The 115,343-nt window shown below is 43.5% G+C and carries 104 protein-coding genes, 1 tRNA gene and 1 pseudogene (2 of these 106 only partly in view); 68 read left to right on the top strand and 38 right to left on the bottom strand.

What is annotated here, in order from left to right:
* Positions 1-965, top strand: the 3' portion of a protein-coding gene (locus tag AC3E9V_RS09220) for an NFACT RNA binding domain-containing protein (RefSeq protein WP_488752896.1). 577 nt of this gene lie to the left of the window's left edge; 965 of the gene's 1,542 nt are visible here — the last part of the coding sequence; the start codon falls outside the window, past its left edge; its stop codon occupies positions 963-965.
* Between the two features lie 47 nt (positions 966-1,012).
* On the opposite strand, the gene pyk is transcribed toward AC3E9V_RS09220, so the two are convergent.
* Both pyk and AC3E9V_RS09210 read right to left on the bottom strand, forming a co-directional pair.
* Positions 1,013-2,446: a pyruvate kinase gene (gene pyk, locus AC3E9V_RS09215; RefSeq protein ID WP_488752895.1), complete on the bottom strand. Its 1,434-nt coding sequence runs from the start codon at positions 2,444-2,446 to the stop codon at positions 1,013-1,015.
* Positions 2,447-2,480: 34 nt separating this feature from the next.
* Positions 2,481-2,912, bottom strand: coding sequence for an IPExxxVDY family protein (locus tag AC3E9V_RS09210; RefSeq protein ID WP_488752894.1), 432 nt, complete (start codon positions 2,910-2,912; stop codon positions 2,481-2,483).
* A gap of 129 nt (positions 2,913-3,041) precedes the next feature.
* Between AC3E9V_RS09210 and AC3E9V_RS09205 the strand changes: the two genes are divergently transcribed.
* From AC3E9V_RS09205 to AC3E9V_RS09185, 5 genes are all read left to right on the top strand, one after another.
* The gene (locus tag AC3E9V_RS09205; RefSeq protein WP_143396709.1) at positions 3,042-3,278 is read left to right on the top strand and encodes an acyl carrier protein; all 237 of its coding nucleotides are present in this window, start codon (positions 3,042-3,044) and stop codon (positions 3,276-3,278) included.
* A 19-nt stretch (positions 3,279-3,297) separates the two neighbouring features.
* Positions 3,298-4,551 carry a beta-ketoacyl-ACP synthase II gene (gene fabF, locus AC3E9V_RS09200; RefSeq protein ID WP_488752893.1) on the top strand — a complete coding sequence of 418 codons (1,254 nt, stop codon included), beginning with the start codon at positions 3,298-3,300 and terminating at the stop codon, positions 4,549-4,551.
* Positions 4,551-5,297 (top strand): ribonuclease III, encoded by a 747-nt coding sequence (rnc, locus tag AC3E9V_RS09195; RefSeq protein ID WP_488752892.1) that lies wholly within the window; start codon positions 4,551-4,553, stop codon positions 5,295-5,297. Before fabF ends, rnc begins: the two co-directional genes overlap by 1 nt.
* 3 nt (positions 5,298-5,300) lie before the next feature.
* Positions 5,301-7,148, top strand: coding sequence for an NAD(+) synthase (nadE, locus tag AC3E9V_RS09190; RefSeq protein WP_488752891.1), 1,848 nt, complete (start codon positions 5,301-5,303; stop codon positions 7,146-7,148).
* A 130-nt stretch (positions 7,149-7,278) separates the two neighbouring features.
* Positions 7,279-7,578, top strand: coding sequence for an LYR motif-containing protein (locus tag AC3E9V_RS09185; protein ID WP_488752890.1), 300 nt, complete (start codon positions 7,279-7,281; stop codon positions 7,576-7,578).
* An 18-nt stretch (positions 7,579-7,596) separates the two neighbouring features.
* Here the strand turns inward: AC3E9V_RS09185 and nadB are convergent, their stop codons facing one another.
* Positions 7,597-9,159 carry an L-aspartate oxidase gene (gene nadB, locus AC3E9V_RS09180; protein ID WP_488752889.1) on the bottom strand — a complete coding sequence of 521 codons (1,563 nt, stop codon included), beginning with the start codon at positions 9,157-9,159 and terminating at the stop codon, positions 7,597-7,599.
* Positions 9,160-9,164: 5 nt separating this feature from the next.
* Positions 9,165-10,133, bottom strand: coding sequence for a quinolinate synthase NadA (gene nadA / locus AC3E9V_RS09175; protein WP_488752888.1), 969 nt, complete (start codon positions 10,131-10,133; stop codon positions 9,165-9,167).
* Positions 10,134-10,422: 289 nt separating this feature from the next.
* Here nadA and AC3E9V_RS09170 point away from each other — a divergent pair, with 289 nt between their 5' ends.
* The 4 genes from AC3E9V_RS09170 to AC3E9V_RS09155 all read left to right on the top strand — a co-directional run bounded on the left by AC3E9V_RS09170 (position 10,423) and on the right by AC3E9V_RS09155 (position 17,237).
* Positions 10,423-13,548, top strand: a complete 3,126-nt coding sequence (locus AC3E9V_RS09170) for a WD40/YVTN/BNR-like repeat-containing protein (protein WP_488752887.1) — start codon at positions 10,423-10,425, stop codon at positions 13,546-13,548.
* A 40-nt stretch (positions 13,549-13,588) separates the two neighbouring features.
* The gene (lhgO, locus tag AC3E9V_RS09165; RefSeq protein WP_488752886.1) at positions 13,589-14,788 is read left to right on the top strand and encodes an L-2-hydroxyglutarate oxidase; all 1,200 of its coding nucleotides are present in this window, start codon (positions 13,589-13,591) and stop codon (positions 14,786-14,788) included.
* 250 nt (positions 14,789-15,038) lie between these two features.
* A complete protein-coding gene (gene msrB / locus AC3E9V_RS09160) occupies positions 15,039-15,548 on the top strand; it encodes a peptide-methionine (R)-S-oxide reductase MsrB (RefSeq protein ID WP_488752885.1) in 510 nt (169 codons plus the stop codon).
* Positions 15,549-15,869: 321 nt separating this feature from the next.
* Positions 15,870-17,237, top strand: a complete 1,368-nt coding sequence (locus tag AC3E9V_RS09155) for a transposase (RefSeq protein ID WP_488751241.1) — start codon at positions 15,870-15,872, stop codon at positions 17,235-17,237.
* Between the two features lie 366 nt (positions 17,238-17,603).
* On the opposite strand, the gene AC3E9V_RS09150 is transcribed toward AC3E9V_RS09155, so the two are convergent.
* The 3 genes from AC3E9V_RS09150 to AC3E9V_RS09140 all read right to left on the bottom strand — a co-directional run bounded on the left by AC3E9V_RS09150 (position 17,604) and on the right by AC3E9V_RS09140 (position 19,973).
* Positions 17,604-18,569, bottom strand: a complete 966-nt coding sequence (locus AC3E9V_RS09150; protein WP_488752884.1) for a YheT family hydrolase — start codon at positions 18,567-18,569, stop codon at positions 17,604-17,606.
* 44 nt (positions 18,570-18,613) lie between these two features.
* A complete protein-coding gene (locus AC3E9V_RS09145) occupies positions 18,614-19,411 on the bottom strand; it encodes a hypothetical protein (protein WP_488752883.1) in 798 nt (265 codons plus the stop codon).
* Positions 19,412-19,496: 85 nt separating this feature from the next.
* A complete protein-coding gene (locus AC3E9V_RS09140) occupies positions 19,497-19,973 on the bottom strand; it encodes a DUF2452 domain-containing protein (RefSeq protein WP_488752882.1) in 477 nt (158 codons plus the stop codon).
* A gap of 181 nt (positions 19,974-20,154) precedes the next feature.
* Here AC3E9V_RS09140 and AC3E9V_RS09135 point away from each other — a divergent pair, with 181 nt between their 5' ends.
* A complete protein-coding gene (locus tag AC3E9V_RS09135) occupies positions 20,155-20,532 on the top strand; it encodes a DUF3127 domain-containing protein (protein ID WP_488752881.1) in 378 nt (125 codons plus the stop codon).
* Here the strand turns inward: AC3E9V_RS09135 and AC3E9V_RS09130 are convergent.
* On the bottom strand, positions 20,521-20,793 hold the full coding sequence (locus AC3E9V_RS09130; RefSeq protein ID WP_488752880.1) for a hypothetical protein: 273 nt from the start codon (positions 20,791-20,793) through the stop codon (positions 20,521-20,523). The genes AC3E9V_RS09135 and AC3E9V_RS09130 overlap by 12 nt on opposite strands.
* A 119-nt stretch (positions 20,794-20,912) precedes the next feature.
* On the opposite strand from AC3E9V_RS09130, the gene AC3E9V_RS09125 reads away from it, so the two are divergent.
* The gene (locus AC3E9V_RS09125; RefSeq protein WP_488752879.1) at positions 20,913-21,437 is read left to right on the top strand and encodes a DUF2911 domain-containing protein; all 525 of its coding nucleotides are present in this window, start codon (positions 20,913-20,915) and stop codon (positions 21,435-21,437) included.
* Here the strand turns inward: AC3E9V_RS09125 and AC3E9V_RS09120 are convergent.
* Positions 21,434-21,886, bottom strand: a complete 453-nt coding sequence (locus tag AC3E9V_RS09120) for a DUF302 domain-containing protein (protein WP_488752878.1) — start codon at positions 21,884-21,886, stop codon at positions 21,434-21,436. The two genes, AC3E9V_RS09125 and AC3E9V_RS09120, sit on opposite strands and share 4 nt — an antisense overlap.
* A gap of 185 nt (positions 21,887-22,071) precedes the next feature.
* Here AC3E9V_RS09120 and AC3E9V_RS09115 point away from each other — a divergent pair, with 185 nt between their 5' ends.
* Complete coding sequence (locus AC3E9V_RS09115; RefSeq protein ID WP_488752877.1) at positions 22,072-24,000, top strand: SpoIIE family protein phosphatase; 1,929 nt, start codon at positions 22,072-22,074, stop codon at positions 23,998-24,000.
* Between the two features lie 36 nt (positions 24,001-24,036).
* On the opposite strand, the gene AC3E9V_RS09110 is transcribed toward AC3E9V_RS09115, so the two are convergent.
* The 3 genes from AC3E9V_RS09110 to AC3E9V_RS09100 are packed head-to-tail and all read right to left on the bottom strand — an operon-like array spanning position 24,037 to position 27,470.
* Positions 24,037-24,276 (bottom strand): hypothetical protein, encoded by a 240-nt coding sequence (locus tag AC3E9V_RS09110; RefSeq protein ID WP_488752876.1) that lies wholly within the window; start codon positions 24,274-24,276, stop codon positions 24,037-24,039.
* Positions 24,277-24,285: 9 nt separating this feature from the next.
* Positions 24,286-25,533, bottom strand: a complete 1,248-nt coding sequence (locus tag AC3E9V_RS09105; protein ID WP_488752875.1) for a response regulator — start codon at positions 25,531-25,533, stop codon at positions 24,286-24,288.
* A gap of 38 nt (positions 25,534-25,571) precedes the next feature.
* Positions 25,572-27,470, bottom strand: a complete 1,899-nt coding sequence (locus AC3E9V_RS09100; protein ID WP_488752874.1) for a sensor histidine kinase — start codon at positions 27,468-27,470, stop codon at positions 25,572-25,574.
* Positions 27,471-27,898: 428 nt separating this feature from the next.
* Here AC3E9V_RS09100 and AC3E9V_RS09095 point away from each other — a divergent pair, with 428 nt between their 5' ends.
* The 5 genes from AC3E9V_RS09095 (at position 27,899) to AC3E9V_RS09075 (ending at position 31,732) form a co-directional block, all read left to right on the top strand.
* Positions 27,899-28,459: a SiaB family protein kinase gene (locus tag AC3E9V_RS09095; protein WP_488752873.1), complete on the top strand. Its 561-nt coding sequence runs from the start codon at positions 27,899-27,901 to the stop codon at positions 28,457-28,459.
* A gap of 33 nt (positions 28,460-28,492) precedes the next feature.
* Positions 28,493-28,876 carry a DUF1987 domain-containing protein gene (locus tag AC3E9V_RS09090; RefSeq protein WP_488752872.1) on the top strand — a complete coding sequence of 128 codons (384 nt, stop codon included), beginning with the start codon at positions 28,493-28,495 and terminating at the stop codon, positions 28,874-28,876.
* A 13-nt stretch (positions 28,877-28,889) separates the two neighbouring features.
* Complete coding sequence (locus AC3E9V_RS09085; protein WP_488752871.1) at positions 28,890-29,423, top strand: hypothetical protein; 534 nt, start codon at positions 28,890-28,892, stop codon at positions 29,421-29,423.
* A 122-nt stretch (positions 29,424-29,545) separates the two neighbouring features.
* Positions 29,546-31,234: a sodium/sugar symporter gene (locus AC3E9V_RS09080; protein WP_488752870.1), complete on the top strand. Its 1,689-nt coding sequence runs from the start codon at positions 29,546-29,548 to the stop codon at positions 31,232-31,234.
* Between the two features lie 3 nt (positions 31,235-31,237).
* Positions 31,238-31,732 (top strand): DUF4442 domain-containing protein, encoded by a 495-nt coding sequence (locus tag AC3E9V_RS09075; RefSeq protein ID WP_488752869.1) that lies wholly within the window; start codon positions 31,238-31,240, stop codon positions 31,730-31,732.
* On the opposite strand, the gene AC3E9V_RS09070 is transcribed toward AC3E9V_RS09075, so the two are convergent.
* The 7 genes from AC3E9V_RS09070 to AC3E9V_RS09040 all read right to left on the bottom strand — a co-directional run bounded on the left by AC3E9V_RS09070 (position 31,727) and on the right by AC3E9V_RS09040 (position 38,809).
* Complete coding sequence (locus AC3E9V_RS09070; RefSeq protein ID WP_488752868.1) at positions 31,727-33,058, bottom strand: YihY/virulence factor BrkB family protein; 1,332 nt, start codon at positions 33,056-33,058, stop codon at positions 31,727-31,729. The genes AC3E9V_RS09075 and AC3E9V_RS09070 overlap by 6 nt on opposite strands.
* A 106-nt stretch (positions 33,059-33,164) precedes the next feature.
* The gene (locus AC3E9V_RS09065; protein ID WP_488752867.1) at positions 33,165-34,316 is read right to left on the bottom strand and encodes a hypothetical protein; all 1,152 of its coding nucleotides are present in this window, start codon (positions 34,314-34,316) and stop codon (positions 33,165-33,167) included.
* Positions 34,313-34,996, bottom strand: a complete 684-nt coding sequence (locus AC3E9V_RS09060; protein WP_488752866.1) for an ABC transporter ATP-binding protein — start codon at positions 34,994-34,996, stop codon at positions 34,313-34,315. The genes AC3E9V_RS09065 and AC3E9V_RS09060 overlap by 4 nt, the downstream gene beginning before the upstream one ends.
* A 19-nt stretch (positions 34,997-35,015) precedes the next feature.
* Entirely contained in the window at positions 35,016-36,230 is a 1,215-nt protein-coding gene (locus AC3E9V_RS09055) for an ABC transporter permease (RefSeq protein WP_488752865.1), read from the bottom strand.
* A 31-nt stretch (positions 36,231-36,261) separates the two neighbouring features.
* Positions 36,262-37,485, bottom strand: a complete 1,224-nt coding sequence (locus tag AC3E9V_RS09050) for an ABC transporter permease (RefSeq protein WP_488752864.1) — start codon at positions 37,483-37,485, stop codon at positions 36,262-36,264.
* On the bottom strand, positions 37,482-38,222 hold the full coding sequence (locus AC3E9V_RS09045; protein ID WP_488752863.1) for an outer membrane lipoprotein-sorting protein: 741 nt from the start codon (positions 38,220-38,222) through the stop codon (positions 37,482-37,484). Before AC3E9V_RS09045 ends, AC3E9V_RS09050 begins: the two co-directional genes overlap by 4 nt.
* Before the next feature lie 11 nt (positions 38,223-38,233).
* Entirely contained in the window at positions 38,234-38,809 is a 576-nt protein-coding gene (locus tag AC3E9V_RS09040) for a TetR/AcrR family transcriptional regulator (RefSeq protein WP_488752862.1), read from the bottom strand.
* A 145-nt stretch (positions 38,810-38,954) separates the two neighbouring features.
* Here AC3E9V_RS09040 and AC3E9V_RS09035 point away from each other — a divergent pair, with 145 nt between their 5' ends.
* Positions 38,955-39,137 carry a hypothetical protein gene (locus AC3E9V_RS09035; RefSeq protein ID WP_488752861.1) on the top strand — a complete coding sequence of 61 codons (183 nt, stop codon included), beginning with the start codon at positions 38,955-38,957 and terminating at the stop codon, positions 39,135-39,137.
* Positions 39,138-39,167: 30 nt separating this feature from the next.
* Here the strand turns inward: AC3E9V_RS09035 and AC3E9V_RS09030 are convergent, their stop codons facing one another.
* From AC3E9V_RS09030 to AC3E9V_RS09010, 5 genes are all read right to left on the bottom strand, one after another.
* Positions 39,168-40,403: a metallophosphoesterase gene (locus AC3E9V_RS09030; RefSeq protein ID WP_488752860.1), complete on the bottom strand. Its 1,236-nt coding sequence runs from the start codon at positions 40,401-40,403 to the stop codon at positions 39,168-39,170.
* Between the two features lie 62 nt (positions 40,404-40,465).
* Positions 40,466-43,897 (bottom strand): efflux RND transporter permease subunit, encoded by a 3,432-nt coding sequence (locus AC3E9V_RS09025; RefSeq protein WP_488752859.1) that lies wholly within the window; start codon positions 43,895-43,897, stop codon positions 40,466-40,468.
* Between the two features lie 28 nt (positions 43,898-43,925).
* Complete coding sequence (locus AC3E9V_RS09020) at positions 43,926-45,077, bottom strand: efflux RND transporter periplasmic adaptor subunit (protein ID WP_488752858.1); 1,152 nt, start codon at positions 45,075-45,077, stop codon at positions 43,926-43,928.
* A gap of 7 nt (positions 45,078-45,084) precedes the next feature.
* Positions 45,085-46,515, bottom strand: coding sequence for a TolC family protein (locus AC3E9V_RS09015; RefSeq protein ID WP_488752857.1), 1,431 nt, complete (start codon positions 46,513-46,515; stop codon positions 45,085-45,087).
* On the bottom strand, positions 46,512-47,129 hold the full coding sequence (locus tag AC3E9V_RS09010) for a TetR/AcrR family transcriptional regulator (RefSeq protein ID WP_488752856.1): 618 nt from the start codon (positions 47,127-47,129) through the stop codon (positions 46,512-46,514). The genes AC3E9V_RS09015 and AC3E9V_RS09010 overlap by 4 nt, the downstream gene beginning before the upstream one ends.
* A gap of 166 nt (positions 47,130-47,295) precedes the next feature.
* On the opposite strand from AC3E9V_RS09010, the gene AC3E9V_RS09005 reads away from it, so the two are divergent.
* Complete coding sequence (locus AC3E9V_RS09005) at positions 47,296-48,081, top strand: alpha/beta fold hydrolase (protein WP_488752855.1); 786 nt, start codon at positions 47,296-47,298, stop codon at positions 48,079-48,081.
* Positions 48,082-48,123: 42 nt separating this feature from the next.
* A complete protein-coding gene (gene purL, locus AC3E9V_RS09000) occupies positions 48,124-51,816 on the top strand; it encodes a phosphoribosylformylglycinamidine synthase (protein WP_488752854.1) in 3,693 nt (1,230 codons plus the stop codon).
* Positions 51,817-52,018: 202 nt separating this feature from the next.
* On the opposite strand, the gene AC3E9V_RS08995 is transcribed toward purL, so the two are convergent.
* On the bottom strand, positions 52,019-53,812 hold the full coding sequence (locus tag AC3E9V_RS08995) for a UvrD-helicase domain-containing protein (RefSeq protein ID WP_488752853.1): 1,794 nt from the start codon (positions 53,810-53,812) through the stop codon (positions 52,019-52,021).
* A 261-nt stretch (positions 53,813-54,073) separates the two neighbouring features.
* Here AC3E9V_RS08995 and AC3E9V_RS08990 point away from each other — a divergent pair.
* The 18 genes from AC3E9V_RS08990 (at position 54,074) to AC3E9V_RS08905 (ending at position 68,781) form a co-directional block, all read left to right on the top strand.
* A tRNA-Gln gene (locus tag AC3E9V_RS08990) sits at positions 54,074-54,146 on the top strand.
* A gap of 160 nt (positions 54,147-54,306) precedes the next feature.
* A complete protein-coding gene (locus AC3E9V_RS08985; protein WP_488752852.1) occupies positions 54,307-55,236 on the top strand; it encodes a ribose-phosphate pyrophosphokinase in 930 nt (309 codons plus the stop codon).
* A gap of 43 nt (positions 55,237-55,279) precedes the next feature.
* Entirely contained in the window at positions 55,280-55,921 is a 642-nt protein-coding gene (locus AC3E9V_RS08980) for a 50S ribosomal protein L25/general stress protein Ctc (protein ID WP_488752851.1), read from the top strand.
* A gap of 220 nt (positions 55,922-56,141) precedes the next feature.
* Positions 56,142-56,699, top strand: a complete 558-nt coding sequence (gene pth, locus AC3E9V_RS08975; protein ID WP_488752850.1) for an aminoacyl-tRNA hydrolase — start codon at positions 56,142-56,144, stop codon at positions 56,697-56,699.
* 64 nt (positions 56,700-56,763) lie between these two features.
* Positions 56,764-57,057, top strand: coding sequence for a thiamine-binding protein (locus AC3E9V_RS08970; RefSeq protein ID WP_488752849.1), 294 nt, complete (start codon positions 56,764-56,766; stop codon positions 57,055-57,057).
* A 10-nt stretch (positions 57,058-57,067) separates the two neighbouring features.
* Positions 57,068-58,282 carry a BaiN/RdsA family NAD(P)/FAD-dependent oxidoreductase gene (locus AC3E9V_RS08965; protein WP_488752848.1) on the top strand — a complete coding sequence of 405 codons (1,215 nt, stop codon included), beginning with the start codon at positions 57,068-57,070 and terminating at the stop codon, positions 58,280-58,282.
* 75 nt (positions 58,283-58,357) lie between these two features.
* Positions 58,358-58,576, top strand: a complete 219-nt coding sequence (locus AC3E9V_RS08960) for a hypothetical protein (protein WP_488752847.1) — start codon at positions 58,358-58,360, stop codon at positions 58,574-58,576.
* Positions 58,509-58,742 (top strand): PIN domain-containing protein, encoded by a 234-nt coding sequence (locus tag AC3E9V_RS08955; protein WP_488752846.1) that lies wholly within the window; start codon positions 58,509-58,511, stop codon positions 58,740-58,742. Before AC3E9V_RS08960 ends, AC3E9V_RS08955 begins: the two co-directional genes overlap by 68 nt.
* On the top strand, positions 58,699-58,962 hold the full coding sequence (locus AC3E9V_RS08950; RefSeq protein WP_488752845.1) for a PIN domain-containing protein: 264 nt from the start codon (positions 58,699-58,701) through the stop codon (positions 58,960-58,962). The genes AC3E9V_RS08955 and AC3E9V_RS08950 overlap by 44 nt, the downstream gene beginning before the upstream one ends.
* A gap of 220 nt (positions 58,963-59,182) precedes the next feature.
* Entirely contained in the window at positions 59,183-59,602 is a 420-nt protein-coding gene (locus tag AC3E9V_RS08945) for an SRPBCC family protein (protein ID WP_488752844.1), read from the top strand.
* Entirely contained in the window at positions 59,592-59,912 is a 321-nt protein-coding gene (locus tag AC3E9V_RS08940) for an ArsR/SmtB family transcription factor (RefSeq protein ID WP_488752843.1), read from the top strand. The genes AC3E9V_RS08945 and AC3E9V_RS08940 overlap by 11 nt, the downstream gene beginning before the upstream one ends.
* 78 nt (positions 59,913-59,990) lie before the next feature.
* On the top strand, positions 59,991-60,584 hold the full coding sequence (locus AC3E9V_RS08935; protein WP_488752842.1) for a DinB family protein: 594 nt from the start codon (positions 59,991-59,993) through the stop codon (positions 60,582-60,584).
* A 159-nt stretch (positions 60,585-60,743) separates the two neighbouring features.
* A complete protein-coding gene (locus tag AC3E9V_RS08930; RefSeq protein WP_488752841.1) occupies positions 60,744-63,089 on the top strand; it encodes a S9 family peptidase in 2,346 nt (781 codons plus the stop codon).
* A gap of 7 nt (positions 63,090-63,096) precedes the next feature.
* Positions 63,097-63,789, top strand: a complete 693-nt coding sequence (locus AC3E9V_RS08925) for a Dph6-related ATP pyrophosphatase (RefSeq protein WP_488752840.1) — start codon at positions 63,097-63,099, stop codon at positions 63,787-63,789.
* Positions 63,790-63,848: 59 nt separating this feature from the next.
* Complete coding sequence (locus tag AC3E9V_RS08920; protein WP_488752839.1) at positions 63,849-67,094, top strand: amidohydrolase family protein; 3,246 nt, start codon at positions 63,849-63,851, stop codon at positions 67,092-67,094.
* Positions 67,095-67,344: 250 nt separating this feature from the next.
* Positions 67,345-67,845: an NADPH-dependent FMN reductase gene (locus tag AC3E9V_RS08915; RefSeq protein WP_488752838.1), complete on the top strand. Its 501-nt coding sequence runs from the start codon at positions 67,345-67,347 to the stop codon at positions 67,843-67,845.
* 5 nt (positions 67,846-67,850) lie between these two features.
* Positions 67,851-68,429 (top strand): RNA polymerase sigma factor, encoded by a 579-nt coding sequence (locus tag AC3E9V_RS08910; protein WP_488752837.1) that lies wholly within the window; start codon positions 67,851-67,853, stop codon positions 68,427-68,429.
* Between the two features lies 1 nt (position 68,430).
* Positions 68,431-68,781 carry a hypothetical protein gene (locus tag AC3E9V_RS08905; RefSeq protein ID WP_488752836.1) on the top strand — a complete coding sequence of 117 codons (351 nt, stop codon included), beginning with the start codon at positions 68,431-68,433 and terminating at the stop codon, positions 68,779-68,781.
* A 23-nt stretch (positions 68,782-68,804) separates the two neighbouring features.
* Here the strand turns inward: AC3E9V_RS08905 and AC3E9V_RS08900 are convergent, their stop codons facing one another.
* On the bottom strand, positions 68,805-69,368 hold the full coding sequence (locus AC3E9V_RS08900; RefSeq protein ID WP_488752835.1) for a hypothetical protein: 564 nt from the start codon (positions 69,366-69,368) through the stop codon (positions 68,805-68,807).
* Positions 69,369-69,501: 133 nt separating this feature from the next.
* Between AC3E9V_RS08900 and AC3E9V_RS08895 the strand changes: the two genes are divergently transcribed.
* From AC3E9V_RS08895 to AC3E9V_RS08880, 4 genes are all read left to right on the top strand, one after another.
* The gene (locus tag AC3E9V_RS08895) at positions 69,502-69,990 is read left to right on the top strand and encodes a hypothetical protein (RefSeq protein ID WP_488752834.1); all 489 of its coding nucleotides are present in this window, start codon (positions 69,502-69,504) and stop codon (positions 69,988-69,990) included.
* Positions 69,991-70,039: 49 nt separating this feature from the next.
* A complete protein-coding gene (locus AC3E9V_RS08890; protein WP_488752833.1) occupies positions 70,040-71,137 on the top strand; it encodes an acyltransferase family protein in 1,098 nt (365 codons plus the stop codon).
* A gap of 2 nt (positions 71,138-71,139) precedes the next feature.
* The gene (locus AC3E9V_RS08885; protein ID WP_488752832.1) at positions 71,140-72,360 is read left to right on the top strand and encodes an Nramp family divalent metal transporter; all 1,221 of its coding nucleotides are present in this window, start codon (positions 71,140-71,142) and stop codon (positions 72,358-72,360) included.
* A 118-nt stretch (positions 72,361-72,478) separates the two neighbouring features.
* Complete coding sequence (locus AC3E9V_RS08880; protein ID WP_488752831.1) at positions 72,479-72,850, top strand: four helix bundle protein; 372 nt, start codon at positions 72,479-72,481, stop codon at positions 72,848-72,850.
* 160 nt (positions 72,851-73,010) lie between these two features.
* Here AC3E9V_RS08880 and metG read toward each other — a convergent pair whose 3' ends face one another.
* On the bottom strand, positions 73,011-75,068 hold the full coding sequence (gene metG / locus AC3E9V_RS08875; RefSeq protein WP_488752830.1) for a methionine--tRNA ligase: 2,058 nt from the start codon (positions 75,066-75,068) through the stop codon (positions 73,011-73,013).
* 92 nt (positions 75,069-75,160) lie between these two features.
* Positions 75,161-75,949 (bottom strand): hypothetical protein, encoded by a 789-nt coding sequence (locus tag AC3E9V_RS08870; protein ID WP_488752829.1) that lies wholly within the window; start codon positions 75,947-75,949, stop codon positions 75,161-75,163.
* Between the two features lie 161 nt (positions 75,950-76,110).
* Between AC3E9V_RS08870 and AC3E9V_RS08865 the strand changes: the two genes are divergently transcribed.
* The 3 genes from AC3E9V_RS08865 (at position 76,111) to AC3E9V_RS08855 (ending at position 79,392) form a co-directional block, all read left to right on the top strand.
* Positions 76,111-77,964: a M61 family metallopeptidase gene (locus tag AC3E9V_RS08865; protein ID WP_488752828.1), complete on the top strand. Its 1,854-nt coding sequence runs from the start codon at positions 76,111-76,113 to the stop codon at positions 77,962-77,964.
* Between the two features lie 504 nt (positions 77,965-78,468).
* Positions 78,469-78,906 (top strand): hypothetical protein, encoded by a 438-nt coding sequence (locus tag AC3E9V_RS08860; RefSeq protein ID WP_488752827.1) that lies wholly within the window; start codon positions 78,469-78,471, stop codon positions 78,904-78,906.
* A gap of 6 nt (positions 78,907-78,912) precedes the next feature.
* Positions 78,913-79,392 (top strand): hypothetical protein, encoded by a 480-nt coding sequence (locus AC3E9V_RS08855; RefSeq protein ID WP_488752826.1) that lies wholly within the window; start codon positions 78,913-78,915, stop codon positions 79,390-79,392.
* An 88-nt stretch (positions 79,393-79,480) separates the two neighbouring features.
* On the opposite strand, the gene ltrA (AC3E9V_RS08850) is transcribed toward AC3E9V_RS08855, so the two are convergent.
* On the bottom strand, positions 79,481-80,761 hold the full coding sequence (gene ltrA, locus AC3E9V_RS08850) for a group II intron reverse transcriptase/maturase (RefSeq protein ID WP_488749240.1): 1,281 nt from the start codon (positions 80,759-80,761) through the stop codon (positions 79,481-79,483).
* 93 nt (positions 80,762-80,854) lie between these two features.
* Positions 80,855-81,007, bottom strand: coding sequence for a hypothetical protein (locus AC3E9V_RS08845; RefSeq protein ID WP_488748835.1), 153 nt, complete (start codon positions 81,005-81,007; stop codon positions 80,855-80,857).
* Positions 81,008-81,391: 384 nt separating this feature from the next.
* Here AC3E9V_RS08845 and AC3E9V_RS08840 point away from each other — a divergent pair, with 384 nt between their 5' ends.
* The 4 genes and pseudogenes from AC3E9V_RS08840 (at position 81,392) to AC3E9V_RS08825 (ending at position 85,818) form a co-directional block, all read left to right on the top strand.
* The gene (locus AC3E9V_RS08840) at positions 81,392-81,922 is read left to right on the top strand and encodes a L,D-transpeptidase family protein (protein WP_488748844.1); all 531 of its coding nucleotides are present in this window, start codon (positions 81,392-81,394) and stop codon (positions 81,920-81,922) included.
* A 335-nt stretch (positions 81,923-82,257) separates the two neighbouring features.
* Positions 82,258-83,082 (top strand): annotated as a pseudogene (gene xerA, locus AC3E9V_RS08835) (site-specific tyrosine recombinase/integron integrase); the annotation flags it as partial.
* The gene (locus AC3E9V_RS08830; protein ID WP_488752825.1) at positions 83,079-84,230 is read left to right on the top strand and encodes an IS91 family transposase; all 1,152 of its coding nucleotides are present in this window, start codon (positions 83,079-83,081) and stop codon (positions 84,228-84,230) included. The pseudogene xerA and the gene AC3E9V_RS08830, both read left to right, overlap by 4 nt.
* Positions 84,231-84,603: 373 nt before the next feature.
* Positions 84,604-85,818, top strand: coding sequence for an alpha/beta hydrolase-fold protein (locus AC3E9V_RS08825; protein WP_488748841.1), 1,215 nt, complete (start codon positions 84,604-84,606; stop codon positions 85,816-85,818).
* Between the two features lie 78 nt (positions 85,819-85,896).
* On the opposite strand, the gene ltrA (AC3E9V_RS08820) is transcribed toward AC3E9V_RS08825, so the two are convergent.
* Both ltrA (AC3E9V_RS08820) and AC3E9V_RS08815 read right to left on the bottom strand, forming a co-directional pair.
* A complete protein-coding gene (gene ltrA, locus AC3E9V_RS08820) occupies positions 85,897-87,177 on the bottom strand; it encodes a group II intron reverse transcriptase/maturase (RefSeq protein ID WP_488749240.1) in 1,281 nt (426 codons plus the stop codon).
* A 93-nt stretch (positions 87,178-87,270) separates the two neighbouring features.
* Entirely contained in the window at positions 87,271-87,423 is a 153-nt protein-coding gene (locus AC3E9V_RS08815; protein ID WP_488748835.1) for a hypothetical protein, read from the bottom strand.
* Positions 87,424-87,964: 541 nt separating this feature from the next.
* Here AC3E9V_RS08815 and AC3E9V_RS08810 point away from each other — a divergent pair.
* The 12 genes from AC3E9V_RS08810 to AC3E9V_RS08755 all read left to right on the top strand — a co-directional run bounded on the left by AC3E9V_RS08810 (position 87,965) and on the right by AC3E9V_RS08755 (position 96,130).
* On the top strand, positions 87,965-88,444 hold the full coding sequence (locus AC3E9V_RS08810) for a hypothetical protein (RefSeq protein WP_488752824.1): 480 nt from the start codon (positions 87,965-87,967) through the stop codon (positions 88,442-88,444).
* 7 nt (positions 88,445-88,451) lie between these two features.
* A complete protein-coding gene (locus AC3E9V_RS08805) occupies positions 88,452-88,835 on the top strand; it encodes a hypothetical protein (protein ID WP_488752823.1) in 384 nt (127 codons plus the stop codon).
* A 454-nt stretch (positions 88,836-89,289) separates the two neighbouring features.
* Positions 89,290-89,769, top strand: coding sequence for a hypothetical protein (locus tag AC3E9V_RS08800; RefSeq protein WP_488752822.1), 480 nt, complete (start codon positions 89,290-89,292; stop codon positions 89,767-89,769).
* A gap of 256 nt (positions 89,770-90,025) precedes the next feature.
* Positions 90,026-90,484, top strand: a complete 459-nt coding sequence (locus AC3E9V_RS08795) for a hypothetical protein (RefSeq protein WP_488752821.1) — start codon at positions 90,026-90,028, stop codon at positions 90,482-90,484.
* Between the two features lie 10 nt (positions 90,485-90,494).
* A complete protein-coding gene (locus AC3E9V_RS08790; RefSeq protein WP_488752820.1) occupies positions 90,495-91,358 on the top strand; it encodes a hypothetical protein in 864 nt (287 codons plus the stop codon).
* A gap of 259 nt (positions 91,359-91,617) precedes the next feature.
* Positions 91,618-92,124 carry an ankyrin repeat domain-containing protein gene (locus AC3E9V_RS08785; protein ID WP_488752819.1) on the top strand — a complete coding sequence of 169 codons (507 nt, stop codon included), beginning with the start codon at positions 91,618-91,620 and terminating at the stop codon, positions 92,122-92,124.
* 212 nt (positions 92,125-92,336) lie between these two features.
* On the top strand, positions 92,337-93,014 hold the full coding sequence (locus tag AC3E9V_RS08780; RefSeq protein WP_488752818.1) for a hypothetical protein: 678 nt from the start codon (positions 92,337-92,339) through the stop codon (positions 93,012-93,014).
* Between the two features lie 322 nt (positions 93,015-93,336).
* The gene (locus AC3E9V_RS08775; RefSeq protein WP_488752817.1) at positions 93,337-93,804 is read left to right on the top strand and encodes an N-acetyltransferase; all 468 of its coding nucleotides are present in this window, start codon (positions 93,337-93,339) and stop codon (positions 93,802-93,804) included.
* Positions 93,797-94,342, top strand: coding sequence for a hypothetical protein (locus AC3E9V_RS08770; RefSeq protein WP_488752816.1), 546 nt, complete (start codon positions 93,797-93,799; stop codon positions 94,340-94,342). Before AC3E9V_RS08775 ends, AC3E9V_RS08770 begins: the two co-directional genes overlap by 8 nt.
* A gap of 307 nt (positions 94,343-94,649) precedes the next feature.
* A complete protein-coding gene (locus tag AC3E9V_RS08765) occupies positions 94,650-94,973 on the top strand; it encodes a hypothetical protein (RefSeq protein WP_488752815.1) in 324 nt (107 codons plus the stop codon).
* 251 nt (positions 94,974-95,224) lie between these two features.
* Complete coding sequence (locus AC3E9V_RS08760; protein ID WP_488752814.1) at positions 95,225-95,428, top strand: hypothetical protein; 204 nt, start codon at positions 95,225-95,227, stop codon at positions 95,426-95,428.
* A 33-nt stretch (positions 95,429-95,461) separates the two neighbouring features.
* A complete protein-coding gene (locus AC3E9V_RS08755; RefSeq protein ID WP_488752813.1) occupies positions 95,462-96,130 on the top strand; it encodes a hypothetical protein in 669 nt (222 codons plus the stop codon).
* Positions 96,131-96,275: 145 nt separating this feature from the next.
* Here the strand turns inward: AC3E9V_RS08755 and bglX are convergent, their stop codons facing one another.
* Genes bglX through AC3E9V_RS08725 form a run of 6 tightly spaced genes read right to left on the bottom strand, consistent with a single transcriptional unit; the run spans position 96,276 to position 107,168 of the window.
* Positions 96,276-98,540 carry a beta-glucosidase BglX gene (gene bglX / locus AC3E9V_RS08750; protein ID WP_488752812.1) on the bottom strand — a complete coding sequence of 755 codons (2,265 nt, stop codon included), beginning with the start codon at positions 98,538-98,540 and terminating at the stop codon, positions 96,276-96,278.
* A 58-nt stretch (positions 98,541-98,598) separates the two neighbouring features.
* Positions 98,599-99,411 (bottom strand): glycoside hydrolase family 16 protein, encoded by an 813-nt coding sequence (locus AC3E9V_RS08745; protein WP_488752811.1) that lies wholly within the window; start codon positions 99,409-99,411, stop codon positions 98,599-98,601.
* Positions 99,412-99,442: 31 nt separating this feature from the next.
* Positions 99,443-100,519, bottom strand: coding sequence for a glycoside hydrolase family 16 protein (locus AC3E9V_RS08740; RefSeq protein WP_488752810.1), 1,077 nt, complete (start codon positions 100,517-100,519; stop codon positions 99,443-99,445).
* A gap of 32 nt (positions 100,520-100,551) precedes the next feature.
* Positions 100,552-102,546 (bottom strand): PKD domain-containing protein, encoded by a 1,995-nt coding sequence (locus AC3E9V_RS08735; protein WP_488752809.1) that lies wholly within the window; start codon positions 102,544-102,546, stop codon positions 100,552-100,554.
* A 12-nt stretch (positions 102,547-102,558) separates the two neighbouring features.
* A complete protein-coding gene (locus AC3E9V_RS08730) occupies positions 102,559-104,055 on the bottom strand; it encodes a RagB/SusD family nutrient uptake outer membrane protein (protein WP_488752808.1) in 1,497 nt (498 codons plus the stop codon).
* Positions 104,056-104,060: 5 nt separating this feature from the next.
* Positions 104,061-107,168 (bottom strand): SusC/RagA family TonB-linked outer membrane protein, encoded by a 3,108-nt coding sequence (locus AC3E9V_RS08725; protein WP_488752807.1) that lies wholly within the window; start codon positions 107,166-107,168, stop codon positions 104,061-104,063.
* A gap of 69 nt (positions 107,169-107,237) precedes the next feature.
* Between AC3E9V_RS08725 and AC3E9V_RS08720 the strand changes: the two genes are divergently transcribed.
* From AC3E9V_RS08720 to AC3E9V_RS08695, 6 genes are all read left to right on the top strand, one after another.
* Complete coding sequence (locus AC3E9V_RS08720; RefSeq protein ID WP_488752806.1) at positions 107,238-107,393, top strand: hypothetical protein; 156 nt, start codon at positions 107,238-107,240, stop codon at positions 107,391-107,393.
* Between the two features lie 187 nt (positions 107,394-107,580).
* Positions 107,581-110,382 (top strand): ligand-binding sensor domain-containing protein, encoded by a 2,802-nt coding sequence (locus AC3E9V_RS08715; RefSeq protein WP_488752805.1) that lies wholly within the window; start codon positions 107,581-107,583, stop codon positions 110,380-110,382.
* Between the two features lie 24 nt (positions 110,383-110,406).
* Entirely contained in the window at positions 110,407-110,649 is a 243-nt protein-coding gene (locus AC3E9V_RS08710; protein ID WP_488752804.1) for a hypothetical protein, read from the top strand.
* A 111-nt stretch (positions 110,650-110,760) separates the two neighbouring features.
* Positions 110,761-112,140: a cytochrome ubiquinol oxidase subunit I gene (locus tag AC3E9V_RS08705; RefSeq protein ID WP_488752803.1), complete on the top strand. Its 1,380-nt coding sequence runs from the start codon at positions 110,761-110,763 to the stop codon at positions 112,138-112,140.
* A gap of 1,688 nt (positions 112,141-113,828) precedes the next feature.
* Positions 113,829-114,863: a cytochrome d ubiquinol oxidase subunit II gene (gene cydB / locus AC3E9V_RS08700; protein WP_488752802.1), complete on the top strand. Its 1,035-nt coding sequence runs from the start codon at positions 113,829-113,831 to the stop codon at positions 114,861-114,863.
* A 125-nt stretch (positions 114,864-114,988) separates the two neighbouring features.
* Positions 114,989-115,343, top strand: the 5' portion of a protein-coding gene (locus AC3E9V_RS08695; protein ID WP_488752801.1) for a DUF4168 domain-containing protein. Its footprint extends 140 nt past the window's final position; only the first 355 of its 495 coding nucleotides appear in the window; its start codon is at positions 114,989-114,991; its stop codon lies off the right edge, out of view.

The raw sequence follows: 115,343 nt of genomic DNA, 5'->3' as shown, positions 1-115,343 counted from the left end.
TGATGGAAGATACGTTACACAAGCTTGAAACCAATCCTGTATTTATCTTTGAGGACCATGGGATACCAAAACTTTCGCTACTTACCCCGGAAGAACCAACTTTGGAAACCCTTGATCCGATGGAAGCCTCCAATGCACTTTATGAAAAATATAGCTACTATTTCTACCTGGGAGCAGAAAAGCAACGAATTGTCAAATCCCTTGAAAGCAACATCAAAAAAACCAAAAACTACATTGCTAACAGTAAGCAAAAGTTAAGCGAAGTAAAAAACAGAAGATCCTATGAAGAACTTGCCAACATTATCATGGCCAACCTTCATCAAATCAGTAAAGGAGAAAAAAATGTCACCTTAACGGACTTCTATAATGATACCGAAATATCCATCAAACTAAACCCGGACCTCACTCCGCAAAAAAACGCAGAAAACCTCTACCGTAAATCAAAAAACCAAAAGATAGAGCTTGAGAAGCTCCAGGAAAATATCGCTCAGCGCGAAATGCAGCTGATGGAGCTGGAAGATAAACTCCGGGATGTTAAGGAGACAGAAGATTTTAAATCCCTTCGGAAAAAACACCCAACCCATGAACACAAAAAGGAAGATGTTTCAAAACCCTATCATCAATATACCTGCCGGGGGTATGATATTTTGATTGGTAAAAACGCAAAGGCCAATGATCTTCTCACACTTAAAGTAGCCAGTAAAGAAGATTACTGGTTGCATGCCAGAGATGTGGCAGGATCGCATGTAGTGATCAGACATCAGGCCGGAAAAAAATTACCAAAAGATGTTTTGGAAAGGGCGGCTGAACTGGCCGCCTGGTTCTCCAAACGAAAAACAGACTCTCTCTGCCCCGTCATACATACTCAAAAAAAATATGTCAGGAAGGCAAAAGGTTCACCTCCCGGACTCGTGATCGTTGAAAAAGAAGAGGTAATAATGGTAGAACCTAAAGGCTTTGAATAAAAAGTCAGGAACAGTAGCCAGAACCCGCTAACCCTTTCAACTCATTACTATTTAACCTGGCTCACACGCATCATATTTGTATGTCCCTCCCAGTGAAGGGGCATACCTGAAGTATTGATATAAACATCACCTTTATTGAGGTATCCTTCTTTCACCAGAAATTCTTCTATTTGATTGAGTGTTTCGTCGATTCCTTCAGTTTTATCATAATAAAACCCGGTCACTCCCCACACAAGATTCATTTGTCGCAGCAGGTGCTTTTGATTAGTGAAAAGGAAGATATCCGCTTTAGGTCGATGCATCGCCAGTCGATAGCCGGTATATCCGGATTTAGTCATGCTTATAATCGCTTTGCAATTGACATGATCTGACAGTCGGCAAGCCGATCGTACCAGGAGATCATTAAGCCGGGTAGTCGAATTGATATCCTCATCAGTGTATTTGGAGTAAATAGACCTGGACTCATATTCAATAGCGGCGATAGTCTTTGCCATTTGCTGAACAGCCTGAACCGGGAACTTCCCTGAAGCTGATTCTGCAGACAACATCAATGCGTCAGCCCCATCAAATACAGCATTGGCCACATCATTGGTTTCAGCTCTGGTTGGACGAGGATTTTCGATCATGCTTTCCATCATCTGCGTGGCGATGATCACCGGCTTACCCACGGCGTTACACTTTTTCACCATCCGTTTTTGCAGAAGCGGTACATTCTCAGAAGGAACCTCTACTCCCAGGTCTCCACGTGCGACCATCACACCATCCGTTTCAGCAATAATCTCGTCCAGATTTTTGATGGCTTCAGGCTTCTCAATCTTAGCTACTACTTTGGTGTTTACACCGGCACTTTTGATCCGCTCCTTTATTTCTTTAATGTCCTGAGCTTTTCTTACAAAAGATAACGCCACCCACTCCAGGTTAAATTGAAAGGCAAATTCCAAATCCTCCACATCTTTTTCAGTCATAGATGGTGCAGATACATTAGAGTTAGGCAGGTTGATCCCTTTTCGGGATTTTAACAGCTCACCATGGATCACCTCGGTGTAAACATCTTTGCCTTCTACCTTTATAGCCCTGAGTTCAATATTTCCATCGTCTATCAGAATGGTATCTCCGGGTTTCACATCATTGATGATTCCTTCATACACCGTGCTGACCTTTTCGCTGGTTCCCAGCATTTCTTCCGTAGTAATGATCAGTTGCTGGCCGGGCTTTATTGGCACCCCGTCATTTTCTACCTGTCCTACCCTTATTTTAGGGCCCTGAAGGTCCTGAAGCAGGGCCACATTTGATCCCAGCTCATCATTGAGCTCACGCACCATCTCAATGGTCTTTTGGTGATCAGCATGAGTACCGTGCGAAAAATTAAGTCGAAATACATTAGCTCCAGCCAATATAAGTTCTTTTAATGTTTCTTTATTTCTACTGGCCGGACCTATAGTGGCCACTATTTTAGTCTTCTTAAAAAGTGAACTTTTCATTTATGTATGGTTTTCTAAATAGGTTGTGTGAATCCTAAAAAAGTAAATTATCTTTCATTTTGACCTTGTTGATATCAATCTTCAATGCGTAATCAACTATCGGTATTTCTTTGAGCCTCAAAAGTAAATCATCTGCCCAGTTTTCCTCGGTTTGACTGAATAACTTCAGTAAATAATCAAATTGTTGTAGCTCCGGAATAAGATATTGATTCAAAGTAGCGTTGGTAGATACCAGCTTATTTTTAAGCAGATATACTTTCGTAAAGTCGGTCTCCTCCATAAGATTTGATATCCTGATTTGTCGGCTATCTGCAAATTCTATTTTTATATCTTCGTCTTTTACCAGATGGAAAATATTCAATTGGTTTAAATGCCATGCAAGTTTATACTCTTTAGAGGAAGAGACGATTCCAATAAGTTCAAAATTAAACGGATAAACAGTCGCTAACCGGTTCTTCTTCATCATCCTTGTCTATCTGGGCCTAAAAATACGGAAATCACTCTTTTCATACCATTTCTTTAGGAGTTAATTTGTTTTGATTTTAATGGTGAGAATGTATTTCTTTGCACTGGATTTTAACTAAATACTAGAAAAATGTCAGAAATAGCACAAAAGGTAAAGTCAATCATCATTGACAAGTTAGGTGTGGAAGAATCAGAAGTTACTCCTGAAGCAAGCTTCACCAACGATTTAGGAGCAGACTCACTTGACACAGTTGAATTGATTATGGAGTTTGAAAAGGAATTTAACATCTCCATTCCGGATGATCAGGCTGAAAATATTGCTACTGTAGGTCAGGCTATCTCATACTTAGAAGAAAACGTAAAATAAATCTTATTTCATCCATTTTATGGAATTAAAAAGAGTCGTAGTTACAGGAATCGGTGCGCTTACACCGTTAGGAAATAATAAAAATGATTATTGGGACGCACTTGCTAAGGGTGTTAGCGGTGCCGCTCCTATAACACGATTCGATACGGAAAAATTCCGCACAAAATTTGCCTGTGAAGTCAAGGGTTTTGACCCAAATGACTACATAGACAGAAAAGAAGCCAGAAAAATGGACCCAAACAGCCAGTACGGAATGGTAGCTACAGACGAGGCTATTACTGACTCCGGATTGGACTTAGAGAAAGTAAACAAAGACAAGGTAGGTGTTATCTGGGGAAGTGGTATTGGAGGTTTCAACACCTTTCAGTCAGAAGTAGTCGCCTATGCTCAAGGTGACGGTACTCCCCGGTTCAACCCCTTTTTCGTCCCAAAAATGATCCTGGATATCACACCAGGGCTTATATCAATCAAATACGGCTTCAGAGGTCCGAACTTCGCTACGGTATCTGCTTGTGCATCGTCTAACAATGCCCTGACCGATGCATTTACCTATATAAGGTTGGGAAAAGCATCCGTGATCGTCACAGGGGGATCAGAAGCAGCTGTCATTGACTCAGGCATCGGTGGGTTTAATGCCATGAAAGCCTTATCAGAGAGGAATGATGATCCTGCTACTGCATCCAGACCATATGACAAAGATCGGGATGGTTTTGTACTTGGAGAAGGTGCCGGAGCTTTGATTCTGGAAGATTTGGAGCATGCCAAGGCCAGGGGAGCAAAGATCTATGCTGAAGTTTTAGGTACTGGTATGTCTGCAGATGCGCATCACATCACCGCACCGCATCCGGAAGGCCATGGAATTACTCTCGTAATGAAAAATGCGCTGGAGGATGCTGGTATCAAACCTGAAGAAGTTGATTACATCAACACTCACGGAACATCTACCCCACTCGGAGATTCCGGTGAACTAAAAGCTATCCAGACTGTATTTGGTGATCATGCTTATAAAATGAATATAAGCAGTACTAAATCCATGACAGGTCACCTGCTGGGAGCTGCTGGTGCTGTGGAAAGTGTGGCATGCCTGATGGCATTCAAGCGAGGTATTATCCCTCCTACAATCAACCATTTTACTGATGATCCGGAAATCGACCCAAAGCTCAATCTCACCTTTAATAAAGCGCAAAAACGCGAAGTAAATGTGATTATGAGTAATACGTTTGGTTTTGGTGGTCACAACACATCTATTGTTTTCGGTAAATACAACGGTTAGTGTCTTCGATATTCCGGAAGTCACACGGCTATCTTAAATATCTCTTTTTCGCAAAAGACAGAGATCTCTACCGTACGTTTAAAATCATTACCGGCAGACGCCCTAACAACATCACGCTTTATGAGCAGGCAATGTCTCATGTCAGTGCAGCTGAGGTCAATGATCAGGGACTGAAAGAATCTTACGAGCGCCTGGAGTATCTGGGAGACGCTATTTTGGGGATGATCGTTGCTGAAATGCTCTATAAGAGATTTCCATACAAGGAAGAAGGTTTTCTCACGGAGCTAAGATCCAAAATCGTCAATAGAGAATCCCTTAACAAACTATCAATGAAAATCGGGCTGAAGGGCCTGGTAAAATATCACCGACATAAAGGTTCCAACCTCTCTCACAAGTCTGTCTATGGTGATTCTTTAGAAGCACTCATTGGAGCTTTATATCTTGATCAGGGCTTTAGATATACTAAAAAATACATAATCACCCGGTTAATTGGTCCGCATTTCGATTTTGGTGAGTTAGCAAAAACCACTACCAACTATAAGAGCAAGATCATTGAATGGGCTCAAAAAGAAAACAAAGAGATTAAATTTGAAATCATCCAGTCCAATGAAGACTCACGGGATAAACAATTTGTCGCCCAGGTATTTATAGATGAGAAAGCCCTTGAAAAAGGCTATGGGTTTAGCAAGAAAAAAGCTGAGCAAGATGCCGCTCAAAAATCAGTGATAAAGCTCAAAATAGAATAATACGTGGGTAGAAAACTAAGAATCGGAGGAGCCTGCCTCAATCAAATACCAATGGACTGGAATAATAATCTAAAAAATATTTCAGGTGCGATTGAGCAGGCTCGTGAAGAAGGCATTCAGCTTCTTTGTCTGCCTGAATTATGCGTTACCGGTTACGGATGTGAGGACATGTTTCTTAGTAATTGGCTCAGCTTGAAATCTCTGGATAAACTGAAAGAAATTGTCCCGATGACTGCCGGAATAGCTGTGGCTGTGGGCTTGCCAATACATCTAAAGGAGAAAATATACAACACTACCTGTCTTATTTATGATCAGGAAGTGCTGGGGATATATGCCAAGCAAAAGCTAGCCAATGATGGAGTACATTATGAACCCCGATGGTTTACTCCCTGGGAGTCCGGTAAAGTAGTTGATTTTGAAATCCAGGGCAAAAAGGTGCCTTTCGGACACATTTCACTATCACTGCTGGGTATCCGGATTGGATTTGAGATATGCGAGGATGCGTGGCATGAAGACCGACCGGCCTGTCACGTGATCAATGAAAATGTGGATCTGATACTCAACCCATCAGCCAGTCACTTTGCATTTGGCAAAGCAAACTTCAGAGAAACACTGGTAATCAAAAGCTCTGAACAGCTTAATTGTACCTATCTGTATGCTAACCTGTTAGGAAATGAATCCGGAAGAATGATCTATGACGGGGACATCATCATAGCTCAAAATGGGCAGCTGAAAGGAAAAAATGCACGCCTCTCCTTTAAAAATTTCAAAACGCTGAGTTGCGATGTAGACTTTGACAATCCCGGTGAGACAGAAGAAAATATCAGGCAGGATGTAAGCGGTCAATACGAAGAATTTTCCAGGGCTACATCGTTAGCGTTGTTTGATTACCTGCGAAAGAGTAAAAACCAGGGCTTCGTACTTTCTCTTAGTGGAGGAGCTGATTCGGGAACCATCGCCGTGATGGTGGCCGAAATGGTTAAAAATGGCATTGAAGAGCTTGGATTCGATGTTTTCGCTAAGAAATCCGGCCTCAACCTTAAGCATGGAAGTAACCGTGAGATTGTAAACCAACTTTTCTTTACTGCTTACCAGGGTACTGTAAACTCATCAGAAGAGACATTGCTATCAGCAAAAGAACTTGCAGAAAGCATTGGGGCTAATTTCTTTGAGTGGAAAATTGATGATGAAGTGGCAGCCTATCAAAAGTCGATAGAAAGTGCCCTGGGTAGAACGCTTAGCTGGGAAGAAGATGACATAGCTCTCCAAAACATCCAGGCAAGAGCCCGGTCCCCTATCATATGGATGCTGGCCAACATCAAAAAGTGTCTCTTACTTTCCACTTCCAATCGCAGTGAGGGCGATGTGGGATATGCCACTATGGATGGAGACACAAGTGGAAGTATTTCACCCATTGCAGCGGTCGATAAAAACTTTATCATCAAATGGTTGCGATATGCTGAGCGAGAGCTTGGCTATACCGGATTAAAGCGGGTCAACAACCTTTCTCCTACAGCTGAGCTACGTCCGCAGGAGATGCATCAAACCGATGAAACAGACCTGATGCCCTACGAGGTATTGGTGGACATAGAGCAGAAAGCCATCAGAGATAAGAAATCACCCATCGAGACATACGAACGACTGGTTGCAAAATGGCCGGACCATGTGCTCCTTAAAAAATGGATAACCAAGTTCTTCAGACTTTGGTCATATAATCAATGGAAGCGTGAACGAATTGCCCCAAGCTTTCACCTGGATGATTTCAATGTCGATCCAAGGACCTGGTGCCGATTCCCCATCCTTTCCAGTGGGTTTCAGGAAGAGCTTGAAGAGCTGGAGAATCACCAATAAACAGAAAACATCTGTATTATTTTGAATGAACGTCTTCTCGTATTATTTTTAGAGGTGTTTTTGTAAGTCCCGGAGGTAGCGGTGGATTGTGATACGGACTTCTTAAATATTTTCTGAAACATAAACCACCATGACCACCAACCAACCGCTTATTCAGGAAACGCCTGTTGAGATCGACGGAGCTGAGGTTATTTCAATCAACCATCTTTCCGATGAACAACGTCCCACAGGTTTTGCAGTCAACTTTGTTGTAGGCTTTGACCGGCTGGATCGTCTGGCCATTTGCAAGTACCAGCAAGAACCGGGTTATTATCTTTTCTATTGTGATTCAGAATGGAAAGTACTGAATGATGCCTATCATGGCACTAAAGAGCTGGCTATTGAAGAGGCGGAGCAGGAGTTTAATGGCACCCAGCATAATTGGGTTTAGTATACCTCAGCCCCCGGGTCACTTTGCAGGTATCTTAAAAAATGCGCCCCTATTCTCCTCTCGATCCATAGATTGCTTCACAATCAGATAAGCCGTAATGATGAGATTGCGAAGCTCCAGCAGCTGCGGAGATACCTGAGTCCTTTTGTAAAGCTCTTCGGTCTCATCATATAATACACCGATGCGGTTACTGGCACGCTTAAGCCGCTCATCAGACCTGACAATGGCTACATAATCATTCATCAACACCTGTAATTCCCGGCGGTTATGAGTGATCAGGATCAACTCTTCGGGCTTGGTTGTTCCCTCCTCATCCCATGGAGGAATGGAAGGCAGATAAGAAACACCTTCAATCATCTCCACGGATTTCAGATAGCTTTTGTGCGAAAAGATCAGCGCCTCCAGGAGTGAGTTTGAAGCAAGCCTGTTGGCCCCGTGTAGTCCCGTACATGCACATTCTCCACATGCATACAGGTTTTGAATGGTCGTTTGACCATACTCATTCACCACTACTCCCCCACATAGATAATGAGAAGCCGGAACTACCGGAATCATATCCTTGCTCAGGTCTATTCCCAGCTCAGTGCACCTGGTTTTTATATTGGGAAAATTTTTCCCAAAAGCTTCCTGATCCAGGTGTGTACAGTCCAGAAAAACACATTCATCCCCACTTTTCTTTAGCTCTGTATCTATGGCGCGGGAGACAATATCACGTGAAGCCAGTTCTTTTCGCTCATCGTATTTATACATAAATGCTTCCCCTCGTTTATTCCGGAGAATGGCCCCAAAACCTCTCACTGCTTCAGAAATCAAAAAGGAAGTACCAGTCTGCTCCGGAACATACAACGCTGTAGGATGAAATTGAATAAACTCCATGTGGCTGATCCGGGCCTTGGCACGGTAGGCCATACCGATACCATCGCCTGTAGCAATGTACGGGTTGGTAGTATTCTGATACACCTGTCCGATACCTCCGGTTGCTAAAACGGTTATTTTGGCGGCAAACAGCTCTACCTTTTCAGTAACAGCATCCAGCACATAGGCTCCATAGCAACGTAAATCATCCGGATTTTGGTGATCTCCCAGATGGTGCTCTGTCACCAGATCTACAGCAAAGTGCTGTTCATACACATCTATATTTGGCGTATGATGCACCTGGTGCAGCAGCTTTCTTTCAATTTCATATCCGGTTATGTCTTTGTGATGCAAAATTCTGTTTTGCGAATGTCCTCCCTCACGACCCAGCTTATATTGATCAGACTGTTGCTTATCAAACTCCACATTCCACTCAATTAACTCATTAAGTCTTTCCGGAGCTTCTCTTACCACCATTTCCACAATCTCCGGATCGCACAATCCATCACCTGCTTTTATGGTATCTTCTATGTGTTGTTGGTAGGAATCAATCACTTTGTTTGTAACCACAGCGATGCCTCCCTGAGCATATTTAGTGTTAGACTCACTTTCATCTGATTTGGTAATGATGGCTACTTTTTTATCCGGAAAATGACGGGCAGTCTTCAAAGCATAAGTCAGTCCGGCTATGCCTGACCCTATCACCAAAAAATCATACTGAGGCATAGCTGTTAGTTAGAAAGGTCAAGCATTCGCTGAATGGGCTTCAGGGCTTTTTTTATCATTTCTTCAGGAAGGGTGATTTCCGGAACTTCATTTTTGATACACAAGTACAGCTTTTCAAGCGTATTCACCCGCATAAAAGCACACTCACTGCAGGCGCAGGTATTGTCTTCTTTGGCAGGCGCAGGTATTAATGACTTATGAGGCACTTCCTTTTGCATTTGGTGCAGTAGCCCAGCCTCGGTAGCAATGATAAATTCCTGTCCGGGATCATTTTTAGCGAAGTTGATCATACCGGTAGTTGACCCGATATACGAAGCAACTTTTAGAATATGGGCAGGTGATTCGGGATGTGCTATAAATTTTGCCTCGGGGTGTTCTTTGTGGAGTTTAAGGATCTTGTCAATCGCAAAGGCTTCATGAACAGTACATGCTCCATCCCAGAGCACCATTTCTCTCCCTGTTTCCTTAATCAGATATTCCCCCAGGTTTTTATCAGGTGCAAAGATCAATGGCTGATCTTCCGGGAATGATTCTATGATCTTTTTAGCATTGGAAGAAGTGCAAATGACATCACTCATCGTTTTTATCTCAGCCGAACAATTGATGTAAGTCACTACCTTATGATCAGGGTAAGCGTCCAAAAACTTACGAAAATCTTCCGGAGGACAGGAGTCCGCTAATGAGCATCCGGCTTTCAGGTCAGGGAGTACCACCTTTTTATTCGGATTCAGGATCTTGGCTGTTTCAGCCATGAAGTGCACCCCGGCAAAAATAATAATGTCCGCATCCGTTCCGGCAGCCTGCCTTGAAAGCCCCAGACTATCGCCTACATAGTCCGCAAGATCCTGAATGTCAGGCTCCTGATAATAGTGAGCCAGCAATACAGCATTTTTTTCTTTCTTCAGCCTTATTATTTCTGCGATCAGCTCATTTCTTGTTTGAGGAATAATGTCTTCTAGCTGTTCCAACTCCATTGTTTCAGACCAATATTTGGTTAAAGGAACCAAAATTAAGTACATATATTGATATAGTGACCAAATTGTTAAGCTGATTTTAGCCAGACGACTATTGGCTTTAAAATTAAGAAATCAGGTATCAGAAATTAAGGCCCATAACCCACACCCACCAGAGCTGAAAGCACTACCAACCTATAACCAGATTCACCTGCCGCTGATCACATATTTTTTTGATAGCGCTAAATTCATAAATAGATTAGGGATGAATTGAAACGGAGCCCAATGCTCCTGAAAGCACTGAACAACTATGAAAAACCCATTAAAAATTCTCATCCTCGTATCTCTTTTCCTGGCTTTTCAAGCTTCAACATACGGCCAGCGAAGAGGTAAAACTTCTACCACCACGTTTGATAAGGCTTTTATTGAAGGGATCCAATGGCGAAATATCGGCCCCTTCCGTGGCGGTCGTTCCGCTGCAGTCACTGGTGTGAAAGGAAAGCCTAACCTCTACTACTTCGGGGCAACCGGAGGTGGTGTATGGCGCACTACAGACGCAGGAAATACCTGGGAAAATATTTCTGACGGATTTTTTGGCGGGTCCATAGGAGCCATCGCCGTAAGTGAGTGGGATCCTAATGTGATCTATGTAGGCGGAGGAGAAGTCACCGTGCGAGGAAATGTTTCCTATGGATATGGCATGTACAAATCTGTAGATGCAGGGAAAACATGGGAAAAAATCGGGCTGGATAATAGTCGGCATATTCCACGCATTGCCATCCACCCAAAAAATCCGGATATCGTATACGCGGCTGTTCTGGGAGACTTGTACAAATCTTCTTCTGAAAGAGGAGTGTACAAAAGTACTGATGGCGGAAAATCATGGCGCAAAGTACTTTACGCCAATGCAGATGCCGGAGCAGTCGACCTGATCATGGACCCAAACAATCCCCGAATACTCTACGCCTCCACCTGGCGAATAAAAAGGACTCCCTACAGCCTTGAAAGTGGCGGTGAGGGTTCGGCCCTTTGGAAAAGTACAGATGCTGGTGAGACCTGGACTGACCTATCCGGAAATGAAGGACTCCCGGGAGGCATATGGGGAATCTCAGGTGTAACCGTTTCCCCCGTTAACTCAGAACGTGTCTGGGCAATTATCGAAAACAAAGATGGCGGGGTATTCCGCTCAGATGATGCGGGGAAAACATGGAAAAAAACCAACAGCAACCGATCACTAAGGCAAAGAGCCTGGTATTACACACGGATCTATGCCGACACACAAAACGAAGAAAAAGTATATGTACTTAACGTAGCATATCATGTTTCAGAAGACGGCGGAAAAACCTTTGAATCCGGGTATGCCCCCCATGGCGATCATCATGATCTGTGGATAGCACCGGAAGACAATCAGCGTATGATTATGGGAGATGATGGCGGAGCTCAGGTAACATTTGATGCCGGAGAAAACTGGACTACTTACCACAACCAGCCTACGGCCCAGTTTTACCGTGTAATAACGGATGATGCTTTTCCTTACCGCATTTACGGAGCCCAGCAGGATAACTCTACGGTTCGGATCAGGCACCGGACCGACGGCCGATATATCACGGAGAGTGACTGGGAGTCTACCGCAGGCGGAGAAAGCGCCCACATTGCAATAGACCCGGAAAATAATGACATTGTCTATGGCGGAAGCTATGATGGGTTTCTTACCCGGTACAATCATAAAACCGGCGAAATCCGCGCTATAAATGTATGGCCGGACAACCCCATGGGTTGGGGAGCTGAGGGTATGAAATACCGGTTCCAGTGGAACTTCCCCATCTTCTTCTCTCCTCATGATCCAAACAAACTTTATACAGCCTCTAATCACTTACATGCTACAACTAACGAAGGTCAGTCATGGGAGCTGATCAGCCCTGACCTCACCCGGAACGATAGCACCAGGCTCAAAGCATCCGGAGGACCAATTACCAAAGACAATACCTCCGTAGAGTACTACTGCACCATCTTTGCAGCTGCCGAATCGCACCATGAAAAAGGTGTGATCTGGACCGGATCTGATGATGGTCTGATCCACATCACACGCGATGGAGGTGAAAGCTGGAAAAATGTAACTCCTCCAAACATGCCGGAATGGATGATGATTAATAGTATCGAGATAGATCCTTTCAATAAAGGAGGAATGTATTTTGCGGGTACACGCTACAAATCAGGTGACTACCAGCCCTACCTTTACAAAGGTGAAGATTACGGCGCTTCCTGGAAAAAGATCACTTCAGGAATTCCATCGGATCATTTCACAAGAGTGCTTCGAGCTGATCCTGCAAGAGAAGGTTTACTTTATGCAGGAACTGAAAGTGGCATGTACGTTTCCTTTGATGACGGAGCTGGCTGGCAGTCGTTCCGGATGAACCTGCCTATTGTACCCATCACTGATCTTGCTGTGAAAAATAACAACCTGATCGCTGCAACTCAGGGTCGCAGCTTTTGGATGATCGATGACCTCACTCCTCTACATCAGCTCACCACTGAAGTAAATACTGCATCTTCATACCTGTTTAAACCAATGGATTCCTATCGTCTGGACGGGGGAAATAGCGCTACCTCCAAAACAGCCGGAACAAACCATCCCGGTGGCGTTCTGACACATTTTTACCTGAAAGACACATCGGCTATAGACACTGTTTCTCTGGCATTTTACGAAAATGATGGCAATCTGATCAAGAAATTCTCCACAGCTCCTGACAAAGAAGCCAATGAAGAAAAACTTAAGATCAAGCCGGGCCTGAACACCTTCAATTGGGATATGCGATATAAAGATGCCCGGACCTTTGAGGGAATGATCCTCTGGTGGGCCAGTACGAGTGGCCCCACGGCTGTACCCGGCACATATAAAGTAAAACTGGTGGTAGATGGGAAGGAGATGACTCAATCTTTTGAGCTGCTAAAAGATCCCAGGTCCGGCAGCACACCTGACGACTATCAGGCACAGTTTGATTTCCTTATGGAGGTTAGAGACAAGCTTTCAGAAACCCATCAGGCCATTGCCAACTTACGTAACGCACGGTCAAAGATCAATGAGCTTATCGGAGGATTGGATAAGGAAGCAAATAAGGAAATCATTGAGCAGGGAAAGGATATAGTAGATCGTATGACCACCATAGAAAAAGCATTGTACCAGACTAAAAATGAAAGTGGACAAGACCCACTTAATTTCCCTATCCGTCTGAACAATAAACTGGGCCATCTGGCATCACTAACTTCCTATGGAGACTATCCACCTACTGATCAGGCAGTTGCATTCAAACAAGAGGTGACCTCCAAAATTGAAGAGCAGCTTAATTCACTTTATAAGATCTTTGACGGGGATATTGCGGATTTTAATGAAGCCGTATTAAATGCAAAAATAGAACTCGTAAAAATTGAGGAGTAAGCCAAATTAGCCCATATTTGCTGCCGTAATTGTATTGCTTATGTATAATGTAGTAGTCATTGGCGGTGGAATCGTGGGGCTTGCTTCAGCTTTAAAGATCAAGGAAGCTAACCCCAAGCTGCGGGTAGCTGTAGTAGAAAAAGAGACCAGACTGGCCATGCACCAGACTGGTCATAATAGTGGAGTTATCCATTCAGGGCTCTATTATAAGCCAGGCAGCCTCAAAGCCAAAAACTGTGTAGATGGCTACAATCAGCTCGTTAAGTTTTGTGATGAAGAAGGCATCAATTATGAACTGTGTGGTAAGATCGTGGTAGCTACCAATGAACATCAGCTACAGACACTGAACATGCTCTACGAACGTGGGCAGCAAAATGGTCTCAAAGGCCTGAAGCGACTGGTCCGCGACGAGTTAAAGGAACACGAACCCTACGTCAATGGTGTTCAGGGGATCTACGTCCCACAAACAGGCATCATTGACTATACAGAGGTTGCTTACAAGTATATCGAAAAGATCAAGCACTTTGGAGGGGATATCTTTCCGGATAATAAGGTACTGGATATCAAGGAAAATGGCAGTTTCATCCATGTAGAAACCAATCGTCAGACGCTAACCACTCGCCTGGTGATCAACTGTTCCGGCCTCTTCTCAGATAAGATTGCAAAACTGACCGGAGTAAAGGTAAATTACCGGATCATCCCTTTCCGGGGCGAATACTACAAGCTAAAGAAGGAAAAAGAATATCTGGTGCGTAATCTGATTTACCCGGTACCGGATCCAAACTTCCCTTTCCTGGGTGTTCACTTTACCCGTATGATCAACGGGGGCATCGAGGCAGGCCCTAATGCCGTCCTGGCTTACAAACGTGAAGGGTACACCAAATCACAGATCAACCTTGGGGACCTGATGGGCAGCCTGGGATGGAAAGGATTTCGTAAAGTAGTTGGGAAATACTGGAAAACTGGCTTTGGAGAGTTTTACAGGTCCTATTCCAAGTCGGCATTTACCAAAGCTCTGCAACAGCTTTTACCGGATATTAAGAAAAGTGATCTCGTCAAGGGCGGATCAGGTGTTCGAGCCCAGGCATGTGACCGAAACGGAGGCCTCATTGATGACTTCCTCATCCTGGAAGGCGAAAAGGTAATCAACGTAGGCAATGCTCCCTCTCCTGCTGCCACCTCCTCGCTTTCCATAGGAGAACATGTAGCTAACCTGGCTTTGGAACGGTTTGAAAAATAGAGTCAGGGCGACATTTCATCCCTTTACCTTTCGTTTGTGGCAAAAGAATCCAAACCTTTTGTTTGATTTGTAGTGTTAATAGGTAAACGGTACCAAATCATGAAATGAGCATGATGCCGGGACGCGTAGTCTCAACCCAATCCCGATAGCTATCGGGAGAGAATACGGGGACGCCAAGTCCAACCTGGTATGATCAAAGAGTTGGGGCAAACCGCCTACGCGGCCCTGCTTATTTCGAAACTTTAAACACATGAAAAGCTTAATAGGAATTTCGTTAGTTATTCTATTCGCCATAGTCGCCTGCGCTCAACAAAATGATCATCAGGGAACCGAGAACGTTAAAGTCCCCCTTGAAGTGAATAAAAATGGAAAAATAGAACTCTCCGAGTCTGAATGGAAGTCCCGACTTACCGATATGGAGTTTTATGTTTTGAGAAAACAAGGTACGGAACGAGCCTTTACCGGGGACCTTTGGGATAATAAAAAAGAAGGAACCTATACCTGTGCTGCATGTCAGTTGCCTCTGTTTAGTTCAGAAACAAAATTCAGATCCGGCACCGGGTGGCCAAGCTTCTATGAGCCGATCAATAAACAAAATGTAGGTGAAGAGAAGGATGCATCGCTTGGTATGGTTCGTACGGAAGTACACTGCGCACGCTGCGGCGGACACCTGGGGCATATTTTTCCCGACGGCCCGAAACCTACAGGTTTACGCTACTGCATTAATTCCGCTTCCCTGGATTTCAAACCAGCTTACTAAGCTGACCCTGTCAAGTTATTTTAGACGCCTCATCCAGCCGGCCGGCGAGTTCATTCTGACAATCGGCAACCTTACCCGGCCGACCCGGAAGTTCACCCGGCTGACCTGTGAGCTTATCCGATCAACCCCGGAGTTCATCCGGCCGACCGGCGAGTTCATTCTGACAACCGGTAACCTAGGCCACCCTTGTAATCACATAACTTACAGATACATAGATATTTACATCCTTGGTATTGGATAGGTAAACCCCGAAATCGGCCAAATATGGCTTTTTTCGGGGTTTGGTGTTAAATTACAGTTACGTACAAAATAATTCAACACTTGAAAGATAGCATGCAGCAAGCTCTTTTCCAACCTAAGGAGTACCGACACCCAAAATTGTATTTATTCAAGCAGACCAAACTTGGCCGCATCCATGATACCATCCCGTGGGAAGAGCTGGAGGATTGTTTGCCCGTCCAGGATACCAGCAAGCCTGGCCCGAAGCCCTGGTTCTCCAATAAGGGGATGTTTGGGTTGATGTTCCTAAAGCATTTGATCGATACCAGTGATGAAAAACTGATAGACCGTTTCAATACCGATTGGTCTTTGCAACTGTTCTGTGGCAAATTGCTCGGTGAAGGGGAGATGATCAGGGATCAGGCCATGGCCTCCAGGGTTCGAGGGTATATGGCGGAACATGCGGACTGGGAAGCTGTCCAGCAGGTGCTTTTAGAACACTGGAAGAAGGACATGGAGTCGTTACATATACTGTTTATGGATGCCACCTGCTATGAGAGTTACATCCGCTTCCCCACAGACGTAAACCTGCTATGGGAATGCTGTCAATGGATCTACGACCTTATTTTTAAGCTTTGCAAGCTTTTGGGCATCAAGCGTCCTCGCAACAAATTCATTGACCAGAAAAGGAAACAGCAGGCGTATTCAAAGTTGCGCCGGAAAACCTATAAAAAAGGGAGAAGACGCCACCGGTCATTGGTATACCTGCTTGAGAAGGGCCTGGACCAGCTGCAAGGGTTGTTTGATGACCACCCAATAGTACTTACTGGGAAGCAGACCATTTATTTAAAGACCATTAAACAGGTTTTATCACAGCAAAAAGTAATCCAGGAAGACTCCTCGGCCAAGATACCCGAGCGTATCGTCTCTTTGCACAAGCCTTATATACGCCCCATCGTTAGAGGGAAAGAGAACAAGCCAGTTGAGTTTGGAATGAAGGCACATATGCTCCAGTCAGGAGGGGTCGTCTGGTTTGACAAGATGGAGTTCAAAGCCTTTAATGAATGTAAATCACTCAAAACCAGCTTCTTCAAACATACCAAGCATTTTGGGTCGTGTTTCCAACTGGCTGCTGACAGGATATATGCCACCAATGAGAACCGTAATTTCCTAAAAGGAAAAGGGGTTTTTCAAAGCTTTGCCCCAAAGGGACGGCCCGTTAAAGATCCCAAACAAGCAAAACCGGAAGCTGTGCTCAGGGGAGAACTTAACAAAGTCCGGTCCACACACTTGGAAGGGGCTTTTGGCAACCATAAAAATCATTATGGGCTAAGAAAAGTCAAGGCTCTCAGCGAAAAGACCGAACGCATCTGGGTGTTTTTTGGAGTAATGTCAGCCAATGCCTCAAAAATCGCTGACAGGAGGTTTAAAACAAACAACAAAGAACCAGCCCTTCAATTAGCAGCATAAAACTACACCTTCACCAAAGGTGTACATGGGATAATTGTGCCCATACATGTCTTATATGCTTTCTGCACCTATTCTTAACGTTGAAATTGTATTTTTTAAAGAAATCAAATCCCCATGTACAACCACAGGTTATGCTTGGTCAAGGACAAAGCCCTTCAAATATACTTTACAAAAAACGTCTTGTTTGGAACAAAACCTAATTACAAGGGAGGCCTAACCTAATCCGGACGACTGGCAACCTCGTTAGGACGACCGGCTAGTTCATCCGGTCGATCGGTGAGGGCATTCTGACAAACCGGTAGTTTAATCGGGCAAGCGTGAAGTTTATCCGGCCAACCGGTAAGTATATCCTGCATTTGCCCTGAGCTAATAAGGAGCCATAACATATTCATCAAGGAAGGACTCGGTACGTAATTCCATATAGCTGTAGGGATTTCGGATGATCGAAAAACCGCAGTGCCCTCCCACCTGAGGTATTTCTAAAAAAATATTTCTAGTCTTTTTAGAGATTTCTTCAGGATAACAGTCACGACCAAGCATAGGATCATTTGCCGCATTCACAATTAATACCGGAACCTGAATGTTTTGAAGGTACTGATCACAGGTTGCTTTGACGAAGAAATCCTCTTTATCCTTAAAACCATGTAAGGGAGCTGTATACCGATCATGAAACTCATCAAAATCCCTAAGATCATCTATTTTATCCGCTGATACTTCCGGGTGATGTTCAGCTTTCACTTTGATTTTCTCGATCAGCTTTTTCAAAAACTTCTGCTCATACATCCTATTTTCCTTTTTCAGGAGCTGTTCAGCGCTATCCCGCAAGTTGCATGGTACAGAAAAGGTCACTGCTCCTTTGATCCTTGTATCAACTTTGCGCTCACCCAGATACTTCAGACTCATACTTCCACCCATAGAATAGCCAAACAACACTACCTCTTCGTATCCTTCCTTTAAAACCGTCTGAACCACAGCGTCAAGATCTTCTGTTGCTCCATGATGATAAAACCTGGGGAGACGGTTCATTTCTCCACTACAGCTCCTGCAGTTCCAGGCTGCAATATCCCAGTTACGCTCCTCAAAGTACCTGGCTGTACGCTTTACATAGTACCTGTTCGAGCTACCTTCCAGCCCATGTGATATTACCAGGCACCTCCTGCTGCCAGCCTTCACCCAATCAATATCTATAAAATCACCATCTGAAAGTTCCAACCGCTCCCGATCATAGAAAGACTCTTTTATTTTGAAAAACATGGACGGGATCACAGTCTCCCAGTGAGCATTGAGCATGTAAAATGGCCGTCTGACGTACGCTGAGGGTAATATAGGCATGATGTCAAAATTAAACCATTACCCACTAAACCAAAGAAAATCGATCAGTTGTTGGCCGCTACATCATCAGCCCAGCATGCTATCAGGTCTATTTCTTCGTCAGAAAGATCTGGCTCTCCCGGAGGTGGCATACTGCCTCTAGAGGTGTTTTCCTTAACAGCAGCAGCATTCTCCCGAACGACGCTTTGGCTGGTGAACCTGGGGAACTCGGTATCCAGGTGACAACTCGATACCGCACAATTATTTTCTATTATTGGCATGATCTGGTCACCCAGACTCACTCCGCTGAGGATAGTTACAGTAAGCGAAGTTGTACAGCCCTCCTCATCCTTTGCCTGAACAATATGCTGGCCCTGATCCAATCCGCTAAATGAGCCGGACTGACCAAAAGACCCTTCATCGATCTTAAAAGTATAGGTACCGATACCTCCGCTGGCAGAAACAGCCAAAGATCCGTTTGAATCACCGCATCCTGACGTAGTTTTGGAATCCAGGGCAAGAGTAACGCTACCACTTTCTGCACCGACGGTTGCAGTCGTGTTGACGGTGCATTCATTGTCATCTTTCACCACTACATTGTAGTTGCCTGCAGATAGCCCTTCAAAAACTGAAGGCGCCTGAAATACATTTCCACCCAGGCTGTACATCAGCTGTCCTTCGCCCCCGGAGGCTGTCACCATCAGGCTCCCGGGCTCACTGCAGCCGGCATTGGTAATAGAAATATCCGAAATCGAAAGTGTAGACCCGGAGCAATCCGGCTTCAGGTCGCTTTCCTTTTGAGAGGTACAGGAGTAAAGATATAATAAACCAAAAAAGGTCAGGAAAAGAATGGCTATACGCATGAGAATAACTTCAATATCAGTTTTAAATTAACTAACGAACACAACCAAAAATACTTATGGATTTGACAAAGGGTTGCTTCAGAAGTTATAATTGTTCCTCAGAATGTATTATCTCCCAAGTATGATCTGCAAGCAGCTGCACCTGGGCGAGAAATTTCTTAAAGGGAAAGGCCTTTCCCCATTCGTCAGGGCTTACCATTGATAGTGTATCTGTGCCGTCCTCTCGCTGATACAGGTAATAATATTTATTGTAAACGGGCTCGAAGTTGATCTTGGCCTGGTAGATGCGTTCGGAAACTTCCACCCTTTTCTTCAGAGATTCAGCTTGTGTTACCAGGGTTTCCATTTGCTGGTAAAGCTGCCTGAACTGCCTGCCGGTTTGCTCTCGCATAGCAGTCATAGCTTTACCTTTTATCTTACCCTTATCTTCCGGCTTAATAATAGCGCTGCCCACATTATGAGCATGATCCATCAGACCAGGAAGATCCGTAATCTTCTCCCTCTCCTTGTCCAGGTCTATTTTATCAACGTCTATTTTATTCCTGTCTCTATCCACCTTCATTTTCTATCCGTTCCTTCAGATTCTTTTTAGCTCCGGGCCAGGTAGTCCTCGTACTTATATCATACCCGATAATAATCATGATAATGAGAAAAATTGTCGCTATAATCAAAAAAATCTTCTTGGATCTTTTCATATACGTTCTGTGAACCACAAATTTGGGGAATAGTTTTAAATTGAGCCTATGACCATTGAAGGAAAACTGCTAGAGAAGTACGACACACAAGAAGTAACCAATTCATTCAAAAAAAGAGAGTTTGTGGTAGAATATGCCGAAAACCCTCAGTATCCTGAGTTCCTGAAATTTGAATTAATCCAAAACAACTGCCAGCAGCTGGATGACTTCAATGCAGGAGATCAGATACGAATTTCATTCAACCTGAAAGGACGAAAGTGGACCGACCCAAAAGGGGAAATAAAATACTTCAATAGTCTGCAGGCATGGAGACTGGAAAAAACCGGAGAATCCGCAGACACGGGTATGCCTGAAACCCCACCCCCTCCTGCTGATGAAGCCTGGATGAAAGAAGATTTTTCAAGCGATGACGATTTACCTTTCTAAGCGGTTTCGCTTCTTTTTGAAGGTAATTGGTATGTAGTCATCAGTGGGCAGACCAATATGAGCAAGATCCCAGTCTTTATCGTAATTATTAACCAACTGACGAATGCACTCTACCCGATCTTCAGTCGGATAGGGACATTCTTCCCAGTAAAAGATCTCAACACGATAATTGTATTGTTTTTTAATTCCATTGACTTTTACCTCAACCTCAATATCTTGTTCTTCGTTAAGTTGAGGAATTTCGATACCTATTATTCCCATGATCTTTCGATTGTTTCTTTTTCTAATAACAAAAAATATACCCTTTTGATTAAAAGCTTTATTTTCAGATAGTTACATATTTTAACAAACTATGCATGTGCCCGTATAAGTACATAGAAATGTTCAAGATCAGATCAGAAGTCCGCTATTTGGTTTTATTGGCAACTGCCATTAGTGTACTTTCCTGCACATCGGGAAACGAGAAGAGCCGACCTTCACCCCCTGCAAGTGACAGTATAGTGATTAACAATACAAAGCTGTCTATAGATTACTCCAGCCCGGGTGTGAAGAAAAGAAAGATATGGGGAGAGCTGGTACCTTATGGAGAAGTATGGCGTACCGGAGCTAACAAAGCCACTGTATTTGAAACGTCTGGTGATATCTCCATAAATGGTGAAAGACTAAACACAGGGAAATACGGGATGTTTACCATTACTACAGATAGTACGTGGACGATCATTTTCAATAAAGAATGGGACCAATGGGGGGCTTACAATTATGATAAGGAAGAAGATGCACTTCGCTTAACTGTAAAACCACGCAAATCAGATTACACGGAGCGAATGACATTCACTTTTACCAAGGAAGGCCTCAAATTTGAATGGGAAAACCTTTATTATCTGTTACTTATTGAAGCCCTTTAGAGCTGCCTCATGGCATCCATAGTGACCCGAACCATGAGGCGGGTAAGCTTATCGATCGTTTCATCACAGTCCTGGATCATAAAGCGCTTTACCATAAACTTGGGATCGATATACCCAATGTACACATCCGCATTTTCTTCCCAAACCAGAATCTCCAAAGGCAGGTCCAGTGCCGCTGTCTGTTGACATTCAATCAGTGCAGTAGTAAGCTCCGGGTCTTCAAAAAGAATGCTTCTGGTAGGGCTCAAATCCAATCCCCTGCTACTGGCAATCTCATCATGAGAAACGGTTTCAAAAAAAATAAGGTCACTATTATCCTTGATAATCTGAACGATCATTTGAGTGGTTTCATTTACACCCTTTTCGCTTCTGAAGATCGTCAGATTCTGAGCAGAAATAGTAACAGAAAATATTACCAGGAAAAAGAGTAAGGCGGATCTGAAGCTCATAGTAGAAAATTTGGCGACTTAGACTACGTAACAATATTAGCCAGTATCCCGAAATTTTCCATAACAATTGGAAAAAAAGCCGGCACACTGCGTAATTACATTATGATTAAGATATCTTAGAACTTTTGAAAGAAGTGATTGAAAAAGTCCTTATATTTTTGTGTAAAACCTGAAGCAGTCCAACGATGAACATCTACGCAAAGCTAACCTTACTATGTGTATTATTAGTGGTTTTCACTTCCTCGGTGCTCTACTATTTTGCTAATGCACGTGTGCAAAAAACGTTTAGAGAAGAACTTTTACTTAATGTTACCAAACAATCCGAAGGAACCATTTCTAATATTGAGCGATTTATTTTTTCCCGCTTAAATGACCTGAGGATGGCCGCAAAAAACCCTTATTTCCGGCCTGATGTTCCGCGCGAAGAGCTGATCAACAGGCTACAGGAGTTAGAAAATATGAACGACCTGTATTATAGTTTTTCGTTTTTTAACAATGACCGGGTCAGAATAGCCGATAGTAAACGGCTATCCATAGGAAAACAACATAGCTACAGCAACTACTGGACAAGTATCTCTCCGGAAATTAAAGCTGTGGTGGACATTTCACAGTCTGAATCGGTAGGTCGTGTGGTTATGCACTTCGCTGCTGTTGTGGAAGGCGATGAGGAACCACAGGGTGTACTCGTAGGCAGAATTCTGGTAAAAGAACTTTATCAGATTCTTGGAAACATTTCCATAGGATCGGATAGTCTTCGAAAGTTAAACGTTGCCCTTGTCAATAAAGACGGACTGATTCTTTATTCCAACAACGAGTCAAGTGTGGCTATGAAAGACAATTTCGAGGATTTTGATCTGATAAAAGACTTAACCTTTGAAGATCAGCGGGTAAAGTTCCTGGAAACGGAAGATGACCTGTACTTTGTAGCAAAAGAAAGAGGGTACCTGAATTATGCAGGGAATGACTGGTCATTGATCATTAATATATCCAAGGAAGAAGCCTTCCTGCCCCTGCAGGATATACAGGGACAGCTGTTATGGCTGATCCTTTCTGTACTTGCCGCATCAATCGTACTGGCCTTAATAGCGGCAAACCTGTTTGTAAGACCGATCGTCAGGCTCAGCCGTGCTGCCGAAGAAATTGGCGAAGGGAAGCTAAACACTGAGATCAAGATTAAATCCAATGATGAAGTAGGCAAATTGGCTAAACTGCTAACAAATGCCTCTCAGGTTCTCATCAAACGACTGGATGAACAAAAAGCTCTCAACCAGCAATTGGAAGATCAAAAAGACGAGATTGCTGATCAAAAGCAATTGCTCGAGCAGGTAAATAGCCAGATATCTGATAGCATAATCTACGCACAACGCATCCAGCGATCTATTCTACCTGACCTTTCGGTAATGTCTAAGCTTGTAAAAGATGCCTTTGTCATGTATGAACCTAAGGACGTGGTAAGTGGAGATTTTTATTGGTTTGAAAGGGTAAGACAGGGAAGATACGAATACCTGATCATTGCATGTGCAGACTGTACAGGTCATGGAGTACCAGGGGCTATTATGTCTATTATGGGAAGTAACCAACTCACCAATATCGTTTATTATCAAAACTACATTGATCCAAATAAGATCCTGGCCAGGCTGGATAAGGTCATTAAGTTTGAACTACAGCGGGACGATGATAATTTAAACAGAGACGGACTGGAAATTGGGATCTGCGTAATCAACCTGGATGACCTTACGATGGAGTTTTCAGGTGCGGGAATTCCTCTGTATCTGAAAAAGAAAGGAGAAAAAGAATTAACCATTTATAAGAGTCCTAAATTCATGGTAGGCGGAATAGAGGGTGATGAGAAGGAAGTGAGCTCAAAGCTCAATAAAGATGAAATCCAGCTCCAGGAAGGAGACATGATCTATCTGGCCTCTGATGGGTTCCAGGATCAGTTTGGCGGTCCTGCTGATAAAAAGTTTATGACCAAGAACTTCAAGAAATTGTTGGAAGATAATTCTGATAAACCTATGAAAGAACAGGGTCAGAATCTTGAAGAAGCCTTCAGGAAGTGGAAAAAAGAAACACCTCAAACAGATGATGTGGTTGTCATCGGTGTTGAGGTGTAAAAGGTCAATTAATTTTTACCTGAGAGGTAAGATTTTTTAATATCTGATAAGTAAACTTTCATCAACTGACATTTCATAGAGTTCCATCAGCGCATCATTTAATGCCTCCAGTAGCTTTTGAGGAATGTCAAAGTCAGGATTAGGGTCTTCCATCTGTTTTAAATTAAGTCCCTGATCTCTGACCTGGTTTACACACTTCAAACAAATCCTGGTCCATGATTGAGGACTAATGTTTTCAGTACACCAATTCTTATAATTACTTGCTTTTACTGCCATGAAACCAGTTTATAACTTAAAACCAATTATTGAAATATCATCGGTCAGCCCGCTCTCTCCTTTCCAGTCTTCAATCGTCTGACTAAGGAACTGATACTGATCCGCCAGACTCTTATCCTGAACAGACTTGAGCATTTCTTCAAACTTTTCCTGAGAAAATTTGACACCATCCTGATTATGCTGATTAAAATATCCATTGGAAAACAGATAATAAATAGCATCAGGCTGAATCTCAATCTTATCAGCCATCAGGTCATTCACATTTTCTTCTCCTTCTCCTTCCAGTACAACCATCTCATTACCATTAAAAATGATCATATCCTGGTTAATCCCACTAAACTGTAAGGTCTGAGCGTTGTTATCAAACAATGCAACGGATGCTTTCAGCTCACACTGGAGCTCCTTGGACCCCGCAGCATCCAATTCCTGCTTGAGTTCTTTAATAATATCCCCGGAATGGAAAATCTTCCGGTCTTGTATAAGATCATTCAGAATAGAATCAGCTATTAGTGTCTTTAATGACCCAACAATACCTTTACCATCAAACTCTATAAGAGCAACAACCGTGTAATCCTCAGAACGGAAATTGAGACTTGTTGTCCAGATGAACTCTTCGCTAAATAAATACTTTGATTTATACATCACAAAGTGCTCACTGAATATCCTGCTGAGGTATCGCTCATTAGGCAGCATAGACTGCTGAAGTAGTCCGGCATACCGAATACTGTCTATGAGGCGTTTGTTTATATTATTGAGTTCTTCAGTTCGTTCCTTTACGCGTTGTTCCAGCTCAACGTTCGTATCCTCCAGCTCCTTCACATGCTCCTCACTATCCTGAGACTGCTGATACGTCTCCATAGCCCGGTCCAGAACCCCTTTCATTTCATCAAAATTCCAGGGTTTTGTAATGTATTTATAGATGCCGCATCGGTTAATCCCGTCTTTGATAGCCTCTATGTCTGTAAATCCGGTCAGGATAATTTTGATGACCTCAGGGTGATCGGGGAGAATTTTCTCCAAAAACTCAGTCCCGGTCATTTCTGGCATCCGCTGATCTGTGACAATTACCTGAATTTCATTTTCTTTCAGGATATCTATCGCCTCAATTGGATTTGAGCTGGTATGTACATTAAAAAACTTTCTGAAATTCGATTTAAAGACACGTAGGTTAGTAGTCTCATCATCTACATAAAGAAGCGAATACTTTTTTGACTTCTTTGACTTGGTTACATCCGGTTGATCTTGAATTTCTTCCATCTCTTATTTGGTCGTTACTCCTCTTTCCTTAAAGAAAATTATTTGCTTTCTGCTACTTTCTTATCTTCTTGTTTTTTCTTTCTGTTCAAATTTTTCGGCAAAGTTATAGCAAACTCAGTTCCTTTCCCTTCTTCACTGGTTAGTTCAATCTTACCGTCATGTTTTTCAATGATACCATAGGTGATGGACATCCCAAGACCTGTACCTACACCTACTGCTTTGGTGGTAAAGAATGGCTCCCAAATTCTGTTTTTGATCTTTTCAGGAATCCCCACTCCATTATCTTTCAGGCGGACGACCACCTCATTTTCGAGTTCTTCAGTATAAATGGTGATCTCTCCATCCTTGCGGTCTTCAGGGATTGCCTGTATACCATTATTGAGGATATTCATGAATACCTGGTTAAGCTGACCCGGGTAACACTCAATATCCTTCATATTCTCATCATAGTATTTGGATACCTTGATCTTGTTCTTGGTTTTATTTCTAAGCAGCGTAAGGGTAGCATCAATGTTTTCATTAACATTCGCCATTTTAGCTTCTTCCTCATCCAGCCTGGAGAATACCCGAAGACCTTTTACGATCTCTATGGTTCTTGTTACCCCATAGTTTACATCCTTGATCAGTTCATCCAGCTCCTCAAGGATCTCCTCGTATTCATGTTCTTCTTTCAGTTCTTTGACGCTTTCAAGTACTTCCTTCACATCATCTCCCTCATCCAGTCGTGAGTACTCTTCTGCAATTTCTCTGAGTGATTCGATGGACATTTTAATAGACACCATACCACTCGAAATGAAGTTGATCGGGTTATTGATCTCATGGGCTATACCAGCTGTAAGCTGGCCAAGAGATGCCATCTTTTCAGAATGCACCAACTGGGATTGGGTGTTTTTCAGTGACTCTATGGCCTGATTGAGCTCTTCTTTTGCCTGCTGCTCTTTCTTCAGCGTCTCTTTTAGCTTTTTCTCTGCCAGGAAGAGCTTCTCGTTATCCTGCAGCTGCTTATCGGCAAGCTCTCTGATCTCTACCTCAGAATCCTGTAGCTTCTTATAAGCCTCATTCAGCTCACCCTGGGCTGCAATTAGCTGCTCATTAATTCGAATTTGCTCTTCAGAAGATTTGAGTAGTTTGGCCTCAGAATCCTGTAGCTTGGTATTTTTCTCTTCGAGCTCTTTCCTCGACTCATAAAGCTTTTTGTTAATGAGCTTTTGCTTCTTAAAGTTAATTTTCAGCTGCTCCTCTGACTTCTTGACCTTCACATAGGCCTTGTTTGCAGATAAGTAGTTATCACTTGCCAACTTTACCAGGGGTCTGAAAATGAATAATCCCTGAAGGATGATCAACCCAAAGAAAATAGCAAAAACAATTTTTTCAACAAGGTTAAAACCCTGTTTATGAAACTGGGCATTATCAACAAAATAATCGACTATATCTTCAGAAGCCGTTTGATACTTTCTGACTGTATTTATCAGGGTTTCGATCGAGCTTCTCAAAGCAAGCGCATTAATGTCTGTTTCACTTTGAGTATAGACAACATCAAGCAGATTGGTAGCATTGATGTTCATTTCATTGTAAAAGAATTTCAGGTTTTCCTGAAGCTGCCCATATTCAGACGAGGAGGGAGGACTGATCCCCATTTCTTCATTTCCATTAAGCAGTGCCTGATGCCCTTTCCTCCATTCCGGAAGCACCCGGGCAACCTCTGCCTGAAAGATGGAAAAGTTTCTTTCGTTTTTGGAGTACCCCATTCCTATTGCTGCCTTTACCAGGGTCTGACCCATAGTAGTTTGTCTGGCTGCCGCCCGTACGACCCGTGGGTCCTCATTAAAAATGTCAACAACATCCTTTTGCAGGAAAAAGATGTAATAAGCAACTGATCCTGCTACAATGAGGGCGGTGAGGATGTAGGCTATTGCGTAAACGTCCTTCTTTAACATAATTTCTTCTTGGTTGGTTGATCCGCTGGAATTCGGACTTAAATTTAACTAATCTTTTCATAAACCGCTCTTTTGGCTTATATAAGCGGTTATTGCCAATAAAAGATTAAAAATTTATCAAACAATAAGTATAAATCACTTCATTTTTTCGATGAAACACTACATAATTAGGATTATTTTGTGAATCATCAAAGATTATATAGATGCATTTTAACAATAATTTGACTCTTCTAAGAAGGATTTAACTGCAATTTGGTATTATAATAGAATCAATAAGCATAATATTGCAGTCAATAAGAAAGCCGTCGTATTTTTAATGAAAGGAGAAAAACAACCTGAAAGGTTATTTTTAATTAAATAAAATAAAGATTTGGTTTAATGCATAAATAGTCTTTACTTTTCAAAATTGAATTTTCATAACATCAAAAATGGATTACCTAAGGAGTTATAAAAATATCTATGATCAAAATATTATTCTTCTCTACAAGGGAGAATTGACTTTTGACTTAGTAACTTCGATGATAGCAACACTCGAGGAGCGACTCGAGGAATTAGAGCAAAACAGGAAAGTAAAGAAGAAATTTTACAATGTAGCTACTGAATGCATTCAAAACCTGTACTATCACCTGGATGAAGTAAACACTGATGAGATCAGAGTAAGTAGTTATGACTCGAGATCGGCTTTAATACTAATATCGGCCAGGAAACGATTTTACAGTTTGCAGACAGGCAACTACATTCCTTCTGACAAGACGGAGGATATCCAGCAAAGGCTTGACGACATCAATGGTGTTGAGCCTGAAGAGCTACGAGCACTTTATAAAAAAGCACTTAATGAACAAGAATTTTCTGACAAAGGAACAGGAGGTCTTGGTTTTATTGATATTGCCCGGAAAACAGGAGGACAGAAATTAAGATATAAGTTTCAACCAGTGACGGATAATGTGTCTTATTTCACATTACAGGTTAGGTTACCTAGAGACATATAGGAACCTACAGGATATAAGCTGTGAATTAGATTTATGGAAAAGTTTTTTATCGAACCAACAAGAGTTACTCCGCAGGTCAGTTTTGACCCGGATGAAGGCAAACTGGAAATTAAAGGAAGGTCCAGTCCGGAAAACTCTATACTTTTTTATCAGAAAATCATTGATAACCTGAACGAGTATGCTCAGAGTGATAGAAGCGAGTTTACAGCAAACTTCTCATTCGAATATTTCAACACGAGCTCTTCGAAGTGTCTTTTTGATGTGTTTAAGAAATTGGGCCAGATTAGTGAGAGCGGTAAAGACCTAATAATCAATTGGTATTATGAAGAAGATGATGAAGATATGATGGAAGCTGGTGAAGATTACTCTGATTTATTAGATTTGGAATTCAACTTTTTAGAAATAGAAGAATTCTGAGTCGTTTTACTGTATGGAAGGCCCAAAAGAACTCTATCATGAGGAGATAAAGAAACTAAAGGATTTCAGGTCAAAACTCGAAACCCACGCAATATATAAGGAAGATCTTGAGGGCTTTTCTGATGATTATGAAGAACTGGTAGCTCAAACCAAGGTTATCACGAGAGTATCTGACAGGCTCCAGAAAAAACTGGATAACGCCAATATTCAGATTCGCGAACAAAATGATGAAATAAAAAGCAAAAACGTTCAGCTGGAGGAAACCATCGTTCAGTTAGCAAAAGCCCGAATAGGTAGAAAGGCTTCCACTATCATGCTTTCTGTAGCTTTACTGCTCTTCTTCCTCGAACAATACTTCCTCCAACCTATCATCGAAGAATCAATACCAGGCTCCTACGGCTTTTTAAGCATAGGAGTATTAGTCGGCCTGTTTTTTATCGTTAAGTTTCTGGAATCAGCACTCGAAAAGCACTTCCTTAAGAAGGAGCAAAAACGAATACTGGCTGATAAAGATGGAAAGAAACTGGATTCTGCACTAGTCAATTAACACAAGAGCTTCAAGGTCGAAACTTAATTTCGACAAAATATATCATATGCAAGTCTGATTATTGCATATGTTTAACATAATCGCTAACATGCAAAAATTTTTTTAACAACCTAAGAAATAGTATGGAGTTTTCAACTGTAGACATTATAGTATTTGTAAGCTATGCTTTGCTGATAGTAAGCATCGGACTGTATGTATCCAGAGATAAAAAAGGCCATGAGAAAAATGCCGAGGACTACTTCCTTGCTAGCAAATCTCTCCCCTGGTGGGCCATAGGAGCATCTTTGATCGCAGCTAACATTTCGGCTGAACAGTTCATTGGTATGTCAGGTTCAGGATTTGCAATCGGCCTGGCCATAGCTTCATACGAATGGATGGCAGCCATTACTCTACTCATCGTTGGTAAGTTTTTCTTACCCATTTTTATTGAGAAAAAGCTTTATACCATTCCGCAGTTCATCGAGCAACGTTACAGTACAAATCTCAAAACAATTCTTGCTGTATTCTGGATTGCGCTGTTTGTATTTGTAAACCTCACAACGGTTTTATACCTGGGGGCTAAAGCCTTAGATACCATCATTGGCGCTGGCGATGGATCATTACTGGTAACGAGTATCATAGGACTTGCCCTTTTTGCTGCAGCCTACTCTCTGTGGGGAGGGTTATCTGCTGTGGCCTGGACGGATGTAGTGCAAGTGATCCTGCTAGTTATGGGTGGGTTGATCACAGCTTTCATAGCACTAGACCACGTCACTCCCGGAGGCGGCATCATTGCCGGATTTAAACACATTTACAGTGTAGCCCCGGAGAAGTTTTCCATGATCTTAGATAAGGGGGAGATTATAACACCTAATGGCAGAGATGCCTGGTGGGACCTTCCCGGCCTGGCTGTACTGATAGGAGGCATGTGGGTAGCTAATATCTATTACTGGGGCTTCAATCAGTATATTATACAAAGAACACTTGCAGCCAAGAGCCTTTCAGAATCCCAGAGAGGAATTGCATTTGCTGCATTTTTAAAATTGATTATTCCGCTAATTGTGGTAATACCTGGCATCATCGCTTTTGTAATGAACTCTAATGAAGCCGGGGAGGTAACCAAAGCTGTAGCAGACCCTACATTCTTCAACGAAAGCACCAATACGGTCATCAATGATAATGCTGCACCATGGCTGATCAGCAACTTTGTTCCGGCTGGTCTCAAAGGGCTGGTACTGGCAGCCCTGGCAGCTGCTATCGTATCGTCGCTGGCTTCCATGCTAAACTCAACAGCTACCATCTTCACAATGGACATCTACAGGCCATACTTTAACAAAAACGCTACTGAGAAGCAAACAGTAAATACTGGCCGGCTAACTGCAGCAATCGCATTGATAATCGCTATCCCTTTGGCTACACAGCTGGGAAATGTAGGGCAGGTATTCCAACTCATCCAGGAGTACACGGGGGTAGTGAGTCCAGGTATTTTAGCGGTGTTTATTACCGGATTATTCTGGAAAAGGGCGACTAATAATGGGGCTATTTGGGGTGTAATCCTCTCCATACCTATAGCCATGTTTTTCAAAGTAGCTCCAAATGGATGGAGCGATGCAGCCATCTTCCCTACCCTGCCATTTATGAACCAGATGATGATCACGTGTGTAGCTTCCTTCCTGATCATCGTGGGGGTAAGCCACATAGAAGGCAAAGGAAAAGCGGATGAAAAAGGGATTGCACTGAACAAAGGGTTATTCAGTACACCTCCCGCCTTTAATATCAGTGCATTTATTATAATGATCATTGTGGCTTTCCTTTATGCATACTTCTGGTAAAACATGAAACTCAACACAAGACAACAAAAACTCAAACTCCAGGTAACAAACTCCTGGAAGTTTGGGCTTTTTTTGTTGACCAGGTTACCCATGGGACTGATAGCCGGTCTCCGGATCAGAAAACTGGAACCCCAAGAATGCGTAACCTCTGTACCCTTCAAGTGGCTGACAAAAAACCCGTTCCGCTCCATGTACTTCGCTGTACAAAGTATGGCAGCAGAGCTTTCTACAGCAGCTCCGTGCATGCTGGCTGTTCAGGGAAAGAGACCTTCCGTCGCATTTATCATTGTAGATCTGAAAGCAAACTTCTATAAAAAAGCTACCGGAAGAACTTATTTCACCTGTTCTGATGGACTTAACGCTTTTGATGTCGTAGAAAAAGCTATAGAAACAGGAGAACCTCAGACCGCTACCTTCAGGACCACAGGTAAAATGAAAGATGGAACAATCGTTTCAGACTTTGAACTAACCTGGTCTTTCAAACAACGAAAATCATAGATCTTTTACCAGACGATTTGCTGGTGAATCCTTGATAGACCTGTCAATGTCCCGCACAACTTCCACAATATCTTCAAATCCCTCATTTTCTTCCTGCTGAGGGAGGTTGTTTAAGCCCTTATTTTCCAGGACATCAAAAACCGTAAAAACATCAATTTTGCTTATATCTCTTCCCGGTACGTAAAGGTCATCCTCTCCTTCATGACTAACGGAAAGGATCAATTTAGCCTGCTCCAGATCCCTCACAATCTCTCTCACAAAACGCCGGGGCATAGTCAGAAGCTTGCATAACTTTTCGAATGAGAGCGGTTCGTCTTTCTCTTCAAACTCCTTGATCACTGTTTTCATTACCAGCAAAGTCAGTCTTCGTTTGGCCTTACCGGTAATCTGAAGATCATTACTATCATACGACCAGTTTTTTACATTTTGTAGAGCGAAGGAAAACTCGGCACCAAAAAGTATAATTGTCCAACTCAGCTGCAGCCAGATCATAAATAAAGGCAAGGCTGCCAGGGCTCCGTAAATGTCGTTATACCTTGAAAGAAATACCTGACCATTGATCCACGCAAACTGAGTAAGCTGAAAAACAGTACCTGCCAGAATCCCTGCTATCAACGCAGGCTTGATTTTGACCGAAGTATTCGGGAAAACAATATAAAACAGAAACAACAGGAACCATATCAAAGTGTATGGAACCAGTCGGATCAGAAAGATAATGACCGGCTTGAAAAAACCGAGTAGTTCCATACTTTCTGTCAGGTTTTCAATACTGGTAACAATATATGCAGTTGCCGAACTGGATATGATCAGGAGGAACGGCCCTAAGAGAATGACAGACATGTAATCTGTTAATTTTCTCTTGATAGATCTGCCGCGCTTGGTATCCCAGATGTCATTAAAAGTACTCTCAATGTAATTGAGTAGTCTTACAACAGCATATAGGATAAAAACAGCACTTATACCCGTTACTATCCCTCCTCCGGAGGTAGACAACATCTTATCAGAGTAGGTGGTCACCATATCAATGATCTGCTCCTGGCCGCTGAAATAACTGGTTATCTCTTTTTTCAGGTACTCTTTTAAACCAAAACTCTGTGCGATTCCGAAGGCCATGGCAATCACCGGAACCAGAGACAACATGCTATAATAAGTAAGAGAAGAAGCCTTGTCCCCACATTTGTCTTTGACAAACTCAGAAAGCGTAATGGTCCATATCCTGATTAGCCTGTAAAAAAAGGCTTGACGCCTGGAAAGTCTTCCTATTTTAACTACCCACAGGTCATGCTGGATAAATTTCCTAATACGCCGAATATATTGCTTGATCATGATCCCTGATGTTCAGTCCGAATTTACTACAATATGCCTCTAAAATTGTTTCCTGAAGACCAATTCCTTTTCCTTAGTAAAACCTGAAGAAGGCATAGTTGAATATTTAATAGCTAAACTTAATTCTGAAATACAATACTTTGGCCTGAGCCGAATAGCCCTCCAGGTCAGTTTCAGCAAAATAAAACTGCCCGATCAAGTCCAGATCGAGGTTTTCCACTACTGAATACGTTACGGAGGGGTTGATAAAAAGTGACCCATCTGAAGGAAACAGAATGGCCGCCAGTCCGGTAGTTACCAGGGGATGTGCAGGATAAGAAGCCTGAATAAAGGTTGACCATTTGTATGGTGAAATAGACCGGACATTCAGGTTTGAGCTGGTATTATTAATAAGGGTAAAATCAGGTTCACTTTTTCCATATCCATTATAAAGAGCAGAACCATTCAGGTACAATGAGTTTGGGAATAAATAATCCAGGGAAACGGAAGTAAGGACTCCATCCTCCTCTACTTCAAAATGGTTTAAATAAGTTACCTCACCCTTAAATCCCATTCCGCCAATGCTCCCGGCCCAGCCGGTACCCACGGCCAGATTGTTATCCATGACTCCTCCAATAAACTGGATATCATAGTTCCATTTATTGATCTGATAACGAAAGGCTGAAGTAATGTCTTCAAACCGATCAGCCGCCTTGATCGCAAACTCCACTTCGGATGCAAAGCCGGTGTACCTTTTTACACGAAGAGCATCACTGCCCGGACGCTCTTCATAGTCAAAGTCAAAAAAGGAGTAGCTATTAAACAGATCATTGGGATTCCAGGCGAGGTTTACTCCCCAGTTTATCCTTTGCCTGCCAAGAGTGACTTCCCAGTCCTTCTTATTCCATTGCAGATAGGCACGGTCAATCATGGTATGGAGCACCACCTTATCCCTGTTTATAGGCATCCATGAGAGGTCAAAATAGTCATTATTCACATCAATCAATTCACCATAATTTGGTATGGTTTCAACCAGATCACCAATAAACAAACGGTTTCTAAACTCAAGTTTTCCTGTAAGGTGGTCTGTAGGGAACCAGGCCAGATTAAGCCGGTGATGGACAAGGTTATCTACAAAAGTAGAATCCTCACCGGCAAAGTTGAATGTGACCATATCTTTGATGTATCCTTCTGCTGTAAACTTTGGCTCAGCATCCTCGTCAGTCTGGGCGGCTACCAGAAAAGGAATCAAACCTAATAAAATGGTGATATGCTTCATCGCTTTTCATCGCTTACTATTCTTCCATCTTCCAGTGTGATCACACGTCTGGCTTTATCAATAACCCGTTGGTCATGGGTGGAGAAGACAAAAGTGGCCTCTTCCTCCCTGTTCATCTTGGCCATGATGTCCAGCAAAGCAGAGGTGGAGGTAGAGTCCAGATTAGCAGTAGGTTCATCAGCCAGGATAAACTGCGGCCTGGATGCCAAAGCCCTGGCCACTGCTACACGTTGTTGTTGTCCACCTGATAGCTGGGATGGCCGCTGATTGGCCTTGTCGGCAATGCCCATTTGATCCAGGAGCTCCAATGCGCGTTCATCTCGCTCCTTTTTGGCCTTTTTTTGCAAGAGCATGATAAACTCTACGTTCTCCTGTGTGGTCAAAACAGGAATCAGATTGTAGGCCTGGAAAACGAAACCGATGTTTCTGAGCCTGAAATCTATCAGCTTACTGTCTTTCATATTGGTAATATTGGTATCAGCCAGTAGCACCTCTCCTGTAGTAGGGAAATCGAGTCCTCCCAGGATGTTTAAGAGAGTAGTCTTGCCACAACCCGAAGGGCCAACGATTGCTGTAAATTCACCTTTTTTGATTTCAAGGTCTATCCCATTAATGGCATTTACAGGGACAGCCGTAGAAGTATAAACCTTGGTAATATTTGTTGCTTTTATGATGCTCATGGTCCTAATGATTATGCTTTTAAATTTTATGAAGGGCCTCCACAGGCCTCGTTCTCACTGCTTTTAATGCAGGGTAGATTGCACCGACAAAGGCAGTAACAAATACGCCAACTGCGACTGTTATGTATACATAGTCCTCCACATACGGGTACAGGATGGATTCATAACCCCAGGCTTCCAAACCTTCCGAGTACTCTGTCAGGTCTATTCCCGAATTGCTGAAATAGTTGATGGTGCCCCATCCCAGCAGAAGGCCAATAGGAGATCCTATCATTCCCAGTAAGATGGTCTCGATTAGGATCATCATGAAAACCCTCAGCTTAGTCATCCCCACTGCCATGAGCATACCCAGCTCCTTCATTCTTTCCAGAACAGCCATCAGCATTGTATTGATAATGCCAAAAACCAATGCCACCATGATGATCGCCATAAGGACATAAAGCATACTTCCGTACACTTCCTGCAAATACGCCAGTTGGGGAGCTATCTCCCGCCAGGTTTCTACCAGATCTTCGGAAAAAAGATCATTGTATTTTGATACAACTGTCTGTTCCTCGACCTGATCATCCAGGAGGATTGCTATTTCGTGTACTTCATTATCAAGCCCCAGTAGCCTGTTCAGATCTCTTTGCCTGACAAATGCATATCCTTCTCCGAGACTCAGGCTTGAACTCTCAACAATTCCATCTACTCTGAAGGCAGCAGCTGTAATATTTCCATTGGCATCATTGAATGTGAGGACTACCTTAGAGCGTACATCTACGCCCAGGTTTTCTGCCAGCTTGCCGCCAATCACTACGGGATTACGACTGACCTCTTTGAAGTAAGTGCCTCGGGTAACCAGAGAGTCCAGACGAGTGACAATGGCTTCATTTTCAAGGTCTATCCCCCGTATCTGAACACCAGCCGCTTTACGTGGAGAAGAGATCATACCTGTAACAAGCGACCGGGTGGTTGCGCCTTTTACATCTTCCCAGGAGCGGACTTCAGCGGCCTTGCGAATACCATCCGAAATAGAGAACTGAACGTCCTGATCCTTTTTAAATTCCGGGTGGTGAACCTGAATATGCGATATATCATGGTTGATGGCATTGGCCATATAGCCAACAATAAACGCATTCATAAAACCCGTCCCAAAAATCATGGCCCATACGCCCAGCACAATGGAGCCTACCACCACCAGGCTTCTGAGCTTGCTTCTCCAGATATTTCGCCAGGATATGATTAGTAACATATTCTTATTGTTTTATTTCCAGATTCATTATTTATGCTTCCCGCATGGCCTTTACAGGGTCCAGCCGCTGAATAATCATCAGAGGATAAAAGCCCAGAATAAAAGCCATAAAGAAAATAGCCCAGGCCTGGTTGTAAAAAAGCGAAGGCTCCAGCGAAAAGAAGTATGCAGCTTCCACCCCAAAATCCTCAATTGCCTTTGCTGACTCACCTGAAAAGTAGACCGGATGATGGTAGTAGTAAATAAGGAATGGCAAACTGATCATTACACCTACCAAAACTCCGATACTTGACATCATAGCCATTTCCAGGAAGATCATCAACTGCATCCTGAACCGTTTCATACCTATGGATAGCAACACACCAAACTCATACATCCGCTCGGCTGTCATCATGAGAAAGGTGCCAAACATTCCAAATCCAATCACAGCATAGAGAATCCAGATCATCACCTTTGAGCTAAGGTTATCAATTTCTATACCCTGTACAAGGTCAGGCATCAGGGCTTTCCATCCCATTACTTCATAGGTCTCCGTATCGATACGGCTTTTGATATCTGAAACAATCCGATCTACATGCTTAGCTTTATCTACCACAAACGCCAAAGTGGTTAACTGCTCACCTACACCATAGAGCCATTGAGCTTTTTGGAGTGGGATGTAAATCGTGCCTTTATTTTGCTCGGGTACGGGAAATTTCATAATCCCTTTGACCGGGTAAATACCGGCAGCATTGGAACCGTGATAACCCTGACCAATCAAAACAATGGTATCCCCCAGGCCTATCTTGAGGTATTCTGCTAGCCCTTCGGAGATCATAGCGGCATTATCATTTGCATCCAGGTACTCCCCTTCCACGATCTTTTCCTTTACACGGGTGAGCGCATCTTCCTTTTCCGGATCAATCCCGAGCACCATACTCCCCCTGGTCTTTTGATTATAAGAGGCCAAAGCAAATGACTCTATCCTTGGGACCACCTCTATTACTCCTTCCACAGATTCCACAGTATCAATCAAAGACTTGTGGTAGGAAAAGCTATTATCAATGGTTTTATCTTCCCAATACCCGGCCTTGTGCACCTGGATATACCCTGTAAAAAAACGAGCAGCCGATTCGATCATTCGTTCGTAAGATCCAAGCTGCATCGATCGCATCACACAGGCCAGTAAGACTGCAAAAGTGATAGACCCGATAGTGATAAAACTTCTACGCTTATTACGCCAGATATTGCGCCATGCAAGTGTGAGGTACATCATCTCAGTCGTTTCATATTTTGGATGGAAAAGAATGACTCATTCAGCTCTACGTTAAACTGAATATCGGCATATTCGATCACAGTCTTTTGATCAGGATTGTCTGCGGGTATCATCTCCAAAAGGACCGGGATTCTCCGTCCCCCCATCTCGCGTATATCCGACATAATCATGGTATTGATCAGGTAGCCGTCTTCATCGTAATATTTAAAGAGGAGCTGATTATAATCCTCCTTATCAATGTAAGCCTCCACCCGACCCCAGACAACCGGTGCATTCTCCTTAGGCAAGAGTTCTATCTTCCATGTTTCCATACCGCTAACCACCGTATCTTTCATGATGGAATGCGTATAGTCTTCTACCACAGATGATTGCTTCACCAGATCATCATTCGTAAAGTCGGAACCCATCCACGATTGCATCATCATCGAGGGGGGCATTTTGATCACCCTGTCAATGGTAGGCTGCCAGTTCCAGAGTTCTGTACCCCTTTTCAAGAACGCAGTACCGTTATCCCTGGCAGGGGCCGTAATGAGAACCAAACTATACGCTGTCCCCTTAGACCAGCTTTTCATAGATATTTCCCGCGTCCAGGTGGGTCTCACGATCTTCATTTTCATTTCTGCGATGTTTGATTCCCCCTGCATCTTTTGGTTCGCCCGGTCTATGATCTCTGTAGCTGTCTGTCCTGAAACAGAAAAACTCAGTATCAAGACACTGAAAAATGTAATCACTCGCATATTCAGTTAATTTATTTGCAGTATTTATTTAAAAGCATTTGTTCTATTTCATCAAGTGGATAATCCTTGCCCAGGACGATATATTGCATCCCAATACCATCAAATATGGTCGCCAGAATCCGAGCCTCCGTTTTGTGATCTGGAAAATTCATACCCTCCAGCATATCTTCAAGCATTTTGAGGTATTCGTTCATTTTCCCCACAGCCATCTCATGGATAAATGGAAACTGATCCACATGAAGACTAAGGCCAATAAGCAGCCGGTTTAATTTGTCATTCTTTCTAAACCAGTTAAAAATGGACCGAATGATCCGTTCGAGCATTTCTCTGGGATCATCAGAAGTAGCCTCTTCGATCATCTTCTCCCCTTCATTCATTATATCCAGGATCATCCCTTTTAGCAGCTCTTCTTTGCTGTCATAATAATTATAGATGAGTCCCTTGGACACCCCGGCTTTTTTAGCAATAGAAGCTATGGAAGCTGCTGTATACCCTTTAGTCCCAAACACCTCTAAGGATGCTTTATGGATCCTGTCCAGGGATTTTGCTCGTAACTCTTCAAATTGGGCTTTCGATCGAGGACTCATGTCACAAATGTAAAAATTAATATTTATTGACTGAACGTTTGGTCAATAAAAAAGTTACTGTTTTTTGATACCATTTTTTTGGTACTTTTAACCAAACATTAAATACCCTAGCAACTGTCATCTCTACTTTATTAACTTTAAGGACATGAACATCAAGGAAAAAATTAAGAAAAGAGTCAACGACATCAATGACCCTCGACTTCTGGATGAACTACTCAAGGAAGTAGAACCTGAGTATGAAATTGAACATGTGGACGAACTATCCGAACCTGAAAAGAACGCTATAGACGAAGGAATTTCAGATGCTGAAGCCGGGAACCTGCATTAGCTAAACAGACATAAAGGACTTTGATAACTTTTAAGCCCGTTTGAGCTCCAGTACAGTAATCTCCGGCAAAATCCCTACCCTGCCCGGATAGCCTAAAAAGCCAAAACCACGATTGACATAGAGGTATTGTTCTCCCGATTTATAGAGATCAGCCCACTGCTTATAGATGTACTGGGATGGGCTCCAGCGAAAATCTCCGATCTCAATCCCAAACTGCATACCATGTGTATGACCCGCCAGCATCAGGTCTATGTCAGGGTACTCCGGGCGGACCTGAGCATCCCAGTGGCTCGGATCATGGGATAATAAAATCTTGAAAGGTATGTCTTCTATTCCCTGATAGGTCCTGGCCAGATCACCATACTTGGAAAAGCGTCCGGCTCCCCAATTCTCCAATCCAAGGATTGCTATTTCATCCTTCCCTTCTTTCAGAATCCTGTGCTCATTGAGCAAAATATCCCAGCCCATATAGCGATGCATCTCATGAAGGTCACGGATATCGGCCAACTTTGCTTCTCTACTACTCCAGTTTCGGTAATCACCATAGTCATGATTACCCATCGTTGAGAAAACACCACGCTCTGCTTTTACCTTTTTGAAAATATCCAGATAAGGTTTAGCCTCATCACTCTGATAATTCACGAGATCACCGGTAAAAAACACCACATCCGGTTTTTGGTCATTGATGAGATCTACCCCGCCTGCCACAGCCGTCTTATTGAAAAAGCTGCCCGTATGAATATCTGAGATCTGAACCAGCCGCATCCCATCAAAAGCCTTTGGAAGATTTTTGGAAACGATCTCTCTTCTCCTGACACGGTAATCATGAGCTCCGGAGAGGATGCCGAAGCTAAATACCGCTATAGGTATGGTCCCGGCTATTAGTGCGGATTTGGAGAGGAATTCCGATCGGGAAAGGTCTTTGGAGGATTCGCTTTTTTCAGGAAAAAGACTTACAATATACGTCACCAATCGCCGTACATCATCTGCCAACAGGAATATCGCTGTAAACAGTTTTCCGATCAGGGTAATGAAAAAAGTTGTTGTAATGAATAACCTCAGGTTCTTGAAGGTCTTCGGGTCAATCTGATTGTAGAAAATCACCCCGGTAAACAAAATCAGCGAAACCGTAAAGTAAGCTATTGTGACCACTCTTCTTGTCACAACTGAATAATCTGCTATGACTACACGTAAAGCCTGGTAAATGTACCAGTCAAACCCCACGTATAGCAAAGCCAAAAAAACAATGAAATAAATCCTGCTCATGTGTAATCTATATTGCAAAAAAGAAGGGTCACTTCTCAGCGACCCTTCAACCTATCGCAATGTTAACTAATACCTAATCGCCTGTTGATCTTAGCAAAGAACAAATACATGACCGGTACGATAACCAATGTGAGGAAGGTGGCAAATGTCAAACCAAAAATGATGGTCCACGACATAGGTCCCCAGAAGATCACATTGTCTCCGCCCATGTAAAAGTCAGAGTCGTAGATGGTAAAGAACTTAATAAAGTCGAAATTGATTCCCACTGCCAAAGGAACAAGCCCCAGAATGGTGGTAATAGCCGTTAGCAGTACCGGGCGCAAACGTGTTTTACCAGCCGACACAATGGACTCAACCACTTCGGTAAAAGGAAGCTTGTCTACACCCATCTCATCACTTTTCCGCTTACGACTCAGCTCAATAAAGTCGATAAGTACTATAGCATTGTTTACCACAATCCCTGCCAGAGAGATAATACCGATCATGGTCATGATCACCACAAAGTCCATCTGGAAAATCACCAACCCAAGGAACACCCCGATGGTACTCAGCACCACGGAAGTCATGATGATGAATGGTGTAGTTATTTTATTAAACTGAGACACAATGATCAGGAAGATCAGGAATACGGCAAGTAGTAAGGCTCGACTCAGGAAGGCCATTTCTTCAGCCTGCTGCTCCTGCTCACCACCAAACTTATAGCTGTATCCGGCAGGCATTTCATAATCCCCCAACAGGTCCTTGATCTGGTTATTGATCTCGGTAGGGTTATAACCACCCAGCACATTAGAAGAGATGGTGATGATCCGATCCAGGTCTTTACGCTTCACAGAGCCGTAGGTTGAGCTCAATTGCGCAGTTGCTACTGCCGAAATCGGCACCTGATGCATCTTACCTGAGGTCTGGTCTCTGAACGTTATCTGTTTGTTCATCAAAGCATCCAGATCATATCTAAAGCGGTCCTGCAAACGCAGCTCGATATCGTAATCGTCCTCACCCATTTTAAATTTGGATATCTCTCTACCGAAAAGTGAAGTCCTTACTTCGTTGGCTACCGAATAGGTTGACAGCCCGAACCTTCGGGCTTTCTCCCGGTCAATATCCACAATCAATTCCGGTTTACCGGTTTCCAGGTCCGTTTTGAGTTTTTCAATCCCCTGAATCCCTGATTCATTGATGAGGTTTTTCATCTCCTCAGTAATAGCGATCAATTCCGGTAACCTCGGGCCGACCACTTCAATATTTACAGGTTTACCTGCCGGTGGTCCCGCCGCATCCTTATCTACGGTGATGGCCACTCCCGGATAACTGGGTATGCCTTTCCGTATTTCCTCCATGATATCACTGGTCATCACAAAATCACCGGTTGCCGGATCGCGTCTGTGTTTATACTCCACAAAGTTGACCGTGATCCGTGCTTTGTTTGGTGTAGAGCTTTGACCAAATGCACTGGGGTCATTAGGGTCAGCAGTATCCTCTCCTACCTTGGTGATCACGGATTCTACCAGAAAATCATAAGGCTTAACGATATCTAAAACCCGCTTTTCAACGTTCTTGGTAAACTCATTCGTTTCCTGGATATCTGTCCCGATAGGATGCTCAATAAAAACATTGACATACTTGGGCTCATTGATCGGGAAGAAAATCACTTTTGGAGGAAATGCAGACATGAGCATGAATGAAAAGATCAAAAGCGCGACCGTTCCGAAAAAGAACAAGTAGGGCTTCCATCCTCTTAAAGCAAACCTTAGCGTTTGAGAATAAAGGTTCTCTAACCAGGGTAAAAACCTTGCCTGGAAGCTTTTAGCCATAGGAGCAAGTGCATATACATCCAACACGATAATAAGCGCCAACGCCACCAAAATATTCCCCAGAGCCGTTACTCCGACCAAAAGGAAAAATATACCTACACCACCTATGATCCCTACATTTCTCCAAAGTTTTCTGTTATCCGGTTTTTGCTCGCCGTTTTGTACCTTCATGAAGGTAGAAATTAATACAGGGTTGATCACCAGCGCCACAAAAAGTGAAGACGTCAGAGTGATCATCACTCCTAGCGGAAGATAGCCCATAAATTGCCCCATCAAACCGGGCCACATCGCCAAAGGAAGAAATGCAGCTAACGTGGTAGCTGTTGAGGAAATAATCGGCATTGCTACTTCGCCAACCCCTTTTTTGGTTGCTGCCAATGCACTATAGCCTTCTTCCATTAGCCGATAGACGTTCTCAACGACCACTATACCATTATCCACCAGCATACCAAGCGCAAGGATCAATGAGAACAAGATCATCATATTGACCGTGATCCCGAAAGCTCCAAGGACATTGAAAGCTATAAACATGGAAAGCGGGATGGCTATCCCTACAAAGAGGGCGTTTCTTGTACCCAGAAAAAATAGCAGGACCAGTACCACGAGGATCACTCCTGAGATGATGTTGTTTTCCAGACTGGAAACCATCTCTTTCACGAAAGTAGACTGGTCATTCGTACGGGTGATCACAAGGTCATCAGGAAGCTGACTTTCCAGCTTTTCCATTGCTGCATCTATCTTTTTGGTGGCATTAAGCATATTTTCACCACTTCGCTTAATGACATCTACTGATACCACAGGTTTCTTTGAAAGACGTGCGTATGATTCCTTCTCTACATACCCAAAGTCAATCTCAGCCACATCTTTCAGGTAAGCAATATTCCCTTTTTCATGCTTGATGACAATATCCTGCATTTGCTGAGGATCCGTAAACTCCCCGACTACCCGGATAGATCTTCGTACACCATCTGTGAGGATATTCCCTCCTGATAACGTTACATTCTCGGCAGTCACCGCATTTTCGATATCACTAAAAGAGATATTTCTGGCCTCCATCTCGTACGGATTAACCATAATCCTTACCTCTTTGTCCTCTACACCGCGAATTTCCACTTTGGATATTTCAGAGATCTTTTCAATCTCATCCTCTATCAGCTCTGCGAAATCTTCCAGCTCAGCCACCGAGTAGTTTCCGGAAAGATTGATATTCATGATCGGAAACTCCGAGAAATTCATCTCAAAGACATTGGGGTCTTGCGGAAGGTCTGTGGGGAGCTCTGGTTTAGCCCGGTCTACGGCATCTTTCGCCTTCTGGAGGGCATCTTCTATATCCGTCTCGGCCTGAAACTCCACTATAATCGTAGAATAATCCTGTACTGAGGTGGATTTTATCTCTTCCACCTCGGAGATGGTATTCAGTTCCTTTTCCAACTCCCGGGTGACCAGGTTTTCCATATCCACAGGGGAGTTTCCCGGATATGGTGTACCCACATACACGATAGGTTGCTCTATCTCCGGGTAACTGTCTTTAGGTAACGACCGGTATGAGATGATTCCCATTATCACGATCAGGACCGCCAAAAAATAGACCGTATTGCGGTTTTTCAGAGAGAAGGTAGTCAGCCAGAATTGCTTATCTACCTCCTCGGATTGTACGCTCTTTTTGTTATTATCTTCAGACATTACAAATTCTTTTTTAAAAAGTGAAGACTTAAAGTGATGCCGTAGAAAGCGATATCTCTACCCCTTCATTCACATCTCGATACCCTTTATCTATGATCTTCTCATTCCCACTTAACCCGGTTAACACTTCAGTTTCATTGTTAAAGGTTTTACCGGTTTCAATTCGTATTTTCCTGGCAACTGCCTTGCCTTGCTGTGAGTCCAGCGCATAGATATATTTTCCCAGCTCGTCAGACTGGATAATCTTAGTCGGTACGCTTAGTGCACCCTCCTTTTTGTAATCCGTCAAAGTGAGTACCACCACTTGATTTGGTCGAAACTCCAGGGCTGACCTTGGAATGGACACCTCAATGGAAAAGGTCCTGTTCTCTTCATTGATCACCTTGCCCACAGAAGCCACTGTGCTCAGCATCTCAACATCCTGAGTCGGAAAATATACCTCCACCTGATCGCCAGCAGATACCTTTCCCATGTAAGCTTCTGATACGTCAGCATTGATGTACATTTCATGTTGGTTTACAATCCTTATCAAAGGCGAACCTGGCTGAGCCATTTCACCTACTTTCACCGGAATGGCCTCAACAGCACCTGAAAACGGAGCTCGAACATAGGCCTGACTCAGCTGAGCATTCAGCGTATTTAGCTTTCGTTCAAGTGCCTCCTTATTGTTTTTTGCTTCCAGGTACTGGATCTCTGAACCTATGTTTTGCTTCCAAAGGTTGGACTGTCGCTCATATACCGTAGCAGCAAGCTCCAACTGCGTCTTAACCTCTGCAATATTGTTTTCAAGAATATCTGCATCAAGTTTCATGAGCAAGGTGCCCTCCCTTACCTCCTGTCCTTCTTTGACAGGTATCCTTTCTATACGTCCCATAGTCTCTGCACTTATCAGTACATTTTTACGAGACTCCACAGCCCCCCGCACTTCAATCTGATGGATAAATGGTTTAGGTTCTACTTTGTATGTTGAAACCAGAACATTGCCTGACTCAGCTTTAAAAGTGGTATCCTCATTAGCAATCTCCTCTTCCAATCCTTTTATCTTTAGCTTCAGATCAGCCAACTCTTTTTTATGTTCCTCAAGTTGGGCTTTTTTCTCAGCCAAATCAGAAGAGCCTCCGCAGCTATACAGTACAGCAGCGGCAGTTATAGTTAAAAATAGATTTTGGATCTTTCTCATGACCAGTTTAGTTATTAAGTATTCCTAGTGCTTTTTTTAGTTCTAATTGTGCGATAAGTGCATCATACAATGCACTGTAATAGTTGGTTTGTGCTTCTTTTAGTGAATTGTCTGCCTCAATGACCTCCAGGTTAGAACCTACGCCCTCCTGGTACTTGATCTCAGTAGTATTGAATATCTCAGAAGCCAGCTCCATGTTTTCCTGTTGAACCTCCAGCTTGTCCAGCGCATTAGCCAGGTTCTTTTGAGAGCGCTCAATGTCCAGGTCGATGGATTTCTCCAGACTCTCAAACCCATTTTCTATCTTCAGCAGCGACAGCTTTTCCTGTTGTATCTGAAAAGATCGCTGAAGGCCTGTGAAAATATTCCAGTTTAGCCGCAGACCCAGAGTAGAGTATCCATACCACTTATCAGGACCAATACCTCCCACTTCATCAAAATCCGAATTGGTCACAAAAATTCCCCCAAATCCCGGAGACTGAGTGGAGTAACCAAGATTGGCAAATGCTGAAATCACAGGAATAGCCTCAGCATACTTGTTTTTGATATTAAGCTTCTGTAGCTCATAATTGGCTTTCATAACCTGATAATCAGGTCGGTTAGCATAGTCCCAGTTTTCCTCAGTGGGAACATCCACGGGTTGCAGTACTTCATCTTCAATTGACCCTTGAATTACAAGCTCTTTATCAAACGGGTAATTCATCTGAAACTTCAAAAGCTTAAGAGAGATCTCGGTGAGGTTCTCCAGATCAGCCTTATTCACTTTCAGGTTATTGCGGTTTACTTTCAAGCGATCTACGTCCAGTTTTTCAGCAAAACCGTTCTGATACATTGCCTCAGTATTGCGGTAAAGCGTATCGATCCGCATCAGGTTAGACTCGATCAATTCAAGGCGTTCCCGACTTATAAGTAGGTTGTAAAATGCTTTGGAAACATTCATGACTACCTGTTCATCAGTCTGATTAGCTTCCTTCACGGCCAGGTCTTTATAAGCATTAGCCGCTTGAAGGCCCACAAAATAGGACCCATTAAAAATCAACTGGTTAACACTCAAGCTGGCATCTCCTGATCCCTGTAGTTGAAAAAAGTTTTCAGCAGCAACTACATCGCCATTTTCAATTCCAATTTGCTGAGCCTGCTCGGGGGTTATAAAGCTAAATCCTTCCTGCTGATCAGAATACTGTGTAAAGAACCTTGGCTGAGTAGGGCTTTTCTGGACAGAGACTGCTCCAGTCACCTGCGGCAGCCCAATCCCTACCGTTTCCTTCACACGGGCAGCAGCTATCTCTTTATCTAGTTGAGCATTTCTGGCATCTACAGCATTGGTCTGTGCATACTCAATACACCGCTCCAGTGTGTAGGTCTCCCTGGTGCTGTCCTCCTGGGCATGCACCGAGGTATATAGTATGATTAGAAGTACGGTTAGTTTTCCTTTCATTTTGATAGCGATTTACTTTCTTGTATTTGGTATTGTTGATAGCGTTTTTTTCCTTCTTCTGACAAAAGGCCATGCACAAAGTGATCATACACCTGCATCTGCACCTCCACAAAATCAAACTCACTCCGGGGAAAGATCTGATCGTTGAAAACAAGCTGAACAATCTCCATCCTCAATATGGCGATCACTCTTGGATCCAGATCTTTCCGATAATTTCCCTCTTTTATTCCCCGCTCCAGGTTATCCACTATCTGGCCTATGATGAAGTTCTTCTTAAACTCCTGAAAAATGTTCCAGGCATCTGCGTGGTATTTCTGAAGGTCATATAACAAAGAGGGATTGATCTTAAATACATGTTCACGCATGCATTTTGATAAATTAAACAGCTCCTCAATCGCATTGGAAGAAGAGTTGGCAATGGATTCAAACTCCTTCATCTCCCCTTCCATATGCATTTTAACCACCTCTGTTACCAGCTCATCTTTATTTCTAAAATGCTGATATAAGGTCTTCTTTGACATGGACAACCCTCTGGCTACATCATCCATCGAAACAGATCGCACTCCGTATTGAATAAATAATGCATGAGCTCCTTCTATGATTTTATCTTTCAACTTCTCCAGGTCTAATTGCTTGATTTTGATTTTCGTACACTATGGAAACTTTAGTTATTCCAAAAGTTTCCTGAGTTTCTACGGAAGAAAAGTCTTAAGGTTGAGTTTTGTTTGAAAAAAATTTCACTTTTTTGACTGTCGGTAGAATAATAACGTTTTCATCATCTTGACTCAATCTTTACACTTCAGAAAATCCGGAAACGGAAAGGCTATCATGGTACTTTTCCACGGGTTTGGTCAGGACCATAAGGCGTTTGATAAACTGACTCCCATCCTGGAAGAAAAGTATACCGTTTACGCTTTTGACCTTTATTACCATGGCAGATCCCATCGCCCTGACAAACCGCTTACATTGACCAACTGGCGAGAGGCATTCGGTGAATTTCTGAATAAAGAGGGAATCGAAAATTTTTCAATACTGGGTTTTAGCCTGGGTGGCAGATTTGCTTTAGCTACAGTTGTTGGTTTTCACAACTGTATTAATGAAGTGTCGTTAGTTGCTCCGGATGGCATCTATAAAAATTTCTGGTACCTATTCGCCACCAGCTTTTTGGGAAACCGACTGTTTAAATACCTGATGCTGAATCCCAGGCATTTTGAGCAATGGATAAAGATATTTTCAAAATATCGCCTTGCATCTCCTTCGATGATCCGCTTTGCTCAGAAAGAACTCCAAAACCATGAAAACTGCCTTAAGGTGTACCGAACCTGGACATACTTCAGGCCCCTTCAGCAACCCGCAAAAAAACTGACCAAAATATTTAACCAAAAAAATATCCCTCTGAACCTCTTTTTGGGCAGTAAAGATTACATCATACCTACTAAAAAGGTCGTACCAAAACTGGAAGGAATCAGAACATTAAAGGTCATGATCCTCCCCTTAAAGCACCACCATCTGATTGAAGGTATAAAAGACCTGATCGCTTCTTCGGAGAATGCAAAAAAACTTTGATTTATTGTTCTATTTTTGCGGAATTAAATCAAGGCCTCACGCATGATCTATTTCTTTCAAAAAAACACTGATTCTCTTTTTGTAGTAGGTAGTAAAACCGAAATTTCGCCCGAAACCGAACAAAAACTCACCTGGCTCTTTTCCGGAGCTCAGCGCCTAAACGCCCAGCTCGTAGAAGGTGAATTTGTCGGTCCGCGCAAAGAAATGATCACGCCATGGAGCACCAATGCAGTGGAGATTGCTCAAAATGCCGGAATTGAGGGGCTCGAGCGGATAGAATTATTCACCGCAAATAATGGCCAGATTTTCGATCCCATGCTTCAGCAGAGGTATGACGGAATAGACCAGGACATATTTACTTTAAATATACAGCCGGCACCCATTCAATATATCAGTGACCTGGAAGCTTACAATGAAGCCGAAGGACTGGCACTAAGCGCCGAAGAGATTGAGTTTCTGAAAGAGGTGTCCCGGGAAATAGACCGTGACTTAACCGATTCTGAAGTGTTTGGCTTCTCACAGATCAACTCCGAGCATTGCAGACATAAAATCTTTAATGGTACTTTCATCATAGATGGAGAGGAGCAACCGATGACTCTTTTCCAGTGGATCAAAAAAACTTCTAAAGACCACCCCAACCAGATCGTATCCGCCTATAAAGACAATGTAGCCTTTATAAAAGGGCCAAAAGCGGAACAGTTTGCACCCAAAACACAAGACAAACCCGACTACTTTGAGGTCAGGGATTTTGACTCAGTGATCTCCCTGAAAGCAGAAACCCACAACTTCCCCACAACAGTAGAACCGTTTAACGGCGCTGCTACAGGGTCCGGTGGAGAGATCAGGGACCGGATGGCCGGAGGTATTGGCAGCTTCCCGCTGGCAGGGACAGCTGTGTACATGACCTCCTACTCCCGGCTGGAGAAAGGGAGAAAATGGGAAGAAAAAGTTCCTGAACGAAAATGGCTTTATCAGACCCCGCAGGAAATTCTCATCAAGGCTTCAAATGGTGCCAGTGATTATGGGAATAAGTTTGGACAGCCGCTAATTTGCGGAAGCCTCCTCACCTTTGAGCATGAAGAAAACGATGAAACAATTGGTTTTGATAAAGTCATCATGCTGGCCGGAGGTGTTGGGTTTGCCAAGCTAAAAGACAGCCTGAAAAAGAAAGTGGGTAAAGGTCAGAATATCGTAATCCTCGGAGGAGATAACTACCGCATAGGAATGGGCGGTGGAGCTGTGTCCTCAGTGGATACCGGAGCTTTCAACAAAGCACTGGAGCTAAATGCCGTTCAGCGTTCTAACCCGGAAATGCAAAAACGGGCCGCCAATGCTATCCGGGCCATGGCCGAATTGGATGAAAACCCCGTGGTTTCGATCCATGATCATGGTGCGGGAGGCCACCTTAACTGCCTTTCAGAATTAGTGGAAGAAACCGGAGGGATCTTTGATCTGGACAAATTTCCCGTGGGTGACCCAACCCTGTCAGATAAAGAGCTGATTGGGAACGAATCACAGGAGCGAATGGGTCTTGTGATAGATCCAAAAAATGCTGAATACCTGAAAAATGTTTCCGCGAGAGAGCGAGCACCATACTACGAAGTAGGGCAAACTACCGGAGATATGGAGCTGAAATTCTCCAGGCTCGGGCAAGACCAAAAACCATTTAGCCTCAAAGTCAAGCATCTTTTTGGTTCTTCACCTAAAACCATCCTGGAAGACAAGTCTCAGCAAAAAGTCTATGCAGACAAAGAATACCATATAGATAAGCTGGAAGAGTACCTGGAAAACGTCTTACAGCTGGAGGCCGTAGCTTCCAAGGATTGGCTGACTAACAAGGTAGACCGGTCTGTCACCGGTAAAGTAGCCACCCAGCAAACTGTAGGCGCCATCCAGGTCCCTCTCAATAATGTAGCAGTAATGGCCCTTGATTTTACAAGCAACAAAGGTATTGCTACCTCCATCGGTCACTCTCCAATTCCCGGATTGATCAATGCAGGAGCCGGATCCAGGCTATCCGTTACTGAAGCATTGGCTAATCTTGTGTGGGCTCCGCTTACATATGGACTGCAAGGGGTATCCCTCAGTGCAAACTGGATGTGGCCCGCTAAGAATGATGGGGAAAATGCACGACTCTACGAAGCTGTGAGGCAGATCAGCGAATTCTGTTCAGAGCTGGGTGTGAATATTCCTACAGGAAAAGACTCACTCTCAATGGCTCAAAAATACCCTGATGGAAAAAAAGTACTTGCTCCTGGAACGGTCATTGTTAGCTCTGTTGGGGAGGTGAGCGATATCCGAAAAACAGTTACTCCAAATCTGAAAAACCCCGGCGCTAAAAGTACGTTGCTCCGCATTGATTTTAGTGGAAAAGCGCTAACTCTGGGAGGAAGTAGTCTCGGACAGGTGCTTTCTTCCTTAGGCTCCGAGGCGCCTGATGCTGATGTTCGTCATGTGAAAAAGACTTTTAATGCCGTGCAGGAATTGATACATGAAGGACTTATCCTGGCAGGGCATGATATATCCTCAGGAGGACTCATAACCACGCTGTTGGAAATGAATTTTCCAAACGATACAGGTGGGATGGAAATTGATCTAAACGGATTTGTGGATGAGGACCTGATCACGGCATTATTTGCTGAAAACCCGGCCTTTATCCTCCAGGTAAATGATGAAGCCCGGGTCAATAAAATCCTGGATAAGCACGGAATCTCAGGCCTGAACATTGGCACTACATCACCAAATAGAGCAGTATCAATAAAAAAAGGAGATTGGAGCACTGAGCTATCAATTGATGACCTGCGGGATGTCTGGACAAAGACTTCACATTTGTTAGACCTTAAACAAACCAAACCAGAGCTGGCAGATCAACGGGCTGAAAATTTCAAATCTCAACCACTATCCTACCGATTCCCTGCGAATTTTACTGGTAAGTTTTCCCAATATGGCATTGACCCGAAAAGGAGAAATACCACTGGAGTAAAAGCTGCGATAATCAGGGAGAAAGGAGTGAATGGAGACCGTGAAATGGCATACGCGTTATACCTGGCTGGCTTTGATGTAAAAGACGTTCACATGACAGATCTGATATCGGGAAGAGAAGACCTTTCGGATGTCAATATGATTGTCTTTGTAGGTGGATTCTCTAATTCGGATGTTTTGGGATCTGCCAAAGGATGGGCCGGATCTTTCATCTACAACCCGAAGGCAAAAGAGGCTCTGGACAACTTCTATAAGCGGGAAGACACCTTATCCCTCGGGGTTTGCAATGGCTGCCAGGTAATGATGGAGCTTGGTCTGATCTACCCTGAGCTCGGCGATGCTCATCCGAAAATGCATCATAACGCCAGTGGTAAATTTGAATCCGCTTTTGTGAATGTAGATATAGCAGAAAACAACACGGTGATGTTCGAGTCACTTGCTGACACAAGGTTAGGTATTTGGCTTGCTCATGGTGAAGGACGATTTGTGCTGCCCGGAAAACCTGAGGATTACAATATCCCTGTCAAGTATTCATACGAGGCCTTCCCCGGTAATCCGAACGGCAGTGATTTCGCAACTGCCGCCGTAGCCTCCGGAGATGGAAGACATGTAGCCATCATGCCACATTTAGAGCGTTCACTCTTTCCGTGGAATTGGGCACATAATGAAGAAATCAAAGGCCATGAAATATCCAATTGGATAGAACCTTTTGTGAATGCAAAAAATTGGATAAAAAACCTGCGGGATAGTTAAATCAACAGAGGGTACGGACACTAGCGGCTTTGTCAGGTTGCGATTAAAGCAGTAAGGGAGTATGGGTTTGATACAAATATTCCCCCTTTTTTTCTTTAAAGGGGGCCGATGGGGGTTATAGAAAAATTTATCAAACCCATACTCCACTATGATCATTCAATACAACTTAATCAGGCAGGATTAGAAGGAAATCGATCTATCATCAGAGGTCGGGATATTTTTCTCTCAGCTCGAGCTTTTTTATGCGAGAACGAATTGCCCCATTGGTGCGTTGGAAATATTCAGCTAAAAAAGAAACTTTTTTGCCTTCGCAAAACATCAATTCCAGTTCTTTATCTTCATCTGAGGTCCATTTCTTGTAAGCATCCTGGTGCTTTTTTCTTACCTCATCATAAGTATAAGTCTTATTTCCATTCTCTCCACCTTCCATTCTTTTTAGCAGATCTTGAGAAGAAACCAGCACCGACTCCTCTTTTTCATTTTCTCTGTCATCCGCTTCTTCCAGGACATCAATCGTTTTACTTTTTACCTTAAAATTTTCAGGCACTAATCTGGCGGGAATATTAAGCCTGGCTCTGGTGCGTGTAGCAGCTACGTACAGTATGTTTACATCCTCTAATAATCTGGAATAATCCGTGATTTCAGGACTGTTCCTGTATTCCTTTATCTTTTCTTCACTTAAAAAATCATTAAGTAAAGTCACCTCATCATATTCCTGCCCTTTGGCTTTATGGACTGTAGAGTATACAATATCCGCCGTAGACTTTTCATCATCCGATACGTGATGGCTTTTTATCTGCTTAATCAGCTTTGGCAGGTCTCTTCCGTATTTTTTAACAATTTCAATGATCCCTTTCAATGGAGCATCTGAAGTGTCGTCTGCGTAATTTTCTAATTCGCCAAAGTCTTTAAAAGACCTGATCATTGGGTCTTTGATACCTTTTCTATACCCCGTATACAGATTCAAAACATCATACACGGACCCGCTTTCGTCAGCATAAGTATAGGTGTTAAAGTTTCCTTCAAAATAAACTGATTCAATTTCATTTCTGTCGATCAACCTGTCAATGGAGTCCACCAGTATACCTGCATTGGTCCGGCCAAGAACAGCCCTGGATGCTATACTTTGGCCTTTACCCTTACCCCGGATCTTTGGAACATGTGTCTCTTCCAGGATACTTTTTGTATCAAGTATCTTAGCTGCCAGCCCGGCTATGCTATCATCAAAGCGAAAACTTGCATTGAGATACTTTCTGTCAAACGACACATTTCGCAACGCATTGACGGCATATCTCCAGCTATAGATCTGCTGGTGCTCATCACCCACGATCAGCTTGGAAGCTTTCTGCTTCAAAAAAACATCCAGCATTACCGGAGAAGCATCCTGTCCTTCATCAAACAAAATGCAGTCAAAGTCCAGTCCCGGATCAGACATCTGGTACTTCTTCAGATAAAAATCATGCTCCATGTCTATTCTTCCATCCTCCATTTCTCTGAGAAACCTCCTGGCCTGATGCACCAGATCGGCATTGTATTTTGTAGCAAATGATTTACTATCATTATCAGTAAGTGTTTTCAGGTAATCTACTTCAGCCACCTTCCTGTATGGACTATTACAAAAGCATTTGACCAGCTGTAAAACATGCTTGCCAAACTTGATATCTGTGATTGCGTCATTGTATTTAAACCCCAGTATTTGCCTAATGTCATTAGCTCTGTAATTTTCCTTTACCAGAGAAAGGTTTCTTCCTGAGAAAAATTTGTAAGCCAGAGAATGCGCCGTTTCTACCTGTACGTTATTTATTCCTGCTTTTTTAAATTTTTGCAACGCCTCTATTTTTACTGCTTTATTAAAAGCCAGGTATAAAAAATTTATCTTTGGCCTCTTAGCCACGTATTCAACCAATGTGGATGTTTTTCCGGATCCGGCTACAGCATTGATGGCAATATTTCCCTCCGACTCAATTACTTCCTGTTGTTCTTCTGAAAACCTCATAAAAAAAGCGTTATCAGCAAAAAAGCATAACAATCTGGTTTTCTGCAAAAAATGAACGTCCCTTTCATCAAACTTGAAAATTTTAGGATTTTTTCACTGGGGGCCTTTTCTATTTATTAGAAATATTTCTACTTTTGCAATCCGTTTTGGCCTATGGTGTTCCTGAAAGGTATCTGGAGGCAATGCGGCTTTAACCTCAGTCTGAACGAGACTGGATTAAGTAAAATGATGAAATTCAGCTTAATGAGAATTTCATAAAATTGGCCTATGGTGTAACTGGCAACACGTCTGGTTTTGGTCCAGAAGAGTCTAGGTTCGAGCCCTAGTAGGCCAACATTGTTGGAAAGGGTAGTGGCGAGAAGCCCTGTCTGCCGAGAGGCAGGCTGTCCTGACAGAATCTTCGGGAAGCCCTGGACCAATAAAACAAAATCCCGATCCCGGTCCCGATAACCATCGGGACGGAGACCGGGCTTTTTTATTTATAAAGCATTTGCATGTCCTCAGTAAAACTATTTGCAGGAAAAGGAACCATAGATCTGGCAGAAAACATTGCAGAAATCTACGGAAAACCATTGGGTAAATGCACCTCCCAGAAATTCAGCGATGGGGAGTTAAACTTTAGTTTTAACGAATCCATTCGTGGAAGCGACCTTTTCCTCATCCAATCCACCAACCCTCCTTCCGACAACATTATGGAACTACTCCTGATGATCGATGCAGCAAGGAGAGCAAGTGCTAAATATGTAACGGTGGTGGTTCCATATTTCGGATATGCAAGACAAGACAGAAAAGATCGACCAAGAGTATCCATAGCTGCTAAAATGATGGCTAACCTGCTGACAGCAGCCGGTGCTAACAGGTTGATCACCATGGACCTGCATGCGGGTCAGATCCAGGGATTTTTCGATATACCTGTAGACCACCTGGATGCCACAGCAATATTTGTACCTTACATCCGAAATTTAAACCTTGATAATTTGATATTCGCATCACCGGATGTAGGTGGTACTGCGCGGGCAAGAAGTTATGCCAAGCATTTTGCAGTGGACATGGTTGTTTGTGATAAACACCGTAAGCGAGCTAATGAAATTGCCTCCATGCAGGTAATAGGCGATGTGGAAGGAAAAGACGTGGTGCTGGTGGATGACATGGCGGATACAGCGGGTACTATTTCCAAGGCAGCAAACCTGCTTAAGGAAAAGGGCGCCAATTCGGTAAGAGCTATCTGTACTCACCCGATCCTATCAGGAAAGGCATACGAAAATATTGAAGCTTCAGCACTGGAAGAGCTGATCACTACGGATACGATCCAGATGAAGCAGCAAAGTGACAAGATCACAGTACTAACGGTAGCGGACCTGTTTGCCAAAGCCATCCGTAAAGTACACGATCATGAATCTATTAGCGCATTATTCTTACAATAGAAACGATTTTTTAAACAAGTAAACTTTTAAACTTATAATAACTATGAAAACTGTTGAGATTATAGGGTATAAAAGAGCAAATCTCGGCAAAACTGAGGCAAAACGTCTTAGGGAAGAGGGAATGGTACCTTCAGTGCTTTACGGCGGTGATGAGCAGGTGCACTTCTACGCTCCTATGATATTGTTCAGAGAGATTGTTTATACCGACGAAGCACACTTTGTGAAGCTTAACATTGAAGGGGAAGAATACGAAGGGATTCTTCAGGACATCCAGTTCCACCCGGTTAGTGAGATCATCATGCATGCAGACTTCCTCCAGCTATTCAGAGGAAAATTCATCAAAATGAACATCCCTATCCGAACCGTTGGAACACCTCCTGGTATCCAGCAAGGTGGTAAGCTGATCAAAAAGCTTAGATTCCTGGCGATCAAGTCACTTCCTAAAAACATGCCGGAATACATTGAAGTAGATGTATCCGGTTTAGGGCTTGGTAAATCGATAAAAGTAGGTGAAATCCAGCCTGGAGAGTACGAAATCCTCAATAGCCCGCTTGTTACAATTGCAGGTATCGAAGTACCTAGAGCAATGCGAGGTAAATCCGCTGATGAGGAACTTGAGGAAGAGCTGGAAGAAGGAGCTGAAGCAGAAGGAGGCGAAGCAGCTTCTGAAGAGGGCGAATCTTAAAAGCTCTGTCATTTATATTAATGAATCAGAATCCTGTGCCCACGTAGGCACAGGATTTTTTAATTTTAGTACTATAATGAAATGAGCATAAGGCTAAATGGCAGTCCGGGACGCGTAGTCCGGGACGCGTAGTCCGGGACGCGCAGTCCCCAACTGAATATGAATATAAGTTTTCGGCCAAAAGCCAAAGGCTAAGTGCTAAAAGCTAATTTTTAAACACATGAAGTACCTGATAGCCGGATTAGGAAACATAGGATCGGAATACGAGTTAACCCGCCACAATATCGGCTTTTTAATTCTGGACCGCATCGCTGACACCAACGGCCTGACCTTTGAGCATGACCGTCATGCGTTTATATCAGAGTTTAAATACAAAGGCCGAACCATCCACCTGATCAAACCTACCACTTACATGAACCTGAGTGGTAAGGCTGTAAGCTATTGGCTACAGCAGCTGAAGATACCAAAGGAAAACCTTCTGGTCATCACCGACGACATTGCCCTACCCTATGGCAAGATCAGACTGAAAGGAAAAGGGTCTGCCGGGGGGCATAACGGACTGAAAAGTATTGAACAGTTAATGGGTGGTCAGGATTATGCGCGTTTGCGTTTTGGTGTGGGGGATGACTACAGCAAAGGAAAACAGGTTGATTATGTCCTTAGCCCTTTCAATAAGCAGGAAATGGACGAGCTGGTGTTGAATATGGATCGGGCTATCGATGCTATGCTTTCTTTCTGTACTATTGGTTTAGCCAGAACGATGAATGGGTTTAACTGAAACTTCTAACCTCTACCTTCTAACTATCTAACCTCTAACTATCTAACCTCTAACTTCTAGCTTCATGACCAACCATAAAATCACTCTCGGCATTCAGATTGTACCAAAAAGTAAAACACTTGATACCTATTCCCTGGTAGATGCTGCAATAGATGTCATTCAAAAATCAGGCGTAAAACATCAGATCACCCCTTTTGAAACGGTGATGGAGGGAGATTATGAAGAATTAATGAATATCTCGAATGAGGCACAAAAAGCCGTTCTAAACGCAGGAGCAGACGAATGCCTCGTATATTTCAGAATTCACTACCGAAAAGATGGTGATGTGACCTTCGAAGAGAAACGACTGGACAGATAACCTGCCTCTATTGAAAAAGACAAAGGAAGTAATAATAATAGGCGGCGGAGCGGCTGGCTTTTTCACAGCCATCAATATTGCTGAAAAACACCCGGAGTACCAGGTAACTATTCTCGAAAAGACCAATAAACTTTTGAGTAAGGTTAAAGTCTCCGGCGGTGGCAGATGCAATGTCACCAACGAAAGAAGTAAGCCCTCGGAGCTGATCCATTTCTATCCGCGCGGACAGAAGAAACTTTATCACCTGTTTCAGCAGTTCACTACCTCCGATATGGTCAAGTGGTTAGGAAAGAAGGGTGTAAAAACGTACGCTGAAGCTGACCAACGCATGTTTCCAACGACCAATTCCTCTCAAACCATTATTGATTGCTTTGTCAATACGGCACATGATCTAAAAATAAAGATTATTCAGAACTGTAGCCTGGAAAATCTAAACCAGGAAAAAAATGAGCAATGGGTGCTCACCACCAACCAGGGAGTATTTACAGCCAACAAAGTAGTCATGGCAACCGGATCATCCCCTGCTTTGTGGAAAACACTCGAAACTCTGGGTTTGGAAATCACATCACCTGTTCCATCTCTCTTTACTTTCAACATCAAAGATCCGAGGACTGAAGGTCTTCAGGGGGTGGCCTTCGAAAAAGTGAAAGTAAGGGTCACAGGTACAAAACTGGAAGAAACCGGCCCTTTACTGATCACACACTGGGGGCTCAGCGGACCTGCTATTCTCAAACTATCTGCCTGGGGCGCAAGGAAGTTGGCCGATCTTGCATACAACTTTGAAATTCTCGTGAGTTACCTGCCAGATCAGACTTTTGAAGGCCTTCAACAGCTCCTGCAAAAAGAAAGGACTGAAAACTCAAAACGAAAGCTGGTAAATCACCCGATCGGCGGACTTCCAAAGAGATTCTGGATACAGCTATGTAAGTACTGTGGAGTTAAGGAGCAAACCATCTATGGTGAGCTATCCAAAAAACAAGCCAACAAACTTGCAGAAGAGCTGACTCAGGGCCGATATAAAGTAGCTGGTAAAAGTACTTTCAAAGAGGAGTTTGTCACCAGCGGCGGAGTGCAGCTTTCGGAAATTGACCTCAAAACATTCGAAGCTAAACGCTTCAAAAACCTCTACCTGGCAGGTGAAGTTCTGGATGTAGATGCCCTGACAGGTGGCTTCAATTTCCAGGCCTGCTGGAGTGCAGGGTGGGTTATTTCTGAAAATATTTAAGGGAGTTCACAATGCATTGTCATAATATCATCCATTAAAATAAACCGAATATTTCCAAAAATCGTAACTTTAAGTATGGATTTACAAACCAAGAAAATAGCGTTCATGGAAGAGTTTTTGAAGGTTAAAGACTTATCCATTGTTGATAAGCTGACTAAAACTTTGCATAAAGCCATTCAAAAACAAAAGCATTCCTCCATAGAGCAATTTGCAGGAACCCTAAGCAATGAAGATGCTAAAATCTTTGAAGAGGCCTCTCAGGAATGCAGAAAAACAGACCATGATGAGTGGTGAACAGTATCTGCTGGACACCAACATCATTGTTCCCTTTTTGAATGGTGATCCAGCTATAATTAGGAAAATAAAAGCACTGCACACTATCCGGTTTCCTTTTATTGTTTTAGGAGAACTATATTATGGAGCCTATAAATCAACAAAGAGCAAACAAAAATGTTGCTAAGATCAAAGCTTTCATTGACGGATATTGTGAGGTTTACTACCCTACAGATACAACTTTAGAAATATACGGTCAGCTCAAACGATCTTTATCAAAGAAAGGCAAACCTATTCCGGAAAATGATATTTGGATAGCTGCTATAGCACAAGAATATGACTATGCTTTGATAACAAGAGATCAGCATTTTGGTAATGTTGATACACTCAAGACTGCAGAGTGGTAATAATTTACGCGCAATTCTCCTTAATGTCTCCAGTGAATACTGGATAATCATAATAATCACATAAAATCTGTAACTCCCTGATTATAAGTGTGATGATTTAAAATTACTGTTTAGTCAGAGCTTTTCACAGGCATATATACGCAACCTTTTGGTTGCTAAATAAGGTTAAACTATATTGCAACCTTATAGTTGCATATTGTTAACTTTAAACTCTATCACAATGAAAGACACGATTAGAAAAGAACAACAGATCGACTTCCCTATGAAGGAAGTGTGGAATGCTATTGCTAATGCTGAAGAGATATCAGCCTGGTTTATTCAGGCAGACTTCAAACCAGAAGTTGGCTACAATTACACCTTTACCCATGAAGACACTAAAATAACCGGAGAGGTGCTGGAAGCCGATCCCTACCATAATCTGGTCTATACGTGGATTGTAGGTGGAACAGGGGTGGAAACTACCGTAAAATGGAAACTGGAAGAACAAGACGGAGGAACCTTTCTTGTACTTGAGCACTCAGGTATCTCTAACTACCCTACCGAAGAAATGGCCACTAACATGTTTACCAGCTTCAACCAAGGCTGGACGTCTTGTGTAGCCAACCTGGACAAATATCTTAAAAAAGAAAATGTCAAGTAAGATCAATCAAATATTCAAAGCAATTGCGGATCCAACCAGAAGGGAGATTTTCCACATTTTGGTTTTGGCGAGTGCATCACTATCCATCACCCAGATATCCGATCACTTTGATATGAGCCGACAGGCAGTAACAAAGCATATTCGATATTTGGAAAATGCGGGGCTGGTGAATATCAGACAAAACGGACGAGAACGCTTTTGCCAGGCCAATGCACTCCCACTTAAAGAGATCAACGACTGGGTTTCTTTCTATGAAAAGTTTTGGGACGACAAGCTTGGAAAGCTGGTAAAACACCTGGAAAAATCGTAATTGCTTATTTGATTCTTGTCATTCTTTAAAAAATTTTACTCAATTAAGCAACCATAAAGTTGCACAAACACCTAAATCATGAAAACGTACTTTTCTTTTATTTATACACTTTTGTTTTTAAACCTTTCGATCCAGGCTCAGCCCCTTTCTAAAGAAGATCGAAAATTCGCATCAAACTACCTCCAAAAAACCAAAAAGGAGATTATTAAGGCCGTTGAAGACCTTACTGACCAACAGCTCAATTTTAAACCTGATGAAGATTCCTGGTCAATTGCTCAATGTGTGGAGCATATTACGCTATCCGAGGACTTCATTTTTGATCTATCACAAGGTGCTTTGAAAAATAGCGCAGAAGAAGGTGAATTGGCTTTTTCTAATGAGATGCTGATCAAGACGATAACAGACAGGTCCAATAAAGTAAAAACTCAAAGCGCATTGCAGCCTAATAATACTTTTGGATCTACTGAAGGGGCTTTAGAAGCTTTTGAGAAAAAACGAGATGCTCTTATTAGCTACATTAAGAAAACAGATGATTTGTTGCGAGAAAATTACTTTGATTTTCCATTTGGAAAAGGTGATGCCTACCAGGTGGTTCTTTTTCTTGCGGCACATAGCAAGCGACATCTTCTTCAAATAGAAGAAGTCAAAAATCATCCGGAGTTCCCAAAATAATATCCCTCTGCAGTGTGCCCGTCAGGCACACTGCAATCACCAATAATCCCATACTCTCACCGCCCAGTAAACCTTTTCTCCTTCCATTCAATCCATTTCCCAGGTCCACAGTTCTTTCACTAAATTAGGGGGCCAATTCTTAATCAAAAGAACCATGATATGAAGAAACTACCGGCTATCCTTTTTGTATTTTCATCACTTACCTGTTTTGCTCAATACTCCTCAGATCTGACTATCAAAGAGATCATGAAGGGTGAGGACTTTGTGGGATATCTTCCGGAAAGAATTGAATGGAGCGTGGATGGAAAATCCATCTACTTCAGTTGGAACCCGGAGCAGGACACGTTAAGAAACCAGTATAAAGTAAACATTCAAACAAAGGAAATCTCAAAGGTTAGCTACGAAGAGCAAAAGAGTCGCCCTGAAATAGGCACCTACAATGAGGACCGTAACCTTATGATCTACTCCAAATCCGGCGATCTGTTTCTTTACAACGTAAAATCCGGCACTAAAACCCAAATCACCAATACGCTACAGCGGGAAAGCAGCCCTGAATTTTCAGGGGATGAAAAGCACATTATCTATACTTCTGAGGATAATTTATTTGCCTGGAATATCGAAAATGGTACCATTCGGCAGTTGACAAACTTCAGAGAAGGCTCAGAAAAAAAAGACAAAAAGCTTTCCGAGCAGGAACAATGGCTCGAAAATGATCAGCTGGAACATTTCAATATCCTGGAGAAAAGGAAGAGAGAAGAAAAACTGGAAAAAGAAAGACGAGAAGCGCTTGAAGTGGATCGCCCTCTGGAAATTTATATCGGTGATAAATCTGTATACAATATCCAAATCAGCCCGGACATGAAATTTGTGACTTACACCCTTATGGACCGGGCTAATGGTGGACGTACGGAAGTGCCGGAATACGTTACGCAATCAGGGTACACAAGCCATTCCACTGCCCGGTCCAAGGTCGGATCACCCCAAAACACATACGAAATGGGGGTTTACGATATAGCCAACGATACTTCGTACACCATTGACACCAAACAGATCGAAGGGATTTGTGAAAAGCCTGAATTTCTGAAAGAATATGCGGGTGAAGACTTTGACCCTAAATACGAGAAACCCCGTGATGTGATCATTCACGGACCCGTCTTTTCAAAAGACAGTAAAGCCGTGGTGGTCGTTCGTTCTCAGGACAACAAAGACCGATGGATCATGACCCTGGATCTGTCTGGAGGTAAACTCAACCTGCTGGATCGTCAGCGGGACGAAGCCTGGGTAGGCGGACCGGGCATTAACGGGTGGAATTTTACTACAGGTAATATTGGTTGGCTTGATGAAGAGACCATCTGGTTTCAATCCGAAGAAACCGGCTACTCCCACCTCTACTCCATGGATGTAAATTCCAAAACGAAAAAGGCTTTGACAAAGGGAGCGTTTGAGATCCGGGATGCTCAGCTTTCCAATGACAAAAAACACTTCTACATCCAGAGCAATAAAGAGTCTCCACATGTGAACCATCTCTACAAAATGTCAGTGAATGGTGGCAGGATGACTCAAATTACTTCCAGGGAAGGAAATAATGATGTAACGATCTCCCCTGGTGAGAAATATTTGGCTGTGCGATACTCCTACAGTAACCAACCATGGGAACTCTACCTGATGGAGAATAAAGCCGGAGCAGAATTGACACGCCTGACAAACTCCACTACGGAAGCCTTTGATAGTTATGAGTGGATGGAGCCGGAAATCATCCGCTTTACAGCTTCCGACGGTGCTCAGGTACCTGCCAGGTTATACAAGCCGGAAAACCAGAATGGAGCAGCGGTCATATTTGTACATGGTGCCGGATACCTCCAGAATGTTCATAAATGGTGGAGCAGCTATTACCGGGAGTACATGTTTCACAACTTCCTGACCGACATGGGATATACGGTGATGGATATAGACTATCGTGGCAGTGACGGCTATGGACGTGACTGGCGTACCGGGATCTACCGGTTTATGGGTGGAAAAGATCTTTCAGACCAGGTGGACGGAGCTAAATACCTGATTGAGGAACATGGGATTGACGAGGACCGGCTGGGCATCTATGGAGGTTCTTATGGTGGGTTTATCACCCTTATGGCAATGTTTACCGCACCTGATGTTTTCCAAAGCGGAGCAGCTCTACGCTCAGTTACCGATTGGGCACATTACAACCATGGATATACATCCAATATCCTCAACACCCCTGTTGAGGACAGCATTGCTTATGCACGCAGCTCCCCGATATATCATGCCGCGGGATTGGAAGGAAATCTGGTAATGCTGCATGGCATGATTGATGACAATGTTCAGTTTCAGGATGTGGTCAGGCTCTCCCAGCGACTGATTGAACTCGGCAAAAGGGACTGGGATCTTGCGGTATTTCCGCTTGAAAAGCACGGTTTTGTTGAAGCCAGCAGCTGGGCTGATGAATACCGCAGGATCTACGAACTGTTTGAAGCAACCCTTAAATAGTTTCCGAATGTCTTTGAAAACTTATTGCAACTGGAGCAGTGGAAAAGATGCAGCGCTGGCACTCTATTATGCCCAAAAGGAACATCCTGTGGACCTGCTTTTAACCACGATAAACAAACACTATAGCCGGGTGACAATGCATGGCCTCAGAGAAAGCCTCCTCGATGCACAAGCGGCAGCTATGGGCATAAAGCTCGAAAAGCTATACCTTCCGGAAAATCCATCCATGGAAGCATACAATCACCTGATGCAGCAAAAAATGGATGAATTAAAATCTTCGGGGTATCAACAGGCCATCTTTGGTGATATCTTCCTGGAAGACCTTAAAAAATACCGGGATGAGCTTTTAACACCGTATGATATCAATCCCCTCTACCCTATCTGGAAGAAGGATACCGCAAACCTCATCAATGAGTTCGTCGATCTGGAATTCAAAGCCATCATCATTTGTATCAATCATGAATTGCTGGATGAATCTTTTCTCGGACAAACCATCACCAAAGAATTAATAGATGCCCTACCTCCGGGAGTAGATCCCTGTGGTGAAAATGGAGAGTTCCATACCTTTTGCTACCACGGTCCTGTTTTTAAACAAAAATTAGCATTTCGCCTTGGCGAAAAGGTTTTTCGGAAATATCCGGCCCCCACTCAAAAAGGCGGTGAAATCGAATTTGGATTTATTGATGTGCTTAGTACCTGATTAAATAAATAAACTTTGACCCATACTTAAAACTGAAATTCTAATAAACATACCTGAATATGAAACGATTCTTAAACATCATTACCCTGACCTGCGTCCAGCTTGTATGGGCTCAGGATTGGGATGTAACCACCCCTGTGGAGCCATTTAAAGAAACAACAATCACCGTCGAAGAAGGCACCTGGATGAACCTGGATGTCAGCCCGGACGGCAAACAAATTGTTTTTGACCTGCTCGGCGATATTTTCATCATGCCTGTGGCCGGAGGTGATGCCACCCCACTTCGAACCGGTCATGCTTATGAAGTACACCCTAGGTTTAGCCCGGATGGAAAATCCATTTCATTCACCAGTGATGCCGGTGGAGCGGACAACATCTGGGTAATGGACGTAGACGGCTCCAATGCCAGGCAGGTCACCAAAGAAGATTTTAGATTGCTAAACAATGCCGTGTGGACTCCGGACGGTCAGTATCTCGTTGCCCGAAAACACTTTACCTCCCGGCGCTCTCTCGGAGCTGGCGAAATGTGGATGTATCACGTCACAGGAGGCAGTGGGGTCCAACTCACCGAGCGAAAAAATGACCAGCAGGATGCCGGTGAACCGTGGGTATCCGGAGATTATGTGTACTACAGTGAAGACATGTATCCCGGAGGATATTTTCAGTACAATAAGGACCCGAACAGTCAGATCTATGTGATCAAAAGATATGATCGAAATACCGGCGAAACGGAAACACTGATCAACGGACCAGGGGGCGCCGTACGCCCGCAGGTTTCCCCGGATGGGAAAAAGCTGGCATTCGTGCGACGTGTACGTACCAAATCCGTCCTCTATATCCATGACCTGGCCAGTGGTATTCAGCGTCCGGTGTATGATGAACTTACAAAAGACCAGCAGGAAGCCTGGGCCATTTTTGGGGTGTACCCAAATTATAACTGGTTGCCAGACAATAAAACGATCATCCTTTATGCCAAAGGGAAGATCAGAAAGCTAAACACAGAAACCGGCGAAGCTACGATCATCCCATTCAAAGCCAGTGCAACCCACAAGATCACAGATGCCCTGGTTTTCAAACAGAACCCCGCACCTGAAACGTTTACCTCTAAGGTAATTCGAAACGCTACCACCTCTCCGGATGGAAAACTCCTGGCTTTCAATGCTGCGGGATACATTTATACCATGAAGCTGCCAAACGGCACTCCCAGGCGACTGACAAAAGGAACGGACCTGGAGTTTGAACCTGCTTTTTCCCCGGACTCAAAAACGATCGTCTACGTCAGCTGGAATGATGAAGACAAAGGAGCTATCATGAAAGTATCAGCCTCGGGCGGTACCCCAACAAAGCTTACCCCGGAAAAAGGCATTTTCAGGACACCGGCATATTCTCCGGATGGAAACACCCTCGTTTATCGTAAAGAAGATGGGAATAATGTACTGGGATACAGCTATACTGTGAAGCCGGGTATCTATACGATGCCTGCATCGGGCGGATCACCCAAATTCGTAACTGAAGAAGGGGAATACCCCGAATTCAATTCCAGAGGGAACCGGATCTATCTGCAGACAGGAGGTTTCCTGTTTGGATCCCTTGACAAAAATTATAAAAGTGTCAACCTGCAGGGAAACGAAGAAAAAGTACACTTTCATTCCAAATATGCAAACCAATATACCATCAGCCCTGATGGTAAATGGCTGGCTTTTGGTGAGCTGTACGATGTGTATATCATGCCTTTCTCTGATCATGGCCAAACCTTTGAGCTTACAGGAAACACCAAATCCCTGCCTGTGACCAAGGTGGCTGACGATGCGGGGATCAACCTGGAATGGTCCAAGGACGGTCAGAAACTTCACTGGACACTGGGCAATGACTACCATACCGTAAACCTGAAAGACTGTTTCACCTTCCTGGAAGGGTCACCGGACAGCATCGGTGATGTACCAAAAAATACAATTGACATTAGTCTGGAACTCAAAACGGACGTGCCTGAAGGGGATATTGCCTTCACGGGCGCTAAAATCATCACCATGAACGGAGACGAAGTGATCGAAGATGGCACTATCGTGATTTCTGAAAACAGGATCACAGCAGTAGGTAATTCAGGCGAAGTAAATATTCCGAATAATGCCAAAGTATATGATGTTTCCGGTAAGGTGATCATGCCAGGAATTATTGACACACATGCCCACCTGGGAGCCTTCCGGTACGGACTTAGCCCCAATAAAGAATGGTCGTACTACGCCAACCTTGCCTTTGGGATCACCTCCACTCACGACCCTTCATCAAATTCGGAAACAGCACTTTCTCAATCCGAGATGGTGAGAGCCGGAAACATGGTCGGACCCAGAATTTACTCAACCGGCACCATCCTATACGGCGCAGACGGAGACTTCAAAGCAGTAATCGAGAACTATGAAGATGCTCAAAATGCCATCAGCCGTACCAAAGCATACGGAACTTTTAGTGTAAAAAGCTACAATCAGCCTCGAAGAAACCAGCGACAGATGATCATAAAGGCTGCTCGCGAACAGGAAATCATGGTTTACCCCGAGGGAGGATCCACATTCTTCCACAATATGACCATGATCCTGGATGGTCACACCAGTGTGGAGCATAACATCCCGGTGGCTCCTCTTTACAAGGATGTTATCAAGCTATGGGCTGCCAGTAATACCAGCAACACCCCTACTCTGATCGTAAATTACGGAGGGTTAAACGGAGAATATTACTGGTATCAGCATACCAATGTTTGGGAGAATGAAAAACTTCTCAAGTACACGCCCAGAGCAATTGTTGACAGCAGATCACGCCACCGGACCATGGCTCCCCGGGAAGAATACGATAATGGCCACATTTTGGTATCCCGGTCCTGCAAAGCGCTTGTAGATGCCGGAGTGAAAGTGTGTGTAGGTGGACACGGGCAGCTACAGGGGCTTGGGGTTCACTGGGAGATGTGGAACCTTTCGCAGGGCGGCATGACCAACATGGAAGTGTTACGTGCTGCTACCATACACGGAGCTGAGTACATCGGCATGGGTGATGACCTGGGATCGCTGGAAGAAGGCAAACTTGCCGACCTCATCGTTTTGGATGCAGACCCGATGGAAGACATCCAAAACAGCCAGTATGTGAAGTACACTATGGTAAACGGACGGCTGTTCGATACTGAAACCATGAATGAGATCGGTAATACAGAAAAACCCAGAAGCAAATTTTACTGGGAGTTTGAAGGATATAATGACAACTTCCCGTGGCACCGGGAAACCCGAAGCTTTCAGGGAATTCACTGCAGCTGTCAGCATTAAATCCGCGAAGTTCAGGGTTTGAGGTTAAGGAACTTTAGACTTCAGACCCTGAATTTTGAACTGAAACCTTAAACCCACCTGACTTTTTTTTATAAAAAATAAAATATCCTTCCCGGTCATCCGTCTACCGAGGCATAACTCATCTTTTAGCTATGAAATGAGCATGATGCTCAACCCAGATATTGAGAACACCAACCGCACATGATCAAAATTGGGTGGCAAACCGCTGATTTCATTCAATTTTAAATACATGAATATAGCCTTAATACTTACGGAAACAGTCTCAGGTAGAAACAGTCACTTTTTAGCGTTGGAAATGGACGAACGGCTCGAGCGTATGGGAATGCAAAGCGAGATCATCGATCTGGCTGACCCCTCCTATCAGGTAAAAAATCTCACTGAGTTTGACGGATATTTACTTATAGGGTCAAACATGGGGCCTCTCTACAGCAATGAAACACACCAGATAATTACAAACAACCGGCAAATATGGCGTAACCGTCGGGTCGGTTCAGTGATGGTTTCTACTGAAAAAGTGCTTGGGGATGCAGCAGATATCCAGCTCAAGCTGGTACTGAAAACCCTGGGAGCAAACCTGCTGCCGGACCAACTAGTGGTCACAAATCCTGAAAATAAGTTTGATCAATCCCTTAACCTGATTGATCACTCATTAAATTCGAAAATCGATCAGTTCCTTTACCTTTTTGTATTTGGCAGCACGCTAAAAACCTCCGGGAAACTAACCGCCTGAAAGTCATGAGGTCGGCCTTCATGTACATGGAAAAGAAAAATGCACATATTGAAAAAACCGTCAATGAAGAGAAAGGCCGGTTACTCAACTTCATCCGAAAGTTTGTTTCCGGAAATGAAGAGGCCGAGGATATTCTCCAGGACGTATTTTACCAGTTTGTTATAGGTTATGACCGTATACAATCTCTGGAACAGGTCACCTCATGGCTCTTCAGGGTGGCTCGCAACAAGATCACTGATAACTACAGAAAAAAACGCCCTCAGTCATTTTCAGACTTTGAAAAAAAGAGCTCAGAAGACGGTGAGCCGCTGATGCTTGAGGATATCCTGCCCGATGTGAGGAGTCTGCCGGACCGCGAACTCATTGGTGAGCTGATCTGGGAACGAACAGAAGAAATGCTGGCAATGATGCCGGAAAAACAGCGTCAGGTTTTTATCTGGCATGAGTTTGAGCAAAAAAGCTTTAAAGAAATGGCCGGCATGACCGGAGAGACAGTGAACACCCTGATCTCACGGAAACGGTATGCCATCCTCACACTGAGAGAAGGCCTGATAGAAATGTACAAAGAATTGATAAACGACTAAGATGATGAAACGATTTTGGTTTGGAAAAGTAGCTGTGATGATCATATTCTTCTTCGCAGTAGTAAGTGCCATCGTGATGGCTTTGTGGAACTGGCTCATGCCCGAGCTTTTCGGATTGCCCGTCATCACCTACTGGGAGGCCGCGGGGCTGCTGCTGCTCTCCAAGATCATTTTTGGTTTCGGCAGAGGTGGCAAACCTCGTCACCATCACCATGGGCCGCCCTGGAAGCACAAATGGCATAACATGTCCGAAGATCAACGAGAAAAGCTAAAACGAAAATTTGCAGATAAGTGGTGTAGCAGGGAGGAGTCAGATGAAAAGCAAACCGAAGAAAAAAAAGAGGCTGAATAGACCTCCTAAAAATCGACTTCTCCCTAAAAACTGAAATAAAACCGCTTTATCGAAATGAAAAACCCCGGAATAATAAAAGCCACGATCCATCCCACTGCTTCAGTCAGCATCTGGTCATGAAGGGGAAGCAGCGAGCTTACATATGCTAAAACCGCAAAGATCACCCCACCTGCAATGGTAGGCCAATACCTGAGGATTGTCCCTGTAATTATTGTAGCAAAAGCGATAAGCACCATGAATACGGGATGCTGCAACTCAAAATTCACTTCTTGCAGGACATTGTATTGAATGATGTTAATCAGGCTTAAAGAAACCAGCAAAGCAATCCAAATGATTTTTAATGTCCTGTGATAAGGATGAAGGCTTTTAGGAGGACGGATAAGGTAATGTACCGTAAACACAACTGCAATAGCCCCAAACAGATAGGATCCATAGTTCAGTACCTCTCTGGTAGGATAGACAATCAGAAACCTGGACAGCAAAAACTCCTTGAAATAGTCGTAAAACATGGCTATACCCCAAACCAGAAATAGTATACCCCTCTTTTCGCGTAGTGAAATAATATAATTCCAAAAATCAGATTTCATGATCTTTAATGCCGGACGCTTATCCTTGCTTTATTATGCTTTTCTAAGGTCAACCAAAAACTCCGATATTCAAATGACTTACATCAGGGATGGTAATAAATTAGTAATTTCATGGTTTAAACCTCAGTTTTAAATGAAAAACAGCTTATCCCTTCTTTTACTCCCATTCATATTAAGCTGCACCTCTGAAGCATTTGAGTACGTAACGGATGATTCCGGCATTACCCTCAGAGGTGCTATGGAAGATCAGTTTATTCCTAAGGACTCGGTCCTTACAGAGACTTTGCAAACCGTTGATTTAAAAGCAGAAGCAAAGTTTCATCCGAAAGCCAGACTTTGGGGCATTGGTCAGCCCGCGATAAAAACAGCTCCAATAAACATTGATCAATACCTGGAAGGATGGTTTGTCCTGGAAAATGGTGCCATTGCCCTGGTTTTTCTATCAGAACAAAGCGAAGCAGTTTACTTTGAGACTACTATGAAACCTCCAAAGCAGGTGCTTCTGGTGGATAAGGTCCAATCAAGCGACCGACCGGAGGCTTTGCAGCATTTTGCAGTGCTACTTGGAACCGATGATGCTGATCTGCTGAAGGAGATTCTGCTTGATCACTGGCAAAAATAATTTTCATCAAAATCCTCTAAATTCACAAGATTACCAACCTACCCTAAAAATGAAACGTTTTGAGCCATTAGATGTCTTTCGGGGCATGACCATCTGCTTTATGATCATCGTCAATACCCCCGGGGACTGGGGAAATACTTACTCCATGCTTTTGCACGCGCCCTGGCATGGGTTTACACCGACAGACCTGGTTTTCCCCTCTTTCCTCTTTGCTGTGGGCAATGCCATGGCATTTGTATCCGCCAAATGGGAGCATAAAACGACCAGGGAAATTCTTCTTAAAGGGTTTAAACGAGGCGCCCTGATCTTCCTGATCGGGTTTCTGCTTTACTGGTTCCCATTTGTGCAGCTGGCGGATGGAGCCCTGACTTTTAAAGGTATTGAATCCACAAGGGTTTTCGGTGTGCTCCAGCGTATCGGTCTATGCTACATCCTCGCCTTACCTTTCATTTACTACCTATCTAACCAACGCCTTATTTATACCGGTGTAGCTATGCTTCTGGCTTACTGGGGCATTTTGATGATCTGGGGCGACCTTTCCATGGAAGCCAATGCAATCCGCTCCCTGGACTTATGGCTTATCGGGCCAAAACACATGTACCATGGTGAGGGTATAGCGTTTGACCCGGAGGGATTGCTAAGCACTTTACCAGCAACAGTAAATATATTCGGCGGGTACCTGGCAGGTATTTACCTGAGAAAAAACCCTATAGGCTATGAGCAGCTGACCAAAATACTGTTATCAGGAGTAGCTTTGACTCTGGTAGGCTGGATCTGGGACTTTACCTTCCCGATCAATAAGAAAATATGGACCAGCTCTTTTACCGTTTTTACCATAGGATTAGACCTTGTTGTGCTGGGAGGACTGATATACGTTATGGAGTTTACCTCAAAAAAATATCGATTTGGTATCTTCAATACCTTCGGCAAAAACCCACTGTTCATCTACCTGTTTTCTTCAGTTTTGGCTACCGCTTTATACACCATCCAAATAGGTGAATACAGCCTGTATTCCTCGATTTACCGAAATGCATTTATATGGATAGGCGGTAAGCTGGGATCTCTTTGTTTTGCATTAGCATTTACTTTAATCTGCTGGGCCATTGGGAAGTGGCTGGAAATCCGGAAAATTTATATTAAAATTTAGGCATGTGGAGTGCCATAAAAAAATTCACCAGTCAACTTGGACCGGGCTTTCTGATAGCGGCTACCGGCGTAGGAGCCGGTGACATGGTTGCAGCTACGGTGGGTGGCGCTCAGTTTGGTACGGTTATTCTGTGGGCATCCGTCGTAGGGGCCGTTTTGAAATACATCCTCAACGAAGGCATAGCCCGGTGGCAAATAGCCAATGGCACCACCCTGATCCAGGGATGGATCAACCATTTTCATCAGGCTGTTTCGGTCTACTTTATTACCTATCTCGTTGTCTGGACTTTCATAGTGGCCGCGGCTTTAATGGCTTCCTGCGGCTTGGCTGCCCATGCTTTTTTTCCACAGCTACCCATCGCCTGGTGGGGTATTATCCATTCAGTCCTTGCTGTCATTTTGGTTTTAGGCGGTCGGTACCACCTTCTGGAACAGCTGATGAAGGTTTTCATCGCTCTGATGTTTATTACCGTCATTACTAACCTGTTTTTGGTTGATGTAAGCTGGAGCAAACTCATCAGCGGCATACTCATTCCGAAGGTGCCAGAGGAAGGAACTCAGCTTGTTTTAGGAATAATCGGAGGTGTTGGGGGGAGCGTTACCCTGTTATGCTACGGGTACTGGCTTAAAGAAAAGGGCTGGACCGGCCCAAACGTTATCTCCACAGCCAGAACTGACCTGGTTACCGCTTATTCACTTACCGGGCTTTTTGGCATTGCTATCATCGTTTTAGCTGCCCAGGTAAATCCGGAAGTAGTGACGGGCAATAAGATCGTGCTCGCGCTGGCAAATAAATTAGGAGAAACCACCGGGATCTGGGGTAAGTGGATTTTCATGGTGGGTTTCTGGGGAGCCGTATTCTCCTCCATGCTAGGGGTTTGGAGCGGTGTTCCCTATCTCTTCAATGACTACTTCATCACACTACGTGGTAAAAAAGATGAAGATGCCAACACCAGATCTGCGGTCTACAGGTACTATTTGTTTTTTCTTGCTATTCCCCCAATGGTTCTCCTGTTCCTTGAAAAACCAGTCTGGATCATTATGCTCTACGCAGTGGCGGGGGCTTTTTTCATGCCTTTCCTGGCCGTCATGCTGCTTTGGATGAATAACACCATAAAATGGGTAGGGACATTAAAAAACAGGATCGTAACCAATATGCTTCTGGTATTGACCCTGATCCTTTTTGGTTATTTAATGATCACAAAAGTTTTGGAATATGTGTAGGGTGGCGGGTGGTCGAGGTTGCGAGACAAGTTGCGGGTTGCGAGGTTGTGAAATAAGTTGCGAGTTACACACAGTTGCCTGTTAGTTTAAATACCATTATTTTGCAATCAAAAAAAACATGTCTACATCTTACAGAGATCTGGATATTTATAAAGATTCCTTCCGGTTATTTATTAAAACGCACCAGGTTTCACTAAAACTACCTCGACATGAGTTATTTGAACTAGGTAGTCAATTGCGTCGGTCTTCTGATTCAGTAAACAGCAATATCGTGGAAGGGTATGGCCGAAAAAAGTATAAAAAGGATTTTATCAAATTTCTAACTTATGCTCGGGCAAGCAATGACGAAACCATAAATCACCTGGAAAAACTGAAAACACTATATCCAAAACACGACTCGACTTTCTCTGAATTACTGAACGAATACAATCTTTTGGGAAGTAAAATCTACAAGTTTATTGAATACGTCATTAATCACTGGAGGTCATAGGCATAGATCATTCAACAACTACGCAACTTCGCCATACCCGTAACCTCGCAACCCCAAACCTGTGTGTGTGACAAAACCCGAAACATCGCAACACGCAACACCGCAACAGTTTAACCCGCAACACCGCAACCCGTAACACGCAACAGTTCAACCCGCAACCCTAACTAATCCCCGCTCCATTCTCGGCATCCTTATCAGGACTCACTGCCTTTAGCGATCCATCAGCATTTTCTGCAAAGAGCAGCATACCCTGAGACTCGATACCCATGATCTTTCGAGGTGCAAGGTTAGCCATTACGACCACTTTCTTACCTACCATGTCTTCAGGAGTAAAGTGTTTGGCAATGCCACTGACGATAGTACGCTGATCCAGCCCGGTATCCACGGTAAACTTCAGGAGCTTATTTGATTTTTCTACCTTCTCAGCAGTCTTGATCTCCCCTACTCTCAGGTCCATCTTCATAAACTCATCAAAAGTCACCTCCTCTTTGGCAGGCTTAACATCCGGCGCTTTTTCAGCTGCTTCGTTCGCTTTTTTAGTGTCCATAAGCTTTTGTACTTGTGCCTCTACGGTACTGTCTTCTATCTTTTCAAATAATAATGTAGCCTCATTGATGGGTTTACCGGCATCAAAAAGTGAAATATCACCTGCCTTTGTCCAACTCATTTGCTCCTGGTTAAGCATAACTTTCAGCTTAGCAGAAGTAAATGGAAGGAACGGCTCTGACAGGATCGTCAGACTACCGGCCAGCTGAAGAGCCAGGTTCATGATAGTGCCTACCCGCTCTTCATCCTCTTTGATCAGCTTCCATGGCTCAGTATCTGCCAGGTATTTGTTCCCTTCCCGTGCCAGATCAATCAGGTGCGCTAAAGCTTCTCTGAATTTGAACTGATCCAGTGAACCTTCGATGCGGGAGAGAAAGGTCTTCATTGCTGCGATCAGTTCCTCATCCCTGGCAGTAAAGTCGCCCCTGTTTGGGATTTTTCCATCAAAATACTTGTGGGTGAGGACCACGGCCCTGTTGACAAAATTCCCGAAGATAGCCACCAGCTCGTTGTTATTACGAGCCTGGAAGTCTCTCCAGGTAAAGTCATTGTCTTTCGTTTCAGGCGCGTTGGCAGTAAGCACATACCGCAGCACATCCTGCTTGTCCGGAAACTCCTCCAGGTACTCATGCAGCCAGACAGCCCAGTTGCGTGAGGTGGATATTTTGTTTGACTCCAGGTTTAGAAATTCATTGGCCGGCACATTATCGGGCAGGATGTATTCACCGGAAGCTTTGAGCAATGCAGGAAATATGATGCAGTGAAAAACGATATTGTCCTTTCCAATGAAGTGGACCAGACGGGTATCTTCTTTCTTCCAGTAATCTTCCCAGTTTTTTCCATTTTGTGCTGCCCAGTCTTTCGTAGCGGAGATGTAACCTATCGGGGCATCAAACCAAACATACAGCACCTTCCCCTCGGCTCCTTTTACCGGAACGGGGATTCCCCAATCCAGGTCACGCGTCATCGGACGAGCACGCAAGCCATTGTCCAGCCAGCTTTTGCACTGCCCCGATACGTTAGGTTTCCACTCCTTGTGGTCTTTCAGTATCCACTCCCGCAACCAGTCTTCATACTGATCCAGCGGAAAATACCAGTGTTTCGTTTCCTTTTTTACAGGGATCTCTCCACTCAACATGGATTTTGGGTTGATCAGCTCTGCGGGGCTTAGTGTGGAACCGCAGTTTTCACACTGATCACCATAAGCTTCCGGAAAGCTGCAGGTCGGGCATGTACCTTTGATGTACCGGTCAGCCAGGAATTGCTTTTCTTTTGGGTCATAAAACTGCTCCGAAGACTGCTCAATAAACTTCCCCTCCTCATAGAGCTTTTTGAAGTAATCTGAAGCTGTCTGGTGGTGGGTCTTGGAACTCGTTCTTGAATAAATATCAAAGCTGATGCCGAGCTTTTCAAAAGAAGCCTTGATCTGATTGTGGTATTTGTCCACTACCTGCTGTGAGGTGATCCCCTCTTTTCGAGCACGCAGGGTGATCGCTACCCCATGTTCATCAGACCCACAAATGAAGGCCACATCCTTTCCCTGCAGCCGTAAATATCTTGCATAAATATCTGCCGGCACATACACTCCTGCCAGGTGCCCGATGTGAACCGGGCCATTTGCGTAAGGAAGTGCTGCCGTAATGGTATGACGATTAAATTCTTTCTGAGACATCTGCTAAAAACTATTTCGGAGGGCAAATATAGAAAGATTGCCACAGGGATTGCCAATGAATCCGGGATAAGAAAACAGCCCTCCGAATTTGCTTATCCGGCTATAAAAGGTTCCCCTGACCGGGCCTGCAGGTAAATGAAAAGCACATAAGAAAAATACATGATCCCTGAAATGATCGTCAACCCGATCGCATAACGCGAATGGACCTTTTCCTCATAAAACCACGCAAGTATCGGTAGCAATTGCAATCCATGTAAAGCCATAAAATGACCTACTCTAAAATCACCCCCAAAAAGGCTCCAGTTTAGAAAAAAGAGTCCGGGCCCGTCTTCAGGAGCGCCCACAGCATGCCCCACATTCGAAACCAGAATATGGCCCATATAGGCCCCTACTATCCCAAAAAACAACCCCAACACCAATCCGGCCTGCATATTGAGACTTATTCGTGGCATTCGCCTAAACAGCATCCAAAATAAAAAGAGGATCATGAAGACCGTATTCGTATAGATGAACGTACCCATCATGCCAAAGACAAAACTGTCAAAAGAGGTAGCAAAATTGAAATGAGAACCAACTCCCCGCACAGACTGCATGGTAATGAGCGCCATCTCCACAACCATGCTGATCATAAAAACCCAGCGCAGGACTGCCCGGAAATTGTTTTTTGGCACCACACTCAGATACAGCCCCATGGTCCAGAGGTAGACACCTATCGACAAAGCAAACTTCATTGGCTTGAACCAGATATTTACGCCTGTCACCATACGGTCATCCAAAAAACCAGCCACCAGTAGCAGGCCAAAAAGTAAAAAATGCGCTACCCCCAGCTTAAACAAAAGAGGCTCATTCAACTTTAACTGACGATACAAGGAACGGACCATAACTTTTTTTGCCAGGTAAAATACTGAATTCAGATATCAAAGTGGAATATTTTGTGGCGGATTGGTACAACCATTGATACATGGAGTAAACCTTTAGAGTAATAAGGTAAGGAGACTTCCAGGGAAATTTTCTTTCTTTGTCCTGCTTAAAAATTGGAATTATGATTAAAAAATTTGCAATAGTCCTTACGCTATTCTCACTGATTGCTGCCCAGGCTCAGACTGACAAGTACTCAGTGGAGATAGATCTCAACGGCACTGCTGATGATCAGGTGCCCGTAACCATTTACCCCCCGGCTTCTGATTCTGCCTTTGTGGAGTATCACATGGCCAAAGTTGTACCCGGAACGTATGATATCTCTGATTTCGGACGGTTCGTGGCGGACTTCACTGCTTTGACGAAAGCGGGTGACACCCTTTCCGTAGAAAAGCTGTCTACCAATCGCTGGAAGATCGAAAATGGAGGAAAGCTACACAAAATCATGTACCGTGTACATGACTCCTGGGACGACTTTGACGGATATGGAGACAATGTGATCTTCGAACCGGGTGGAACCAACATCGACAGGGAAAACAAAACCTACGTGATGAATACGTTTGGTTTCGTCGGGTATGTGAAAGACCGGAAATTCAACCCCTATGAGGTCACCATCCTCCACGATAAAAGCATCTACGGAGCCTCTGCTTTACGCAAAAAGCAGGTTTCTGACTCATCGGATGTCTTTTACGCTTCGGACTTCAACTTCCTGGCAGATGGCCCGATCATGTACAGCAATCCGGATACCGTAACCAGGAAAATTGCCAATGCAGAGATCCTCGTCTCTGTTTATTCACCTAATAAAGTGCTTTCTGCTAAAGAAGTGATGGACAACATCACCGACCTGATGGAAGCGCAAAGTCAGTACCTGGGAGGACAGCTGCCGGTAGATCGCTACGCATACCTGATCTATCTCAATGACAGCCCTACCCTGTCGGGCGCCATGGGAGCGCTGGAGCACTCGTACTCATCCGTATATTCTCTTCCGGAAGCCGGTGCTGACCGTATCGGGCAGACGGTGAGAGATGTAGCTGCTCACGAGTTTTTTCACATTGTAACACCTCTGAACATTCACTCCGAAGAGATCGGCAACTTCAACTACATCAATCCCGAAATGTCGCAGCATCTGTGGCTGTATGAGGGAGTGACCGAGTACAGCTCCATGCATGTGCAGGTAAAATACAACCTGTATGGTCCGGACAAATTTCTGGACGAGATCCGGGGTAAGCTGCTGGTGGCAGACCGCTTCCCGAAAGATGTGCCGTTTACAGTCATGAGCGAGAACATCCTGGAGCCGGAGTATGCCGATATGTACACCAATGTATACTACAAAGGTGCGCTGATCGGGATGTGTCTGGACCTGTACCTCATCAAATACTCTGACGGTGAGAAAGACCTGCAATGGCTGATGCGCGAGCTGGCAAAAAAGTACGGAAAGGAAGTATCCTTCAAAGACGAGGAGCTGTTTGGGGTGATCGAAGAGCTTACTTATCCCGAGGTTGGGGAGTTTCTCCGTACCTATGTAGGTGGTAGTGAACCGCTGCCCATTAAAGAAGTTTTTGGCTGGGCGGGGATCAACTATGAAGCAGAGCAAGACACGCAGATCATCACACTGGGCAACCTCTCTCTTAACCTGAACGAAGACCGGCAGATCATTGTAGAGAGCCTTGAGGATGCCAATGAGTTTGCCGAGGATCTGAAGCTGGAAGAAGGCGATGTATTGCTGAAGCTAAACGGAGAAGAGATCACATTGAGCACATTTCAGGATATTGTCACCAAATTCAAAGAAAGCGAGCCCGGAGATAAAGTGACTATGACCGTACTACGTACCAAAAAGAACGGCAAGCAGAAAGAGAAAAAACTGAAAGCCAAAGCCATGCAGGTAGACTCTACGGAGAAGTTTGTGATAGAGTTTAACGAAGAGGCTACTGAAGAGCAGCTAAAAGTGCTGCAGGCATGGCTCGTAGCGAAGAAGTAGATTAAGACATTCTATGTTAATGTCATCCCGAAGTATGAGGGATCTTTCTAACGTTTAGAGATAAATCACTAAAAGCCCGTGCAGTATGTGCGGGCTTTTTTATTGATCACATTAAGCCTGGATATGTTTAGTCGTAACTTTAGAAATGCTGGAATAACCGTATTTTTATTCGGATATAAACGAATATAAACGGAAGTATTCGGATAATAAAATGCTTAATAAAATTGATTTTCGGACTTTTGAACTACGTATCCGACTTATGTTACTTACTGGGAAGCAGTGAGGTAATTATCATTTATTTAGAAAACGGTATTAATCTGAGATACACCCAGGAGCTGATGGGCATGGCAGCCCAAAAACTACTGAGATCTATACACATGTGGCTCAGAATGATTTACATAAAGTGGTGAGTCCTTTGGATAAATTGGATTTAGAGGGGTAGATTTGATAGTGTATAAGTGTAATAGGCTTATACATTTGTTGGGAAGCATAATCAGAACGCGTATGAACCTCTCAGAAAAAAACAGAACAACTCTTTTGACTCATTTGCACAAGTCCATTGAAGAGACTGCTAACATCATGGCAAACCACTTGAACAACGGACGAACTAACCAACTCATTAACTATCCACCAAATGGGGGACTAACTGATGAAGAAAAAGATTCTCTCGAACAATTCAAAAATAATGACATTCTAAGAGACGCAATAAGGAAAGTATTTGCGAGCAACTCTGCATCGGTGCTTTTTGAACTCTTCAACATAATAGACGGAACTGGCGACCCTGACCCAGGAACTGGCGAATGGTCAGAAGTGATGCTCGTTGACAAGCCGGAAGATTTTGACGAGCATGTAGAATTCCTACATGACCAATTCTACGAAACTTATTGGAACTGGAGGAACAAAAGAAAAGCCAATTTCAAACTGGACCTGTACGAGGACTAAACAGAGATGCAGATTCGCAAGCCATTTTCTGAAAAATTAAAAGAGCGATTCAGCTTTGAAATACAGGATGACGAATATCGTCTTGCATTCAAATCTGAAATTGAATCTAATTTCGACCCGAACATGGTCGGACATGATCTAATTTTAGAAGAACTAATTATTGGATGGGATGATTTCGTCAACGAGCTCGAAGATGGATACGACATGACTTCATATGAGTTTGATAACGACATGGATATCTGGCGTGAACCTGTAGACTTGCTTGTAAATTCCCAACTCTTAAGGAAATTCCCTGAACACTCAACAACACTAAGAATAATAAACAAAATCGATAATCGGTTCAGAGCTATTAGTCAGGAACATGAAAAATTTTATAAACTGGAACCTTGGTGGCGCAAACGGTTTTTGCTTCGAGCATCGAGTGAATATTTTGATACTGTTGCGGTAGATTTAACGGACATTAAAATCGAAATAATTGATGAATAACGCTTCCCAATCGAGTAGACGGCCGTGAGCCATAAGCTCACGGTGCGCCTCTCACACCACCGTACGTACGGGTCTCGTATACGGCGGTTCACTGAATTTCGGGTTGCATCTTATGGTAATAGGAAAGCATCGATTCGTACCCTTTGCGTCTGAGTCGGGGTAAGGTAATAGTCGTGCCAAGAATAGGGCTTTGGGCTACCGCCCAGCCTCCCATGCGAGTACGACTATAGGCATATGCTCTGTCTTTACCCAGTCCCAGACGGATCAGGTTCTTACGTTTCCGCTCAGGTTTCTTCCAGTCATGCCAGATACAATACCGAAGGCGGTTCCTTAGCCACTCATCCAGTGCTTTGAGCTTGGCATGAATGTTCGTCAAGCGAAAATTGTTCACCCAACCTCTCCACACTTCGGCCAGCTTCTGTAACCGCTCATCGAAACTCATTGGTTTGGTCTTTCTGGTCAGATCCTTGAGCTTGCGCTTGAAGGATTGCCATGCACTCTTCTTTACTACAAGTTGGTATTGTCCCCTCGATCCCTTCGTGTATACCGGAACAAATCCATGTCCCAGCAACTCGAAGTTCACCGGTCTGCGTATCCCGCTTTTCTCCCTGTTGATCGGCAGCCTCAACTTATCCCGAAGGAAAATGTAGATGGCATTACCAATCTTCCTGGCTTCTGCTTTTGATCCAGCATAGATGCTGAAATCATCTGCATAGCGGACATACCGCAATTCTCTTTCGACCAGATATTTATCCAATTCATCCAGCAGGATGTTGGATAATATCGGACTGATCGGTGAACCTTGCGGCATACCTTTCCGACGTTTGTGGAGCCTTCCATTAATTGAAATGGGCGCTCTCAGCCACTTTCGGATCAACCGCAGGGTCGTCGGGCATTTTACCTTCTTGTGGATCAGTTGTAACAACACCATGTGGTCTACTTCATCAAAGAATCCTTTCAGGTCTATATCCACAATATCCTGATAGCCATCATTGATGTACTTCAGTGCCTGTGACACTGCCTGTTGGGTATTCTTCTCAGGCCGGAAGCCATAGCTATGGTCTTCAAAATTCAATTCGAATTTTGGGGCAAGTATTTGGCTTACCGCCTGCTGTAGCCATCGGTCCGTTACGGTTGGAATCCCCAGTAATCGGGTCTTTCCATTACCTTTGGGTATCTCTACACCAAGTATAGCAGCAGGTACATAAGTGTGGTTAAGAACAGAGGTCATGATACTGTCCCGGTTGACTTCCAGATACGTTGGAAGCTCCGCAACTGACATCCCATCTATCCCTGCCGAACCCTTATTCCGCAACACCTGCCGGCTAGCTTTGTAGAGGTTCTTTCGCTTAAGTACTTCTGCTATCATAAAACTTACTTCCTTGTCTGCCTAAGGATAGGCTATCTGCCAGTCGGCGGATTCCTACCCGAATTTGGACACAATTCAATGTTCGGCCCTTCCTCAACTTGTGAGTCCTCCATCTGTCTCTGATGGCTCGTGGCTGATGAGTACTATGACCTCTGCTGACTTCTCAGTCTGTAGCTCGTACAGTCCGAGACCTCCCCAGGTAAGGACATATTCCTTCCCCCAATATCCACTGGATCTACATGCCAAGTTCCTGATGGTTTCCCACCCTTTGGACGTCAGTATGATGTGTTACCTCATCCGACTTGACATGCCTCTGTATCCAGTCGCCCGGCGACCCGGTCCTGTTCGTTGGAACCAGGGTTTGCAGTCTCGCTTCCTTCACTCCATGTCTCACGACAAACGAGCTTGCGACTTGCTAATGCTTCGGGACACGACTCCCGCACATAAGGGACTTGGCCTTCTGCCGCACCCTCTGGAATAATTTGGTATCTTTAGATACCAGATGCCCATGCTGGGCACACACAAATGCTAAAATCCATAGACCTACTGAGGTACTTGCCAAGGTTTGATGGGATAAGATACTTTACCGATATTTACAGATGTCCAGCCTACGGATTTTAGCTGGTCGTTATGGCTCATCAAGGACAGAGCAAAGTGAAACTAACTCGAAAATTCATCATTTTTCTCCTGCCGATTGGACTGCTAATTGGATTCTATCTCTGGCCTGAACAAAAACTTCCGAATGGACTTACCGCTGATAAACTTGTGGTGAACAAATCCGAACGTAGACTAGAGCTATGGGTGAATAACGAACTCATTAAGACCTACAGAGTATCACTTGGAAAGACCCCTGAAGGGCATAAAGAAAACCAAGGAGATAGTCGAACTCCTGAAGGACTTTACTACATCAACGACAAAAACCCGAACAGTCAATTTCATCTGAACTTGGGAATATCATACCCTAATACCCAAGACAAAGTGAACTCTCCTAATCCAGGTGGAGATATCAAAATTCACGGATTGAAGAACGGAACTGGTTGGATTGGGAAATTTCATCAGACAATTGACTGGACGGATGGGTGTATCGCGGTAACGAACTCAGAAATAGAGGAACTTTATGAAGCAGTAGCTATTGGAACACCCGTTCAGATAAACCCATAAACGAGCCATAACATTGTGTATGGGCGCATGTGCTTACGTGCTTCTAGCCTCTTCTGTGCAACTTGACCGTGATATCTGCCGCTGAGAAACGGTAGTGCTTTCTACCATCTTTTGCTCGCAGGAGTTTTTCATCTTTCTGAACGCACTGTCTCTCGGATACTTTGGAAGCACCGGCAGATTCACTATTTTAGTACTATTAGCCACTGGGGCGCACACAGCGCCATACACGGGCGTTGAACGAAACCTCCTTGCGTCGGTAGTTGGGACATCATGATTAACTTAAGGATTCACAAAAACAGAATCATGATGAAAAAAAAGAAAAGTTAAGCCAGCGATTTGTCCGAGAGCTCAAGTTCCGCAATTATAGCCCTCGTACTGTGAAATGTTATTTGACCATGCTGGTTCAGATCACCAGGTACTTTAATCAGTCTCCTGATGAATTGACTACAGAGCAACTTAAGGCGTACCTCTATCACTGCAAGGAAAAAAGAGGCCTTTCCAATTCTTTCATTAACCAGACCATCAGTGCCATGAAAATCCTCAAGCAGGATGTTTTGGGGCAAGAATGGAATGAGAAGATCAAGGTTAAGCGTCCGAGAAGGGACAATCCACTTCCTGAGATCCTGTCAAAGCAAGAAGTAAATAGGCTAATCGAATGCACTGCCAATCCTAAGCATAAAGCTATTCTTGCACTGCTTTATTCATCAGGTATGCGTAGGGAAGAGTTGCTAAACTTACGGCTTAGTGACATTGATTCCACACGCATGGTCATCAGGATCAACAATGGCAAAGGCAATAAATCCAGGGATACATTATTGGCAACCAATGCTTTAAAGCTATTGCGGGATTACTATTCCAGTTCTTATCCAAAACCACAAACCTACGTTTTTGAAAGCTGGGCTCCCGGCCAACAATATTCTGCAGCATCAGTTTTAAAAATTGTTAAACGGGCTACAGAAAAAGCAGGAATTAAAAAGAAGGTTCATCCGCATAGCCTGCGCCATGCCTTTGCGACGCATATGTTAGAAGCAGGCTCTAACCTAAAGCTGATCCAGAAGCTATTAGGCCATAGTTCCTTACGTTCTACGATGGTTTACCTGCACCTGGCAGCTATAGATCCTTCTGTAAAAAGTCCATTTGATCAACCGGATGACTTGTGAAAGTGGACAACAAACGACATCCACTGGATGTAGCCTGCATATTCAAGGAGTATGGCAAGCAATTTCTGGACAAGCATAAGCTATGCAGCGACCAGTTCAAGGCATTTACAGCTATTGAACAATGTAGAACAAGGGCACTGGGTGGTCATGTTGAGGGATGTAATCAATGCGGTCATCAACGGGTATCCTATAATTCGTGCAGGAATAGGAGTTGTAATAAATGCCAGTACACCAAACAACTGGTTTGGGTAGACAAGCTGAAGAGTAGCCTGCCAGTGTGCCGGTATTTCCATATGGTGTTTACCATTCCCTCAGACCTACATAAGACATTCTACCTCAATCAGCGGGAGTGTTACAGTTTGTTGTTCAAAGCAGCTTCTGCTACTCTGAAAAAAGTGTCGAAAAACCCGAAGTTCCTGGGGGCACAAACCGGTGCTGTGGCAGTGCTACATACCTGGGGCCAGTCTTTAACCTATCACCCTCATATCCACATGCTCATTCCAGCTGGAGGACTTTCTGAAGATGGAATGGAGTGGGTGCAAGCAGGCAAGAAGTTTTTCCTGCCGGTAAGGGCACTTTCTAAAGTGTTTCGTGGTGTATTCTGGAGTTTGCTGGAAAAGCAAACTGCCAATAAAGCAGTCCGGCTACCGGACGATGTTGCTGACACGTCCACACTAAAGAAGCGACTATATGCCAAAAACTGGAATGTCTATACAAAGAAGTCATTGGCAGGCCCTCAGTCGGTAGTACAGTACCTGGGCAAGTATACTCACAGGGTGGCTATCAGTAATAGCAGGTTAGTTGCTGTCAAAGGTGGTAAAGTGACCTTTCGGTGGAAGGATTACCGGAAGAAGCTTCAAAAAAAGCAGTTGATGTGCCTGGATGCTGAAGAGTTTATCGGCAGGTTTATTCGTCATGTACTTCCATCTGGATTTTATAAGATCAGGTACTATGGATTATTGGCCACAGCCAATAGAAACAAGAAGCAGCAATGCTTTGCACTTATAGATGAACCTCTTCACGTGCCGCTGCTTCAAGGCATGCCTGCAAAACAGGTTTTAAAAGTTGTTACCGGAAAAGACCCGGATACTTGTCCAAAATGCAACAGGGGGAAGTTGGCACCAAAGACTGTACTGGACCCAGTGTGACACACAGGGCCTATACGCTCTTTGATAAATTGAAAAAGCATTAATGGCTAAACCGGCTGGCGTTTGGTAGGCCTTACTATGCCTTTTCCTGAGCGAAATGATGAAGAAAAATCAAAGAGATCACAGTAATTGGCTCAACGAATGGTGCCTTGTGGCTACTATCCGCAGCTTTTGGCCACAGCTTGCAGGTGCTACTCCCATAGGCCTGTAGGTAGAGGCACCCGTCCAACGATGTTTTATAGAATATTTGCTTCTATCTGGCAGATTCCTTCAATTGGATAAATTAGTCCTACAGGAAAATCTCGTAGGGCTTATCTTTAGGCAAACATTCTATAAAACACTATATTGTTAGTGGCAATTCCCCGAATCGCATATGCATAAGTTCCTGATTATTTCATTTCTACATCTTTCAATCCTTCATTGTAACGGCCAACAACCGAACAAACTCACAATCGGGGTAATTGATAGTATTTATTCGGAAGTTCTAAACGAACAACGTGAAATTTGGATTTCTCTTCCTAACTCATATGAACCTCAGACCAATTCTAAGTATCCAGTTTTATACCTTTTAGATGGTGATGCTTATTTTCATTCGCTTTCTGGGATAGTCAAACAATTGAGTTCATTTGGAACAACTTCGTATCCTGAGTCAGTTTTGGTTGCAATCCCAAATACTAATCGTTACAGAGATTTAATGCCTTTTGATCCCGATGACGAATCTTCGGATTCAACAGGAATTGAGAGATTTACTAAATTTCTTGAAGAGGAACTTATTCCTTTTATTGAAACTAAATACCCCACACTTCAACACAGAACAATAATTGGTCATTCATTAGGAGGCTCTTTTGTTGTGAATACCCTCATCAATCATCAGGAGTTATTCACAAACTACTTGGCAATTGACCCTGGACTCAAGTCTCACGATTATCGCTTCCGTAACTATGCAATTGACAAAATCAGAAATAACAACTTTGAAGGCAAGACCTTATTCGTGACAGTGGCTAACACAATGCCGGAAGGCATGGACACCCTCACAGTTTTACAAGATACGACATGGGTAACTTCAACGATGCGATCAAACTTGAATTTTGTCCAAGCAGTTGAAAGAATCAATAGTAGCGGCTTAGACTTCAAGTGGAAGTATTTTTCAAATGAAAACCATTTGAGTGTACCAACCATTTCAGGATATTATGGACTAAAGTACTTTTTTAGTTGGAACACACTTGATCTTGACAAGATCATCAGAACGAACCCAAATATTTCAGGACAGTCTTTCTTTGATAAAGTGACTAAACATTATCGCTTCGTGACCAAGAAACTAGGTTATGAAACCTTACCCAGTCATGAACAAATGAATGACCTTGGATACTACTACTTACAAAAAGAGGATTTTGACGGTGCAGGTCTCTTCTTTCAATACAACATCGACAATTACTCCACTAACTCAAATTCCTACGATTCGATGGGTGATTTTTTCTTAGCAAAAGAAGAACCTGACAAGGCTGTCGAAATGTTTAAAAAGGCAATTGAAATAGATGGCAACTCTGATTCAACTGAGAAACTTAAAGAACTGAGTAAAAGCCACTAATCGAGTAGACGGCCGTGAGCCATAAGCTCACGGTGCGCCTCTCACACCACCGTACGTACGGGTCTCGTATACGGCGGTTCACTGAATTTCGGGTTGCATCTTATGGTAATAGGAAAGCATCGATTCGTACCCTTTGCGTCTGAGTCGGGGTAAGGTAATAGTCGTGCCAAGAATAGGGCTTTGGGCTACCGCCCAGCCTCCCATGCGAGTACGACTATAGGCATATGCTCTGTCTTTACCCAGTCCCAGACGGATCAGGTTCTTACGTTTCCGCTCAGGTTTCTTCCAGTCATGCCAGATACAATACCGAAGGCGGTTCCTTAGCCACTCATCCAGTGCTTTGAGCTTGGCATGAATGTTCGTCAAGCGAAAATTGTTCACCCAACCTCTCCACACTTCGGCCAGCTTCTGTAACCGCTCATCGAAACTCATTGGTTTGGTCTTTCTGGTCAGATCCTTGAGCTTGCGCTTGAAGGATTGCCATGCACTCTTCTTTACTACAAGTTGGTATTGTCCCCTCGATCCCTTCGTGTATACCGGAACAAATCCATGTCCCAGCAACTCGAAGTTCACCGGTCTGCGTATCCCGCTTTTCTCCCTGTTGATCGGCAGCCTCAACTTATCCCGAAGGAAAATGTAGATGGCATTACCAATCTTCCTGGCTTCTGCTTTTGATCCAGCATAGATGCTGAAATCATCTGCATAGCGGACATACCGCAATTCTCTTTCGACCAGATATTTATCCAATTCATCCAGCAGGATGTTGGATAATATCGGACTGATCGGTGAACCTTGCGGCATACCTTTCCGACGTTTGTGGAGCCTTCCATTAATTGAAATGGGCGCTCTCAGCCACTTTCGGATCAACCGCAGGGTCGTCGGGCATTTTACCTTCTTGTGGATCAGTTGTAACAACACCATGTGGTCTACTTCATCAAAGAATCCTTTCAGGTCTATATCCACAATATCCTGATAGCCATCATTGATGTACTTCAGTGCCTGTGACACTGCCTGTTGGGTATTCTTCTCAGGCCGGAAGCCATAGCTATGGTCTTCAAAATTCAATTCGAATTTTGGGGCAAGTATTTGGCTTACCGCCTGCTGTAGCCATCGGTCCGTTACGGTTGGAATCCCCAGTAATCGGGTCTTTCCATTACCTTTGGGTATCTCTACACCAAGTATAGCAGCAGGTACATAAGTGTGGTTAAGAACAGAGGTCATGATACTGTCCCGGTTGACTTCCAGATACGTTGGAAGCTCCGCAACTGACATCCCATCTATCCCTGCCGAACCCTTATTCCGCAACACCTGCCGGCTAGCTTTGTAGAGGTTCTTTCGCTTAAGTACTTCTGCTATCATAAAACTTACTTCCTTGTCTGCCTAAGGATAGGCTATCTGCCAGTCGGCGGATTCCTACCCGAATTTGGACACAATTCAATGTTCGGCCCTTCCTCAACTTGTGAGTCCTCCATCTGTCTCTGATGGCTCGTGGCTGATGAGTACTATGACCTCTGCTGACTTCTCAGTCTGTAGCTCGTACAGTCCGAGACCTCCCCAGGTAAGGACATATTCCTTCCCCCAATATCCACTGGATCTACATGCCAAGTTCCTGATGGTTTCCCACCCTTTGGACGTCAGTATGATGTGTTACCTCATCCGACTTGACATGCCTCTGTATCCAGTCGCCCGGCGACCCGGTCCTGTTCGTTGGAACCAGGGTTTGCAGTCTCGCTTCCTTCACTCCATGTCTCACGACAAACGAGCTTGCGACTTGCTAATGCTTCGGGACACGACTCCCGCACATAAGGGACTTGGCCTTCTGCCGCACCCTCTGGAATAATTTGGTATCTTTAGATACCAGATGCCCATGCTGGGCACACACAAGCGCTGAAAGTGCATATGTCTGTCTGCTTCAAGCAGACTTCAGTGCAACATGACCACAAAGCTGCGCCTTCTGGTATTCCAGTGTTCTTCAGCGCTTTTGGTGCTTCTGGATTTAATTTTTCTCAACGCAGTATTTCATTGAAACAGTTGCGCGGGTGGCGCAGCTTTGCTAGTTTAGTTTTCCATCAGCAAAGTTCGGGACATACGCACTTTAGCTGTACGTTACATGGCATTACTGCACTACGCCCTAGATTGCGAACTCATGAAAAAACTTCTAATTCTTCTAGCTGTAGTTCTTTTCGGCTCAACTCTGAATGCACAGAAAGTGAAGGAAACATTTCACCCTAAGGAACACTATGAACAGCGAACTGACACTATAATTTCAGAGACCAATATCCACTGGATCTTCCGAACAATTCCGAACGAATTCATAACTCAGGAATACCAAGCCGACAACAAACTTTACAAATACAACTACCGTGATACGGAGCTGAAAATTGGAACTCCTGATTTCGAACTGACATTCAACAAGATGAACTTTCAGGACTCAATTGGCTTTGATCCCAAAGTGTTTAGGATGAGATTTCTTAAGCTTGAGAATTTTGATGAACGAACATCTGAACTTCAATTCTTCTTAACTATTAGCAAGCCAGATACTGATTGGACATATCCAATTTACTTGTATGTGAACCTGAACGGAACTAGCCGCTTCGAACTGCCAATTTTTGATGATGATTATTAATTATTTCATGAGAACATTAACTATTCTAATTCTATTTCTTTCGACAATTCAACTGAATGCTCAAAACAGGACCGACTTGCTAACTGGAACTTGGAATTGCTATCACAAGGAACTTGAAGACGGCACCACCTGTGGAGCAGATTTTATGGGGCAAGAATTCACGTATTCATGTAACGACTTAACTCTTGAACTGAGAGAAGATGGAACAGGAACGGAATCGCAGGGTGGACTGGAATTCCAATACGCTTTGGAAGATTCATTACTCCAACTAGGCAATCGGGTTTACGTCATTGAACTGCTTAACAAACGAGAATTGGTTATTCGTGATTATGATCCTGATGAAATGAAATTATCTATTTATCGGCAGAAGTTTCGAAAAGAAACAGAATAGCTATTCGAAAAACAACGCCATGTAACAGGCGTGGCTGTTGCACAACCCCTCAATTTATGGCCTTGCATATATAAATATAGCAAATAGCTCAATAAATAACAGAATGTTTCATTTTTTAATTATCTTGAGTTGTGCAACAGGCACAATGGATAGAGACGAATGGCCTAACCATTTCATAGCAATCTTCTCTGCAACTTGATCACTAAATCTGCCCTGAGGAATGGAAATGGTTGTCTGCTGAGTGATTTACGCAGGATTTTTTGTCTTTCTAGGCGTACTGCGAACCTGCCAGTTGCATCACGTGGCAGATTTTGCTACTTTAGATTTTCATAGTACCGGTAGGGCCACTCGCTCTATCCGGGTGTTAGAGAGTATTATGAGAACTAGCTATAATATTTTCCTTTTCCTAATCATCGTTACTTCATCCTGTTCAAAAAACAATGAACGAAGTGAAATGGACGGTAAACATATCTTCCTAAAACCAAATGGGGATACTGCTGAAGTTAAATATTTTGAGAAGAATGAATTAGTAAGAGTTGATAAGTATGGCTATTTCCAAGAGGAAGATAGTACTCCTGTAACCCCATTTACCCAAATCTACCTTACTGAATTATACGGAACAGACCAGAATTTCTCTAGAATCGAATATGATCGAACACCTAACTCTGAACATGCCTACTATTTCAAAGACAGCATTCTAGTAAAATCAATAAAGAAATCATACACCGATAGCGTGCTTGTTGTAAGGGAAGTATTTGATTCAGAATATCAAATGATAGACTTTAAGCAATATCATCAAAATGGCCGGATATTTATAAAGACAAGAACTTATGGAAATGGAATCCATGAGGTATTTGACACTCTAGGTGACCTTAAATATAAGGTAGTGTTTAAAGATCGTGAACCAACCGATACAATAAAGAACACTCTCTAACATTGAATACAGCCGAATGGCCTTTACTAATTTCACCACCAACTTCTCTGCCCACCTCACCACTAAATCTGCCTTGGGAAAGTGGGTGGTATCTGCTGAAAGATTTACGCAGACTGTTTGACTTTCTGGACGCACTGCGAACCTGCCAGTTGCATGGCACGGCAGATTTAGCTACTTTAGATTTTCATTGCACCGGGAGGGCCACTCGCTCTATCCGGACATTACCAGCAATTACCTTCATATTGCATAAGAACTCATGAACAAATTACTACCCTATCTCGAACGAGTTTTTTTGGCAACCCTGGCAGTAGCTTTTATACTCCAACTAACTGGATCTGAACTTTCAATTTTAATGACTCTTAGTCTTGCAGGACTTGGCGTAACATTCTTCTTAAGTGCGTACAAACCCCTAGACATTGAACCAATAGAGGGCGAACAAATGGGATTCAACGAACTTTTGGGTTTGTCGATTGTACCTAAAGTCCTATGGATTAGTACGGCAGTGGCAACAATTGGAATTCTGCTTTACACGCTACAATTGGGTAACGATGGCTATTTGAGAATGCTTTACATTGGCGGATCAACAATTATTATTGCATCTGTAATCATGCTAGTTCTTAAGGCAATTGGAACGAAGTACCTCAACGCAACATTTCCTGTCTACTCTCGAGCCTTGCCAACTCTACTTGTGGTCGCCTACATACTTTTCGGGTGAATCGGTAATTATGCGAACCTACATCATTCTCTTTCTACTTGCTAACTCCTACTTGGCTTTTGGTCAACTTGTAGATAAGTCAGAATTTGACAGACTGGTGATCGTTGACGAATACAACAATAACTACAGTATAATCTACGGGAGAGTATATAAACTAAACTTGCATGACAGCTTGCCAATGCTAACTCTAACTAACGAATACAAATCGCCAGATACTCTTCGTAGTTTTTATCAGGGTCGAATCCCGAACTGGGATAAAATTCAGAATAGTGAACCGAATGATACAATAAGCGAAATTAACCCTAAACTAGTTGACGAACTTATTGAAACATTAAACCAACCCAAAAGCTTAGGAAGCCTGTTAGACTATTACAGTATCGACAGTTCTTGGCACTTCTCAAACAAGGATCGACTAATTCATAACTGGTTAACTACTTACTATAACAGCGACAAACTTGAAAAGGAGTACGCTAAATATGTATTGAATGATTTTGAACAATTTCAAAGAATGGCCTACTATCATGTTCTTCAATCCAATACCTCAGGATATTCAAGCGTTACAGTTGCATTTGAAAATGATACAGATACTTTATTTGTTCATTCAATCGGCCAAGAATCATTTCTAATTCCTTGGGAATCCGACACAACTTATAAGAACTATGACCCTAAAGTTTCAGAATTAGTGAGTCGATTTCTACCAACTGACATAATTATCAACAAACAAACTCTGCGTCCAACTCTTGCGGAATTTGAACAAGGAATATTGAGAGAGCTTTCATTTAAAGTGAATTTCATCGATCGCAAAAAAATCAAGAAGTTTCTAAAAAACGGAAAAACTGATAACAGTCCTAAAAAAAAACTACGGAGATATTGACAATGACGGGTAACGACAGACATATCATGACACAGACCGACAGAGCAACCGGTCAAAGACACAGACGACTTATAAAAAAGAAAAAGCTCTCCCTGCCCCTTTCGAGTTTCATTTAATAAATTGCAACCTTTTCATGATGTAGAATCACCATGTACAATCAATTTGGTGCTAGCAGGGTACTAGCAGGGTACTTGAATTCAAGACAGAGTGCAGAAGGGTTCGATTCCCCTCCTCCACACCCGATAAATAAAAACGATATATGGCAAGAGCTGGTAAACCATTAAAAGTAGATTCTGAATTAGAGTATTTTGACAACTTGATAGTTAAGAATGATAAAAAATCGCTTAAGAAATTGATTAAAAAATATGGAGCCGATGCATATGATGGCAATAGACGGACTATTTTGATAAACTCTGTTGCGAAAGGAAATTTAGAGATTGCGAAATTTGCTATTGAAAATGGAGCGGATTTAAATTTCCAGGACAAGTCAGGTTACACATCTCTACATTTTTGTGCTCTTTATAAATACATTGAGTTGACAGATTTGCTTTTAGAAAAAGGGGCAGATGTAAATATTCGAGACGAACATGGAAATCCTCCTATCTGGACAGCGATATTTAATTCAAAAGGTGATTTTACGATAGTTCATAAACTCTTTAAAGCCGGAGCAGATATTGAGACAAAAAATGTTCATGACAAATCTCCAAGAGAAATGGGAGAAACAATATATCAGGATAAATTTGATGAATTATTAAATGGATGGTAGAATGACACGTTGTTTTTCTACCTGGAACCTCTAAACGGTCTCTAACGACCTTTGTGGACGCCTCACTTGCAGCCAAATCCGGAGCAGACCGTTACGACCTTTGTGCAGACCACTACGGGCTTTATGCAGACCTTTACGGCTTTATGCACGAATATCCGTCAATTTGAATTATTGGTTGGTTTGAACTATTTTAAGCGACAAAAAACACAACTATGATCGTTTACGGGTGGAACACCAAAAACATTAAACAGGCTCCATTAGAAGCATATGAATGTCCCAGTTGCCAACAGCAACAGTCTGTTATGGCCATTTTTGCACATTACGTACACATCTTCTGGATCCCGCTTTTCCCATATAAAAAGTCGGTAGAAATTGTCTGTCTGCATTGCAAACATGCAACGCATGAAGCGGAGATTGCCGCAGGCTCAAAGAATATTGTAAAAGGCCTTAAGTCATCGGCTGGCACTCCCAAATATCTTTTTTCCGGACTGATCCTGATTATTTTAGGGATTACTTACCTGACCTTTACGGGAATGCAAAATGCTGAATTGGAACAATCATATATTGATAATCCGCAGGTAGGCGATGTATACATCATCAAAGACAGTGAAGAACGTAGCGAATACAATCATTATCTGCTGAAAGTAAATGACATCACTGGCGATAGCTTGTGGGTTACGTTCAGCTCGTATTCCTACAATGGTATAGTGAGCTCCCTTGATCCCAATGACGGTTTTTATGACATGGCCTATTCCATCCACAAAGATGCCCTCAAAGCATATGATGAATCAGGTGAGTTGAAAAAGGTTTTCCGGGATTATCCGGCTACTTCCGGTTTTGACCGGATGATCGAATACCAAATGCCGGATACTTTGTCTACGGAGAAATGATCTCGTTTTCCTCGTCTCACCCCCTATCTTAAGTTAACGGTATTCTGGTTGGCACAAGACCAGCCAGGGCGACGGACTGCACACCCGAGCCCCTGTTGGAGTTGTCTCCAACAGGGTGATGAAGGGAAAAGGTACACATCTTCCGGACCCACTTTAGACTGGCCTGAAATTTATCATAAAGACCATAAGCTTTATCATTCTCCCTGATTGAGATCCCTCCGCTAAAGGATATAAAAATCACAAACGAGGATAATTGCCTTATATTGGATATTTTTCGTTCTTAATTTCCAATTTTTGGAAACTTTTTTAGTAGTTTTAATGTATGATAGTTGTCAATACAACAACTGGCGAAAGACATAAAGTGGCGATCGAAAAAGTTGAAAGTAGTGACTATCAAAAGATAACGAAAACGAGATACTTCTTTGATTGGAAGAAAGAAAAGACGAATGAAGTATATAAACTAAGAATAGTTGGTTCCAAAGATATTCTTGGACTCGTTTCGGCTGAAAGAATTCCTGAAGAATGGAGGATACATATTAGACTACTCACCGTATCCAAAGAAAATAAAGGAAGGAATAAAGAATATGAAAATATTGCCGGCAACCTAATAACATTTATCGCCAAAATTGCCGTAAGAGAATATGGCGAGCTTGCCTGTGTTTCACTAAAACCAAAAAGAACAATAGCCAGGCACTATATTGACAAATATGGCATGAATATCACTGGCATGACCTTAAGCGTTGAAATAGAAGAAATATTGGAATTAATAAGCACTTATGACCATGACTAGGACCAAAAACAAGATGAATGAAATAGAAGGAGCAGAATATGGGGTAGACTCACGGTATTCTTCACAACAGGAAAGGCTAAAAGACGGCAAAGCGCTAATGGAAGCAAGGCTTCAAAGAATGAAGAATCTTTCTTCCGGGAAGATCATTAAGGCCAGGCTATTGCAATTAAAGCTCCAAATGGAAGAATTTATCAAGGACCCCATTTATCAGGAAGAAAAGTGTTTCACAAAATTCTTAAAATCTTATATAGATACCTTATACAGCAAAAGAACAGACTTTGCCAGGGATATTGATATCACACCTATTCTATTAAGCAAGATTATAAATAATCATCGCGAGCCGAGAGAAGAGTTCATGCAAAGATTGATGATTCATTCTGAAAAGACGTATGAGAACATCTGCCCGTTTCATAAAAAAGCGTGGTATCAGGTATACTATCAGGAAAAGCTATATGAAATGATGGCCAATCAGAATGAATGGAGACCAGAGGTTGAGAGACATGTAAAAACACGCAACCTGATCAAAGCAACAGATTAATATACTATATCCGTAGGGGAAGGAGTCATCCGATATTATTCAGAATTGATGATTTAGGCTTTAGACTGGCCTGAAATTTATCATAAAGACCATAAGCTTTATCATTCTCCCTGATTGAGATCCCTCTGCAAAAGGGAATCTGCCATACGCAATGATTACCTTTATGCACTTCCTGGTTTAAGGGTTCGCCCAGCTTCAAAAATGAAGTTGCAAAGGACCGGTGACAATCGCTTTGAAAACCTTGACTATAACGAGAACTTTTAGAAAAGCTGTTCGTACTGATTTACGATATTCACGGAGATAAAAAATGCTGACAAAAGACCATTTAAGGATATATGATATGTATGAAGGTGACGAGGAGTTACTGGCCTCCTCCGGGTCCAAAGAGGAGCAGAACCTGCTTTCTGATCATGATTTTCAGATGATCCATGACCTGATCGAAAACCAGTATTTAGTGGATACCGTCAAGACCAGCGAAGCATTTAGAAAGCGACATGAGGAAATCCTGGAGCAATACCTGGAAGATCCCAGCCTGAAAAAATCCATTGTTTCTCTGTCAAAGAAATACGTTTACCCTAAAAAGTCGGTGCTGAAAAAGCTTAAATCCAGGATCGGGCAATTTTTCAAATAAAGAAACCTGAAATGACAATCAGGAAGCTGATATCTAATCGGCTCTGGCAAGTTGCAATCAAGCAGTAAGGGAGTATGGGTTTGATAAATTTTTCCATAACCCCCATCAGCCCCTTATAAGAAAAAGGGGGAATATTGGTGTTTTTGTGTGAAAACCTCTCATAACGCCAAGGTCATTTTTTTGCAAAACTGTCGTACACCCCATAACTTGACAAGTAGAACTACTTTGATACATTTTCGTATCTTTATCAGATGATCGAGCTAATTCTTATCCCTATAATCGAATTATTATCCTTCTACCTCCTTCAGCTACCCGGGGCAGTGATCCGGTGGTTATTAGCCGGTGGCAAAAAACCTTTAAAGGAAATTCTCGAAAAGGATAAAACTTACAAAAATGTGTTTGCAGGATTTTTCCTTTTCTTCGCAGTTGCTTTAGCTTATTCCCTGGTAAAATAGCCATTTGTCAAACTTCCGGGAACCCGCTCTGAAATGCCCAAAATTTCAAAGTCTCAGTCAAACAAATACTTTCAAAAAACGCCTTACGAAAAAAGACAGTTTCAACTTCGGCTTGGCCTGCTGGCCCTGATGCTGAACCTCACGTTTGGTGGCCTGCTGATCATTATTCACAGCTATTTTATTCCGGTTACGGCCTTAATGCTGGCATTTACTTTATCCATCATAGCTCCGTTTTATGATGTGCCTTCCCTGATAAAAAGAGGAAACTTAAAATACCACTCCCTGTTTCTTCTTGCTGAAAAAGAGAGAAAAGGAATAATCAAAATACACGGCGGCACCCTGTTTGACTACTACTTTTCACTGGATCGCCACCTGAGTGGCAAACAAAGAACGAACCTGATCATTTCTGAATACTTAAAAGGGTTACTGGACCTTGCCAGGAAAACAGAAGATCACATAATCGTAAAAGGAACCAGCTACATCATCAATGAACGAACGGCTGAAAAAATTGGCTTGCAAAAAGTGAAAACAGATCCTGTCCAGACCTTCATTCTGGTTTTCAACTACTTCAACCTGCTGGCTTCCATCTCCCTGGCCAGAAAGCAGCTTAGCTTCCCAAACATCAGCAACATCAAGACTTACCAGGGGACTGTTAAGGACATTAAAAGTAAGGAAGCCTTTATCAAAAAGCTTATCATATGAAAACGGAGAATACCAGTCACTCCTCAAGAGAACTGACCAGCATTACTCATTTGAAAATCACCAAAAAGGTTTTGAATAAAATAGCGTAACTCACTGATTTTCAATTCATCAATTATGCAATGGAAGCTCCATTGTATAATTTCGGTTAAAGCTCTATTTTCCCGGATAAGTCTGCCTGAGAGCTGCCTCCTACCCAGAACTGAAATTCTCCGGACTCAAAAACCAGCTCTCCTTTACCTGAATAAAAGGAAAGATCATCTCTGGTCAACTCAAAACTCACGGTCTTGCTCTCACCAGGCGCAAGGCTTATTTTTTGAAAACCCTTCTGTTCCCGGATCGGGCGGGTATTGCTGGCCACCAGGTCACGCATGTATAGCTGCGCCACCTCGGTCCCTTCACGGTCTCCGCTATTGGTCAGTGTTGCGGTAACATTCACACCGTCACCGCTTTGGGTTACTGAAATATCGGAATAATCAAAAGTGGTATAGCTAAGTCCGTGCCCAAAAGAAAGCAAGGCTTCTGTCGGCGTATCTGTGTAGTGCGACCAGAATACCAGACCTGCATCGTGAGCATTGGTCACCGGCCGACCGGTATTTTTTCGATCATAATGGAGCGGCTCCTGCCCTACATGATAGGGGAATGAAACCGGAAGCTTCCCGGAAGGATTGTAATCTCCAAACAATACATCGGCGATGGCATTACCTGACTCAGATCCGGCAAACCAGGCTTCTAAGATCGCCGGAGTTTTTTCAACTACCTCCGGAATAGCCAATGGCCGGCCGTTCATCAGTACCACAACTACTTTTTTGTTGACCTTGAGCAGCTCCATCAGTAGAGCTTTCTGACTACCCTTCAAAGAAATATCTGCCTGGCTTCTTCCCTCCCCTGTCTGGTAGCAATCCTCACCGATCGCCAATACCACCACTTCGGATTGTCTGGCAAGTTGAATTGCCTCACTAAATCCCGAACGGTCGTTTTCTATGATATTCAGCTCATGGATAAAGTCCCTGCGGCCTTCGACCAAAGTGTAGCCTCTTGCCACTCGTACTGTTGTGCCCGGACCCACTGCACTCCTGACTCCTTCCACCAGTGAAACGGCCGAGTTGGTCACCGCCTGGGCTCTCCAGTTTCCAAGGGGCACATCTTTACTTTCTGCCAGCTGCCCGATCACAGCGATGGATTTTAAATTTTTATCCAGAGGCAAAAGATTATTCTCATTCTTAAGGAGCACAATGGATTTGCGAGCTACATCCCGCGCACCTTCCAGGTGTTCTTTACTAAGCAGTTGGGCTTTTTCACGGTCTTCCGAGACATATCGATACGGATCATCAAATAACCCAAGGTCCATTTTTACCTTTAAGATCCGCCTCACCGCATCATCTATGAGTCTCTCATCTACTTTCCCCGACTTCACCAGCTCTGTGAGCTCTTTTTCGTAGATCAGAGACTCCATATCCATATCACTACCGGCAATGATGGCTTTCATCCCCGCATCTGCACTGTCCGCAGCAAACCCGTGTGTTATCATTTCGCCTATAGAGCCCCAGTCAGAAACGACAAAGCCGTCATACTTCCAGCTTCCTTTAAGGATATCACGTTGTAAAAGGATGCTCCCGGTAGCGGGCACTCCTTCATGTTCATTGAATGAGTTCATAAAAGTTGCCACTCCCGCTTCTGCTGCAGCTTTAAACGGAGGCAACACTACATTATAAAGTGTGCTGGCTGAAATGTCTACCGTGTTATAGTCCCTTCCGGCCTCTGCCAGACCATAACCCGCAAAGTGCTTGGCACAAGCGGCTATTGTCAATGGGTCAGAAAGGTCTTCGCCCTGAAACCCTTCGACCCATGCCTTTGCCATCACCGACGAAAGGTAGGGATCTTCTCCCGGTCCTTCCATGATACGACCCCATCGGGCATCTCGACTCACATCGATCATAGGCGCAAAAGTCCAGTGTACTCCGGAAGCGGCAGCCTCCTCTGCGGCAATCTTTGCCCCCAGTTTAGCTGCCTCATAATCCCAGGTAGCCGCCTGCCCTATGGGCACCGGCAGCATGGTTTTGTATCCATGTATGACGTCATAACCAAACAGCAGTGGGATACCCAGCCGACTGTTATTCACTGCCAACTCCTGAAATTCCCTGGTCTCTTTTGCTGTAAGAACATTCAACATTGCCCCGACCCTGCCAGATCTGATATTTTCTGCCTTGGCCTTACTATCAGCGCCTGCCTGCGGTCCGGTGTACTCACCGATACCATTGTACATATTGAGCTGCCCCACTTTCTCCTCCAGCGTCATCACGGACAACAGACTATCAATTTTCTGTGCGCCGGTAATCGCAGCAGAATCATCCTTTTGAGGTGTACAAGCCAACCCAATACAGGCTATTATAAAAAGGCTGAAATATTTCATAACAATTAATATTTTTAAATAATGACTTACCAACTTTAAGCGGAAAAACGATTTGAGACTACTGGTAAACACGCACATAGTCCACTTCCAGAGTCTGAGGCCAGATGGAATCGTCTACGCCATACTTACCTCCCCAGTTACCTCCTACAGCGAGATTGAGAATAAGGTGAAATTCTCCGGTAAATGGCCATCCTTCATGAGACTCTTTTCCTCTTTCCCATATGTAAAACGGCTTACCATCCACCATCCAGGAAAGCTGATTTTCGGTCCACTCCAGTGAATAGATATGAAACTTCTCATGAACGTCAGGCACGGATACACTATCCACTTTTTGAGTGCCGTATATGCCATTATATCGCTCTGTATGGGCAGCCCCGTAGATCATGCCCTGGTTGTAACCCACGTGCTCCATAATATCGATCTCTCCATCATCAGGCCACCTGGCATCACGATCCAGTGTAGGCATCATCCAGATAGCGGGCCAGGTGCCCCTACCCTCAGGAAGCCTGGCTTTCACTTCGATACGGCCATATTTCCAATCGCCCTTATTCCTGGAAACGAGTTTGGCGCTGCTGTACGCTCTGTTCCCCAAAGAATCCTTTAAAGCCCTGATTACCAAGACCCCATTATTGATTTCAAGATTTTTTTGTCGATTGGTGTAATACTGCAATTCATTGTTTCCAAAACCACAAAGATCCGGACAGCCGTCCCCTTCTATGGATTCCCATCTGGAAGTATCCAGAGAAGGTTGTTCAAATTCGTCTGACCAGACAAGGTTGGTGAATTTAGGGGCTGCCTGCTTTTGGTCCCGACTTTTGGAAGCACATGCAGAGATGAACACAATGAGTCCGAGTTTAATATAGTAATGCATTTTGACGATTCTGTTTTTTGCTCGGTTGAAATTAATTTGGCTGGAAGACTCTGATGTAATCTACTATAATATATTGAGGAAAAACCGTGGAATTATCCGGATTTCCAGGCCAGTTACCACCTACGGCAATGTTAAAAATAAAAAAGAATGGCGCTCTGAACTCGCTCAGCTCAGCAGGCGTGATATCTATCACATTGTACTGTACATCATCTACATACCAGGTGATGGACTCTTCATCCCACACGATGCTAAAGACGTGATATTCATCAGCAAATACTCCGCTGGTGAGTGAATAACCCTGACCATAGCTTGCGTATTCGCCCCCGTTAGACCAGTGTACCGTACCATGAACAGTCTTCTCCCGACCGCCCCCGCCGATCATTTCCATAATATCTATTTCTCCACAGCCGGGCCATCCGGCCTGCCGGAAGTCAGCTCCCAACATCCACAATGCAGGCCATATACCCTGCCCTCGCGGTAAAACAGCACGGATATCCACACGGCCATATTGAAACTCCACCTTATTCTCTGTTATAATTCGTGAAGAGGTGTAAGACTGCCCTCCCCGGCTCTCCTTTCTGGCTTCAATGATCAGGTTTCCCTCAACAATGGAAGTGTTCTCATTGGTATAGTACTGAAGCTCATTATTCCCCCAGCCATTGCTACCTGTTCCGATTTCGTAGGTCCAGTCATCCTCGTTGAGACTTTCTCCATCAAACTCATCCTGCCATATCAAAGTCATCCCCTCGTAAGAAGCTGGTGTGGAGTATCCGGTCTCGGGCAAAAAATCCCCGGGTTCCGGGGCTGGTATATTGATCTGTTCAGACCAGGTTATAAAATCAAGAGATGTAGTGTGAGCCTGAACAGTGATCACAAAATCCCCGGAAGAGTTATAAGTATAATTGATGGTTCCACCTGACTGTTCTTCAAAGCTGTCATCATCTCCAAAGTAAAACCGAAAGAAATTCACATTATCAGCAGTTGCGCTGATATGCACTTCTTTAGGGTCTTCTTCAGACTGTTCAATAGTTACTACCAGATTGCTGGGGAGCAATACCTCGTTATTAGAAGGAGAGTCTTCCCCACAAGATGTGAGGAAGACTATCATAATAAATGAAATTAAAAAAGAGTGTTTCAACATTAATTATTCAATTGGATATCATCAATATAAAACGTCCCGGCATTGGAAACATTCCATCCTGGAAAAATCACTATACGTCGGTACGTAGCTCCGGCAGCTGCAGAAATATCAAATGTAAGTTCTACCCACTCAGAAGCCGCATCCACATTCTGATCTACCTCTATGAAGTCCGTATTATCAGCAGTGTTTTCCAGTTTCAACCGAAACGTACCTGTCTGCGGAGCCCAGACCTTAAGGGTCAGGGAGGAAGTACCGGTAATGTCCGGAGACTCGCTCAGGTCGGTAAACAGTCCGGCCCATGTCTCTCCCCCATGTACAGTTTCCAGTACTCTTGCACTGGTATTGATCCCGCTTGCATCTGGGTTGTCAATATACTGATAGGTAGATCCTCCGAAAGTAGTAAATACAGGTTCTCCGGACTCAAAGGTTAACGGAGTCTCTACTTTCAGCTGAATATCATCCACATAGAAGGTTCCTGCATTCGCTACATTCCATCCTGGGAATATAACTACCCTACGATAGCTCTTGCCTATTACACCCGAAATATCGTACTTAAGCTCTACCCATTGATTGGCTGTATTAACAGCCTGATCAATTTCTATGAAGTCTGTATTATCAGCAGTATTCTCCAGTTTTAAGCGGAATGTACCAGTCTGTGGCGCCCACACTTTTAATGAAAGGGTGGTGGTTGCGGAGGGATCTACCGGATCTGTTAAATCAGTAAACAATCCCGCCCAGACTTCTCCGCCATGTACGGTTTCCAGAACCCTCGAACTGGCATTGATGCCGGAAGCATCCGGGTTGTCCACATACTGGTAAGTGGAACCCCCAAAAGTTGTAAATACTGGCTCTGTTGATTCAAAAGTCAGTGGAAACTCTACCAAAGCAGAAGCGATGGTGACAGACTGTGTGCTTTCTGCAGATTCACCAGCACCAGTGGCAGTCAGCGTAACCTCATAAACCCCATCAGCAGCATAAGTGTGTACCGGATTTTCTTCCGTGCTGGTATTTCCATCACCAAAATCCCATGAATAACTGCTGGCATTTGCAGAAGTATTGGTGAATGTCACGTCTGTGCCGCTCACCTCAAATGTAAACCCTGCTGATACCGGCTCGTACCCTTCGGGGATCAGGCGATGGTACCAGGCAAAATCCGTATTGACATTATCCCGAAATCTCAAAAACATTTCATTTTCGGATATGGAGAGGATCTGGTAAGTATTCACACCGGTGGCATAGCCAATGAAGCCTCCATTCGTCAGGTTAATAAATTTGTTTCCTTCAGGGTCTTCTGTGATAGAATAATTCATATCCTCCGGCGCATCATAAGGCGCTGTAAAATCACCTACTGGAGCTTCTGTGGCTCCGGGAAAATTACCGGTTTGTCCGCCATTCAGGTAAACATCCCCGTTTGTTTCCTGAACAAATACGGATTCACTGAGATAGAAGGTAAAGGTATCATCATAAAGTCCTCCTCCTTCTTTTTCATTGGCACCTGCCTGATACCAGTCCGGAGTAAAGGTGGGTCCGCCAACACCTTCGGTTCCGGGGCCTAAGCCAAAGTGACCCGCACGACCGGCGTCAATCGCCCAGGTTTTTCCCTCGGGATGATCACAACCTCCGGTCAGAAACTGAAGGACTTCTACGTTACAAATTTCAGGATCCGTATTTTCAATGGTAATTGTTTTAGAAGATGAAACTGACCCACCCTCTGTATAGACGGTCAATGTAACTTCATAATCACCGGCAAACGGATAATAAGCCGTAACTTCATTTCCTTCTCCGGAACTACCGTTACCAAAATCCCATTTTTTGATAAACCCATTTGATGCATTGCTGAATACAATGTAATTGGGCCCGTCACTACCTTCAGTGGCAGTAAAGCTTGCATCTTCCTCAGTCGGAGGCTCAGCATCCAACTCAAACTGCTCCTGGCAAGCGGTAAACAGCAGGACAGGAACGGCTAATAATATGATTATTAAATTCTTGATCATCACTAAAGCGTTTTAATTGTTGTAATTTGGATTTTGGTCCCAGTTGCCTCCTGAGAGGTCAATCTCCACCTGTGGAATAGGGAAGACTTCATGCTTACCTTCCACAAATCCTTCAATCTCACTTGCTGCCTGACCAGTTCTCACCAGATCAAAAAACCTGAGCCCTTCTCCTGAAAGCTCCAGACGTCTTTCTCTCCAGATTGCATTGGTAAGGTCCGTACCTGAGCCAGTCACAGCTGGCATACCCACCCGGCCTCTCACTTCATTCAGATAGGTTCTTGCTAAAGCATCATTAGGTGAAGCTTTTCTGTTGTGTGCCTCAGCTGCCATCAAGAGGATATCAGGATATCTGAGCACTCTGTGGTTAACCGGGCTGGTCAGGTCATCATCAGGCAGACCAAGCTCATCCTGACGCTTTAGGTATTTGTTGTTGTAATAACCGGTATGGCCGCCTCCGCCAATTGCATAGGTAATTTCGTCAGCGTTGGGCTGTACGGCAATAAAGGCATCAATATCCAGTACGGTACCGTCTCTTCGTATATCCGCAGGATCAAAGAAATTATAAAGCTCCTGGGTTGGGAGATTGTAGCTATTCCCATCTCCGTAAACCGGCCCCGTATATTGCCTGATGCCATGGAATCCTACGGCAAGGTTTCCTTCGAGGCAAACAAAGCAGCCATAGCTACCTCCTTCACCTCCTGTAAACTGCACCTCTAAGATTGATTCAGAATTTCCTTCCTGATCTACGCTAAACAGGTCGGCATATTCCTCACTAGAAGCAACCGTAATGGTACTATATGGTCCTTCATTGATCACACGATCCAGCACAGTTGCTGCTTCATCAAACTTATCCTGGTATAGATAGGCGCGGCCCAGAAGTCCCAGCGCGGCTCCTTTAGTAACCCGTCCCTTCACAGGGTTGGTCCAGTCAAGCGCATCAGCTGCAGCAATCAAATCGGCTTCTATCTGAGCGTATACTTCAGCTTTAGGAGTTCGGGCTATAGATGTTGCTTCCTCAATTCCCAGTCGCCTGTCTACAATAAGGGGTACATCTCCAAATACTTTGACGAGCTCGAGGTAAAAGTACGCTCGTAAGAAAGCAGCCTGGGCTAAAATTTCATCCTTACCCTCAAAGTCAATGTTATCCTTATTTTCGAAAATGAAGTTTGCCCGGGTTATCCCCGCGTAGTTGTAACGCAAAACATCTCGCAACTGTGGATTTACCGCATTATGAGTCATCTCATCGATCTCATGAAGCGAACGGGTATCATTTACACTTTCGCCACCTGCAATGGAGTTATCAGAGGCAATCTCCCCGATCCATAAAGTCATGTAAGATGTCTGAAGAAGGTCATAAGCTCCGGTCAAAGCCTGTTCATAGTCTTGCGGAGTCTTGAAATAGCTCTCTGCATCTTGTGCATATTGTGGCTCCAGATCCAGCATTTCATCACATGCCGGAAGGAAAATCCATCCCAGAGCAACTATGATTAATGAATATATTTTTTTCATTTCAATTAAAATTTAATGTTTAGACCTCCCATATAAACTCGTGCTTGTGGGTACATCCCATTGTCTACACCAGCACTCAGCGGACCAGCTGATCCCACATCAGGATCATATCCCATGTATCGTGTCAGCGTGATCAGGTTGTTGGCCGCCACGTAAAATCGAAGGTTCTTAATGCCGATTGATTCCGTAATGTTTTGAGGGAGCGTGTATCCCAGCTGAACATTTCTAAGCCTCACGAAAGAACCATCTTCCACATAAAAATCTGAGAATGCGGTGTTCTGAGTGGCGCCAGTGGTTAGTCGAGGATATTCGTTAGTACTTCCTTCACCTGTCCATCTGTTAATGTTGTAAGCCAGCTGGTTAGCATATGGCTGCTGACGCTCATAGTTTCGGATAATTTCCTGCCCCAGGGCCGCATAGATGTTTGCCGAAAGGTCAATTCCCATATACCCCAGGTTGAAGTTTAAGCCCATGGTGTAATCCGGTATAGCTGATCCAATGATGGTTCGGTCAGAATCATCACCAAAACTGATCACTCCGTCTCCATCCTGATCTACAAACTTCAGGTCTCCGGGCTGAGCTCCGGGCTGACTTACATCGCCGGAAGCAATCTCTTCTGCATTTTGAAAAACACCATCGGTTTCATACCCAATGAAATAACCGATCGGGTATCCTTTTTCAAAACGAGTGGCTGTATTTCCTCCTACACTGAATGCAGCGCCTGGAATGAAATCAAAGCCGTCTGGTACCCTGGTGACTTCATTATTTAACATAGTCACGTTATAATTTACCGAGAAGCTAAACCCGCTATTGCCACGGATGCTGTAATCCAGATCCATTTCTATTCCTGAGTTTCTCACGTCACCACCATTCACTACAGGGGGAGAGCTTCCAGCTCCGTAAGTTCCCAACACTGCAGACACTGCAGGCTGAAATAAAAGATCTTTAGTATTCTTAATAAAGTAGTTAGCTGTCAAATCCAATTGATTGAACAAGGTCAGATCCAGGCCAATGTTGGTTTGCTCAGTGGTCTCCCATTTCAGATCCGGATTTGCAGCTGCACCGATCGCTGTGCCCTGTACGATCACATCATCAAAAACATAGTGACCTTCTCCGCCCAAAGTGGCCCGGTATCTGAAATCGCCAATACGGTCGTTACCTGAAATACCGTAGCTTACTCTTAGCTTGGCGAAGTTGACTAAGCCAGGGGTAAAGAAGGATTCCTCAGTGATTACCCATGCTCCCGAAACGGAGGGGAAATAACCGAACCTGTTGTTTTCACCAAACCGTGTAGAGCCATCTCTACGTGCAATTGCAGAAATTAAATACTTCTTTTTATAATCATACTCCGCACGTAAAAAGACAGATGCTAACCGCGATTTCACCTGAAAAGATCCAACATTATTCAGGTATCCGTTTGCGGCCTGATTTGTGGAAATATCAGCCAGATCAAGCGAATTGTTAGGAATATTAAATCCAGTGCCGTTCAGTCCTTCAGATGACCTGCCAAAATAAGACACACCCGCCGTACCTTTCACGGTATGTTCATTATTAAATGTGTGAGCATAATTCAGGAATGCTTCCAGGTTATAATCCAGATAAGTATTTCTGCTTTCATAAACACTGGCTCCCCTTTCAAACTCCACATCACCTATGGTTACTATGACAGGGTCCAGGTCAGCATTAGCCGCACTGTTGGCATACTTGCCCGAACCGTACCAGACAAGCGGATTAAACTGCTTATAATCTACAAGTGCATAGTTATAGCCTGCTCTTCCTGATAATTTAAAATCATCATTTATGGAGTACTCTATCTCTTCTTTCCCGGTAAATTTGTTGACCGTATTCCAGTTGAATGAATTACCGATCTGCGGGATAGGGTTGATGATATCGGCAACATTTTCCAGGTAAGAGTAATGTCCGTCTTCCCGTATAGGAGCCGTTGGATAAGCATTTACAGTATTGTAAAGCACAGAACCAATACCATTTTCCGGTAGGCTGGTACTTTCTTCATGTGTGTACAGCGTAACGTTGGTGAGTTTAACCTTAGGAGCAAGCTCGGTCACAAAGTTGATACGCCCGTTGTAACGTTCAAACTCTGCTTTCTTCCCTCCTACGATCCCTTTTTGTTTGAAATACGATCCGCCAATGTTATAACTGGTCTTCTCTGTTCCGCCCGTTACACTCATATTGTAATTCTGGATCGGAGCTTGTTCGAATACCTCGTCCTGCCAGTCAGTACCTTCACCCAGCTCGGTGTTAGCAAACGGAGGAGTTAGCCCCCCCTGCACAAAAGCTTCATTCTTCAGAATCGCATATTCACGAGCATTGAGAAGGTCAAGCTTTCTGGCTGTTTCCTGTACTCCATAGTATCCGCTTACTTCAAAACTGGGTTTAGAGTTGAGTTGTCCTTTTTTTGTCTCAATCAGGATGACTCCATTTGCAGCCCTCACCCCGTAAATCCCTGCAGTCGCGTCTTTCAGCACGTTGACAGACTCAATATCTGATGGGTTCAGAGCATTTAGTCCGTCTGCTTCATAAACCACTCCATCTACAAGGATCAAAGGATTATTATTCCCATTGGTACTCAGCCCACGAATCCTGATATTTGAAGAACCCCCTGGTGAACCTGAGTTTGTAGTAATGCTTACACCGGAAAGCTGACCTTGCAAAGCCTGATCTAACCTCGGTACTTTGCGCTGCACTACTGCATCGCTTTTTATGCGTGACACAGCTCCGGTAAGTTCCTTAGCGGTTGTTTCACCATAACCTATAACTACAATCTCATCCAGCTCAGAAAGGTCGAGCTCCATATCTACATCAATGGTAGTTCGACCATTTACAGAAATTTCCTGTGACTGAAAACCGATGAAGGTAAATACCAAAGTGCCTCCTTCTGAAACGTTCAGACTGTAGTTTCCATCTGCGTCTGTTACTGTTCCATTTGAAGTCCCCTTTTCTAAAACTGTGGCGCCCGGTAATGGGGCTCCTTCGGAGGCGTCTTTCACAACCCCTCTTACTTCCACGGACTGAGCCATTGCGTTTCCACAAAGAAAAAATACAATTGTGGCCACAAGACCCATCCTAAATAGTCTTGTTTTTTGTGATTTCATCTAATCTTCATTTTAAAGTGCTTCATACTTTTATTTTTTTAATACCGATTCCCCAGCAACCTCTCTTTTATGAGATTCGCAATAGCAATCGTTTTCATACGACTTCCCAAATCTTCACTATTAATTCTCATTTCGGTCATTTCATACTACATCAATGCTACATCATCCAGCAAAAAAGACCTCATCAATACTACATCAACAGCCCTCAAAAACGTACTTAAATAGCTCTGAATAGATCTTTCTGTTTTTCTTTTATTATCTTCATTTTCACAACACACTCAACATGACTCTAAAAACCCACCACACAAGGAAAAGGAATAGTACAGGCAGCCTGATTCTGCTAATAATTATATTCCTCCTGCCATTTACAGGACTATCTCAACCTGACACCTACGCTTTTACAAAAGTCCCCATGACAAAAACCTTCCATACAGACGACTACCAGGGTGGGATTCAAAACTGGGACATAGCTCAGGACCAAAGAGGCTATATCTACGTCGCTAACAACTTTGGCCTGCTCGAGTATGATGGTAACACTTGGAGAAAATACCTGGTGGATAACAATACCCGGGTACGATCAGTATTTGTAGATTCAGATAACCGCATCTACATAGGCGGCCAGAATCAGTTTGGTTATTACGAGCCAAATGATCAGGGCTACCTTGTCTTTCACAGTCTTTTTGACCAGATGTCTGAGGAAGAGCGAAACCTGGAAGACATCTGGAAAATCTTCAAGTATGGGGATAAGATTCATTTCAGCTCTTACCAGGGGCTCGTAACCTATGATGGTGAGTCTGTGACCAAACTCACAGAACCATTTGATTTTGGGCTTGCTTTTAGTGCGGCCAACCGGTTGTTTATCTACTCTCCGGAAATGGGCCTTGGCAACTGGAATGGAAAGAAATTCCAAAAAATACCAGGAAGCGACTTTCTTACCCGTGAACTCGTTACAGCAATCATTCCTCACCGAAACAGCAGTTTCCTGATCTTTCAGAAAGACGGCAGGATCTTTCAGCACAAACAGGACCGGTTTTCAGAATGGGAAATACGTATTTCCGGTTTTTTAGAGAGTTCGCTGATAAACACAGCTATTCTGTTGGATAACAACAACATTGCCATCGGCACCCAAAACAATGGAGTCATTATACTTTCTCCCGAAGGAAAAGTACTTCAGCATCTTACCAAAGGAAAAGGACTAAACAACCGAACAGTTTTGTCGCTCCATGAAGACCAGTTTAAGAACCTCTGGGTAGGATTAAATAATGGGATCACAATGGTGGAACTCTCCTCACCCTTCACCATGATAGACGAACAGTCCGGACTCCCCGGAACGGGCTACAGTGCCTATTTCACCGATAACAAGATCTACCTGGGCACCAGTAATGGTCTGTTTTACCAGGAATCAAATCCTGATCCTATTGCCATGGAAAACCAATACAGCCTTGTAAAAAACTCAAGCGGGCAGGTCTACAATATTCAGCAGGTAAACGAAGAGCTCTTCCTGGCACATCACAATGGAGCATTTCTCGTCAAGGAAGACCTTGCCACTCCCTTTTATGAAGAAACCGGAAGCTGGAAAGTGGCAAAAACACCCAATGATGGACAGCTGCTTCTCGGCACTTATGATGGGTTCAGAGTATTTGAAAGGGGAAATTCAGCATACAAGCTTTCCAAAAACCTAAACTCATTTGGGGAATCGAGCAGGGTCTTTGAATTTATCAACGACTCTTCCCTCTTTATGACACATGGATACAAAGGGGTTTTTAAGGTTACTTTTGATTCAGACTTTGATCAGATCAGCGATGTCCGATTTTACGGCAAAGACAGCGGTTTTCCATCTAACATACTGATCAATGTATTTGACCTTGGTAACCAGCAGGTTTTTGCTGCAGAATTCGGCCTGTACACCTTCAACGATCAAAAGGACCGATTTTTTCATCATGACAAACTGGAAAAATACCTGGGAACCCAAAGTCATATCCGGGAGATGACTCATGACCATAATGGCAATATCTATTTTCACAGCGATACCGAATTAGGGTATCTAGAAAAAACGCCCTTTGGAGAGTATGAAAAACACACCGAAGTTTTCTCAAGGATGAGAAAATACCTCTCTGATGATCTGGAAAACATCAGCATTATCGATCACCAAAATGTATTTTTTGGAGCAAAAGAGGGATTCATCCATTACAACCCGAGTATTCGTGTTGAGGAAGACCACCCATTTAAAACTTATATAAGAGAAATATCAGCAGTCACCGAAACAGAAAAACTGCTTTATGGAGGTACAGGCGCCCTGTCCGGAGATGGTCCGTCACTTCCGGCATTTTTCTCGTCGCTGAAGTTTCAGTATGCTTCTCCCTACTTCAATGGACAGGATGAGCTTCAGTTTCAGTACATGCTTGAAAACTTTGAAAAAGACTGGTCTGACTGGTCTCCCATCACGGAAAAAGAATACACCAACCTTTCTGAAGGGGATTACACTTTTAAAGTGCGTGCCAAAAACGCTTTCAATGATATTAGTGAGGTGGCCAGCTTTTCGTTTCAGGTGTATCCTCCCTGGTACCGGTCAAAACTGGCCTATTTTCTATACGCTGCTTTGCTATTACTTGTATTTGGAGTCTCTATGTTTTTGCTGGATACAAAGCACAAGCAGGAAAGAAAAGAGCTGACCATCAGACAAAAACGGGAACTTGAAGCAAAAGAGAATAAGATAGAGGAAGTATCTAAAAAATCTGAAGAAGAGATCACACGGTTAAGAAACGAAAAACTAAGAGCTGAGGTAGACCATAAAAACCGGGAGCTTGCTACAAATACCATGCACCTTATCAATAAAAATGAGTTCATGGTAACCATTAAAGAATCCCTTCAAACCGTGGCTAAAAATGGCAAGGATCATAAGGATGCTTTAAAGAAGATCATCCGTGATATAGATCGCAATCTTTCAGAAGATAACGGATGGGATCAGTTCACAAAACATTTTGACCAGGTGCACGGGGACTTTCTGAGAAATATCAAAACAGACCACCCGACATTGACACCACAGGAGATCAAGCTGTGTGCCTATTTAAGGATGAATATGACTTCCAAGGAAATTGCCAACCTCCTCAATATCTCCGTTCGAGGTGTTGAGATCAGCCGGTATCGCTTACGCAAAAAGCTGGGCCTGGACCGGGAAACCAACCTGGTTGATTACATGCTGGAATATTCTTGAATGTAATACTTAAAGAAAAAGCATTTGAAAAACGGATTACTATTATTTTACGTAGATTTAAGTATGCAGATAGAAAGGACAGATAAAGAAATAATATTTAAAATCCCCAGTAACGTAGATACTTTGGGACTGCAAAGAATTATTGACTACCTGAAGTACAAAGAAGTCACTGCAGATAGCGGTAGTGACCAGGCTGCAATTGACAAAATTGCAGAAGAATCTAAAGCAAACTGGTGGAAAGAGAATAAGGGCAAATTCATTAGGTGAGAGTTGCTTACTAAAAGAAAAAGTATCCCTCTTACGATGATTTAAAACTTAGTCAACTTCCTTTCCTAAACCCCTTTTGTAAACTAACTTGAGCTCAAAAATCAGTAGCTCATGGATGTAGAAATTCTCTCCCGGATCCAGTTTGCACTTACCATTTCTTTCCACTACATCTACCCGCCTCTGAGCATTGGTCTTGGTCTGATCATGGTCATTATGGAAGGGCGATACCTGGCTACAAAAAATCCGGAATACAGAACAATGTCCCGGTTCTGGACGAAGATCTTTGCGCTCACCTTTGGTATCGGGGTAGCCACCGGAATCGTGATGGAATTTGAGTTTGGGACCAACTGGGCTACCTACTCCCGGTATGTAGGGGATATTTTTGGCAGTGCACTTGCTGCCGAAGGCATCTTTGCTTTTGCCCTGGAGAGTGGCTTCCTGGGTGTTTTACTGTTTGGGTGGAACAGGGTGAGTCCCCGTGTGCATTTTATCGCTACCCTGGGCGTATGGCTGGGATCGATGTTTAGCGCTATATGGATTGTAGTAGCAAACTCCTGGCAGCAGACTCCTGCCGGATATCACATCGTGGGTGAAGGGATGAATGCACGCGCTGAGGTTACGGATTTCTGGGAAATGGTTTTCAACCCATCCAGTGTGGATCGCATTTCTCATGTCTGGATCGGAGCATTTCTGGCAGGTTCATTTCTGGTACTTAGCGTTCATGCCTATTACCTGCTAAAGGGCCGACATGTCGAAATATCCAAAAAGGCATTCAAAATTGCGCTGGCCGTGTCTGTCATCGCCTCATTAGCACAACTGTTTACCGGACATCATTCTGCCAATGGTGTAGCAGAAAACCAGCCGGCAAAGCTGGCAGCCCTGGAAGGTCATTTTGATAGCCTGGCAGCGGCAGACATGTATATCTTCGGCTGGGTAGATAAAGAAAATCAGGAAGTCATCGGGGTTAAAGTACCCGGTGGGCTGAGCTACCTGCTGCATCAGGACTTTGAAAAGCCGGTTACAGGACTAAATGCTTTTAAGGAGGAAAACAGGCCCGGACAGGTCAATGCCGTTTTTCAGTTTTACCACATCATGGTGGCTATTGGGATGACTCTGATAGGCCTTTCACTTGTTGGTGTGTTTTTCTGGTGGCAAGGAACACTTTTTGACCGGAGATGGTTTTTGAAGCTGATCGTTATTGCCGTCATACTGCCTCAAATCGCTAATCAGGCAGGTTGGTTTGCAGCAGAGATGGGACGCCAGCCATGGGTAGTCTATGGACTGCTACGTACATCCGATGCACTTTCTAAAGTAGTCACTGCAAACCAGGTTTTGTTTTCACTGATTTTGTTTCTTGTGGTCTATACTTTATTGTTTGCCCTTTTTATCTATTTACTCAATAAAAAGATCCAAAACGGACCGGATGATGAGACGCTGATTGATAGCAGGCCAAAACAGGCAGAGATTGGCTCTGCTTTGAATTTTAAATAGAATGAGCATGTTGCCGGGACGCAATAGGCATAGGAGTAGCAGTAGGCAGTGGGCAGTAGGCAGTAGGCAGTGATTAGGTAAAATAGTAAACAGTGATCGGGGGGAAGGTGAGCCGTGAATTGGTGAGCGGTAATCTGTAATCGGTGTGAAAGGTGGCCAGTAGGCAGTGGATTAGTGGATTAGTGATTAGTGATTAGTTAAATGATAAAATAATTAATATGTCAAAAGCCAATGGTCAAAGCAATAGGCATAGGAGTAGGCAGTGGCAGTAGGCAGTAGGCAGTAGGCAAAAATTGAAAATGAATAATTGGGAATTGAAAAAAGTCAACAGCTAATGGTCACCCCGATGCTTCGTGAGCTAATGGCTAACAGCTAAAGGCTAAAAGCCAATGGGCAGTGAACAATAAGCAATAGGTAAGTGGTGAGGCAGTGGAGTGGCAGTAGGCAGTGATTAGGTAAAATGGTAAACAGTGATCGGGGGGGGAGGTGAGCGGTGAATTGGTGAGCGGTAATCTGTAACCGGTGTGAAAGGTGGCCAGTAGGCAGTGGATTAGTGATTAGTGGATTAGTGATTAGTGGATTAGTGATTAGTGATTAGTTAAATGATAAAATAATTAATATGTCAAAAGCCAATGGTCAAAGCAATAGGCATAGGAGTAGCAGTAGGCAGTGGCAGTAGGCAAAAATTGAAAATGAATAATTGGGAATTGAAAAAAGTCAACAGCTAATGGTCACCCCGATGCTTCGTGAGCTAATGGCTAACAGCTAAAGGCTAAAAGCCAATAGGCAGTGAACAATAAGCAATAGGTAAGTGGTGAAGCAGTGGAGTGGCAGTGGGCAGTGTGTTAGGTAAAATGGTAAACAGTGATCGGGGGGAGGTGAGCGGTGAATTGGTGAGCGGTAATCTGTAATCGGTGTGAAAGGTGGCCAGTAGGCAGTGGATTAGTGGATTAGTGATTAGTGGATTAGTGATTAGTGATTAGTGGATTAGTGATTAGTGGATTAGTGGATTAGTGATTAGTGATTAGTGGATTAGTGGATTAGTGATTAGTGATTAGTGATTAGTTAAATGATAAAATAATTAATATGTCAAAAGTCAATGGTCAAAGCAATAGGCATAGGAGTGGCAGTAGGCAATAGGCAGAAATTGAAAATGAATAATTGGGAATTGAAAAAAGTCAACAGCTAATGGTCACCCCGATGCTTCGTGAGCTAATGGCTAACAACTAAAGGCTAAAAGCTAATGGGCAGTGAACAATAAGCAATAGGCAAGTGGTGAGGCAGTGGAGTGGCAGTGGGCAGTGTGTTAGGTAAAATGGTAAACAGTGATCGGTGGGAAGGTAAGCGGTGAATTGGTGAGCGGTAATCTGTAATCGGTGTGATAGGTGGCCAGTAGGCAGTGGATTAGTGATTAGTGGATTAGTGATTAGTGGATTAGTGGATTAGTGGATTAGTGATTAGTGATTAGTGATTAGTGGATTGGTGATTAGTGGATTGGTGATTAGTGGATTAGTGATTAGTGGATTAGTGGATTAGTGATTAGTTAAATGGTAAAATAATTAATATGTCAAAAGTCAATGGTCAAAGCAATAGGCATAGGAGTGGCAGTAGGCAGTGGCAGTAGGCAATAAGCAGAAAGATTTTAAAATAATGAAGTCAAATTATCAAGCAGCTAAAAGCCCAATTATATGGAAACATTCTTAGGATTAGATTACCCAACCTGGTGGTTTTTAGTGATTGGTGGTGTTTTCACCGGTTATGCTATCCTGGATGGTTTTGATCTGGGTGCTGGCGCCTGGCATTTGTTTTTGAAAAAAGAAGAAAACCGACGAATCGCCCTCAATGCCGTAGGTCCGGTGTGGGACGGCAATGAAGTATGGCTGGTCATAGGAGGCGGAGCACTTTTTGCAGGTTTTCCTGAGGTTTATGCTACCGTGTTTTCTGCTATGTACATTCCATTTATGCTGTTTCTCCTGTTCCTGATCTTTCGGGCTGTTTCCATCGAGTTTCGGAGCAAAGAACCCATGAAATGGTGGCGGCAAACCTGGGATGTCTCTTATAGCATTTCCAGCATTATGTTAGCAGTGCTGCTGGGAGTGGTGCTGGGAAATGTCCTTCAGGGTATGCCCATTGACGAGCAATTCGAATTTTCTGGCAACTGGGTCTCCTTCATTAACCCCTACAGCTTAATGACCGGTATTACTACCCTCGCCCTTTTCATGATGCATGGAGCAATCTATCTCATCATGAAAACTGAGGGAAGGCTCTATATTAAGATGGGCTTATTGGCCAAAAGAGCAATTATCTTTTTTATAGTCAGTTTTAGTATAACCACGGTTTACACTCTGATCTATTTCCCTCATTTATCAGACCGATTTAAGGCAAGCCCCTATTTGTTTGTTTTACCTCTGATCGCCTTTTTAAGTATTGCAAACATTCCCCGGCTGATCAGCAAGAAGAAATACCTCCCCAGCTTCATATTTTCCTCCATTACGGTAAGTATGCTATTGATCCTTGTTGCAGTGGAGTTGTTCCCGGTGATGATCCTTTCCACAGGAGACCCTGAAAACAGCCTCACCATTTACAATGCGGCCGCCTCAGAAAAAACGCTGGGGATCATGCTGATCATTGCAGCCATAGGAGCACCGCTGGTAGCCATTTACACCGGATTTGTTTTCTGGACCTTTCGCGGCAAGGTGAAAATGGATGAACATGCATACTAATAAATAACATATAGCTCATATTTTCATTAAACTTGTTGAATTTCAATGTTTTCCATTGAATAATTGGTATTGTATGTTGCTTCCTGTTCATTTGTAGGATATCAATCAAAAAAAGTTTTAGAAACATGAAAAAATGGAATGGATTCTGGACAGTTATGCTCCAGTTGGTTTTGGTATGTGGAATAAGTCAGGCTTACGCTCAGCAAATGCCCGCTGCATCGCAGGCGCCGGATATAGAGGTAAGCGATGCTGAGTTAGAGACTTTTGTAGATATATCAAACGAAATAAGAACACAACAGCAGGAAACACAAACCAAGATGGTAGCTATCATCGAGGAAAGTGACATGGGAACAGAGAAATTCACACAAATTGCTCAGTCTTTTCAATCCGGACAGCAGCAAGAAGGTGATTTCACTGAAGAAGAAATGCAGCAGTTTCAGGAGCTCAATGCACAATTGCAGCCACTCCAAATGGAATCTC

The organism is Marinoscillum sp. HNIBRBA16962 (assembly GCF_057801515.1).
Note: the sequence above shows the minus strand (reverse complement) of the source record. Positions and strands in the feature narration are given on the sequence as shown.

Coding starts and splice junctions, on each gene's coding strand:
- AC3E9V_RS09110 (WP_488752876.1), bottom strand. CDS start 24,276: ATGGCAGTAAAAGCAAGTAATTATAAGAATTGGTGTACTGAAAACATT.
- AC3E9V_RS08770 (WP_488752816.1), top strand. CDS start 93,797: ATGACTAGGACCAAAAACAAGATGAATGAAATAGAAGGAGCAGAATAT.
- fabF (WP_488752893.1), top strand. CDS start 3,298: ATGGAATTAAAAAGAGTCGTAGTTACAGGAATCGGTGCGCTTACACCG.
- AC3E9V_RS09150 (WP_488752884.1), bottom strand. CDS start 18,569: ATGCCTATATTACCCTCAGCGTACGTCAGACGGCCATTTTACATGCTC.
- AC3E9V_RS08865 (WP_488752828.1), top strand. CDS start 76,111: ATGATTAAAAAATTTGCAATAGTCCTTACGCTATTCTCACTGATTGCT.
- AC3E9V_RS09020 (WP_488752858.1), bottom strand. CDS start 45,077: ATGAGAAAGATCCAAAATCTATTTTTAACTATAACTGCCGCTGCTGTA.
- AC3E9V_RS08915 (WP_488752838.1), top strand. CDS start 67,345: ATGAATATAGCCTTAATACTTACGGAAACAGTCTCAGGTAGAAACAGT.
- AC3E9V_RS08930 (WP_488752841.1), top strand. CDS start 60,744: ATGAAGAAACTACCGGCTATCCTTTTTGTATTTTCATCACTTACCTGT.
- pyk (WP_488752895.1), bottom strand. CDS start 2,446: ATGAAAAGTTCACTTTTTAAGAAGACTAAAATAGTGGCCACTATAGGT.
- AC3E9V_RS09120 (WP_488752878.1), bottom strand. CDS start 21,886: ATGAGCTTCAGATCCGCCTTACTCTTTTTCCTGGTAATATTTTCTGTT.
- AC3E9V_RS09125 (WP_488752879.1), top strand. CDS start 20,913: ATGTTCAAGATCAGATCAGAAGTCCGCTATTTGGTTTTATTGGCAACT.
- AC3E9V_RS09015 (WP_488752857.1), bottom strand. CDS start 46,515: ATGAAAGGAAAACTAACCGTACTTCTAATCATACTATATACCTCGGTG.
- AC3E9V_RS08735 (WP_488752809.1), bottom strand. CDS start 102,546: ATGATCAAGAATTTAATAATCATATTATTAGCCGTTCCTGTCCTGCTG.
- AC3E9V_RS08810 (WP_488752824.1), top strand. CDS start 87,965: ATGAAAAAACTTCTAATTCTTCTAGCTGTAGTTCTTTTCGGCTCAACT.
- AC3E9V_RS09040 (WP_488752862.1), bottom strand. CDS start 38,809: ATGAGTCCTCGATCGAAAGCCCAATTTGAAGAGTTACGAGCAAAATCC.
- AC3E9V_RS08740 (WP_488752810.1), bottom strand. CDS start 100,519: ATGATAGTCTTCCTCACATCTTGTGGGGAAGACTCTCCTTCTAATAAC.
- AC3E9V_RS09035 (WP_488752861.1), top strand. CDS start 38,955: ATGAACATCAAGGAAAAAATTAAGAAAAGAGTCAACGACATCAATGAC.
- AC3E9V_RS09025 (WP_488752859.1), bottom strand. CDS start 43,897: ATGTCTGAAGATAATAACAAAAAGAGCGTACAATCCGAGGAGGTAGAT.
- AC3E9V_RS08720 (WP_488752806.1), top strand. CDS start 107,238: ATGAGATTCGCAATAGCAATCGTTTTCATACGACTTCCCAAATCTTCA.
- AC3E9V_RS08805 (WP_488752823.1), top strand. CDS start 88,452: ATGAGAACATTAACTATTCTAATTCTATTTCTTTCGACAATTCAACTG.
- AC3E9V_RS09205 (WP_143396709.1), top strand. CDS start 3,042: ATGTCAGAAATAGCACAAAAGGTAAAGTCAATCATCATTGACAAGTTA.
- AC3E9V_RS08985 (WP_488752852.1), top strand. CDS start 54,307: ATGTCCTCAGTAAAACTATTTGCAGGAAAAGGAACCATAGATCTGGCA.
- AC3E9V_RS08795 (WP_488752821.1), top strand. CDS start 90,026: ATGAACAAATTACTACCCTATCTCGAACGAGTTTTTTTGGCAACCCTG.
- nadB (WP_488752889.1), bottom strand. CDS start 9,159: ATGCCTCAGTATGATTTTTTGGTGATAGGGTCAGGCATAGCCGGACTG.
- AC3E9V_RS08890 (WP_488752833.1), top strand. CDS start 70,040: ATGAAACGTTTTGAGCCATTAGATGTCTTTCGGGGCATGACCATCTGC.
- AC3E9V_RS08905 (WP_488752836.1), top strand. CDS start 68,431: ATGATGAAACGATTTTGGTTTGGAAAAGTAGCTGTGATGATCATATTC.
- AC3E9V_RS09170 (WP_488752887.1), top strand. CDS start 10,423: ATGAAAAACCCATTAAAAATTCTCATCCTCGTATCTCTTTTCCTGGCT.
- AC3E9V_RS09100 (WP_488752874.1), bottom strand. CDS start 27,470: ATGTTAAAGAAGGACGTTTACGCAATAGCCTACATCCTCACCGCCCTC.
- lhgO (WP_488752886.1), top strand. CDS start 13,589: ATGTATAATGTAGTAGTCATTGGCGGTGGAATCGTGGGGCTTGCTTCA.
- AC3E9V_RS08730 (WP_488752808.1), bottom strand. CDS start 104,055: ATGAAAAAAATATATTCATTAATCATAGTTGCTCTGGGATGGATTTTC.
- AC3E9V_RS08960 (WP_488752847.1), top strand. CDS start 58,358: ATGGATTTACAAACCAAGAAAATAGCGTTCATGGAAGAGTTTTTGAAG.
- msrB (WP_488752885.1), top strand. CDS start 15,039: ATGAAAAGCTTAATAGGAATTTCGTTAGTTATTCTATTCGCCATAGTC.
- purL (WP_488752854.1), top strand. CDS start 48,124: ATGATCTATTTCTTTCAAAAAAACACTGATTCTCTTTTTGTAGTAGGT.
- AC3E9V_RS08910 (WP_488752837.1), top strand. CDS start 67,851: ATGAGGTCGGCCTTCATGTACATGGAAAAGAAAAATGCACATATTGAA.
- AC3E9V_RS09075 (WP_488752869.1), top strand. CDS start 31,238: ATGAAACTCAACACAAGACAACAAAAACTCAAACTCCAGGTAACAAAC.
- AC3E9V_RS09130 (WP_488752880.1), bottom strand. CDS start 20,793: ATGGGAATAATAGGTATCGAAATTCCTCAACTTAACGAAGAACAAGAT.
- AC3E9V_RS08970 (WP_488752849.1), top strand. CDS start 56,764: ATGACCAACCATAAAATCACTCTCGGCATTCAGATTGTACCAAAAAGT.
- AC3E9V_RS09090 (WP_488752872.1), top strand. CDS start 28,493: ATGGAAAAGTTTTTTATCGAACCAACAAGAGTTACTCCGCAGGTCAGT.
- ltrA (WP_488749240.1), bottom strand. CDS start 87,177: ATGATAGCAGAAGTACTTAAGCGAAAGAACCTCTACAAAGCTAGCCGG.
- AC3E9V_RS09105 (WP_488752875.1), bottom strand. CDS start 25,533: ATGGAAGAAATTCAAGATCAACCGGATGTAACCAAGTCAAAGAAGTCA.
- AC3E9V_RS09080 (WP_488752870.1), top strand. CDS start 29,546: ATGGAGTTTTCAACTGTAGACATTATAGTATTTGTAAGCTATGCTTTG.
- AC3E9V_RS09045 (WP_488752863.1), bottom strand. CDS start 38,222: ATGCGAGTGATTACATTTTTCAGTGTCTTGATACTGAGTTTTTCTGTT.
- AC3E9V_RS09065 (WP_488752867.1), bottom strand. CDS start 34,316: ATGAAGCATATCACCATTTTATTAGGTTTGATTCCTTTTCTGGTAGCC.
- AC3E9V_RS08825 (WP_488748841.1), top strand. CDS start 84,604: ATGCATAAGTTCCTGATTATTTCATTTCTACATCTTTCAATCCTTCAT.
- AC3E9V_RS09070 (WP_488752868.1), bottom strand. CDS start 33,058: ATGATCAAGCAATATATTCGGCGTATTAGGAAATTTATCCAGCATGAC.
- AC3E9V_RS08800 (WP_488752822.1), top strand. CDS start 89,290: ATGGACGGTAAACATATCTTCCTAAAACCAAATGGGGATACTGCTGAA.
- AC3E9V_RS08780 (WP_488752818.1), top strand. CDS start 92,337: ATGATCGTTTACGGGTGGAACACCAAAAACATTAAACAGGCTCCATTA.
- AC3E9V_RS08755 (WP_488752813.1), top strand. CDS start 95,462: ATGCCCAAAATTTCAAAGTCTCAGTCAAACAAATACTTTCAAAAAACG.
- bglX (WP_488752812.1), bottom strand. CDS start 98,540: ATGAAATATTTCAGCCTTTTTATAATAGCCTGTATTGGGTTGGCTTGT.
- nadA (WP_488752888.1), bottom strand. CDS start 10,133: ATGGAGTTGGAACAGCTAGAAGACATTATTCCTCAAACAAGAAATGAG.
- AC3E9V_RS08940 (WP_488752843.1), top strand. CDS start 59,592: ATGTCAAGTAAGATCAATCAAATATTCAAAGCAATTGCGGATCCAACC.
- AC3E9V_RS08785 (WP_488752819.1), top strand. CDS start 91,618: ATGGCAAGAGCTGGTAAACCATTAAAAGTAGATTCTGAATTAGAGTAT.
- AC3E9V_RS08715 (WP_488752805.1), top strand. CDS start 107,581: ATGACAAAAACCTTCCATACAGACGACTACCAGGGTGGGATTCAAAAC.
- AC3E9V_RS08840 (WP_488748844.1), top strand. CDS start 81,392: ATGGCTCATCAAGGACAGAGCAAAGTGAAACTAACTCGAAAATTCATC.
- AC3E9V_RS09115 (WP_488752877.1), top strand. CDS start 22,072: ATGAACATCTACGCAAAGCTAACCTTACTATGTGTATTATTAGTGGTT.
- AC3E9V_RS09145 (WP_488752883.1), bottom strand. CDS start 19,411: ATGCGTATAGCCATTCTTTTCCTGACCTTTTTTGGTTTATTATATCTT.
- AC3E9V_RS09030 (WP_488752860.1), bottom strand. CDS start 40,403: ATGAGCAGGATTTATTTCATTGTTTTTTTGGCTTTGCTATACGTGGGG.
- cydB (WP_488752802.1), top strand. CDS start 113,829: ATGGAAACATTCTTAGGATTAGATTACCCAACCTGGTGGTTTTTAGTG.
- AC3E9V_RS08860 (WP_488752827.1), top strand. CDS start 78,469: ATGAACCTCTCAGAAAAAAACAGAACAACTCTTTTGACTCATTTGCAC.
- AC3E9V_RS08870 (WP_488752829.1), bottom strand. CDS start 75,949: ATGGTCCGTTCCTTGTATCGTCAGTTAAAGTTGAATGAGCCTCTTTTG.
- AC3E9V_RS09210 (WP_488752894.1), bottom strand. CDS start 2,912: ATGATGAAGAAGAACCGGTTAGCGACTGTTTATCCGTTTAATTTTGAA.
- AC3E9V_RS08955 (WP_488752846.1), top strand. CDS start 58,509: ATGAAGATGCTAAAATCTTTGAAGAGGCCTCTCAGGAATGCAGAAAAA.
- AC3E9V_RS09085 (WP_488752871.1), top strand. CDS start 28,890: ATGGAAGGCCCAAAAGAACTCTATCATGAGGAGATAAAGAAACTAAAG.
- AC3E9V_RS09135 (WP_488752881.1), top strand. CDS start 20,155: ATGACCATTGAAGGAAAACTGCTAGAGAAGTACGACACACAAGAAGTA.
- AC3E9V_RS08765 (WP_488752815.1), top strand. CDS start 94,650: ATGCTGACAAAAGACCATTTAAGGATATATGATATGTATGAAGGTGAC.
- AC3E9V_RS08745 (WP_488752811.1), bottom strand. CDS start 99,411: ATGCATTACTATATTAAACTCGGACTCATTGTGTTCATCTCTGCATGT.
- AC3E9V_RS08950 (WP_488752845.1), top strand. CDS start 58,699: ATGGAGCCTATAAATCAACAAAGAGCAAACAAAAATGTTGCTAAGATC.
- AC3E9V_RS09055 (WP_488752865.1), bottom strand. CDS start 36,230: ATGTTACTAATCATATCCTGGCGAAATATCTGGAGAAGCAAGCTCAGA.
- AC3E9V_RS09140 (WP_488752882.1), bottom strand. CDS start 19,973: ATGAAGGTGGATAGAGACAGGAATAAAATAGACGTTGATAAAATAGAC.
- AC3E9V_RS08760 (WP_488752814.1), top strand. CDS start 95,225: ATGATCGAGCTAATTCTTATCCCTATAATCGAATTATTATCCTTCTAC.
- AC3E9V_RS09060 (WP_488752866.1), bottom strand. CDS start 34,996: ATGAGCATCATAAAAGCAACAAATATTACCAAGGTTTATACTTCTACG.
- ltrA (WP_488749240.1), bottom strand. CDS start 80,761: ATGATAGCAGAAGTACTTAAGCGAAAGAACCTCTACAAAGCTAGCCGG.
- AC3E9V_RS09095 (WP_488752873.1), top strand. CDS start 27,899: ATGGATTACCTAAGGAGTTATAAAAATATCTATGATCAAAATATTATT.
- AC3E9V_RS08935 (WP_488752842.1), top strand. CDS start 59,991: ATGAAAACGTACTTTTCTTTTATTTATACACTTTTGTTTTTAAACCTT.
- AC3E9V_RS08725 (WP_488752807.1), bottom strand. CDS start 107,168: ATGAAATCACAAAAAACAAGACTATTTAGGATGGGTCTTGTGGCCACA.
- AC3E9V_RS08945 (WP_488752844.1), top strand. CDS start 59,183: ATGAAAGACACGATTAGAAAAGAACAACAGATCGACTTCCCTATGAAG.
- AC3E9V_RS09185 (WP_488752890.1), top strand. CDS start 7,279: ATGACCACCAACCAACCGCTTATTCAGGAAACGCCTGTTGAGATCGAC.
- AC3E9V_RS08790 (WP_488752820.1), top strand. CDS start 90,495: ATGCGAACCTACATCATTCTCTTTCTACTTGCTAACTCCTACTTGGCT.
- AC3E9V_RS08705 (WP_488752803.1), top strand. CDS start 110,761: ATGGATGTAGAAATTCTCTCCCGGATCCAGTTTGCACTTACCATTTCT.
- AC3E9V_RS08925 (WP_488752840.1), top strand. CDS start 63,097: ATGTCTTTGAAAACTTATTGCAACTGGAGCAGTGGAAAAGATGCAGCG.
- AC3E9V_RS08900 (WP_488752835.1), bottom strand. CDS start 69,368: ATGAAATCTGATTTTTGGAATTATATTATTTCACTACGCGAAAAGAGG.
- pth (WP_488752850.1), top strand. CDS start 56,142: ATGAAGTACCTGATAGCCGGATTAGGAAACATAGGATCGGAATACGAG.
- AC3E9V_RS08980 (WP_488752851.1), top strand. CDS start 55,280: ATGAAAACTGTTGAGATTATAGGGTATAAAAGAGCAAATCTCGGCAAA.
- AC3E9V_RS08995 (WP_488752853.1), bottom strand. CDS start 53,812: ATGAGGTTTTCAGAAGAACAACAGGAAGTAATTGAGTCGGAGGGAAAT.
- AC3E9V_RS08775 (WP_488752817.1), top strand. CDS start 93,337: ATGATAGTTGTCAATACAACAACTGGCGAAAGACATAAAGTGGCGATC.
- AC3E9V_RS08880 (WP_488752831.1), top strand. CDS start 72,479: ATGTCTACATCTTACAGAGATCTGGATATTTATAAAGATTCCTTCCGG.
- AC3E9V_RS09050 (WP_488752864.1), bottom strand. CDS start 37,485: ATGATGTACCTCACACTTGCATGGCGCAATATCTGGCGTAATAAGCGT.
- metG (WP_488752830.1), bottom strand. CDS start 75,068: ATGTCTCAGAAAGAATTTAATCGTCATACCATTACGGCAGCACTTCCT.
- AC3E9V_RS08895 (WP_488752834.1), top strand. CDS start 69,502: ATGAAAAACAGCTTATCCCTTCTTTTACTCCCATTCATATTAAGCTGC.
- AC3E9V_RS08885 (WP_488752832.1), top strand. CDS start 71,140: ATGTGGAGTGCCATAAAAAAATTCACCAGTCAACTTGGACCGGGCTTT.
- AC3E9V_RS08855 (WP_488752826.1), top strand. CDS start 78,913: ATGCAGATTCGCAAGCCATTTTCTGAAAAATTAAAAGAGCGATTCAGC.
- AC3E9V_RS08920 (WP_488752839.1), top strand. CDS start 63,849: ATGAAACGATTCTTAAACATCATTACCCTGACCTGCGTCCAGCTTGTA.